The sequence below is a fragment of the Candidatus Limnocylindrales bacterium genome, from assembly GCA_035571835.1.
Lineage (GTDB): Bacteria > Desulfobacterota > Binatia > UBA1149 > CAITLU01 > DATNBU01.
Genome location: DATNBU010000039.1, coordinates 230,687 through 346,029, shown reverse-complemented (window position 1 = coordinate 346,029; position 115,343 = coordinate 230,687). Strand labels below are relative to the sequence as shown.

General features: G+C 66.1%; 94 protein-coding genes (2 of these 94 running past the window's edge). 43 read left to right on the top strand and 51 right to left on the bottom strand.

The window, feature by feature from the left end; translation table 11 throughout:
- Positions 1-1,338, bottom strand: the 5' portion of a protein-coding gene (locus VN634_18535; GenBank protein ID HXC52890.1) for an HNH endonuclease signature motif containing protein. The gene continues 393 nt to the left of window position 1, outside the view; the window shows 1,338 of its 1,731 coding nt (coding positions 1-1,338); its start codon is at positions 1,336-1,338; its stop codon lies beyond the left edge, outside the window.
- Positions 1,339-2,080: 742 nt separating this feature from the next.
- Here VN634_18535 and VN634_18530 point away from each other — a divergent pair.
- Positions 2,081-2,908, top strand: a complete 828-nt coding sequence (locus tag VN634_18530) for a hypothetical protein (protein HXC52889.1) — start codon at positions 2,081-2,083, stop codon at positions 2,906-2,908.
- A 107-nt stretch (positions 2,909-3,015) separates the two neighbouring features.
- Positions 3,016-4,602 carry a hypothetical protein gene (locus VN634_18525; GenBank protein HXC52888.1) on the top strand — a complete coding sequence of 529 codons (1,587 nt, stop codon included), beginning with the start codon at positions 3,016-3,018 and terminating at the stop codon, positions 4,600-4,602.
- 58 nt (positions 4,603-4,660) lie between these two features.
- On the opposite strand, the gene VN634_18520 is transcribed toward VN634_18525, so the two are convergent.
- The 5 genes from VN634_18520 to VN634_18500 form a co-directional block, all read right to left on the bottom strand.
- Entirely contained in the window at positions 4,661-6,280 is a 1,620-nt protein-coding gene (locus tag VN634_18520; protein HXC52887.1) for a hypothetical protein, read from the bottom strand.
- Positions 6,258-7,064, bottom strand: a complete 807-nt coding sequence (locus VN634_18515) for a hypothetical protein (GenBank protein HXC52886.1) — start codon at positions 7,062-7,064, stop codon at positions 6,258-6,260. Before VN634_18515 ends, VN634_18520 begins: the two co-directional genes overlap by 23 nt.
- Before the next feature lie 55 nt (positions 7,065-7,119).
- Positions 7,120-7,518 carry a GFA family protein gene (locus VN634_18510; GenBank protein ID HXC52885.1) on the bottom strand — a complete coding sequence of 133 codons (399 nt, stop codon included), beginning with the start codon at positions 7,516-7,518 and terminating at the stop codon, positions 7,120-7,122.
- Positions 7,519-7,538: 20 nt separating this feature from the next.
- Positions 7,539-7,760, bottom strand: a complete 222-nt coding sequence (locus tag VN634_18505; protein ID HXC52884.1) for a UBP-type zinc finger domain-containing protein — start codon at positions 7,758-7,760, stop codon at positions 7,539-7,541.
- 174 nt (positions 7,761-7,934) lie between these two features.
- Positions 7,935-9,623 (bottom strand): FAD-dependent oxidoreductase, encoded by a 1,689-nt coding sequence (locus VN634_18500; GenBank protein HXC52883.1) that lies wholly within the window; start codon positions 9,621-9,623, stop codon positions 7,935-7,937.
- 117 nt (positions 9,624-9,740) lie between these two features.
- Here VN634_18500 and VN634_18495 point away from each other — a divergent pair, with 117 nt between their 5' ends.
- The 5 genes from VN634_18495 to VN634_18475 all read left to right on the top strand — a co-directional run bounded on the left by VN634_18495 (position 9,741) and on the right by VN634_18475 (position 15,614).
- Complete coding sequence (locus VN634_18495) at positions 9,741-10,580, top strand: aldo/keto reductase (protein ID HXC52882.1); 840 nt, start codon at positions 9,741-9,743, stop codon at positions 10,578-10,580.
- A gap of 111 nt (positions 10,581-10,691) precedes the next feature.
- On the top strand, positions 10,692-11,318 hold the full coding sequence (locus VN634_18490) for a hypothetical protein (GenBank protein HXC52881.1): 627 nt from the start codon (positions 10,692-10,694) through the stop codon (positions 11,316-11,318).
- Between the two features lie 50 nt (positions 11,319-11,368).
- A complete protein-coding gene (locus VN634_18485) occupies positions 11,369-11,842 on the top strand; it encodes a hypothetical protein (protein HXC52880.1) in 474 nt (157 codons plus the stop codon).
- A 229-nt stretch (positions 11,843-12,071) separates the two neighbouring features.
- Positions 12,072-12,698: a hypothetical protein gene (locus VN634_18480; protein HXC52879.1), complete on the top strand. Its 627-nt coding sequence runs from the start codon at positions 12,072-12,074 to the stop codon at positions 12,696-12,698.
- A gap of 228 nt (positions 12,699-12,926) precedes the next feature.
- Positions 12,927-15,614, top strand: coding sequence for a hypothetical protein (locus VN634_18475; protein HXC52878.1), 2,688 nt, complete (start codon positions 12,927-12,929; stop codon positions 15,612-15,614).
- On the opposite strand, the gene VN634_18470 is transcribed toward VN634_18475, so the two are convergent.
- Together VN634_18470 and VN634_18465 are read right to left on the bottom strand one after the other, a co-directional pair.
- Positions 15,581-17,050: an NAD(P)/FAD-dependent oxidoreductase gene (locus tag VN634_18470; GenBank protein HXC52877.1), complete on the bottom strand. Its 1,470-nt coding sequence runs from the start codon at positions 17,048-17,050 to the stop codon at positions 15,581-15,583. The genes VN634_18475 and VN634_18470 overlap by 34 nt on opposite strands.
- Positions 17,051-17,181: 131 nt before the next feature.
- Positions 17,182-17,919 (bottom strand): SDR family NAD(P)-dependent oxidoreductase, encoded by a 738-nt coding sequence (locus tag VN634_18465; protein ID HXC52876.1) that lies wholly within the window; start codon positions 17,917-17,919, stop codon positions 17,182-17,184.
- Between the two features lie 177 nt (positions 17,920-18,096).
- Between VN634_18465 and VN634_18460 the strand changes: the two genes are divergently transcribed.
- Together VN634_18460 and VN634_18455 are read left to right on the top strand one after the other, a co-directional pair.
- Entirely contained in the window at positions 18,097-19,614 is a 1,518-nt protein-coding gene (locus VN634_18460; GenBank protein HXC52875.1) for a hypothetical protein, read from the top strand.
- 187 nt (positions 19,615-19,801) lie between these two features.
- Positions 19,802-20,593, top strand: a complete 792-nt coding sequence (locus tag VN634_18455; protein ID HXC52874.1) for an SDR family NAD(P)-dependent oxidoreductase — start codon at positions 19,802-19,804, stop codon at positions 20,591-20,593.
- A gap of 53 nt (positions 20,594-20,646) precedes the next feature.
- On the opposite strand, the gene VN634_18450 is transcribed toward VN634_18455, so the two are convergent.
- From VN634_18450 to VN634_18435, 4 genes are all read right to left on the bottom strand, one after another.
- On the bottom strand, positions 20,647-21,279 hold the full coding sequence (locus VN634_18450) for an alpha-ketoglutarate-dependent dioxygenase AlkB (protein HXC52873.1): 633 nt from the start codon (positions 21,277-21,279) through the stop codon (positions 20,647-20,649).
- A 36-nt stretch (positions 21,280-21,315) separates the two neighbouring features.
- Positions 21,316-21,954 carry a hypothetical protein gene (locus VN634_18445; GenBank protein HXC52872.1) on the bottom strand — a complete coding sequence of 213 codons (639 nt, stop codon included), beginning with the start codon at positions 21,952-21,954 and terminating at the stop codon, positions 21,316-21,318.
- Positions 21,955-22,106: 152 nt separating this feature from the next.
- Positions 22,107-23,132: a DCC1-like thiol-disulfide oxidoreductase family protein gene (locus tag VN634_18440; protein HXC52871.1), complete on the bottom strand. Its 1,026-nt coding sequence runs from the start codon at positions 23,130-23,132 to the stop codon at positions 22,107-22,109.
- Positions 23,133-23,237: 105 nt separating this feature from the next.
- On the bottom strand, positions 23,238-24,182 hold the full coding sequence (locus tag VN634_18435) for an LLM class flavin-dependent oxidoreductase (GenBank protein HXC52870.1): 945 nt from the start codon (positions 24,180-24,182) through the stop codon (positions 23,238-23,240).
- Between the two features lie 65 nt (positions 24,183-24,247).
- Here VN634_18435 and VN634_18430 point away from each other — a divergent pair, with 65 nt between their 5' ends.
- Complete coding sequence (locus VN634_18430; protein ID HXC52869.1) at positions 24,248-25,312, top strand: DUF2156 domain-containing protein; 1,065 nt, start codon at positions 24,248-24,250, stop codon at positions 25,310-25,312.
- Between the two features lie 7 nt (positions 25,313-25,319).
- Here the strand turns inward: VN634_18430 and VN634_18425 are convergent, their stop codons facing one another.
- Complete coding sequence (locus VN634_18425) at positions 25,320-26,645, bottom strand: PAS domain S-box protein (protein HXC52868.1); 1,326 nt, start codon at positions 26,643-26,645, stop codon at positions 25,320-25,322.
- A gap of 284 nt (positions 26,646-26,929) precedes the next feature.
- Here VN634_18425 and nudC point away from each other — a divergent pair, with 284 nt between their 5' ends.
- Together nudC and VN634_18415 are read left to right on the top strand one after the other, a co-directional pair.
- Positions 26,930-27,838 carry an NAD(+) diphosphatase gene (nudC, locus tag VN634_18420; protein ID HXC52867.1) on the top strand — a complete coding sequence of 303 codons (909 nt, stop codon included), beginning with the start codon at positions 26,930-26,932 and terminating at the stop codon, positions 27,836-27,838.
- Positions 27,835-28,635 (top strand): inositol monophosphatase family protein, encoded by an 801-nt coding sequence (locus VN634_18415; protein ID HXC52866.1) that lies wholly within the window; start codon positions 27,835-27,837, stop codon positions 28,633-28,635. The genes nudC and VN634_18415 overlap by 4 nt, the downstream gene beginning before the upstream one ends.
- Before the next feature lie 38 nt (positions 28,636-28,673).
- On the opposite strand, the gene VN634_18410 is transcribed toward VN634_18415, so the two are convergent.
- The 3 genes from VN634_18410 to VN634_18400 all read right to left on the bottom strand — a co-directional run bounded on the left by VN634_18410 (position 28,674) and on the right by VN634_18400 (position 30,463).
- Positions 28,674-29,198: a hypothetical protein gene (locus VN634_18410; GenBank protein HXC52865.1), complete on the bottom strand. Its 525-nt coding sequence runs from the start codon at positions 29,196-29,198 to the stop codon at positions 28,674-28,676.
- A 77-nt stretch (positions 29,199-29,275) separates the two neighbouring features.
- A complete protein-coding gene (locus VN634_18405; protein ID HXC52864.1) occupies positions 29,276-29,893 on the bottom strand; it encodes a thioredoxin family protein in 618 nt (205 codons plus the stop codon).
- 15 nt (positions 29,894-29,908) lie between these two features.
- Positions 29,909-30,463, bottom strand: a complete 555-nt coding sequence (locus VN634_18400; protein ID HXC52863.1) for a TlpA disulfide reductase family protein — start codon at positions 30,461-30,463, stop codon at positions 29,909-29,911.
- A 429-nt stretch (positions 30,464-30,892) separates the two neighbouring features.
- Between VN634_18400 and VN634_18395 the strand changes: the two genes are divergently transcribed.
- On the top strand, positions 30,893-32,068 hold the full coding sequence (locus VN634_18395; protein HXC52862.1) for a hypothetical protein: 1,176 nt from the start codon (positions 30,893-30,895) through the stop codon (positions 32,066-32,068).
- A 75-nt stretch (positions 32,069-32,143) separates the two neighbouring features.
- Here VN634_18395 and VN634_18390 read toward each other — a convergent pair whose 3' ends face one another.
- The 3 genes from VN634_18390 to VN634_18380 form a co-directional block, all read right to left on the bottom strand.
- Positions 32,144-33,865, bottom strand: a complete 1,722-nt coding sequence (locus tag VN634_18390; protein HXC52861.1) for a chloride channel protein — start codon at positions 33,863-33,865, stop codon at positions 32,144-32,146.
- Between the two features lie 7 nt (positions 33,866-33,872).
- A complete protein-coding gene (locus tag VN634_18385) occupies positions 33,873-34,295 on the bottom strand; it encodes a MarR family transcriptional regulator (GenBank protein HXC52860.1) in 423 nt (140 codons plus the stop codon).
- Between the two features lie 160 nt (positions 34,296-34,455).
- A complete protein-coding gene (locus VN634_18380; GenBank protein ID HXC52859.1) occupies positions 34,456-34,917 on the bottom strand; it encodes an SAM-dependent methyltransferase in 462 nt (153 codons plus the stop codon).
- A gap of 295 nt (positions 34,918-35,212) precedes the next feature.
- On the opposite strand from VN634_18380, the gene metH reads away from it, so the two are divergent.
- Genes metH through VN634_18365 form a run of 3 tightly spaced genes read left to right on the top strand, consistent with a single transcriptional unit; the run spans position 35,213 to position 41,039 of the window.
- A complete protein-coding gene (gene metH / locus VN634_18375) occupies positions 35,213-38,962 on the top strand; it encodes a methionine synthase (protein HXC52858.1) in 3,750 nt (1,249 codons plus the stop codon).
- Positions 38,959-40,095, top strand: a complete 1,137-nt coding sequence (locus VN634_18370) for a serine/threonine protein kinase (protein HXC52857.1) — start codon at positions 38,959-38,961, stop codon at positions 40,093-40,095. The genes metH and VN634_18370 overlap by 4 nt, the downstream gene beginning before the upstream one ends.
- Positions 40,092-41,039: a hypothetical protein gene (locus VN634_18365; protein HXC52856.1), complete on the top strand. Its 948-nt coding sequence runs from the start codon at positions 40,092-40,094 to the stop codon at positions 41,037-41,039. The genes VN634_18370 and VN634_18365 overlap by 4 nt, the downstream gene beginning before the upstream one ends.
- Positions 41,040-41,170: 131 nt before the next feature.
- Here VN634_18365 and aroC read toward each other — a convergent pair whose 3' ends face one another.
- The gene (aroC, locus tag VN634_18360) at positions 41,171-42,298 is read right to left on the bottom strand and encodes a chorismate synthase (protein ID HXC52855.1); all 1,128 of its coding nucleotides are present in this window, start codon (positions 42,296-42,298) and stop codon (positions 41,171-41,173) included.
- Positions 42,299-42,557: 259 nt separating this feature from the next.
- On the opposite strand from aroC, the gene VN634_18355 reads away from it, so the two are divergent.
- From VN634_18355 to VN634_18335, 5 genes are read left to right on the top strand one after another with little or no spacing between them, the layout of a single operon-like run.
- Complete coding sequence (locus VN634_18355) at positions 42,558-43,511, top strand: hypothetical protein (protein ID HXC52854.1); 954 nt, start codon at positions 42,558-42,560, stop codon at positions 43,509-43,511.
- Positions 43,512-43,513: 2 nt separating this feature from the next.
- Entirely contained in the window at positions 43,514-44,590 is a 1,077-nt protein-coding gene (locus tag VN634_18350; GenBank protein ID HXC52853.1) for a hypothetical protein, read from the top strand.
- 32 nt (positions 44,591-44,622) lie between these two features.
- The gene (locus VN634_18345) at positions 44,623-45,567 is read left to right on the top strand and encodes an SUMF1/EgtB/PvdO family nonheme iron enzyme (GenBank protein ID HXC52852.1); all 945 of its coding nucleotides are present in this window, start codon (positions 44,623-44,625) and stop codon (positions 45,565-45,567) included.
- A 30-nt stretch (positions 45,568-45,597) separates the two neighbouring features.
- Positions 45,598-46,488, top strand: a complete 891-nt coding sequence (locus VN634_18340; GenBank protein HXC52851.1) for a hypothetical protein — start codon at positions 45,598-45,600, stop codon at positions 46,486-46,488.
- Positions 46,489-46,508: 20 nt separating this feature from the next.
- Entirely contained in the window at positions 46,509-47,543 is a 1,035-nt protein-coding gene (locus tag VN634_18335; GenBank protein HXC52850.1) for a hypothetical protein, read from the top strand.
- A gap of 30 nt (positions 47,544-47,573) precedes the next feature.
- Here the strand turns inward: VN634_18335 and thrH are convergent, their stop codons facing one another.
- Positions 47,574-48,170: a bifunctional phosphoserine phosphatase/homoserine phosphotransferase ThrH gene (gene thrH / locus VN634_18330; protein HXC52849.1), complete on the bottom strand. Its 597-nt coding sequence runs from the start codon at positions 48,168-48,170 to the stop codon at positions 47,574-47,576.
- 158 nt (positions 48,171-48,328) lie between these two features.
- Complete coding sequence (locus VN634_18325) at positions 48,329-49,372, bottom strand: thioredoxin domain-containing protein (protein HXC52848.1); 1,044 nt, start codon at positions 49,370-49,372, stop codon at positions 48,329-48,331.
- Between the two features lie 118 nt (positions 49,373-49,490).
- On the opposite strand from VN634_18325, the gene ettA reads away from it, so the two are divergent.
- Positions 49,491-51,197: an energy-dependent translational throttle protein EttA gene (gene ettA / locus VN634_18320; protein HXC52847.1), complete on the top strand. Its 1,707-nt coding sequence runs from the start codon at positions 49,491-49,493 to the stop codon at positions 51,195-51,197.
- A 3-nt stretch (positions 51,198-51,200) separates the two neighbouring features.
- A complete protein-coding gene (locus VN634_18315; GenBank protein HXC52846.1) occupies positions 51,201-53,024 on the top strand; it encodes a sulfatase-like hydrolase/transferase in 1,824 nt (607 codons plus the stop codon).
- Positions 53,025-53,050: 26 nt separating this feature from the next.
- Here VN634_18315 and VN634_18310 read toward each other — a convergent pair whose 3' ends face one another.
- The 6 genes from VN634_18310 to VN634_18285 form a co-directional block, all read right to left on the bottom strand.
- Complete coding sequence (locus VN634_18310; protein HXC52845.1) at positions 53,051-54,796, bottom strand: hypothetical protein; 1,746 nt, start codon at positions 54,794-54,796, stop codon at positions 53,051-53,053.
- Complete coding sequence (locus tag VN634_18305; protein ID HXC52844.1) at positions 54,793-56,253, bottom strand: amidase; 1,461 nt, start codon at positions 56,251-56,253, stop codon at positions 54,793-54,795. Before VN634_18305 ends, VN634_18310 begins: the two co-directional genes overlap by 4 nt.
- Positions 56,253-57,371: a DUF2855 family protein gene (locus tag VN634_18300; protein HXC52843.1), complete on the bottom strand. Its 1,119-nt coding sequence runs from the start codon at positions 57,369-57,371 to the stop codon at positions 56,253-56,255. Before VN634_18300 ends, VN634_18305 begins: the two co-directional genes overlap by 1 nt.
- Before the next feature lie 282 nt (positions 57,372-57,653).
- Positions 57,654-57,890, bottom strand: a complete 237-nt coding sequence (locus VN634_18295; protein HXC52842.1) for a hypothetical protein — start codon at positions 57,888-57,890, stop codon at positions 57,654-57,656.
- A gap of 63 nt (positions 57,891-57,953) precedes the next feature.
- The gene (locus tag VN634_18290) at positions 57,954-58,388 is read right to left on the bottom strand and encodes a hypothetical protein (GenBank protein HXC52841.1); all 435 of its coding nucleotides are present in this window, start codon (positions 58,386-58,388) and stop codon (positions 57,954-57,956) included.
- A gap of 306 nt (positions 58,389-58,694) precedes the next feature.
- The gene (locus VN634_18285; protein ID HXC52840.1) at positions 58,695-59,579 is read right to left on the bottom strand and encodes a sulfotransferase; all 885 of its coding nucleotides are present in this window, start codon (positions 59,577-59,579) and stop codon (positions 58,695-58,697) included.
- Positions 59,580-59,761: 182 nt separating this feature from the next.
- On the opposite strand from VN634_18285, the gene VN634_18280 reads away from it, so the two are divergent.
- Positions 59,762-60,364 carry a hypothetical protein gene (locus tag VN634_18280; GenBank protein HXC52839.1) on the top strand — a complete coding sequence of 201 codons (603 nt, stop codon included), beginning with the start codon at positions 59,762-59,764 and terminating at the stop codon, positions 60,362-60,364.
- Here VN634_18280 and VN634_18275 read toward each other — a convergent pair.
- Positions 60,332-60,982, bottom strand: coding sequence for a hypothetical protein (locus tag VN634_18275; protein HXC52838.1), 651 nt, complete (start codon positions 60,980-60,982; stop codon positions 60,332-60,334). The two genes, VN634_18280 and VN634_18275, sit on opposite strands and share 33 nt — an antisense overlap.
- On the bottom strand, positions 60,979-62,007 hold the full coding sequence (locus tag VN634_18270; GenBank protein HXC52837.1) for a phosphotransferase family protein: 1,029 nt from the start codon (positions 62,005-62,007) through the stop codon (positions 60,979-60,981). The genes VN634_18275 and VN634_18270 overlap by 4 nt, the downstream gene beginning before the upstream one ends.
- A gap of 271 nt (positions 62,008-62,278) precedes the next feature.
- Here VN634_18270 and VN634_18265 point away from each other — a divergent pair, with 271 nt between their 5' ends.
- The 3 genes from VN634_18265 (at position 62,279) to VN634_18255 (ending at position 67,369) form a co-directional block, all read left to right on the top strand.
- On the top strand, positions 62,279-63,349 hold the full coding sequence (locus tag VN634_18265; GenBank protein HXC52836.1) for a transporter: 1,071 nt from the start codon (positions 62,279-62,281) through the stop codon (positions 63,347-63,349).
- Positions 63,350-63,581: 232 nt separating this feature from the next.
- The gene (locus VN634_18260) at positions 63,582-65,222 is read left to right on the top strand and encodes an SBBP repeat-containing protein (GenBank protein ID HXC52835.1); all 1,641 of its coding nucleotides are present in this window, start codon (positions 63,582-63,584) and stop codon (positions 65,220-65,222) included.
- Between the two features lie 185 nt (positions 65,223-65,407).
- Positions 65,408-67,369 carry a DUF3300 domain-containing protein gene (locus VN634_18255; GenBank protein HXC52834.1) on the top strand — a complete coding sequence of 654 codons (1,962 nt, stop codon included), beginning with the start codon at positions 65,408-65,410 and terminating at the stop codon, positions 67,367-67,369.
- Positions 67,370-67,488: 119 nt separating this feature from the next.
- Here VN634_18255 and VN634_18250 read toward each other — a convergent pair whose 3' ends face one another.
- Positions 67,489-68,787 (bottom strand): DUF1329 domain-containing protein, encoded by a 1,299-nt coding sequence (locus tag VN634_18250; GenBank protein ID HXC52833.1) that lies wholly within the window; start codon positions 68,785-68,787, stop codon positions 67,489-67,491.
- A gap of 212 nt (positions 68,788-68,999) precedes the next feature.
- Between VN634_18250 and VN634_18245 the strand changes: the two genes are divergently transcribed.
- Positions 69,000-69,944 (top strand): EamA family transporter, encoded by a 945-nt coding sequence (locus VN634_18245; GenBank protein ID HXC52832.1) that lies wholly within the window; start codon positions 69,000-69,002, stop codon positions 69,942-69,944.
- A 100-nt stretch (positions 69,945-70,044) separates the two neighbouring features.
- On the opposite strand, the gene VN634_18240 is transcribed toward VN634_18245, so the two are convergent.
- Positions 70,045-72,603, bottom strand: coding sequence for a hypothetical protein (locus VN634_18240; protein ID HXC52831.1), 2,559 nt, complete (start codon positions 72,601-72,603; stop codon positions 70,045-70,047).
- 227 nt (positions 72,604-72,830) lie between these two features.
- Between VN634_18240 and VN634_18235 the strand changes: the two genes are divergently transcribed.
- Positions 72,831-73,523: a TetR/AcrR family transcriptional regulator gene (locus VN634_18235; GenBank protein HXC52830.1), complete on the top strand. Its 693-nt coding sequence runs from the start codon at positions 72,831-72,833 to the stop codon at positions 73,521-73,523.
- A gap of 17 nt (positions 73,524-73,540) precedes the next feature.
- Positions 73,541-74,434 (top strand): sterol desaturase family protein, encoded by an 894-nt coding sequence (locus tag VN634_18230; GenBank protein HXC52829.1) that lies wholly within the window; start codon positions 73,541-73,543, stop codon positions 74,432-74,434.
- A gap of 76 nt (positions 74,435-74,510) precedes the next feature.
- Here VN634_18230 and VN634_18225 read toward each other — a convergent pair whose 3' ends face one another.
- Positions 74,511-75,332 (bottom strand): cyclase family protein, encoded by an 822-nt coding sequence (locus tag VN634_18225; GenBank protein ID HXC52828.1) that lies wholly within the window; start codon positions 75,330-75,332, stop codon positions 74,511-74,513.
- A gap of 95 nt (positions 75,333-75,427) precedes the next feature.
- On the opposite strand from VN634_18225, the gene VN634_18220 reads away from it, so the two are divergent.
- Both VN634_18220 and VN634_18215 read left to right on the top strand, forming a co-directional pair.
- Complete coding sequence (locus tag VN634_18220) at positions 75,428-76,873, top strand: phosphatidylserine/phosphatidylglycerophosphate/cardiolipin synthase family protein (protein HXC52827.1); 1,446 nt, start codon at positions 75,428-75,430, stop codon at positions 76,871-76,873.
- A 44-nt stretch (positions 76,874-76,917) separates the two neighbouring features.
- Positions 76,918-78,162, top strand: coding sequence for an acyl-CoA dehydrogenase family protein (locus VN634_18215; GenBank protein HXC52826.1), 1,245 nt, complete (start codon positions 76,918-76,920; stop codon positions 78,160-78,162).
- Positions 78,163-78,238: 76 nt separating this feature from the next.
- Here VN634_18215 and VN634_18210 read toward each other — a convergent pair whose 3' ends face one another.
- Positions 78,239-78,940, bottom strand: coding sequence for a DUF4410 domain-containing protein (locus VN634_18210; GenBank protein ID HXC52825.1), 702 nt, complete (start codon positions 78,938-78,940; stop codon positions 78,239-78,241).
- 148 nt (positions 78,941-79,088) lie between these two features.
- Here VN634_18210 and VN634_18205 point away from each other — a divergent pair, with 148 nt between their 5' ends.
- Positions 79,089-79,853, top strand: a complete 765-nt coding sequence (locus VN634_18205; protein ID HXC52824.1) for a hypothetical protein — start codon at positions 79,089-79,091, stop codon at positions 79,851-79,853.
- Between the two features lie 47 nt (positions 79,854-79,900).
- Complete coding sequence (locus tag VN634_18200; protein ID HXC52823.1) at positions 79,901-80,782, top strand: alpha/beta hydrolase; 882 nt, start codon at positions 79,901-79,903, stop codon at positions 80,780-80,782.
- An 85-nt stretch (positions 80,783-80,867) separates the two neighbouring features.
- Here the strand turns inward: VN634_18200 and VN634_18195 are convergent, their stop codons facing one another.
- From VN634_18195 to VN634_18135, 13 genes are all read right to left on the bottom strand, one after another.
- Entirely contained in the window at positions 80,868-82,655 is a 1,788-nt protein-coding gene (locus VN634_18195; protein ID HXC52822.1) for an HNH endonuclease signature motif containing protein, read from the bottom strand.
- A gap of 383 nt (positions 82,656-83,038) precedes the next feature.
- A complete protein-coding gene (locus VN634_18190) occupies positions 83,039-84,481 on the bottom strand; it encodes an amino acid permease (GenBank protein HXC52821.1) in 1,443 nt (480 codons plus the stop codon).
- 65 nt (positions 84,482-84,546) lie between these two features.
- Entirely contained in the window at positions 84,547-86,514 is a 1,968-nt protein-coding gene (locus tag VN634_18185) for a DUF3604 domain-containing protein (GenBank protein ID HXC52820.1), read from the bottom strand.
- Positions 86,511-86,906 carry a hypothetical protein gene (locus tag VN634_18180; protein HXC52819.1) on the bottom strand — a complete coding sequence of 132 codons (396 nt, stop codon included), beginning with the start codon at positions 86,904-86,906 and terminating at the stop codon, positions 86,511-86,513. The genes VN634_18185 and VN634_18180 overlap by 4 nt, the downstream gene beginning before the upstream one ends.
- A 46-nt stretch (positions 86,907-86,952) precedes the next feature.
- Positions 86,953-88,104, bottom strand: coding sequence for an ABC transporter permease (locus VN634_18175; protein ID HXC52818.1), 1,152 nt, complete (start codon positions 88,102-88,104; stop codon positions 86,953-86,955).
- Positions 88,101-89,273, bottom strand: coding sequence for an ABC transporter permease (locus tag VN634_18170; protein ID HXC52817.1), 1,173 nt, complete (start codon positions 89,271-89,273; stop codon positions 88,101-88,103). Before VN634_18170 ends, VN634_18175 begins: the two co-directional genes overlap by 4 nt.
- Positions 89,270-90,355 (bottom strand): ABC transporter ATP-binding protein, encoded by a 1,086-nt coding sequence (locus VN634_18165; GenBank protein ID HXC52816.1) that lies wholly within the window; start codon positions 90,353-90,355, stop codon positions 89,270-89,272. Before VN634_18165 ends, VN634_18170 begins: the two co-directional genes overlap by 4 nt.
- A complete protein-coding gene (locus VN634_18160; protein ID HXC52815.1) occupies positions 90,352-91,326 on the bottom strand; it encodes an ABC transporter ATP-binding protein in 975 nt (324 codons plus the stop codon). Before VN634_18160 ends, VN634_18165 begins: the two co-directional genes overlap by 4 nt.
- 37 nt (positions 91,327-91,363) lie before the next feature.
- Positions 91,364-92,380 carry an HlyD family efflux transporter periplasmic adaptor subunit gene (locus VN634_18155; GenBank protein HXC52814.1) on the bottom strand — a complete coding sequence of 339 codons (1,017 nt, stop codon included), beginning with the start codon at positions 92,378-92,380 and terminating at the stop codon, positions 91,364-91,366.
- A complete protein-coding gene (locus VN634_18150; protein HXC52813.1) occupies positions 92,377-94,017 on the bottom strand; it encodes a TolC family protein in 1,641 nt (546 codons plus the stop codon). The genes VN634_18155 and VN634_18150 overlap by 4 nt, the downstream gene beginning before the upstream one ends.
- Before the next feature lie 241 nt (positions 94,018-94,258).
- Positions 94,259-95,536 carry a cytochrome P450 gene (locus VN634_18145; protein ID HXC52812.1) on the bottom strand — a complete coding sequence of 426 codons (1,278 nt, stop codon included), beginning with the start codon at positions 95,534-95,536 and terminating at the stop codon, positions 94,259-94,261.
- Positions 95,537-95,722: 186 nt separating this feature from the next.
- The gene (locus VN634_18140; GenBank protein ID HXC52811.1) at positions 95,723-97,447 is read right to left on the bottom strand and encodes a DUF4215 domain-containing protein; all 1,725 of its coding nucleotides are present in this window, start codon (positions 97,445-97,447) and stop codon (positions 95,723-95,725) included.
- 409 nt (positions 97,448-97,856) lie between these two features.
- Positions 97,857-98,324: a nuclear transport factor 2 family protein gene (locus VN634_18135; protein ID HXC52810.1), complete on the bottom strand. Its 468-nt coding sequence runs from the start codon at positions 98,322-98,324 to the stop codon at positions 97,857-97,859.
- Between the two features lie 164 nt (positions 98,325-98,488).
- Between VN634_18135 and VN634_18130 the strand changes: the two genes are divergently transcribed.
- Positions 98,489-99,337 carry an adenylate/guanylate cyclase domain-containing protein gene (locus VN634_18130; GenBank protein ID HXC52809.1) on the top strand — a complete coding sequence of 283 codons (849 nt, stop codon included), beginning with the start codon at positions 98,489-98,491 and terminating at the stop codon, positions 99,335-99,337.
- A gap of 59 nt (positions 99,338-99,396) precedes the next feature.
- Here the strand turns inward: VN634_18130 and VN634_18125 are convergent, their stop codons facing one another.
- Both VN634_18125 and VN634_18120 read right to left on the bottom strand, forming a co-directional pair.
- A complete protein-coding gene (locus VN634_18125; protein HXC52808.1) occupies positions 99,397-100,122 on the bottom strand; it encodes a Coq4 family protein in 726 nt (241 codons plus the stop codon).
- 114 nt (positions 100,123-100,236) lie between these two features.
- On the bottom strand, positions 100,237-100,869 hold the full coding sequence (locus VN634_18120) for a helix-turn-helix domain-containing protein (GenBank protein HXC52807.1): 633 nt from the start codon (positions 100,867-100,869) through the stop codon (positions 100,237-100,239).
- 158 nt (positions 100,870-101,027) lie between these two features.
- Between VN634_18120 and VN634_18115 the strand changes: the two genes are divergently transcribed.
- Positions 101,028-102,575, top strand: a complete 1,548-nt coding sequence (locus VN634_18115; GenBank protein HXC52806.1) for an NAD(P)/FAD-dependent oxidoreductase — start codon at positions 101,028-101,030, stop codon at positions 102,573-102,575.
- Between the two features lie 214 nt (positions 102,576-102,789).
- Positions 102,790-104,880, top strand: coding sequence for a hypothetical protein (locus VN634_18110; GenBank protein HXC52805.1), 2,091 nt, complete (start codon positions 102,790-102,792; stop codon positions 104,878-104,880).
- Between the two features lie 9 nt (positions 104,881-104,889).
- Here VN634_18110 and VN634_18105 read toward each other — a convergent pair whose 3' ends face one another.
- Both VN634_18105 and VN634_18100 read right to left on the bottom strand, forming a co-directional pair.
- Positions 104,890-105,729 (bottom strand): 5'-3' exonuclease H3TH domain-containing protein, encoded by an 840-nt coding sequence (locus VN634_18105; protein ID HXC52804.1) that lies wholly within the window; start codon positions 105,727-105,729, stop codon positions 104,890-104,892.
- Positions 105,730-105,865: 136 nt separating this feature from the next.
- On the bottom strand, positions 105,866-107,341 hold the full coding sequence (locus tag VN634_18100) for an aldehyde dehydrogenase family protein (GenBank protein HXC52803.1): 1,476 nt from the start codon (positions 107,339-107,341) through the stop codon (positions 105,866-105,868).
- Between the two features lie 240 nt (positions 107,342-107,581).
- On the opposite strand from VN634_18100, the gene VN634_18095 reads away from it, so the two are divergent.
- The 6 genes from VN634_18095 to VN634_18070 all read left to right on the top strand — a co-directional run.
- Positions 107,582-108,811 carry a vWA domain-containing protein gene (locus tag VN634_18095; protein HXC52802.1) on the top strand — a complete coding sequence of 410 codons (1,230 nt, stop codon included), beginning with the start codon at positions 107,582-107,584 and terminating at the stop codon, positions 108,809-108,811.
- Between the two features lie 29 nt (positions 108,812-108,840).
- Complete coding sequence (locus tag VN634_18090) at positions 108,841-111,192, top strand: tetratricopeptide repeat protein (GenBank protein HXC52801.1); 2,352 nt, start codon at positions 108,841-108,843, stop codon at positions 111,190-111,192.
- A 53-nt stretch (positions 111,193-111,245) separates the two neighbouring features.
- A complete protein-coding gene (locus VN634_18085) occupies positions 111,246-111,941 on the top strand; it encodes a MotA/TolQ/ExbB proton channel family protein (protein HXC52800.1) in 696 nt (231 codons plus the stop codon).
- On the top strand, positions 111,928-112,359 hold the full coding sequence (locus VN634_18080; GenBank protein HXC52799.1) for a biopolymer transporter ExbD: 432 nt from the start codon (positions 111,928-111,930) through the stop codon (positions 112,357-112,359). The genes VN634_18085 and VN634_18080 overlap by 14 nt, the downstream gene beginning before the upstream one ends.
- Positions 112,360-112,597: 238 nt before the next feature.
- Positions 112,598-113,761, top strand: a complete 1,164-nt coding sequence (locus VN634_18075; protein HXC52798.1) for a response regulator — start codon at positions 112,598-112,600, stop codon at positions 113,759-113,761.
- 603 nt (positions 113,762-114,364) lie between these two features.
- A protein-coding gene (locus VN634_18070; GenBank protein ID HXC52797.1) for a hypothetical protein crosses the window boundary here: on the top strand, positions 114,365-115,343 show its 5' portion. Its footprint extends 374 nt past the window's final position; only the first 979 of its 1,353 coding nucleotides appear in the window; its start codon is at positions 114,365-114,367; its stop codon lies off the right edge, out of view.

Genomic DNA, 115,343 nt, shown 5'->3' with positions numbered 1-115,343 from the left:
CGTGAGCTCGACCGAACGCGCGGTCGAATCCGCTTCGCCGTGCGCACGCATTTGCACTCGCTCGCGCTCGAGCACCGACAGTCGTTCGGCGCGAACGTCGTGGTCGAGCGGCGGCGGGGCAGGGGCTTCGAACGACTCGCTGCCGGACGATGCATCACGCTGGTCGAGAGCCCACTCGACCTCGTCCTCGAGCCGGCGAAGCGTCACCGCCTGCGCACGCGCGATCCAGGCTGCGTCGTGGCGCGACCCCGTCACGGGAAGCAGTGCGCTCACCGCAAGATAGGACAGCCGGCCTTCCCGATACGCCGAAGCCAGCTCGCCGGAATGGCTCGCAGCTTGACGCTCGATGGCAATCAGCAGCCACGCCTTGCGGGCACAGAAGTCGAGCCGGTCTTCGACGTAGTCGGCGAACCTCGTGAAGCCGAACGCGCGATGAATGCGGCGCTCGAGCGCAAGAACGAGCAGCCCGCCGAGCTCGCAGTCGATGCGCTGGATCGCACGCTCGATGCCGCGCAGCCGTGCGTCGAGGGTGAACGGATCGGTGGCAGCGTCGCAGTCGAATGCGGCAATCTCCGCGGGATCGAGATCCTGCGCCTCGAATCCGCCGTCGTCGGGTTGCGATGACTGGTCGCCTGCCGAGGCCTCAGCAGCGGGCTGCCTGGGAGGCCGCATGCCGCACGCATCCGGCTGCACTTCGCCACAAAGCGGCGCTCCACTTGCCGCTTCCGCTACGACGAGCTCGAGAACCTGCGCGCGCGTAAGCGACGAGCCCGCGCTGCGCTCGGCCATCTCGCACGTCGCACGCCACAGCCGCCGCCCGTCGCGGGAAATACGTACCGAGAAACGGACCGGGCAATCTTCGGGATCGCCGGTCGGGTCGACACAAGGAAGATCGGCTGATTGCAATGCCGCTTGCGGGTTTCGCACGGCATTGGCGTGATCCCTTACGCGCGCGGCGAGGGTTCTCGTATCGCAGTGCTGCGCAATCCCGATCCAGCCGAGCTCGTTTGTCGCGCTCGCAACGGCCGACACCAGACGAACCTTTGTCCACGAAAGACGCGACTCGACAAACGCCGTTGCAAGATGGGGAAGATGCTCGAGCGCGCCGGCAACACGCGCATCGTCCTCGAGGGTACGGCCGGCGATGCCGAGGCGCTCGCGGCTGTAGTCGCCGATGCGCGAGTAACCGAGAACGCACCAGCTGCGCTTGGATCGCATCGATGCCGCAAGACGTCCGCGCAGGAAACGAAGCCGCGAGGTCCGGCGCGTTTTCTGAAGAATGATTCTCTCCAGGCCGGCGTCATCGAGGGGAAGCTGCGGCTCGACAGCCCGGCACACGGCCGGGTTCCCACCTGTCGTCGACAGCGACTCCAGCAACCAATCGAAATGCCGCGCGGGATGCCGGAAATCCGCATTCCGCCGTGGCGACGGTGACCGTTGCTGCACGGGTTCCAGCGCCGGCTCCATGGCGAAAATATGGCGAAACCCGCTGTCCGCCGCAAGCGGAAAATGCCGTTTAACCCGCAGAAATTACATAAACGCATACGCCGACCCCTCTTGGCGCAACCGGTTCGGCCGGCACACTTACCGATTCGACCCGCGCAGGTCCGCCGCCGGCGGACCCGGAAATGCCCGCACTGTTCGACGAGCGCGCAATCGCACTCCGGTTTCATTTTTCTCTTTCGCTTTGCCCGTCCGCAGCGCCGCGATGTTATCGCGCACACACGATTCCTTGTCCGTAACCCGCGGCACCTGTCGGTAACGCGACGTCGCCTTTGGCGCGTGGTTCGCGCGAGGCGGGATAACAAACGTGAAAAGGCTCCGCGTCCAGTACGCGGAGCCTTTTTCATTTTACGCCGCGGCGAGCGCCAACCTGCATTCGTTAGCCGCGTGCAACGAACGTCGCCTGCACCTGCCTCGAGCGAAACCGTTGCATTCAGCCCGCCGCCACTTCGAACGTCTCGATCAGCATCGGCACGAGGCCGATGGCGGGCGGCCGGCCGGTCGATGGCGGTAGTTCGGACGGACCGCTAAGGTCGCATTGCAGCGACTGCTCGTTGCCGTGCGGGAGGCCCAACTCATGAAACCCAGAATGGCGTCACGAGTCTTCCTTGTGCTCTTTACTGCCGGCGCAATTCTATCGCCCGGTTCGAACGCCCACGCGGCGAATTCGGTCGAGATCAATTCCTGCGGACAGGTTCTCGAGGGCGGCGGCTATCTGTCCGCCGATCTCGATTGCTTGGGTGACACCACCGACGAGCCCACACTGACCGTGGGATCGGATGGCATCGTTGACCTTCGAGGCTTCACGCTGACGAGTCGCGCCAGCGAAGACGTTCCGACGGTCGTGTGCGATCCACGCTGTACGATCCTCGGCCCAGGCACCATCGTCGGTTCTCCGAATGGGGACGGCGGGGTTGTCGGTACGCCGCCGTACCAATGGTCCGGAACCCGTGTCGAAGTCATCGGAGCAACCATCACCGGCGGCTCCAAAGGCGTCGTTGCTCGTCGAGTCAGTCTTCAGGATGCAGTCATCAGCGGAAATCGCCATTCCGGAGTCTGGAGTTTTTACGCGATCGTTGAAAGCTCGGAGCTGACCGGCAACGGGATAGGTGACAATGGCCTTCTTTCCGGAACGGCATTGGTCGCGCAGCTGAAGGCACGCGTCACGGACTCGCACATTTCCGGAAACGGCAAAGCCGGAGTCGTCGGCCCGCATACCAAGCTCATTCATTCGACCGTGACCGGCAATGACGCCGACCCGAGGTGCACGACGGAAATCTGCGCGGACCTGTTCGGCGAATCGCGCCCGAAGCTCGACTCGTCTTCGTGCGATACCAGCGCGACCGTGCAGTGGCCGGGTGGAACCGGTGCAGTGCAAAACTGGGGAGTGTGCGATCTGGACTGACCCACGCTGTTGGACGTCCTCCGCGAGAAACAAATTCCGCATTGACCCGGCGGTGACATCCGGTGGTATAAGCTCCGACCATTGTGATCCCGTACAAAGGAGCTTCGATGCAATCTCGCCTTGCGCTGCCCACCCTCTGTCTTCTTGCACTGATCCCGGCGCAGGCGAACGCGAACAAGGACTGTTTTCTTTCCTCGGGCGGGTCGTCGTCGTCGCTGGGAACGCTCGGCGGCGTCGACTGCTATGCGTACGCCATGAACGATTCCGGCCAGATCACCGGGCATTCCACTTTCGCGCCCGGCAGCAACATCTCCGGTCACGCGTTTCTCTATTCCGCCGGAACGATGACGGATCTGGGTGGATCGACGATCGCGAGCGTCGGATTCGACGTCAACAACGCCGGTCAGGTCGTCGGGATGGCGAATTTCGATTATGGGCTCCCGCGAGCGTTCCGCTACAGCGGCGGCGTCATGACGGATCTCGGAACGCTCAGTCCAGGCTCCAGCCGCGCCCTTCTGATCAACGATGCGGGCCAGGTTGCCGGCGAGACGGATGCGCCCCAGGGCAGGCACGCCTTTCTCCATGAAGGAGGCGTGATGACCGATCTCGGGGTGCTGGGCTCGGATCTGAGCAGTTCTCCGGTCGCGATGAACAGCTCCGGACAAGTGGTTGGCGTTTCCGTCTCTTACGTAGCTACGCGCGGTTTTCTTTACTCCGGCGGCGTGATGACCGACCTTGGAACGCTGGGCGGCGACACCTTTCCACGCGCCATCAACGATGCCGGCCAGGTCGTGGGAGTTTCGCAGACTGCGGGAGGCGTCGATCACGCGTTCCTCTACCAGGGTGGCGTCATGACCGATCTCGGGACACTCGGCGGCACTGCCGCCGACTCATCGGCGGCGGTTGCAATCAACAGCGCGGGTCAGATCGTCGGCTCGTCGACGGTGTCGGGAAACACGCACGGCTTTCTCTACGACGGCGGGATCATGACCGACATCGGCAATTTCGAGCCGCAATCGATCAACGACAACGGGCAGGTCATGGCGCTGGCCACCGATCACGCCGTTGTCTATGCCGGCGGTGTGACCACCGACGTTTCACTGCTGGAAGGAGCGAAGACGAGCGTCGGCGTCGCAATCAACTCTTCCGGTCAGATTGCGGGTAATCAGCACGGCGTTTTTTGTCCGTCCGAGCCGCTGAATTCCTGCGTGCCCGCTGTGCGCGTATCGCTCAGAGTGAAGAAGGCAGCCGTCGATTCGGGCGACCGGATACTCTGGAACTGGCGCGGCGCCGGCGACGCCTCGATTTACGCAACTGATCAGGACGCAATGATGTGCGTGTACGATTCCGTGGCAGGTCAGCACACGCTGGCGGCAGAGCTGGGTGTCGGCGCCGACGGATGGAGACCCGTGAATGACGGGCTGTATTCGAGTTATGTATTCGCCGATCCTGCAGGAGCGCAGGACGGAATCACCAAATTCCGATTGCTCAACGGCCTGGGAGCTCGTCCGTCGGCGCAGTTGCTGGCGAAGGGCGAGAACGTCCCGATGCCGCTTCCCTACAGTGGTGACCGGATGTTCAACCAGGAAAGCGACGTGACGGTGCAGGTGGTTCAGTCTTACCAGTGCTGGTCGAGCGAGTTCGCCGACGCCGACACCAACACGGCGGAACTTTTCAAAGCGAAGGCTCCGTAAGGAATCAGCCGGGTCGCGACGTCTGCCGGTCACAATGCGTTCACAGGACGGCGTCGTACTACTCGACCTTCCCCGCAAGAAACCACCGTCGCCGCTGCCGGTCATAATAGACCCACAGGATCTCTCCGCTCTCGGTGCTCGCGTAATGATACTCGCGATGCAGCTCGCGATTCCACCATCCGCCGGAGACGATGTACGGCCCCGCCATGTTCTCGACGCGACCGTGAGCCGTGCCGCGCCCGGCCGCGGCACTTTCGCGCACCTCCGGCGGAGCCGGTCGTTGTGCATCCTGCTCATACGTACGCGCTTTGGCGCGCAATGCGCGCCGCTGGCCGGTTGCCGGCGACGCGATCCAGCAGTCGTCGCGCTCGCGAAACGGTTTCGGCGGCAGCGCGAGCGGCTGCTGCTCGAGGCGGCGCACGAGCGGTTTGCGCAGCACGACGCGCGGCGATGGAGCAATGAGGTTCTCCAACGTCTCCCACGCAAAGCCCGCTTCGGGAAGATGTCCCTGGCGCAGCACCGCGCGCACGACCGAGCTTTCTCCGAACTCGGCCTTCACGCGCGCGATCGCGCGCGCGCCGGCGGCAAGGTCGCGGCGTGTACGGTCATGGAACAGGCGAAGCTGATCGGCGCCGGCTGCGGCCGCCTGCGCCTCGACTTCGATTTCGATGATCGACGAACCCGCAAGCTCGCGCCGGATTTCTGTCTCGAGACGAAGTCGTACGAGATCGATGAGCACCGCTTCGTCGAGCGTCGGCTCGGCGGCGCGAACATCGAATACAACGGAAGGACGGTCGCGGCGCAGGCTGCGATGAAGTGAGATCGCAAGCAGAGCGACCGCTTTCCCCTGCGCGGCCATCGAAGCGAGAAGCAGGCCGAGCAGGCCACGCACCAGAAACAGCACGATGCCGGAGTCGCTCACCGGATCTTCGAGAAGAAGCGTGCGCCGCAGCGGCTCTTCTGCCGCGCGCGCAGCCAGCGGATCCCATGCGTCTCCGCGTGCACGGCGATGCAGCAGCCACGCGTCGTTGCCAAAACGCCGTCGGATCCCGTCGGCCGGCAGGTCGAGGAAACCGCCGACGGTACGCACGCCGAGCCGCGAGAGCTTGCCGAGCAGGTCGGGATCGATGCCGAGACGCTCGAGCGTGACATCGCGTGCGCGGCGGCGCTCTTCTTCTTCGCTGTGGCAGACGAGCACGCGGCGTTTCTGCGTTTTCGCAAGGGCATAGGTTCCGAAGCGCGTGAAGCCGGCGGCAACGCGCGCATCGTAACCAGCTGCGTGCAGGCTGCGCGCCACCGCTCGCGCCCATGCCTCGATGCTCGCGTAGAGGCTTTCGAGACCGTTGGCATCGAGCCAGAACACGCCGGGCTCTTCGCGCGACGGCTCGATGTTCGGCGTGTGCAGCCGCAGCGTCTCCAGAATCGCGGCCGCCGCCGCGTCGATCTCGGTTTTGACAACGACACCGGCACGCAGGCGTCCGTCGAGCGAGAGCGCCGACGCATAGCGCATGCCGGCGCGCAGCCCGCCGCGCCATGCGCGCTCGTTCAGCCAGAGGAGCTTGCCGTTCGGCTCGTCGGCATCGACGACCGCAGCGGGAAGTGCGTTCCATTCCGGATGCGCGCGAAGCAGCAGCTGCAGCGCCAGCGCAGGAACGTCAACGCAGGCCCGGCGGTCCACGGAAGGTTTCCTCATGGGTCCAGCCGGGAGCGCGTCGCTTGTCTTTGCGTGCTTCGATCGTGCACGCGAAACGGCCGGCGCCGAGCTGCCGGCGCGAAGCCGCGACCCGCAGCGAGACGATCGGTGCGAGCGAACTGTCGGCGGATCGTTCGGTCAGGAACACCACCGCGGCGTGGTGTTTCTGCGCGAGTCCGAGCAGGCGGCTGAGAAGAGGCGACGGCACATCGGCCTGTGCACCGAGGTCGAGAATGACGAGACCGAACGCTCCGGACCGCAGCAGCTTGTCGGCTGCGCGCGCCGCTGCCCGCGCGTCCGTCAGGCCGTCAGGCCGGTTGGAGTTGATGCGAACGACGACGAGCGCCGCCAAGTCGATGCCGGCTGCGTCGAGATCCGGTGGAAAAAAACTCGAAGACCGAACGTTGATCCAGGCTACCGGCTCGCCGAGCTGCTGGGCCTTCCAGACAAGGCCGGCCGCGACCGTCAGTGCGGCGCTGCCGTAGCGGCGCGATTCGTCGATGTCCCAGATGCTGGTTGCGCGGGTACGCGGCTCACCGGCGGAAGCATTGCTGCTGGAGGCCATGCTGGTTGCCGGCATCGAAACCGATCCGCCGGTGATTTCGACGAGACGTCCTGCCAGAGCCGAAAGCTCCCAGACGGCCGCGATCGAAGTGTCTTGAACGGGCGGGGCCGAAAGATTCCGGACCAGTGCCGCCTGCACGGATTCCGCCCGGGATTCGCCGGGATCGGACAGCAGAGGCAGTGCGTTCGGGACAGGGGCTTCCATAACCCGGCCCGTTTAGCAGAGCCCTTTCCGGCGAACAAGAGGCGAAAACGAAGTTTCAGCCCGCGCCTTCCGGCATCTGCGGAAGTTCGTCACAAAGCTCGGTCCACGGCGCCTTCGTTGCCACGTACGCGTGCCATGACGGGCGCACGCCCGGATCCGACCGGAGGGTACCGCACCGGACGCTGACGACATGGCTCGTCGCATCCGCGTGGCTGTAGATCGGCGAGCCGCAGCTCGAACAGAACCAGCGGCGCTTGGCCGGGCTCGATTCGTAAGACGAAAGCTTGTCGCGCCCGTCGATCACCGAGAACGCATCGGCGGCCACCAGGATGTTGGTTGCGAACGATGCACCGGAAGCCGCGCGGCACGTGCCGCAGTGACAGTGGTACATCACGATCGGCTCACCGCGGATTTCGTAGCGGATGCTTCCACACAGGCACGAGCCTTCGAGCATGGCCTCTCGCTCCTTACGTTCTAGTACTCGACGAACGCGTCGTCGGGATAGCAGTACAGCCACTGCTCGAGCGGCTCGGCCGACGCGATCACCGGATGCCCGGTTGCTTTTGCATGCGCGGTCGCATGCCGGTTCGGCGAGTCATCGCAGCACCGCGTCGCGCCGCACTCCTGGCAGATTCGCAGGTGAACCCAGCCGCTGCCGATCCTGACGCATTCCTCGCACTCCCTTCGTTCCGGCAATCGAACCTTCGAAATCGCGTCAATGTGGTCACAGGCCATTGCCTTCATTGGTAACTCCCGTTGCGCGTCTTCGGACTATCACGGGTGCGCCTCTTGCGACGATTCATGGCTGCGCGTCTTCCGAGTACTCACAGCTGCGCGTTTTCCAACTACTCACGGCTGCGCCTGCTGCGACTACTCATGAAGGATGCGGTGGACGAATGCGATGGCGATCGAGCCTTCGCCGACTGCGGATGCCACGCGCTTGATGTTGCCGGAGCGTGCATCGCCGACGGCGAGGATTCCCGGCCGGCTGGTCTCCAGCAGGTATGGGGCACGCGTGAGCGGCCAGTGCTGCGCCGCCATGTCCTCCGGCGACAGGTCCGGGCCGGTCTTGACGAAGCCGTTGGTGTCGAGCGTGATGCAGCCGTCGATCCACGCCGTCGCCGGCACGGCGCCGGTCATCATGAAAACGTGCCGGATGGCATGCGAATCGACATGGCCGTCCATCGTGTTGCGCCACTGTATCTTCTCGAGATGCTCGTCGCCTTCGAGCGCCACGATCTCGGTGTGCGCGTGCAGCGTGATCGACGGGTTGTCTTCGATGCGGCGAACGAGGTAGCGCGACATCGTCTCGGACAATCCCGACGAACGCACCAGCATGTGAACGTGGCGGGCTGTCTGCGAGAGAAAGACTGCGGCCTGCCCGGCGGAATTGCCGCCGCCGACCACCACGATTTCCTCACTGTGACAGAGCTGCGCTTCCATGAACGTTGCGCCGTAGTACACGCCGGCATTCTCGAACAGCGGCAGATTTTCGATCGGTGGCTTTCGGTACTGCGCTCCGGTGGCAATCACGACCGTCCGTGCGCGTAGGCGTTCGCCACCATCGACCTCGATCACGTACGGCGAACGATCGCAGATGAGGCGCACCGCTCCGCTCGCGACCATCACGTGGGCGCCGAACTTCTGCGCCTGCGTGAAGGCTCGTCCTGCCAGCGCCTGACCGGAAATGCCGGTAGGAAAACCGAGATAATTTTCGATCTTCGAGCTCGAACCGGCCTGGCCTCCGGGCGCGTTGGTCTCGAGCACGAGCACGTCGAGGCCTTCGGACGCCGCGTAGACCGCTGCAGCCAGCCCCGCAGGACCGGCGCCGACGACGATCACGTCACGCATGCGCAGCGCATCGACGGCTTCGTTGAGACCCAGGCATTCGGCGATCTGGCGATTGGTGGGATTTCGCAGCACGGCTTCATTGCGGCAGATGAGCACCGGCACGTCGTGGGCCGTGACGTGAAACCGGTCGAGCAGCTGCTGGACGTCCGGGTCGCGATCGAGATCGACGTAGGAGTACGGATGACCGTTGCGGTTCAGGAACTCCTTGACCCCTAACGTCGCCGAACAATAGTTCGAGCCGATGAGCACGACGTCGCCGAGGCCGCTTGCGATCAGCTGCACGCGGCGCACGATGAACGCGCGCATGACGAGCTCGCTCAGCTCGGCGTCGACCTGAACGAGCGCGAGAAGATGTTCACGGTCGAGCTCGACGGCTTCGCCCGCTTCCAGCGCGCGGATGCGAACGAGCGACGGCCGGCCCGAAAGAATCGAGACCTCGCCCGTGAACTGTCCCGGCCCGAGAACCGTCACCAGCGTCTCTCCGAGCGCGTAGCTTCGGACGATTTCGAGATGGCCGGCGATCACCACGAAGCACGACAGGATTTCCTGTCCTGCTTCGACCAGGATCTCTCCGGCGCGAACGGACCGCGTTTTTCCGCGCGCCGTGATCCGTTTCATCTGCTTCGGCGTCAGCGTCGGGAACATCCGCTCGTCGCTTGCGGAGAGCGGCGTGGGCGGGTTTCCCCGGCTGCGGTCTCCGTCCGTCATGCGGAACCTGACTAGCGCAGGCCGTGCGCGGATACTCGCGCCCGTTTCACCCGACTGGTGGCCCCCGGGCTCATTCCAAACAGCAGCCGACAGGATAAAGGTTGGAACATGAGCAGGATGGATCAACGAACCTTCGGCTGCACGAAACGCAAGGTCGCCGTGATCGGGCAGGGCACCTGGCGGATCAGCACCGCCGTGCGCAAACCGGCCGAAGCTGCCCTGCGCCATGGCCTCGACCTTGGCATGACGCACATCGATACCGCCGAGATGTACGACGACGCCGAAGTCGTGATCGCCGATGTCATCGCCGGCCGGCGCGACGAAGTGTTTCTGGTTTCCAAGGTGCTCCCGCAGCACGCATCCCGTGCCGCAACGGTTACGGCGTGCGAACGCTCGCTCGCACGCCTGAAGACGGACCGGCTCGACTGTTACCTCCTGCACTGGCGGGGAAGCCATCCGCTCGAAGAAACCATTGCTGCGTTCGAGCAGCTTTCGGATGACGGAAAGATCCTGTCGTGGGGAGTCAGCAACTTCGATACCGAGGATCTGGCGGAGGCGCTGGCCATCGCCGGGCCCGGGCGGATCGCGTGCAACCAGGTCCTGTACCATCTCGGCGAGCGCGCCATCGAGCACGACGTGATCCCATGGTGCCGGACGAACAACGTCGCGGTCGTCGCGTACACGCCGTTCGGCCCCGGGGCCTTTCCCGGACCGAAGTCGAAAGGAGGCCGCGTGCTCGCGGAGATCGCCGAGCGGCACGGCGCGACGCCGCGGCAGGTTGCACTTCGCTTTCTCGTGCGCGACCGATCGACGTTCGCGATCCCCAAGGCATCGCAGCTGGCCCATACGACCGAGAATGCGGGCGCCGCAACGCTTCGCCTGAGCGAGGCCGACATCGCCCGCATCGACGCGGCGTTCCCGCTCGGCCGCCGGCCACGCTCGCTGCCGATGCTTTAGCCGGCAGAACCCGAGCGCACCGACCGCAGCTGCGCCGTCCCTTGTATTGGCACTTCAGATGCCAATATATTGGCGCATGCGGGGAGCGCGCAGCCGGCCCGGAGCATTGCGGTGAGCTGGTGGATCTGGCTCGCGGCGGCTGTCGTCTACGCGCTTTTCCGCGCGTGGTACGACAACTGGCGCGGACCGCTGCGGCGCGACGAGATCGACTCGTTCATGCGCAGCATGCAGGGCACGAGCTCGGCCGAGAAGAACGACCTCGCGGTCGTGCGCGACTTTCTCGAACACGACGACGGCCGCGAGTTCGTGATGCTCAATCTCGTGCGCGTCGAGCGCGGCGACGTGCCGCACCCGACAACCGGCGTGCCTACGCCGGGGCCCGAGCTGCTTCAGCAATACATTCGCTCGTTCATGCCCGCGCTGCTGCGACGCGGCGGTCATCCCGCGATCGTCGGCCGCAAGATCGGCGGCTACGTCGACGCATGGCATGTTCCCGACGACCCGGGATGGACGATGATGGGCTACATGCGCTACCGCAGCCGGCGCGACATGATGAAGCTCGTCCTGCAGCCGCGGTTCCTCGCCATGCATCCGTTCAAAATGGCCGGAACCGCCGAGACGTTCTCGTTTCCGACCCGTCCGGACCTGATGCTGTTTGCGAGCCCGCGCGTATGGATCGGGCTGGTGATCCTCATCGTAGCGTCGTTTGCACAGATTGGAGTGCTTCTTGCGCGCTGAACGCTGCGCGCGCGCAGCGGGCGAACGCGAGCTCGCGCGGAAGGACCGGCATGGATGATTTCGGCAGATCGTTGTTCCCTGCCAGCACCAACGGTGAGTATCGCGGGTCGCTCGCCGCAGGAACGTTCCTTGCCGTCGCTGCGATCCTGACCATCCTTCCCGGTGCGATTCACGCGTTTCTTCCCGACGGAGGCGCCGGGTCGATTGCCGGCCTCGATCTCAGCCATTCCGGCGCGACGATCATCGGAGCGTTCGCATGGGCCGGCGCGACGCAGATCGCACACGGCCTGTCGATGCTCGCCGTCGCGCTGCGCTACCGGACGCTCATCCCCCTCTACCTTGCGCTCGTTCTGCTCGAGCGCATCGTGATGACTCTCAACTGGTGGATCCTCAAGCCTGGCGTGGAGGGGCATCGCCCGCCGGAGGTCTACGCAACGCTCGTGCTGCTGCCGGTGCTCGTGTTCTTCCTGTTCCGATCGATCCGGCCTGCCTCCGGGGCGAATCGGCTGCCTGCTGCCGGCTGAAGGCCCCTCTTCTTCATCGCTGCCGCTTCGGGACGCGCCGCGGTCGTCACAACCGCGCCATCGGACTATAAAGGGCCTCGCGCAGGGCGCTGGCCGATTGCGAAACGGTCAGTTTCGCGCGATGGAAATCTATCAAGGGGGCCAACGCCGCCAGGTGGAATCGACCAGTCCGGGTCGACCTCCGCCTCACTGAAATGTCCGGGGAAGGGCAGTGAAGGACGAGCGGGGCATGAGCACGACAGCAAAGATGGCTTCGGTCGAGCGCGAAGAAGAGCTCGACGGGCGGCGGCGGCGCGGCAGCACCAGCAGGACGCGCATCGTGGACGCGATGCTGCAGCTCATCCGCGAAGGCACGGTCACGCCCGGCGCGGCCAAGGTTGCCGAGCTCGCCGGCGTCAGCCTTCGCACGGTGTTTCGGCACTTCGAAGAGATGGATTCGCTCTACAAGGAGATCGCCGAATCGGTCCAGACGCGCGTGCTCCCGGCATTTTTCCGGCCGTACGAGTCCGACGCGTGGAAGGACAGGCTTTTCGAGCTCCTCGACCGGCGCATCGACCTTTACGAGGCGATCCTGCCGTTCAAGATTTCCGCCGACCTGCGGCGTTACCAGTCGCCCTACCTCGCCAACGACTACAGCCAGCACCTGATGCTCGAGAAGATGTCGCTCGAGGCGGTGCTTCCGCCGGAGCTCGCCGGTGACGCCGTGCTGTTCTATGCGCTTCGCGCCGCGATGGGATTCCAGGGCTGGCGTATCCTGCGCCACGATCTGGAGCTCGAGATCGCCGACGCGCGCACGACGATGATCCGAACCGTCGAGTCGCTGCTCGCCTCGTCGGGACGCGGCGGCCTGCCTTAAGCCCGGGACGGAATCGCCGGCTCCGCGAAGCGGAATCAGGCGCGCGTCCGGAAGCACGCCCGCAACCACAGTCAGGCGCCCGCCGCGACGCAAACTTGCGCGCAGCCAGAAACATGCGCGCAGCCAGAAACATGATGGACAAGCCGGCCCGCGTCCTACACCTTTCACGATCGGCCTCGGCCTGACAGGCCGCAGCTTTCCGCAACCGCGGCGGAACTGGAGATTGTGGTGTCCACTTCAAGAAGCCCGCTCGCCCGTGTGATCCTTGCCGGCCTGTCCTGCCTCGCCTCGCTGACGGTTCTCGCCGGCAGGCGTGCCGAAGCCGAGACGTTCGTCGTCACCAGCACCAGCACCAACGGCGCCGGCTCGCTTCGCCAGGCAATTCTCGACGCCAACGCGACCCCGGCTCCGGACACCATCGAATTCAACATCCCGGGCATCGGCGTGCTGACGATCGGCGGAAGCCTGCCGACCATCACGAAGACCGTCACCATCGACGGCTACACGCAGCCGACGTCGAGCGTCAACACTGCAACCGGCGACTCGACCAACGCCGTGCTGCGTATCCGGCTCGACGGCGCGACCGCGAAAACCGGCGACGCCGTGCTGACGGTGAGCGGCGGCCAGACGACGATTCGCGGGATCGTCATCAACAACGTCAAGGCAACCGGGAGTGCGATTCTCATCACCGAGCACGCGGCCGGCGTTGCGATCCGCGGATGCTTCATCGGAACCACTCCGACCGGATTCAGCGATTCGACGCACGCGGACGGAATCGTCGTGGAAGGCACGGCGATCATCGGCACTCCGTCGCCCGAGGATCGCAACCTCATCTCGGGCAATGACGGGGCCGGCATCCGGCTCATCGGCCCGCAGTCGGTCGTACAGAACAACCTGATCGGTACCGACAAGACCGGTGCGCCCACGATCCCGAATGGAACAGGGATCCGCTTCGAGACTACGAACTCGAAGGAAGCCGTGATCGGTGGTGATGCCGAGAATGCAGCCAACATCATCGCCGGAAATCTGGAGGAAGGCATCGTGCTGGCCGCGGGCAGCGGCCGCCGCAACCGCATCGAGCGCAACCGCATCTACGGCAACGGCGCGCTCGGCATCGATCTCGGCGCCGACGGCGTTACGCCAAACGATACCGGCGACGCCGACGCCGGTCCGAACGACCTGCTGAACTATCCGGAGCTGACGTCGGCACGGATCAACGGCACCAGGCTTCGCGTTCAGGGTTTCCTCGAAGCCCCGCCCGGCGAGTACCAGGTGGAGTTCTTCTCGAACGCCGTGCCGGATGCGAGCGGATTCGGCGAAGGCGAGCGCTTCCTCGGTACCGCAGTAGTTGTCATTCCCGACGGCAAAGAGCTTGCCGCGTTCACGGCCCTCGTCGAGCTGGGAACCGAAGTGACGACGCCGTTCTTCGTCACATCCACGGTCCAGGATCTCGAGTTGCTGGAAACCAGCGAATTCTCGCGCGCGATCGAAGCCGAAATCGGCGGCGCAGAGCTCGTGGTCCTCAATACCAGCGACAGCGGGGCCGGATCCTTGCGCGCTGCAATCGAGCAGGCCAACAGCCAGCCCGATCCGAACACGATCGTCTTCATCATTGCCGGAACCGGCGTGCACACGATCAAGCCGCTCACCGGTCTTTCGATCACCGCGCCGGTCATCCTCGACGGGTACACGCAGGCCGGATCGGCACCCAACACGCTTGCCGACGGAACCAACGCGGCCATTCGCATCGCCATCGACGGATCCGGGCTGGACGAAGGCGCAGCGCTCACGGTTTCCGGTACGCGGGCAGTCATCCAGGGTCTTGCGGTTCACAGCGCTCCGGGGAGCGGAATTCTCGTCCACGAGGACGCGGCCCTCGAGCTGCTCGGCAGTTTCATCGGAACGGATGCCACCGGGCACGTCGACCTTGGCAACAAGGCGAACGGCATCGAGAACATGACCAGCGGCATCGACGAGCTGGACTCGGCCCGCACCCACATCGGCGGACCATCCGTGGGGCATCGCAATCTCATCTCCGGCAACGACCTTTCGGGGATCGATGACGCCGGCTCCGCAACCGTGATCGTCAACAACATCATCGGAGCCGACGCATCGGGCCTGACCCCGCTCGCCAACACCCTTTCCGGAATTGCCGCTTCCGGCAGCCAGATCGTGATCGGAGGCGACAAGCCGGGTTTCGCAAACGTGATTTCCGGCAACGGCGCAAACGGAGTCGAGGTTGCCAGCGATGCGTTCGGCATCGCGATCCTCGCAAACAGCATCCACGACAACGGCGAGCTCGGCATCGAGCTGCTCGAGACCGATCTCGGCGCCGGCGTCACCCCGAATGACACCGACGACGCGGATGTAGCTGGTGGCAATTTCCTGCAGAACTTCCCGGTGCTCACGTCGCTTACGGCCATCTCGGCCACTCTCGACATCGACGGTACGCTCGACGTGCCGGCGCAGGTCGACCACCGGGATTACGTGATCCGCGTCTTCAAGAATGCGACCTGCGACGCGTCCGGAAACGGAGAAGGCGCGGTGTTTCTCGGCGCGGCCGACTTCGAGCTTTCCGGCGACGACGAGGATTTCTCGATCAGTCTTCCGGTCGTCGTACAGCCGGGCGAGCAGATTACCGCCACCGCGACCGACCTTGAGTCTGGCGATACTTCGGAATTCTCGTCGTGCGCGGAGGTGGTCGAGCCGGCTCCGCTGTGCGGCGACGCGACGCTCAACGATGCCGTCACCGCTACCGATGCGCTGCTCGCGCTGAAAGTCGCCGTCGGCACCGCTACGTGCGCGCTGTGCGTCTGCGATACCAACAGCTCCGGTGCAGTCACGTCGCAGGATGCGTTGTTCATTCTCAAGTTCAGCGTCGGTCAGCCGGTCACGCTCGTTTGTCCGGCCTGCTGAGCCGGCCGTTCCTTACGGGCATCGCGGAGGCGTCTCAACACGCTCTGCGCGGCCCAGAAGCCGCACATCCCGTGCACGCCGCCGCCCGGCGGCGTCGACGACGAGCACAGAAAAATGCGCGGATTCGGCGTCGAGTACGGATCGACGCGCGCGACCGGCCGGAAGAAGAGCTGCGCAAGGTCGGCGGCGCCTCCGTTGATGTCGCCACCCACGTAGTTCGGATTGTAGCGCTCCATCTCCGGAGCCGTCCGTACCGAGCGCGCGAGGATCACGTCGCGGAAGCCGGGCGCGGCGCGCTCGACCTGCTCTTCGATCATCGCTGATGCGTCCATGGTCGAGCCGTTGGGAACGTGACAGTACGCCCACGCGATGTGCATCCCGTCGGGCGCGCGGCTGGTGTCGAAAAGCGTCGGCTGCACGAGGATCACAAACGGATGCTCGGCGACGGTTCCATTCTGCACGGCCGCCTCGGCGCGTGCGACGTCTTGCCAGGTTCCCAGAAGGTGGACGGTGGCCGAGCGCGCGCACCCGGCGTCCCGCCACGGAATCGGCTGCCGGAGCGCCCAGTCCATCTTGCAGACACCGGGGCCATACCGATAGCGCTCGAGCCTGCGACAGTACGACGCCGGCAGCTCGCTGCGTGCAATCGACAGCAGCTGGCGCGGCGTCACATCGAAGACGTACGCGCGTGCCGCGGGCAGATCGGCAACGTGCGCGATGTTTCGACCGGTAACGATGCGGCCGCCGAGCGCACGAAGATGCGACGCGAGCGCTTCCGCGATCGCGCCGGAACCGCCGCGTGCGATCGGCCAGCCGACCGCGTGCGCCGAAATCGCGAGGACCAGCGCGAACGATGCCGTTGCGAGGCTGTCGAGCGGCAGCATCGCATGCGCGGCAATTCCCGCCAGCAGCGCGCGCGCCTCGGCCGTTGCGAAACGACGCTCGAGCAGCCCATTGGCCGAACCGAGACCGGCCAGGCCAAAGCCCGCGAGCAGCAGTGGCGACGACGGCGTGCGAAGCGGCCCGAGAATCATCTCCATCAATTCGTCGAAACGTCGCACGAACGGATCGAACGTCGCGACGTAGGAATCGCGGTCGCTTCCGAGCGCGCGAGCGGTCTCGTTTACGGATCGTTCGAGCGCAACGGCCCTGCCGTCGGCCAGCACGTGAACCACCGGCGCCGGCGGCTCGATCCACGACAGGCCGTAGCTTTCGAGCGGCAGCGTGCGAAAAAACGGAGATGCGATTGCGAGCGGATGCACGGACGAGCACACGTCGTGATGAAATCCCGGCAGCGTCAGCGGCATCGTGCGCATGCCGCCGCCCGCAGTGTCGTGCTGCTCCAGGACCTCGACTTCGAGGCCGGCGCCCGAAAGCGCAATCGCGGCCGCGAGGCCGTTCGGGCCCGAGCCGACGATCGCTGCGTCCACGCTCATCGAAGCCTCATTCCGTGGCGGTCTGCGCCCGCTCGGGCCGGTGGGCAATCCAGGGGCTCGTCCATTTCCAGACGGTGCGCGCCTGCATCCACAGAAGATCGGCGACGGCCCACGCGGCAAACCCGAGCGTGCTAGCGTACGGCGAGGCCCAGCGTCGCGATTCGCGGCACGTGACATTCGCGCTGGGGATTGGCGGCGAGCTTTACGATTTCACGCGCGACCTTCTCGGGCTTCTGCAGCGGCGGCATTGCGAACGCCGCGACTCCCAGCTCATTGGCCCCCGATTGGAAATGCGGCGTATCGATCGCGTACGGGAGGATCGTGCAGACGTGAATGTCGGGATCGTCGGCGATCTCCATGCGAAGCGCTTCGGAAAGGCCGCGAAGGGCAAACTTGCTGATCACGTAAGACGGCACAGCCGGCTGCCCCACCTTGCTGAGGATCGACCCGACGTTGATCATGACGCCGCTTCGCTGGCGGCGAAAGCGCGGAACGACGGCGCGCGCCGCGTACATCGGCCCGTACAGATTGGTTTCGATGACGCGCCGGTGCATTTCGAACGGCCCCTGTTCAAGAAGTGCGAACAGAGTCACACCGGCATTATTTACCCACACGTCGATCCGTCCCCACCTGGCGATCGTGGCGGCCACCAGCGCTTCGATGTCGGCCTCGCTGGTGACGTCCGCGACGTGCACCAGGGCCTCCCCACCGGCGCTGCGGCACATCTGCGCCGTTTCCTCGAGACTCTCGCGGCGGCGCGCCGCAACCACGACGCGGCAACCGAGCGCTGCGAACTGCACAGCCGTCTCGCGACCGAGACCACCAGATGCGCCGGTCACGACGACGATCTTTTTTGCGAGGTTCTTCATGGTTCACCAAGACTTCCGCGGCCTGTGAATGTTCGCTGCCGATGCCGGTTTTGCGCGGATGGAACGTCGCCGCGGCACGCGCGACGAAACTTCTGGACAGCCCGCACGCCGACGCGTCAGACTGGCCACCACACTTCCCAGGCGCATCGGAGCGCCTCGATCAAGGAGCAACCCGTCATGGCGCAACGCAGCTTCGTCCTTGCCGTGTCTTTCGTTCTCACCGCGTCGGTGCTCGCGGGGTTTCCTGCGTACGGGCAGGACGAAGAAGGGCAAAAAGCCGCTGCCGGTGTTTCCAGCGGCAGCGGTGATCCGCAGCTTCCCCGACAGGACCGAAGTGAAAGCAGTCGCATCCGGCAGGAGCTCGGAGCAGCCGGAATAGCGCTGCGCGGTGAAAGCAGCTTCCAGCCTGTCTCGAAGGAAGAGAACTTCGATGCGCTCGTAAAACGCATGAGCGGCGACAAGCCGTCGGTCATGCAGCGGCAGATGACGCTGCTTCAGGGTCGCTACGACCTGTCTGACAAGCCGGCGCCGGACGTGACGATGTCGCGCGGCAAACCCATCCAGACCGGAATCCGCGTCAAGCTCGCGGCGGGAACGACGTGGCAGCAGCTCGCATCCATGACGGCCGAAGACATCCGCACCAAGGGGGCGTTTCCCGCCGGGTTCCTGCCGCTGTCGCACCCGAATCACGGCGAGGGAGGCATGGTGTTCCCGAAGCAGGAGATCGACGAGGTCAAGCGCCAGACCGGCCGCGACCTGACGCGCTTCGATCTCGATTTCGACATTCCTGCGCACTTCCTGCCGGAGTTTCCGCCGGCGATGTATCTGACGATGCGGCCGGATCTCGGAGATGTGTCGCAGGGCAAGCTCGTCACGAATCACAACTTCTACGAGTTGTTCAGCGGCATCCTGAATCCGAAACAGCTCGATGGGCTGCGGCTGCTGGTTTCGCCGTTCGCACAGCAGCAGTTCAATCTTACGAGTGATCGCAAGTCGGTACAGCCGCACGAAGGCGTCGCGTGCTTCGACTGCCATGCCAATGGACATACCAACGCTGCGACGCATCTGGCGGGCGACGCCCGGCCGCAGCATTTCCGCCACCGCATCGATACGCCGTCGTTGCGCGGCGTGAACGTGCAGCGCCTGTTCGGATCACAGCGCGCGCTGAAGACGGTCGAGGATTTCACGGAGTTCGAACAGCGCGCGGCGTACTTCGACGGGGACCCGGTCATCGCGATGAAGAAGGGCGTGAACTTTCTGGACCGCGGCAGCCAGGTGCACGACATGGGCGAGTTCCAGGAGCTTCTGGATTTCCCGCCGGCGCCCAAGCTAAACGTATTCGGAAAGCTCGACGAGAGCCGCGCGACCGACAGTGAAAAACGCGGACAGGCGGTGTTCTTCGGCAAGGGCCAGTGCGCGACATGCCACATCCCGCCGTATTACACCGACAACCTGATGCACAATCTGCAGGTCGAGCGCTTCTACAAGGGCCAGATGATCAACGGAGTCGCCGCTGCCGCCGACGGCCCGATCAAGACGTTCCCGCTGCGCGGCATCAAGGAGTCCCCGCCGTATCTGCACGACGACCGCCTGCTCACGCTCGAAGACACCGTCGAGTTCTTCAACCTCGTGCTCGGCGACAACCTGACCGACGTCGAGAAAGCAGACCTGGTGGCGTTCCTGCGCGTCCTGTAACGCCGGCGCCCCCAGACATGGGGACGTCGGAAAACGCGCGCACCAGGGCGGGCGTTGCGTCCAGCCGTTTCAGGCCCCACGTGCACCGTTTTGCAGGCGCCCGTCGAATGGCTGCGCATTCCTCGCGTCACGTTGGAACAACGATGACGACAAGAACGTTGACGACAAGGACGACGAGGAGGTCCATATGAGTGCATCCACGCGACAGTTCGCAATCGTGACCGGAGCCTCGAGCGGGATCGGCTTCGAGCTCGCGAAATGCTGTGCCAAGGGCGGCTATGATCTTCTGATTGCCGCCGACGAACCCGAGATTCACGAGGCCGCCCGATCGTTGCGCGAATATGGCGGTGCCGTCGATTCGGTGCAGGCCGACCTGGCGACGCTCGAAGGCGTCGACCAGCTCTGTGCGCGTGCGTCCGGCCGCGACGTGGATGCGCTGCTCGCCAACGCGGGCCACGGCCTCGGGCACGCATTCCTCGAGCAGGATTTTCAGAAGGTCCGTCACGTGATCGACACCAACATCACGGGCACGATCTACCTCATTCAGAAGGTCGGGCGCGCAATGCTGAAGCGCAACTGCGGCCGCATCCTGATTACCGGCTCGATCGCTGGTTACCTGCCGGGATCTTTTCAGGCCGTTTACAACGGCACCAAGGCGTTCCTGAATTCGTTCTCGTTCGCACTGCGCAACGAGCTCAAGGACACCGAGATCACCGTCACGTGCCTGATGCCGGGCGAGACGGAAACCAACTTCTTCGAGCGCGCCGACATGCTCGACACCTATGTCGGCACCAAGGAAAAAGACGATCCGGCCGATGTCGCGCGCGTCGGGTTCGAGGCCATGCTCAACGGCGAAGGCGATGTCGTTGCCGGGTGGAAGAACAAGCTCGAGACCACGATCGCAAACGTCACGCCGGCGGGCATTCTTGCCGAGCAGCACCGCAAGAAAGCCGAGCCGGGAACGGCGCGGAAGCACTGAAGCCGCAGCAAAGCGGACGGCGGAACGGCGTGGTAGAGGCCGTTCCGTCGCCCTCAGCGGTCGGCTCCTGAAGCCGCAGCGGTCCCGCTGCGGCGCGTGCGGAACGTGATCGAATAGCGAAGCTCTTTGGTCGGCGAGATCGCGTGCTGCCAGCGCCACCGCGCGACGCCGACAATCGCGTATGCCGAGCGCGGCTCGAGATCGAGGCGGATCGTCAGATCGCGGCGGCCTTTGGCCGGCGGATACGGGCGGAGCCGCATGCGTGCCGATCCGGCCAGCGACAGTCCTGCAATCGCTTCGAAGTCCGGAACGTCGCGATGCCAGCCGAGCGGCGTGCCGATCTGGTATTCCGCAACGAGAGCGTGTGTGTAGGCCTCGGCGGGAATCGACGTCCACGCACTGATCCTCGCCCGGATCGGCAGCAGAAATTCCGGAAGCGGGCCGGCCGGCAGCAGCTCATGGTGTAGGAAATCGTAGCTGCCTCCAAAACTGACGATTCGTCGCCGCGCGGTAAACTGCCGGTACTGTGCTTCCTGCAGCGGGAGCTCGCGGATGAGGCCGACGAGCTCGGATTCCTCGGCCGCGCTGATGAATTCGGGGCGATACTCGAAGCCTTCCGGCAGTCGTTCCGTCGATTCCTCGCGCCGCAGGCTTGCGGCGGTGAACAGCTCGGTCTGATCTGCCACGACCATCCTCTCAGGAGCTGGCCTCACACCCCGGCACTATCGGGAAAGGCACAGCTCGCATAATCCGGCTGCCTCCGGGCACGAAACGATGACGGGTTCGATCCGCGGCGCGTCGGGTTCCCAGAGCGCGCGCACTTCGGCCTGGTGCGAATAGTCGGCCCGTTTGAAAAACGCGGGATGCACCCCGGCCGCGCGCGCCTTTGGACAATGCGGGTCTTCATAGATGACCTCGCGGAATCCGAGGAAGCTGCGCACGCCGCTCATCGCACCGGTAAGCGAGCGGAAGAATTTCTCCGGTGACGCGATTTTTACGCACGCGTCGTAACCGAGCGTGGACATCAGGTCACGATCGCAGCGCAGCGACGCAGAAAAAAGGTAAAGGTTCGGCGAGCGCGCTTCGACGACGACGCTGTCGCGGTGATTTTCGACACGCACGTCCGAGTTGTCATTCTCGTCGAGGCGGTGGTCGCGAACGACGCGCTCGGCCTCCGCGCGCGGGTTTGCGCCGGGGGACACGTCGACGACGATGCGGCGGCTGCCTTCCTTTCGGTCGGCGACTTCGTCGGAGTGGCTGCACGTGTCGCGATACTCATCGAGGGTGCCGATTCGAATGCGCCCGCCGTCGAGCAATTCGTCGAGGCTCGCGGTGCTCATGTATTTGTACAGCGCGTCCATCTGGTCCCGTGCGTTTCGATGCGTCCCGGGTGAAACACAATCGGGTAACCCGCATCGCTTGACCCGGGAACGTCCCGGACTCGGTACTCACGATGGGCGATTTCTGCCCGTATCGAAAGACGGTGGCGACCGAGGAATCCCCGCTGGGGCCGTCAGGCCTCGATGCGCCCGCGCAGCTCCGGCGGCATCAGGGGGCATGCCTCGCTGCGGCGTCCGAACCAGCGGTAGCGGCGCGACGCAATCGCGTCGTACGTCGCGTCGCGGAATCCCGCCGGGAACATCCGCATCACCAGCGCAATGACCCACCAGACTCCGCCGAGCGTGTCGAGAATCTCGATGGCCGCCGCGCTGCGCGCGAAGATCTGACGTCCGCGGACGACGATGACGCTGTCCGGCAGACGCTCTCGTTCGGCTGCAGGGACCAGCGACAGGAAGAGCGCACTGCCGAGCGGAGAGATTCGCAGCCGCGCGCCGACGTCCTCGGCGAGCACGAAGCGCACGGCGCCGTGGCAGAGCGCGCACGTGCCGTCGTAGAACACCGTGTCCGGCGCGCCCGTGCGGCGCGGCGGAATCCATGCCGGCTGGAATGTCAGCAGATGAAGGAGCCACGCTGCGCTGAAGCTTCCATGCCCCGTGACCGCGAGCGCGATCCCGAGCCCGAGCGAAAACAACCAGGCGACCAGGGCGGCAGTCGGAAACAGGAACAGCGCGGCGACGAACAGGAAACAGCCGGCCAGAATTTCGTGCCCGTCCATCACGGCGTGCGCCGCGGCGAGCGAGCGCGCTCCGACGAACAGCAGCACGCAGAAATACGGATACCACGACGGTACTTTCCAGCCGCCCCCCGGGTCGCGCCTGCCGAGCGCGCCGAGGCTTCCGTACGGCTTGCGGGGCATCAGCACGTGCGCCGAAAGCCACAGCGATGCGAACTGGGATGCGGCCGATCCGAGACTGCCGCCGTAGATCGCAACCGCGCTCGCGAGGATCGCGGCGAGCGTGCGCCCGCCGACATCGATTCCCGCCGCAACCGCCAGCGACGTGGCGGCCAGCACTGCGGGCACGAAATCGATCTCGTCCCCGGAGAAAATCGAGACGGCCATCGCGATCGCGATCGTGCCGGCGGCAGCGATTCGGATCGCGCTGTACTGTCCGCCGGTCCAGGCTTCTTTCCAGTTCATCGCCGAGCCACGCTGCGATGCTACGCGTCTCCGGTTCCGTAGCGAAGCCGCACGCGCGCCGCGGGAACGTGCGGCCGTCCGAGCTCGCTCGCCGGAGCGCCGCCGCTAGGCCGCCCGCCGGCTCTGGAAATGCGGCAGCACCTTCGAAGCGAACAGCGCCGCCGGCTCGCGCACGTCGCGCCCGAACATCTCCATGACGAAGTGATGGCAGCCGTTGGCCGCGAAGGCTTCGAGCTTCTCGATGACGACGTCCGGCGATCCCCAGATTCCGTGCTCGCGCAGCCCGGCGCCCATGTGTCCGCCATAGACTTTCTCGGCCTTGCCGATCGCCACTTCGGCCTCCTCCTGCGTCGGCATGATGACGACGAGGCATTGCTGCGAGATCTCGATCTCCGCCGGGTCGCGGCCTTCGCGGTCGCAGTGTCCGTGGAGCACGTCGAGCTTGCGCGCGAATTCTCTCTGGTTGACGGCAAGGTTGTTCCAGATGTCGGCGTGGCGCGCCGCCAGCTTGAGCAGGACCTTTTCTCCGCCGCCTCCGATCAGGATGCGCGGCCGCACCGCCGGCCGCGGCTCGCAATAGACGTCTTCGATGCGATAGATCTTGCCGCGCCAGCTCGGCTGCTCTTCGGTCCACATGCGTCGCAGGATCTCGCAGGTGTCGTCGAGAGCGGCGAGGCGCGTCCCGACCTCCGGAAAGTCGCAACCGTAGCCTTCGAACTCGGACGCAAACCATCCCGAGCCGAGCCCGGCGATCACGCGACCGTCACCGGCGATCTCGGCGATGGTGGCGATCTGCTTGGCGAGGACGGCCGGATTGCGGAAAAACGGCGGCGTGACCAGCGCGCCGAGCTGGACTCTGGAGGTCACCGCGGCAACCGCGGCGAGCAGGCTGTACGCTTCGAGAATCGGGATGTTCGGCATCGGTACGCCGTAGAGATGGTCGCACACCCACGCGCTGTCGAAGCCGGCCGAGTCGATCTCGGCGGCAGCAGCCTTCGTATCAGCCCAGGACTTCTTGATCTGCGGAAGCGTCACTCCGAACTTGATCATCTCTCACCTCACGATTGCGCAGCGAGGATTTGCACGAAGCTCGTGAACAGATCCAATGGCGGGAGATGGCGGAGGCGGATTTCGAGGCAGCCCGCGCGCTCGTGCTGGCGCATGGGTGGGGTGCGAACGCGTACCAGATCCTCAATCCGGGATTCCGGCACTGGTTTTCACGGGACGGCGACGCGGTCGCCGGCTACGTTCGGCACGGCCGGTTCCTGGTCGTCGCCGGCGCGCCGGTCTGCAGCGAGGAGCGCCTCGATCCCGTCACCCGCGAGCTCGAGATCGACATTCGGCAGAGGCAGCTGCGCGTCTGCTATTTCGGCGTGCAGTCGCGCTTTGCCACACGCCTGTGGGCTTCTCCGTCGCATTCGATGGTCGGGCTCGGCGCGCAGCCAGTCTGGAATCCGGCGGCATGGGCCGCGGCGGTGGACGAGCATCCGTCGCTTCGCGCCCAGTTCCGCCGTGCGCGCAACAAGGGCGTCTCGGTTCGCGAATGGACCGGATCTGCCGACACCGCCGGTCGGCACGACGGGCTGCAGCGCTGCCTCGCCGAATGGCTGCGTACGCGGCGGGCGCCGACCATGCACTTCCTCGTCGAGCCCGACACCCTCGGCGCACTCGAAGATCGCCGCTTGTTCGTGGCCGAACGCAACGGGTCGGTCGTCGGCTTCCTCATTGCTTCGCCGGTGCCGCGGCGAAACGGGTGGCTGATCGAGCAGATCATTCGCGGCGAAGGCGCGGTCAACGGCACCAGCGAGCTGCTCGTCGATGCGGCGATGCGATCGCTTGCCGGCAGACACGCCGCATACGTCACGCTCGGCCTCGCGCCGTTGTCGCGGCACACGCACGACGGCGAAGTCGACACCGCGATGTGGCTGCGGCTGCTGTTCGGATGGCTGCGCGCGCACGGCCGGCGCTTCTACAACTTCGAGGGCCTCGACGCGTTCAAATCCAAGCTGAGACCCGAGAACTGGGAACCGCTCTACGCGGTGACCGATCGCGCACGTTTCTCGCCCGAGGTCCTGCTCGCGATCGCCGGCGCCTTCACCGGCGGCCGCCCGTTCGCGATGACATGCAAGGCTCTCGCATGGGCGATCGCCGAAGAGGCCCGCACGCTCGCCGGTCGTTGAAGGTCTTTTACCCGGGAACCGACGTCGTCGCGTGCGAGGCCGCCTGCTTGCGGGCCGCCCAGCGCGTGCCGATCGCCTTCGGCCTGCGCCGCGCGCGGTCGGTGATGTCCTGCAGGGTACCGACCATGCGCACGGGAAACTCGTCGGGCTCCTCGGCGATGATCTCGGCGCGCGCGCGTACCCTGCGGATCGTTCCATCGGGCTGGATGATCCGGTGCTCGCTCGAGTACGCGCCGTGCGTGTCGATCGAATGCCGGAGCGCCGCGACGACGCCCGTATGGTCGTCCGGATGGACGAGAGCCAGCGACTTTGCGAGCGTCATTACCGAGTCCGGATTCACGCCGAAGATGCGCAGGCATTCCTCCGAGCAGAGCAGCAGGCACGTCTCCAGGTCGGCGTTGCTGTCGTCGAGCTCGGCCTCCCAGCTTCCGACCTGCGCGATGCGCTGGGATTCGGCCAGGTGCGATTCACGGCGCGCGATGCGGCGATGCCTCGAGTTGCGTTCGGTGACGTCGAGGAACGTCGTCAAGTGCCGGTGCGGCAGGAAATTGGCGACCGAGCGCAGCTCGAGCTCGCGAAGCTCGCCGTCGGCGCGCCGCAGGCAGACCTCCGCCGTCCCGGCGCCGTCACGGATCAGTTTCTCGCGGAGCTCGCGCGAGTCGGCGGTGTCTCCGATATGGTCCCAGTACCGCGACCCGACGACGTCCTGCAGGCGCCGGCCGAGGATCCGGCAACCCGACGGGTTGATGTCGAGCACACGGCCGGCATCGTCGGTCAGCATGACGCCATCGGCCGAGTGCTCGAACACTGCACGGAACTGTTCCTCGTTGGTCCGGCGCTCGAAATCGGCGCGCCGCACCTCTTCGAGCCAGTGCCGCGGCTCATCGGCGTCGAGGCGGCGACGATCTGCCAGCAGCATCGCATCGGTCTCGTCGCGGAATGCGATCGCGACCAGCTCGATCTCGCCTTCGGCGTCGCGCATCGGAAACGCCCGTGCGGAAAGTGCGATGCGCCGACGCGCTTCGGGATGCGGCAGGCTCTGGTGTTCGTACCAGAAGGTCGGGGTTGCGATGGTCTCGCCGGAAAACGCGCGACGGAGCCAGAAAAGCACGCCGCTCTTGCCCAGCACGTCGTCCTCGGAAAGCTCGCGCGCCGGTTCGGGCTCGCGGCCGAACAGCTCGCGATACGCCGCGTTGGCGCCCGCGCACTGGCCGCCGGCATCGTAAAGGGCGATCGCACACGGCGCGACTTCGACGAGACAGGCCAGAGCTCCGCAAGGGTCCGACAGGTTGGCGAAATTCTGCCTCAGTTCTTCGATGCGGCGTTCGACCATCGAGAGCCTCCTCGTGCTCCGGCGCACTGCGTCCCGGAGCGCGTGTGTTCCCCCTTGCCGTGCTGCGTTACCTCTTCCTTACCGTCCACCCCTGGCCGACTTCTTCCCGGCGTCGCGTTGCCTGGCCGCGTGTCGTTGCGGGCCCTCCGGCAACGCAGACCATACGATCTCGCGCCGCACCGGGGAAGCGTTTCGGCAGTGCGTTCCCGCGAAGCTGACTCGATCGCGGCGACGGTGCTCGTCTTGGACACCCGTTGCGTTCGGGATAGTTGCGCGCCTGCCCCATGAATGTGTTTGCCGGCAACCCGCTCGATCGCGCCCAGGCCGAGCGGCTCGACGAGGATTGGCTTTCGAGAAACGTCGAGGACGCACGCAGCCGGTTTCTTCCGCTGTGGCGTCTGGACGTGCTCGTAAAGAAAGACGGCGGCGGCCTCGCGTGGGCACGACGCGGCCTGCTCGATAAAGCCGGTCCGGATGCGCAGCCGATCCTGCTCGGACTTCGCGACGGCGTCGCGCACTATGCCGTCGACGTCTCGAGCCTTGCCGATCCGGCCACCGAGCTCGGCCTGGCCAGCGTTGCCGAATTCAACGATGTGCGCGCAATTGCCGCGCAGCTCTCCGGCGAAGACAGCGGAATCGTCGCGCAGGCACGCGCGCTCGTCGACTGGCACGCAACCCATCCGTTCTGTGCGCGCTGCGGAAGCACGACCACCGTAGGGCAGGGCGGCGCGCTGCGGCGCTGCTCGAAATGTTCCGCCGAGCATTTTCCGCGCGTGAATCCGGTCGTCATCATGCTCGTCGTTCGCGGCGACAAATGCCTGCTCGGACGCCAGGCCGGATGGCCGCGCGGAATGTTTTCGACGCTCGCCGGATTCGTCGAAACCGGCGAGACCATCGAGGAAGCGGTGCGCCGCGAGGTGCGCGAAGAATCCGGTATCGAGGTCGGCGAGGTTTCCTACCATTCGTCGCAGCCATGGCCGTTCCCGTCGTCGCTGATGATCGGATGCATTGCCGAAGCCGTGACCGAGCAGATCACGATCGACGTGCACGAGGTCGAGGACGTCCGCTGGTTCCCGCGCGACGTCGTGCTGCGCGCATGCCGCAACCAGACCGATGCGTCCGAGCTGTTCCTTCCGCCGGCCATGGCGATCGGACGGCGGCTCTGCGACGTCTGGGTCGAGGCCGACTTGTGAGCTCGGCGGCTGCGGCATCGATGATCGCGGCGGAGATCGCCGAGCGCGCCGGAAACCTCCTGCTCGATTATTTTCGCGAAGGGAACGTCACCAGCGACTGGAAGCACGACTATTCGATCGTAACCGAAGCCGACGTCGCCGCCGACAGGCTCATTGCGTCCGGGCTTGCAGAGCACTTCCCGTCGGATGCGATCCTGAGCGAAGAGCTGGCGCCCACTTCCGCGCTCGAAGCCGCGCGCCGTTCGGCCCATACGTGGATCGTCGATCCGCTCGACGGGACCACCAACTTTTCGCTCGGCGTGCAGCATTGGGGCGTATCGATCGCGCGCACGGACAGCAGCGGCCCGGACGTCGGCGTGCTGTATTTTCCTGCGCTCGGAGAGATGTACGTGGCCTCCCGCGGATCCGGCGCGACGATGAACGGTTCTGCGATCCACGTGCGCGACGAAGCCGACGCGCGTCTGGTCGGAATGCTCGCGTGCTGTGCGCGCACTCCGCGCCACTATCACGTCAATCTGCCGATGAAGGTGCGCGTGTTCGGATCGGCCGCCTATACGCTGGCGTGCGTCGCTCGAGGCAGCGCGTCGATCGGCATGGAGACGCGCCCGAAGATCTGGGATCTGGCCGCCGGCTGGTGTCTCGTCGAGGAAGCCGGCGGCGTGGTTGCGACGATCGACGGCAGCGAGCCGTTTCCACTCGTTGCGGACCACGCCTACGCCGACCGGAGCTTTCCTGTCGTCGCCGCGGCGTCGCCCGAGCTGCTCGCGCGCGCGCGCGAATCGATCGAGCCGCGCTGACCGGCGCGCGACGTTCGTCGTGCTCCGCAGTGGTCGGTTCAGGTTGCGGCTGGTGCGGCTTTGCCGCGCCAGCGCCTGAGCAGCGACGGCAGCACGAACATCACCACCAGCATGATGACGATCGTCATGCGATCATCGCCGACTGTGCTGCCGACCCAGAGCGTCGTCACCATCAGAAGGGCGAAGTAGAACATGTCGCCTGTGATCGCGATCGCCCATCCCGGCACGAACCCGTGCCCCGCGGCGGCGGCGGCCGCGCGACCCGTCATGGGATCGACACCGAAGCTCACGAGGACGAGCGCCAGTGCACCGCCGGATCTCCCATACTGCGCAGCGGAGCGCTGAGCCGTTTCCCGGAAGATCGTGACGACGCGGCCGAGCGCGGGTACGCGACGAGCGACGGCGGCAAGCGCCCGCATCATCGGCTCGAAGACGAACGCCAGAATGACATCCGAGACGAAGTACAGGCCCATCATGACCGGCCAGCCGACGCCGCGAGCGTGGGCCATCAGCACTCCTGCGGGAATGCCGCCGCCGACGGGCACGAGGAACAACAGCAGCACGCCGCGCCAGCCGCCCGGCCAGTTTGCCGGGATCGGTGCTGTCGGGTCGAGAAGCGCCCTCTGAAAGTCGTCGAGATTCAGCGGAACTTGATCCCGCAGCCGAGCGCCTTGGTTTCGGCCTTCGCGACGGGCTTACCGGCTTCGACGGCGGCGAGCGCATCCCCGAGATAATGATCCTTGACCGCGTTCGCGTCCTCGGAGTTGTCGTCGATCGCGCCGTGGTAGGCGAGCTTGCCCGATGCATCGAACAGGAACGCTTCGGGAGTCTTGCTTGCGCCGAACGCCTTCGCGACAGCGGACGTCTCATCGACCGCATACGGGAACTTGAAGCCCTTTTCCTTCGCCCGTGCCTGCATCTGCTCGTAGCCGTCGTCGGGCGCAGCCTTCGGATCGTTCGAATTGATCGCAACGACGCCGATCCCCTTCTCCGAATACTGGTTGCCGAGCGCGACGATGCGGTCTTCCCACGCCTTGACGTACGGACAGTGGTTGCAGGTGAAGATGACCAGCGTGCCTTTGGCGCCGGAAACGTCGGCGATCTTGATGTCGCGGCCGTCGACGTCCTTGAGCTGGTCGCTCTTGGCCGGAATCGGGTCGCCGATCGAAAGCGCGAGCGCATGAACCGGAACGAGCAGCGCGACGACGGAGAAAATGGCGGTCAGGGGAAGCTGGGCGAGACTGGATTTCGGACGCATGGGGTTTCCTCCGGTTCAGGGTTTGGCAGCCAGCAGCGGCGCGACTTCTTTTTCGAGCGACTCGTACGTGATCGGGCCAAGGAACGAATGCTTTCTCTCGCCGCTGGCGTTGTAGAGGAACGTTGCCGGCAGCGCGCCGGTCCAGGCCGGATCGAACGCATTGATGAACTCTTCGTCTTTCTGCGATTTCAGGAACGTCCGGAAGTCGACGCCTTGCGAGGCGAGGAATTCACTTGCGGGGCCGGTCTCGCTCGCAAAGTCCCCGGAGACGAGCACGAGCGCGACGCCCTTGTCCTTGTACGCACGGTAAAAACGCATGAGATCGGGAAACTCCTGGCGGCACGGCGTGCACCAGGTCGCCCACAGATTGACGACCGTCACGGTCGTTCCCGGGGCCTTGACAGCAGTGAGCACGTCGGCTGCGGATGCCGGCACGAGCTCGAGCCCTTTGTGTGCGGCCGGGGCGTCGGCGCCTGGCAGACCGGGCGGAGGAACATCGGCGGCCGATGCACGGCCTGCGGCGATGGTGAACGCAATCATTGCAGCAGCGCCCGCGACGGAAAGCTTCATGCGGACGTCAAACCCGCGTCACGCCGCGAGTTCAAGTCGCGGGATGAGCGGCGATTTCACAAGGAACGTGCGGAAATGGACGAACTGCGACGCTGTTCCTGCGCCTGGACAGCCGTCGGGCGACGCATCAGTTGGCTTAGTCGAGCTCCGCGCGGACCGTGCGGCTCGAGCCAGAGCGCTTCCCCGTTTGCGCTCCACCCGAACTCTTGTGCGCATTCCGCAGGCCCATCACGCAAAAGCGATCCGCGTGATCCAGAAGAGTTGTCACGCTCCCGGGTCAAAGTATTCGCCAATAGCGTTGACGAAAGACCCGCCAGAGGACGTTATTGACGAGAGCGCTTACGAAGCGCGAAAACATGCGCGTGACCGTTCGTCTCATTCACAAACGTTATGCGCGTTCGAGACTGCTCGGAGCGCCACGGAGGAGTCATGAAGACCAAACAGATTCTCCTGCCAGTTGCGGTCGTCGCGCTTGCGGCAGTTGCGGGCTGTGCGGCCGGCGTACGCTACGATGACAGGTACGGATATGACGACAGATACGGATACGACGACGGATACAGGTACGACACCGCGGGCGTAGCTCCCGGCTACGAGGCACCGCCCGAGCTGGTCGTTCTGCCGGGTACCGATGTCTATGCTGCACCGTCCGTTGAAGTGTATTTCTCCGACGGCTGGTGGTGGCGGCCCTCGCATGGCCACTGGTACCGGTCACGTCATTACGGCAGCGACTGGACGCTGGTCAGCAGCGCGCCGTATTTCTATCGATCGATCCCGCACGGCTGGCGAGACGACTATTACAATCACCGCTGGCGCGGCAGGCCGTGGGACTACTACCACGTCTCGCGCGACGAAGCCGTCACGCACTGGGACAAGTGGAAACGGGAGCGCTACTGGCGCGACGACCGATGGGCGAGCTCGCGTGACAGGTATCGCCGCGACAACGTGTCGGATGCTCGCCGCTATGACCAGAGGCGCGCCGACGACCGTAGATACGACGAGCGTCGCGTCGACGACCGCCGATACGACGACCATCGCTACGACGAACGCCGCTACGACGAGCGCAGCAATTCCTATACGTCGGACGACCGATCCCGGCGCGATCGGGAGTACCTCGACGGCCGTCGCGTCTATCAGCGCGAAGCATCGACCCCTCAAACATCCGCTCCTCGCGAAGCGTCGTCGACCGACCGCTACGAAGGTCGCACCCGATACGATGAGCGTCGCGAGTCTGCAGGCACGGTACGCCCCGCGGATCGCAATACGCGCGAGTATCAGCGCGAATATCGCGAGGTGAGGCCGACCACCCGCAGTCGCGTGGAAGAACAGCGCAGCACGACGGTTGAACGGCCGGCGCCGGCCAGCCGGAGCCGCGTGGAAGAGCGGCGCAGCACCACGCACAGCACCACGGTGGAACGACCGACACGGTCTGCCCCACCTGCCAGCACGGTGCACCGTACCGAGCAGCCGTCGCGGCGAAGCGCCCCGGCCGCTCGTTCGACGCAGCACCATCGCGTAACCACGCCGGCCGAGCAGCCGGAACGCACGCGGCGCTCTTCTACGGGCGAGGAACGCAGCAGGACGACGCCGAACGACGCGCCGTTCTGATTCAGGCAGCAGAGCTCCGGCGCGGCCTCCTCGGGGGGCAGGCGCGCCGGAGCCGCACCGTTAAACTTCCGACATTCACAGAAACCGTTCGCGACGAATCTCGTCGTCGTGAAGCTGCCGCGACGGCTTGAGGAGATCGCTGCGGCTGACAATCCCGACCAGGCGGCGCGAGTCGATGGAGTCAACGACCGCGAGCCGCTCAAGGTCATGCGCTGCCATCCGCAACGCGACGCTGCGACAGGTTTCCCCGGGAAGCGCGTAATCCGATGAAACTTTCGCAAGCAGGTTTCCGGCCGCATCGTGAAGCGATCCTGGAGGCAGATCCTGCAGCGCTTCGCGATCGATCAGACCAACGAACTGCTGCCCCGCAACGAGCGGATATGCACGGTGCCGCTGTCCGGCACCGAAATAGTCCGCAAGTACCGCGGAAACCGTCAGGTCGGCCGGGATGGCAATCACATCCTGCGTCATGACTTCATCGACGAACTGGCGCTCGAGCGGATCCACGCCGTACTCGCGGTACACGTGATGGCCTCGGCGCGCGATCTTTTCCGTGAGAATCGAGCGCGGCATGACGATGACCGAAAAACCGTACGCGACCACACAGCCGAGCAGTGTCGGCAGGAACGCATTTGCGTCGTGCGTGAGACCGAACGCGAATACGACGGCGGTCAGCGGTGTCCGCATCGTTCCGCCGAGTGTGGCCGACATGCCGACGAGCGCCCAGAGGCCGGGATCGCCGCCCGGCAGCCACGGCGCGAGAACGCATCCGACGCCGGCACCGATCATCAGCAGCGGTGCGAGCACTCCGCCCGACGTGCCGGAGCCCAGCGCGATTGCCCAGATGACGATCTTGACCAGCAGCAGCGGCACCACCGTCGAAAGCAGCAACCGGTTTGCCAGCAGGTCGCCGATGACGTCGTAGCCGACGCCGAGCGCACGCGGTTCGATCAGGCCGCCGAGACCGACGGCGATGCCGCCGAGCGCCGGCCACCACATCCAGTGGACCGGCAGCCGCGCGAAGCCGTCCTCGATCCGATACAGCGCCATCGTCATTGCGGAGGAAACCAGACCCGACGCGAGGCCGACGATGATGCACGAAAGCATTGCAATGGAAGTCGGCTCGGCCGTTGCGAGGGGAAACAATGGCCCTGCATCGGCCCAGACCGGACGGAGAAAGCCGGCGACCGCGCAAGCCAGCGCGACCGGCAGCAGGCTGCGCGGTCGCAGTTCGAACAGAAGGAGCTCGACGGCAAGAAGCACTGCCGCAAGCGGCGTTCCGAACACCGCGGTCATGCCGGCGCAGGCGCCCGCCACCAGCAGCGCCTTGCGTTCGACCGAGCTCAGGTGAAACGCCTGCGCGAGCAGCGATGCCGCCGCGCCGCCGGTCATGATGATGGGACCTTCGGCACCGAACGGCCCGCCGCTGCCGATGACGATACCGGACGCCAGCGGCTTGAGCGCCGCAACCATCGGCGACATGCGGCTCTTGCCGAACAGGATCGCCTCGAGTGCTTCGGGAATGCCGTGTCCGCGAATCTTCTCGCTGCCGAATCGGGCCATGAGGCCGACGACGAGGCCGCCGGCGACGGGAACAAGGACCACCCACACGCCGAGACGGTTGTCGGCCGGCGAACGCGCCACCAGCGAGATCGTCTGATAGAAGAAAAGATTCGTGAAAAAACGAATCGTCGCGAGCAGCGCCCACGCCCCGATGCTGCTGATCACGCCTATGGCGAGCGCGAACACCGAAAGCAGCAGCAGGCGGTTGTTGGCCGAAAAATCGCGCTTGTGCACGGACGAATCAGCGGGCTTTGGGTGCGACCGAGAGTAATCCCAACGCCCGGGCTTCGCTGAGGACGTGCCCGAGACGGTGGAGCTCGTCACGGTGCAGCATCGCGATTCGTTCGATCTTTGCACGGCCACGCGCGGTCAGGCTGACACGGATGACACGCGCATCGTCGGGGCTGCTCCGCTTGGTGACCCAGCCTTTGCGTTCGCAGCGCTGAACCAGCGCCACCGTCGATTGATGGCTCGCCTGCAGCCGCGTAGCCAGTTCTCCGACGGTGGCCCAGTCGCGGTCCGGATAGCCGTGAAGGTGCAGCAGCAGAAGATACTGTGCCGGACTGACATCCTGCCCGCGACAGAGGTCCTCGCTGAAGCGCAGGAATTTTGTCAGGCGATGTCGAAATTCCGACAGCGCGACGAAATGCTGTTTGACGGGCATGAGTGAATGCGACGAAAGATATACAACGAGACGATATATTTGGCAACAGCGGGCGGGCGAGCGGCATCTCCGACGGCTTCGCCACGGTGGTGAGGTCGTAACGTGACGATCCGCGGAATCCGGGGATGAATGACGATCTACGCGATCCTGCGGGCCAGCATCACCAGTACTGTGCCATCAGCTCGGCTACCCACGCCGGCTCGCGTACGACGTTGCGCGGCTCGAACTCGCGGAAGTACGGCTTGAGATCGAGTACCGGCGTGCCGTCGATCGCGTCGAGACCCTGCACGAGGATGCTGGTTCCCTCGACTCCGAGTATCGCGCAGGTCGAAACGCCGAGGTGGTTCGGCCGGTTCTTCCCGCGCTGCGCGAAAATACCCACCTTCGGCCAGTCGGGATTGTTGCGCGGGCGACGCGCCGTGAGCTCGACCTTGAGCGGATCGGCGAGGTGAAAGTGGTAGACGATCACGAGGTGAGAGAAATCCTCGAGTCCCGCGAGTGACTCGGGCGCGAAGCGCGACGCATCGAGCTCGATGCGAGCCTTCACCTTGCCCCAGTCGTCGTCAATGGCCTCGGCCCGGCCGCCGCGTACGTATCCGATGGGCTCGATTTCGATGATCATCACGACCTCCTGCGGGACGCGGCTGCCGCGTCGGAGCGGGAGCTTTCCATCGTACGCGTGATCACGCGAATCGCGCAGGGGTGGCGCGGCCGTCTACGATGCACGAGCCGGCGCGTGCTCGACCCGGATCGCGGGGCAACGCGTGCCAGGCCGGGCCCGTCGCAGTGTCGACGTTCAGGAGCGGCCGGATTGGCAATGGTCGCAACGACCACCAGACGTGCTAAAACACCCAGTTCCCGTCATCGCGTGTGGCGCACATGACACGGCGACAACGGAGTACGACAAAGGCTGACCAATGACCGTTCGCATCGACCATCGCTGGAGTCCCCGTGCCCGCCACTTCGCCGAGCTGCTCGGCGAGCGCATCCTCGTGCTCGACGGTGCAATGGGTACGATGATCCAGAGCTACGGCCTGGAGGAAGCCGATTTTCGCGGCGAGCGCTTCACCGACTGGCCGTGCGATCTCAAGGGCAACAACGACCTGCTGACGCTCGTGCGGCCCGACATCGTGCGCGCGATTCACGAGGCGTATTTCGACGCGGGCGCCGACATCGTCGAGACCAACACGTTCAACTCGACGAGCATCTCGCAGGCCGACTACAGGGCCGAGTCGCTGGTCTACGAGCTCAACCGCCGCGGTGCCGAGGTCGCGCGCGAGGCCGCCGCCAACGTTGCCGCGCGCAGTCCCGGGCGGACATGCTTCGTGGCCGGCGTGCTCGGTCCAACCAACCGTACCGCGTCGATGTCGCCCAACGTCTCGGACTCGTCGTTCCGCAACGTCACGTACGAGGAGCTCGTCGAAGCCTACATCGAAGCTGCCGACGCCCTGATCGAAGGCGGCGCCGACATCCTGATGGTCGAGACGATCTTCGACACGCTCAACGCGAAGGCTGCCCTGTACGCGATCGAAGAGGTCTTCGAAAAGCGCGGCGTGAGGCTTCCGCTGATGATCTCGGGAACCATCACCGACGCGAGCGGGCGAACGCTGTCCGGCCAGACGCCGGCCGCGTTCTGCTACTCGGTGCGCCATTCGCAGCCGATCTCGATCGGGCTCAACTGCGCGCTCGGCCCCGATCAGCTGCGCGCACACGTCGAGGAAATCTCCCGCGTCGCCGATACGCTCGTCAGTGCACATCCGAACGCCGGCCTGCCGAACGTGTTCAGTGAGTTCGACGAGACGCCCGAGATCATGGCGCCGAAGATCCGCGAGTGGGCCGAGTCGGGCTTCCTCAACATCGTCGGCGGTTGCTGCGGCACGACGCCTGCGCACATCGCGGCGATCGCCGACGCCGTTCGCGGCGTTCCGCCGAGACGGATTCCGGAGCTCGAGACGCGCTGCCGCCTGTCCGGTCTCGAGCCGCTCGAGATCGGCCCCGACTCGCTGTTCGTCAACGTCGGCGAGCGCACCAACGTGACCGGCAGCAAGAAGTTCTCCGACCTGATTCTCGCCGGCGACTACGAATCGGCGATCGAGGTCGCGCGCCAGCAGGTCGAAGCCGGCGCGCAGATGATCGACGTGAACATGGACGAAGGCCTGCTCGATTCCGAGAAGGCCATGACGACGTTCCTGCGCATGATCGCGTGCGAGCCGTCGGTGGCGCGCGTGCCGATCATGGTCGATTCGTCGAAATGGAGCGTCATCGAGGCGGGGCTACGCTGCGTGCAGGGCAAAGGCGTCGTCAACTCGATCAGCATGAAGGAAGGCGAGGAAGCGTTCCTCGAGCACGCCCGCAAGGTGCGCCGTTACGGCGCCGCCGTGATCGTCATGGCGTTCGATGAAATCGGGCAGGCGGACACCGCCGCGCGAAAGATCGAGATGTGCACGCGCGCGTACCGGCTCCTCACGGAGAAGGCCGGCTTCCCGCCGGAAGACATCATCTTCGATCCGAACATCTTCCCGGTCGGCACCGGCATCGAGGAGCACGCGCGTTACGCAATCGATTACTTCGAGGCGGTCGAGTACATCCACGAGACGCTTCCGCACGCGATGACGAGCGGCGGCGTCAGCAACGTGTCGTTCTCGTTCCGCGGCAACAACCCGGTGCGCGAAGCGATCCATTCGGCGTTCCTCTATCACGCGATCAAGGCCGGCATGACGATGGGCATCGTCAACGCCGGCGCGATGCCGGTTTACGAGAACATCGACAAGCACCTGCTCGGGCTCGTCGAGGACGTGCTGTTCAACCGGCGCGAAGACGCCACCGAGCGGCTGACGAATTTCGCCGAAGGCTACAAGGGCACGGCCGGCGCCAAGGGCCAGGACCTGTCGTGGCGCGAAGCGCCCGTGGCGGACCGCCTGCGGCATGCGCTCGTGCAGGGCGTCGCCGACTTCGTCGTCGAGGACACCGAGGAAGCGCGCGCTGCCGCGAAGCATCCGCTCGAAGTCATCGAAGGGCCGCTCATGGCCGGAATGAACGTCGTCGGCGACCTGTTCGGCGCCGGCAAGATGTTCCTTCCGCAGGTCGTCAAGAGCGCGCGCGTGATGAAGAAGGCTGTTGCGCACCTGATCCCGTATCTCGAAGCGCTCAAGGCCGACGGCGCGCAGTCGTCGAAGGGCAGGGTGCTGCTCGCGACGGTCAAGGGCGACGTGCACGACATCGGCAAGAACATCGTCGGCGTCGTGCTCCAGTGCAACAACTTCGAGGTCTTCGATCTCGGCGTGATGGTGTCGTCCGAGCGCATCCTTGCGGCCGCGCGCGAGCACGAGTGCGACATCATCGGCCTGTCGGGGCTGATCACGCCGTCGCTCGAAGAGATGAGCCACGTCGCGCGCGAGATGGAGCGCCAGGGGTTCTCGCTGCCGCTGCTGATCGGCGGCGCGACGACGTCCAAAGTGCACACGGCCGTCAAGATCGAGCCGCACTACAGCGGTCCGGTGCTGCACGTGCTCGATGCGTCGCGCGGAGTCGGCGTAGCGACGTCGCTGACGAGCCCGGGGCTTCGCGAGCCGCTCGTCGTCGCCACGCGCAAGGAATACGCCCAGGTTCGCGAGACCTACGGCGCTCGCCAGCAGGCCGTGCGCAACGTTGCGCTCGCGGCGGCGCGCGCGAATTCGCAGAAGACCGACTGGCAGGCCTACCATCCGCCCGCTCCGAAGAAGCCGGGGCTCACCGTATTCGAGGATTACCCGCTCGAAGAGCTCGTCGGGTACATCGACTGGACCCCGTTCTTCCAGACGTGGGAGCTTTCGGGCCGTTATCCGAAGCTGCTCGACGATCCCGTCGTCGGCGAGGCCGCGCGCGGCCTGTGGAAAGACGCGCAGGAAATGCTTGCGAAGCTGGTCGGCGAGCGGCGCCTGCGGGCACGCGCAGTGGCCGGATTCTGGCCGGCGGCGTCGGTCGGGGACGATCTCGAGATTTACACCGACGAAGCCCGCACGCGCGTGCGCACGCCGGTCCGCTTCCTGCGCCAGCAGATCGCCAAGCCGCCCGGACGTCCGAACCTGTGTCTCGCCGATCTCGTCGCACCGAAGTCGAGCGGGGTGAAGGACTGGGTCGGAGGCTTCGCGGTAACGGCCGGCATCGGCCTCGACGCGATCGTCGCCGAGTACGAGAAGAACCACGACGATTACTCGGCCATCCTCTGCAAGGCGCTCGCGGATCGCCTGGCCGAAGCTCTCGCCGAACGTCTGCACCAGCGCGCGCGAACCGAGCTGTGGGGATACGCGGCCGACGAAAAGATCGACAACGAGGGGCTGATTGCCGAGCGCTACCGCGGCATCCGTCCGGCTCCCGGTTATCCGGCGTGTCCCGACCATTCGGAAAAGCCGGCACTGTTCGAGCTGCTCGATGCGACGGCCAATGCGGGCATCACGCTGACCGAGTCGTACGCCATGCTGCCGACGGCCGCGGTGAGCGGTTATTACTTCTCGCATCCGGACTCGGCGTATTTCGGCATCGGAAAAATCGCGCGCGACCAGGTCGAGGACTACGCGCGGCGCTGCGGCGTCGATGTTTCGGTGATCGAGCGGCGCCTCGGGTCGATCCTCGCGTACGACGATCGCGAACCGGCGCTGGTGCTCGCGGTCGCCGGAGCCGCCGGGTGACTTTCGACAAAGCCGCACCGGCAGGCGCGTCGGCTGGACGCGCGCTTGTGCCTCGCGGCAGGAAGAACAAGAACGCGCCTGCAATGAAGGCGCGCGCACGAGGAAGCTCCAGGCTCGAAGACGGGTCGGAGACGCGCTTCTTCCACGGACTGACGCCGGAGCGCATCCTCGAAGCCGTCGAAAGCGAAGGCTTCGAGTGCACCGGCCGCTGCCTCGCGCTCAACAGTCTCGAGAACCGCGTCTACGACGTCGAGATCGAGCTCGACGATCCGACTGCTTCTCCGAGTGACCGCTTCCGCGTCGTCAAGTTCTACCGGCCGGGCCGCTGGTCGCGCGAACAGATCCAGGCCGAGCACGATTTCCTTCTCGATCTCGCCGAACGCGAGATTCCGGTCGTCGCTCCCGAGCGTTTTGACGGCGACCGCACGCTCGGACACATCGACGATCTCGGAATTTTTTTCACCGTCTTCCCGCGAGCGCGCGGGCGACTCCGCGACGAGATCAGCGAAGACGAAGCGACGCAGCTCGGACGGCTGATTGCGCGCGTGCACGCGGTCGGCGCATCGCGTACGGCCGACTCGCGTCTTCGCCTCGACGTCAACACGTACGGACGCGAGAATCTCGACTTCCTGATCGATTCGGGCGTGGTGCCGGCGGCCTATCGCGATCGCTACCGCAGCCTGGTCGAGCGCGTCTGCGATCGCGCCGAGCCGTGGTTCGAGGACACCGACGTGCAGCCGATCCACGGCGACTGTCATCTCGGCAACGTGCTGTGGGGCGACGAAGGGGCGATGCTCGTCGATTTCGACGACATGCTGGTCGGCCCGTGCGTGCAGGACCTGTGGCTGCTGTCGGCCGGCCGCGACACGTGGGCGCGCAAGCGGCGCACGGCGATCGTCGAAGGCTATGAAGAGATGCGCGACTTCGACCGTCTGTCGCTGCGCCTGGTCGAGCCGCTGCGCGTGCTGAGGCTCGTGCATTTCTGCGCGTGGATCGCGCGGCGCTGGGAAGACGCGGCGTTCCCGCGCACGTTCACCGACTTCGGCAGCGACCGTTTCTGGGTCGGCCAGCTCGAAGCCATCCAGGAAGCCGCGGCGGACGAGGATCCTTTCGAGGAGGACGGACGTTCATGAACAACCTGCTCCGCGGTGCGCTCGTCGCCGCTTTGGTCGTGGCTGTGCACTCGATGCACCAGCCGGCCGCGATGGCCCAGCCGGCCAACGCCCCGCTACCGGCCGCACCCCACGACTGTTCGCGCTGGCCGGCGTCCGTTTACGACGAAGCCACCGGAACGTGCCTGTGCGCACAGGGCCTGTGGTGGAACCTGCGCGGCGACGCATGCCTGCCCAAGGAGCATGCGGCCGGCGAGTTCTGCGGCACCGTGTGGCCGGGCTCGCAGCCGCTGTTCACGTCCGGCGGCGGTTATCGCTGCGTCTGCATCCCGCCGCTGATGTGGGATTCGCAGGCGACCGCCTGCCGCGCGCCGATGGTCGACGGCGCCGAGGACTGCCTGAGGGAATGGCCTGGAACGCTGCCGGTGCTGTCGCCGTCCGGGACCGAATTCGAATGCCGCTGCCCCGGCGGTCGCCGCTGGGATGACGGGCGCAGGAACTGTGTGGACGGCGCGCCGGTGGTCAGCGTCGCGCGCGGATTCTTCGTGCCGGACAGCGCCGTGCCTCCAATCGGAAACGAAGTGCCGCCGGCTCCGCCGTTCCCGGGCAACGCGGCGCCGCCGGCGCCGCCGAGCTCTGAAGAACCGCTGCCGCGTGGCGGAGCCGACCTCGCGCCCGGCGGCGAAAATGCATTGCCGCGCGCCGGGGAACGGGAAACCGAGCCGCCGCGAGCGGGCACCGATTATCCGCGGGGACCGGCAACGGCCGCCAGGCCGCCTGCACCAACTTACGAAGCACCGCCGCGTGGTTCCAGTGCAACATGCGATGCGTTGCTTGCAGAAATTCGAGCACGCGCCGCAGCCGGTCAGGCCAGCCAGGCCGACTCGCTCGGAATGAAAGCCGCCGTCTCCGGCTGCGACCCCAAAGCCATCGCCGACGCAGCGCACGTAAAATCTTCCCGTTAACACACGGCGGCTGTTCAGAAGGGTCCAGATGCGAGGCGGATTCCGGCGTAGAGAGGGAGTCGTACTTCCCGTACGTCGACCGAACGAAGCCGGAATCCAACGAAGCAGATGGGCCCTTATGAACAGACGCCCTAGCGACCAGGGAACAACGTCTGTGCTTTCCAGCGGAGGAGATGATCCGCGAGGACGAGCGCGACCATCGCTTCGGCCATCGGGACGAAGCGCGGCAGCAGGCAAGGGTCGTGTCGACCCTTTGTGCGGATCGTCGCCGCATCGCCGCTGCGATCGACGGTTTCCTGCTCGAGCGGCAGGCTGCTCGTCGGCTTGACCGCGGCGCGCACCACGATCGGCATCCCGCTGCTGATGCCGCCGAGCATGCCGCCATGGCGATTGGTCCGGGTACGGACCGGTGCTCCGGCTGTCTCCGGATTCGGCTCGAAGACATCGTTGTTCTGGCTGCCGCGCGCGGTCGCGACCGCGATTCCATCTCCGTATTCGAACGACATGACCGCCGGCAGGCTGAGGATCGCTTTGGCGAGATCGGCCTTGAGCTTGTCGAAGACCGGTTCGCCGAGCCCGGCCGGAATGCCGGTCGCGACGATCTCGGCGATGCCGCCGACGGAATCCTGCTCTTTCCGGACCTGGTCGATCAGCGCGATCATGCGCTCGGCGGCGGCGCGGTCCGGGCATCGCACGATGTTCGCGCTGCCGTCGGCAAGCTTTTCGACGTCGTCCAGCGTCACCGCCGCCGGTGACGCGATTCTCGCCCGGATGTCGCCGACCTGGACCACGTAGCCGACGACGCGGCCGCCGCAGGCCTGCTCGAGGATCTTTTTGGCGACTACTCCGGCAGCGACGCGCACGTTGGTTTCCCGTGCGCTCGACCGCCCGCCGCCGCGGTAATCGCGAACTCCGTACTTCGCGTCGAACGTGAAGTCGGCGTGGCCCGGCCGGTAAAGGTTCTTGATTTCATCGTAGTCGCGGCTTCGCTGGTCTTCGTTCGGAATGAGGATCGCGAGCGAAGTCCCGGTCGTCGTTCCTTCGAACACGCCGGACAGGATCTGAGGCGTATCGGATTCTCGCCGCTGCGTGACGATGCGGCTCTGCCCCGGCCGACGGCGGTCGAGATCGACGAGCAGGTCTTCGACCGAAAGGGCGAGACCGGGAGGAACGCCGTCGAGTATGACGACGTTTGCGGGACCGTGGCTCTCGCCCGCGGTCGTAATCCTTAGTGCGTGGCCAAAACTGCTACCGGGCATGGGCCATCTTAACGGAGACCAGCGGCCGGACGCGAATGACAGGTCGCGGCACGAGAACCGCCGCACACATCGGGAAAAACAGCGGGAAAGTGCCCGCACCAAAAGCCAAAAAAGTGTGCGAATTGGGTTTCTATCGCTGCGCCGAAGTCTCATACTCGGCCGCAGCACGGGGAGGGGTCGTGCCGGGGAGCAAGGCGTAGTCCGCCACATCTTCTTTCGACACGTCCTCGCGTACGAAAAGCATCGCCGGGGATTTCGAATGACTGCAGCAGATCTTCTGCGCAACGCGCAGCCACCGTCGGATGACGGACTCATCGAGAAGGCAATCGCCGAGCTCGACGTGAAGCTCTTCGAGTGGACCGATGCACTCAAGAGTGCGCATGCGCAACTCCGCAGCGCGTTCGCGGTGCGTCCCGCATCGCGACCGTCGCAGGCTCTTTACGACAACGTTGCAACTGGTGCTGCTCCTGCTTCACCGCCGCTTGCTGCTGCTCCACCGCCTCTTGCTGCTCTCGCAGCCGCAGCGCACATGCCGAGCGCCGCGCCGCTTCCGCAATGGGCTGCACCGCCGGTAACCGAGGCAGATGCGGCGGCGTGGAGCGATCCGCTGCAACCCGTTCCCGACGTGCCTGCGCCGTCTCCGTGGACACAGGCACCACCAGCTCCATCTTCGGCATGGGCGCCTTCTGCACCGGCTGCATTCCAGGATTCGCGTCCTCCGTCTTCCGGTAGCGAATGGCCGCAGTCGCAGCCGCCGTCGCCGTTCGGCGGCCACGGCATCAGCTCGGGTGCTTCGGCGCAGCAGCCGAGCACGGTTGCGTGGCCGACCGCACCGAGCGGAAACTGGCCGGAGGCTCCGCCGACCAATACGAACGGACCGCAGGCGTGGCCCACGTGGAATCCGACCGATACGAGCGCGTCGGGACCGAAGAAATCTTCCGTGCGTGCATCGCGAGCGCCGAAAGCGGTGCGCCAGACACTGACCGAAGGGCCTACGCCGGAAGAGCGCGCGCAGAAAGCCGCAGCCGAAGAAGCACTGCTTTCGAATCTCGAGGATGCGATCGCACGGCGCGTTCGTCTCCTGCGCCGCCTCGATCCGGATACCGCAATCGAAAAGCTCATTGAAAAAGCCAGGCAGGGACACGCCGAAGCGATGGCGGCCCAGCCTCAGCAGTCCAGAGACGACAAGTCTTCGTGGTGGCGAAGGAAGTGAACATGGCCGGAGTAAATCCCGTAGAGCTCGATCCGCAGCTGAACGCCGACGACCTCGAGTCGCCGGATCTTCCGAAGCTCGCCCGCATGGGCAAGGACATTCTCGACTCGGTGCAGTCGATCCGCGCGATGCTTCAGGCGCGCGCCGACGTGCTGGAGACGTGTCGCGAAGTGCTGACGGATCAGCATGCCAAGGTCTCCGACCAGCGTGAGCGTCTCGAGCGCGAGCAGGCGGCGCTCTGCGACGAATATGAAAAGCGCGAGCTCGACCTCACCGAACGCGAGAAGCGTTACGAAGGGCTCGAGGACAGGATCCGGCAGCTGAGCGCGACGTTCCAGGTCGAGGCCGACGACCTCAAGCGCCGCGCGGAGGAAATCCGCCGTCGCGATGCCGAGCAGACGCAGCGCAAGATCGCGCTCGACGGCCGCGGCGAGCAGCTGAACGGGCTCGAGCGTGAGCTTGCCGAACAGCGTCGCGCGTACGAGCAGAACATCATCGAGCTCGACGCCGACCGCCAGAAGCTCGCGGCCGCAGAGAACGATTTCGAAAGCGCGCGCGAGAAGTTCGCGCGCGAGTTGGCGGCGCTGCAGAGCGATCGCGAGCAGCACGACCAGGCCGCTTCGCTTCTCGAAAGCGACCGCCACACGTTCCAGCAGTCGCTCGAAGCACTCGAAGCCCGCCAGGGCGAATTCGAAAAGCAGGTGTCGGCACTCGAGCGACGCGAGCAGCAGGTCGTCGAGCAGCAGGGAACCCTCGAGCTGCGCATCCAGCAGCTCGCCAAGCAGAAGGACGACATGATCGCGCTGCGCCGGCGCTGGGAAGAGAAGATCAACGAGCTCAACGCGGCGAGCACCAACCTGAGCTCGCTGCGCGAGCAGCTGGTCGAGGAAGTCGGTCACATCTCGAACGAGCGGACCGATCTGCTGAACCGTTTCGGCCTTACCGAGCGGACCTGGAAGAAAGGTTCGCCGGCCGACGGCGGGCTGCCGTCGACTGCCGAGCCGGCGCCGCCGGCGTCGGTCGAGCGCTACCAGAAGCTTTGCCGCGACGCGCGCCGTCGCGCGATCGGCGCGATCTGACCGAGCTGAGCTGAGCGGAGAAGGAGACGAGGATGCTTCGAAGTTTCTGGCGTCAGGATATGCCCGCCGGCAGTGGACGTTCCGGTGTCGATGAAGATCCGCTGCGCGCGTGCATGCAGCAGGAACGCTTCGGCGTCATCGTCACGCGCGGCGAGAAGTGGCGTGCACACCAGGACTACGAGCAGGTCTTCCAGGCTGCGCTCGACGCCATCGATCACCGCTTCTCGCTGGTGCCCGAAGGCTTCGTTTCGATGCCGACGACGGTCAGCGACGAGCCGGGATGCCCGGAGCTAGATTTCGAGACCGAGCCGTTCCTGCTCTCTCGCACGTGCGTCACCAACGCACAGTTTCAGAAGTTCGTCGATTCGGGAGCCTACGAGGATCTCGAGATCTGGCCGGAGTCGATCTGGCCGCATCTGATCAGCTTCCAGGACCAGAGCGGCAAGGCCGGTCCGCGCTTCTGGCGCAGCGGCCGGCACGATCCGGCCAAGGCCGATCATCCGGTGGTCGGCATCTGCGCATACGAAGCATCCACTTACGCAAACTGGGCCGGATTCCGCCTGCCGACCGAAGCCGAATGGCAGATGGCCGCAAGCTGGCGCATCCGTACGTCGGCGCATGTGTTCCGGCGTTATCCGTGGGGCGACTCGCACGATCCGCGCCGCTGCAACACGTGGGCATCGGCCAAGAACACGACGGTACCGGTCGGAGCGTACGCCGAAGGCGCGGCGCCGAACGGCGTGCTGCAGCTGATCGGCAACGTCTGGGAGTGGACGGCGTCGGACCTCGAGATGACCGACGAGAAAGGACGCCCGATCGTCGGCGACATGCTGCTCAAGGCGATTCGCGGCGGAGCGTTCGACACGTACTTCTCGAGCCAGGCCACGAGTCATTTCCGCACCGGTCTCGCGTGCCTCGCGCGCACGCACAATGTCGGCTTCCGCTGCGTCCTGGACGCCGGCCGCCGCGAGTCCTGACGCAGGCAGAGGAAAAACCAGATGGGATGGATGCAGGCAGACCCCGGTGATCCGCAGCTTCGCTGCATGATCTGCGACGCGCTCAACACGATGGACGTCGTCGTCTGCAGCGAGTGCTCGGCGCCGATGGCGCTGGTTCACGATTCGGTCACGCAGGGCAGGGCCCCGCAGATCATCAGCGTGCTCGGCGACAGCAACGTCGGCAAGACCGTCTATCTCGGGTTCCTTCTCGACATGCTCTCGCAGCGGGCGAACGAGTTCGAGGCGATTCCGAAGGGCGCCTACAGCGTCGACCTGCAGCAGAACGTCGTCGCGAGCATGACGCAGCGCCAGTTCCCGTCGAAGACCGCGATGGAGCCCGACCGCTGGAACTGGGCGTACTACCAGGCGCGCAAAGCCGGCGGCCGCCGCTCGAAATGGTACGACCTCGTGATGCCCGACCTGGCCGGCGAGTCGCTCGCCGCCGAGATCGCAAGCCCTGCAACCTACCGCGTGATCCGCAGCCTGCTGACCAAGTCGGCCGGTGCGATGCTGCTCGTCGATGCGGCGCTCGCCGCCAACGGCGCATCGCGGCCGGACTTCTTCGCGCTCAAGATGATGAGCTACATCGACTCGCTGTTTCAGACCAAGCGCGACGCCAAGGTGCAGACGCCGATCGCGGTGGTGCTGTGCAAGGCCGACCACTGTCCGGAGAGCTTCGATGACACGCGGCGTTTCGTGCAGGGCAGTCTCAACCGGCTGTGGAACCTGTGCGAGAGCCGCTTCCAGACGATCGAATACTTCGCCTGCAGCTCGGTCGGCTCGCTCGCCTATGCGACCGGCGCCGACGAGGAAGGCCTCGACTTCGCAAGGCCGATCCCTCTTCACACCTCGCTGCAGGGCATCCTGGAACCGTTCGAGTGGTTGATCTCCAGGATGTAGGCGCCGCCGCCGGAGCAGAAATGCTCCAGTGCGATCGCACAATCTTCACGTCCCTGCCTTCGCGAACCGGCGAGGGCTACCGGCTCGTGGCGTGGAGCGCAGGGCTGCGTCCGGAAGAACGCCAGGAGCTGACCCGCCGCGCGCCGTCGCATGATTCGCTGACCGCCGCGCCGGCCAAAGCCCGCACCGGAACGAGAACGCTTGCCGCGGCAGCGGCCGCATCCGTGCCGCCGTCTACGCCAGCCGTTGCGACCTCCAGCCCTTCCGCGGCAGCCGAGGATCCGCCGCACGGGATCATCCAGTTTCATCTTCAGATCAGCGGACGCGCGGGCTGGGGATTTACTCGCGTCGCCGGCGCGGAACATACCCGCCGCGGCGGCGGACGCGTGTGGACCGATTTCCTCGTATGCGACGCCGCCGAAGCCTGCGCGCACGGGCTTCACATCAGCGAGATTCGCGCGGCGCTGGCGGCAGCGCCCGAGCTGAAGCAGCCGCTCGGCGGCTCACCGCTTGCGCGAGTCGCGATTGCACGCGTTGGCTCCGGATCACCCGCCGCGCGCGGAGCGCGTGCGGTTTCCGCGGCGGCCGCCACGGCGTCGCTGCTGCTTGCCGATCAGGCGTGCGTCATTGCCGCCGGCACGGATGCGCCCGAGCTTCTCGAAGATGCGCTGCGAATGATTCCCGCATCGCTGCGCTCGGGCATCGACGCTTGCGCCGGGTTTCGTTTCAGCCCGTCGCGCGGCGTGAAGGTGACGATTACCGACCGCATCGACCAGGACACGATGCGCGCCACGCGCGGCCAGGGTGTGGTCTGCGTCGATCTCGAAAAGCAGATGCCGCAGGCGTCCGGACCGATGGTGCCCTGGCTCACGCTGATGTCACGATGGTGGAGCGAGGAGCGCGGCTCCGATGCGGCGGAGCTTGCCGATCGCCTCGGCGCAGGCTGGACTCCGGAAGAAATCGTTCGCGTGGCGGCGCTGTGCGAAGCCATCGATCGCGGCGACGAGCGGCCCGAACGGCTGGGCGAGCTGCTGGTTCGGCGAAACGCCGCGTAACCGGTTGCGTTCCGCGACGGCCGTGCCGGTTCAGGAGAGCAGCGCGTCCATCAGGTCTTCGTACGTGTCGGTGCGCCGGAACTGCGGGAACTCGCGCGCGACGTTGTCGGGGCACGAGAACAGGATCCCGCGGTCGGCCTGACCGAGCATCGCCGTGTCGTTGTAGCTGTCACCGGCGGCATGCACGGTGAACGCGAGCTCCTGAAGCGCCGCGACGGCTTTCTTCTTGCCGTCGGCGATGCGCAGGCGGTAGTCGGCAACGCGCCCGGAATCCTCGACGACCAGCTCGTGGCACAGCAGCGTCGGCCAGCCGAGCTGTCGCATCAGCGGCGCCGCAAACTGGTAGAACGTATCGCTCAGGATGACGACCTGGGTCTTCGCGCGCAGCTCCTCGAGAAACTCCACGGCGCCGTCGAGCGGCTTCAGCGTCGCGATCACGTCCTGGATGTCCGGCAACGTGAGCTTGTGCTGGTCGAGGATCGCGATGCGGCCGCGCATCAGCTTGTCGTAGTCGGGTTCGTCGCGCGTCGTGCGTCTCAGCTCGGGAATTCCCGTTTTTTCGGCGAACGCGATCCACACCTCGGGCACGAGAACGCCTTCGAGGTCGAGACATACGATGCGGGGCATGACGTGGATTCCTTGTGAGGCAGGGGCGCGGGCCGTGATCGAACAGTCAGATGTAAGCCGGGTTCGATGACTGGCGAACGCGCTGCGCTTCGCGGACCGACGAACGACCCGCGCCGCTTCCTTCCCGCAAGGAAAGGAAGCGGCGCGCGCGTGATTGCTCAGCTCTTGCCGGCCTTGGCCAGCTCGGCGTCGATGATCTGCTTGAAGCCGTCGAGCGATTGCGGCCCGACCATCTGGTGCCCGTTGATGTAGAACGTGGGCGTGCCGGAGACACCGATGTCGCCGCCGGCCTCCATGTCCTCGTCCACCATCTTCTTGGCCGTTCCGGCGTCGAGGCACGCCGCGAGCTTGGTCTTGTCCACGCCGAGCGTGGCGACCGCCGAGTCGATGGCTTCATCCGACAGGGCGGCCTTGTACAGCGCATCGTGCACTTCCCAGAACTTTCCCTGTTCTCCGGCGCAGCGCGCGGTCTCGGCCGCCTTGCGTGCGAACTTGTGGAACGGGAGCGGATAGTCGCGGTGCACGTAACGGACCTTGTCGCCGTAGGCCGCGATGACCTGCTGGATGGTCGGCTCGGCGCTCTTGCAGTACGGGCACTCGTAGTCGGAGAACGCGATGATCGTGACCGGCGCCGACGGGCCGCCGCCGCGCGACATCCTGCCGCCGTCGGTGACCGCAACGACCGGACGCTCCATCTTGACGGTCGCGTTGTACTTCTTCTTGAGGTCGGTGAGCAGGGTCTGCACCTTCTGCACGCGCTGCTGCTTCTTCAGGTACTCGACGATGCGGCCCTTGACCTCATCGAGCGGCTTGCCGTCGATGCCGGGCTGGTCCTTGTTCTCGTCGTAGATCTTCTGGACCTGCTCCGCGCTCGGCTCGTCGACCGGAGCCGACAGCAGCTCCTTCTGGTACTCCTCGAGGGTCTTTCCTTTCTCCTTGGCGTCCATCGTCAGGACCTTTTCGGAGACGAGGTTGTTGAGACCCTGCTCGAGGATTTCGTAGCGCTGGTTGTCGAGCTCGATCATCTGGGACTTGACGGCTTTGTCGAGCTCGGCGCGCGTAATGTTCTGGTCGCCGATGGTGGCGACGACGTCCGTCGGTGAGCCGTCGTCGGCCATCGCGGCACGCGGTTGCAGAAGGACGGAAAAAGGCAGCGCGAGAGTGAGCGCAACGGCAAGCGGGGCGAGGATTCGCTGAATCATGAACATCTCCTGGGAACGAGGTGGGATCGAAAGGCTCTTGGTGAACTGCAACGCAAGATAGTTGGGAGCGGCGCCGAAAACCAACTGCGCCGCCGCCGGGCCGTGTGGACCTTGCGAGGTGCCCCCGCTAATCGGGGCGGTCATGCCGCAGATCATCTACAACATGAAGGGCGTCCGGAAGATGACGCCGCAGGGCCGCGAGATCCTCAAGGGGATGTGGCTGTCCTTTTACGACGGAGCGAAGATCGGCGTGCTCGGCCTTAACGGCTCCGGCAAGAGCACGCTCCTTCGGATCATGGCCGGGATCGACAAGGAGTTCGCGGGCGAGACCATCGTCGCCGACGGCGTCTCGATCGGCATGCTGGCCCAGGAGCCCGCCCTCGATCCCGAGCGCACGGTCCTCGAATGCGTAGAGGAAGGCGTCGCATCGACCCGGGCGCTGCTGACCCGTTTCGAGGAGATCTCGGCACGATTCGCCGAGCCCATGTCCGACGCGGAGATGGACAAGCTTCTGGCTGAGCAGGGCCGCGTCCAGGACGCCATCGACGCCGCCGACGCGTGGGAGCTCGATCGCCATCTCGAAATCGCGATGGATGCGCTTCGCGTGCCGCCGGCGGATGCGAGGATCGCCACACTCTCGGGCGGCGAGCGCCGCCGCGTTGCCCTCTGCCAGCTGCTGCTCAAGCAGCCCGACATCCTGCTCCTCGACGAGCCGACCAACCATCTCGACGCCGAGTCGGTCGCATGGCTCGAACGGTTCCTGTCCGAGTACAAGGGCACCGTCGTCGCCGTCACGCACGACCGCTACTTCCTCGACAACGTTGCCGGCTGGATCCTCGAGCTCGACCGCGGCGAAGGCATTCCGTGGGAAGGCAATTACTCGTCGTGGCTCGAGCAGAAACAGAAACGCCTCGCTCAGGAAGAAAAGGAAGCGTCGAGCCGCCAGCGCACGCTTGCCCGCGAGCTCGAGTGGGTCCGCATGTCGCCGCGCGCACGCCAGGCCAAGAGCAAGGCGCGCGTCAGCCAGTACGAATCGCTCGTCAGCGAGCATGAGAAAGCTCAGGCCGCTGCCGAGAGCGGGCGCATCGTGATCCCGCCGGGGCCGCGTCTCGGCGACGTGGTGGTCGACGCCAAAGGCCTGCGCAAAGCGTACGGCGAGAACCTGCTTTTCGACGGGCTCGACTTCATGCTGCCGCGCGGCGGAATCGTCGGCGTCATCGGCGCCAACGGCGCCGGCAAGACGACGCTGTTCCGCATGATCACCGGCAGCGAAAAGCCCGATGCGGGAACGCTGACGATCGGCGACACCGTACTGCTCTCGTACGTCGACCAGTCGCGCGACGCGCTCGACGGAGAGCGCACCGCGTGGGAGGAGATCAGCGACGGCGGCAAGGAATTCGTCATGGTGGGCAAGCGCCAGGTGAACTCGCGCGCGTACGCCGCGTCGTTCAACATCAAGGGCAACGACCAGCAGAAAAAGGTCAAGGTCCTTTCGGGCGGCGAGCGCAACCGGCTGCATCTTGCCAAGCTGCTCAAGGCCGGCGGTAACCTGCTGCTGCTCGACGAGCCGACCAACGATCTCGACGTCGACACGCTGCGCGCGCTCGAGGAAGCGCTCGTCGAGTTCTCCGGCTGCGCGGTCGTCATCAGCCACGATCGCTGGTTCCTCGATCGCATCGCGACCCACATGCTCGCGTTCGAAGGCGACTCGCGCGTGGTGTGGTTCGAAGGCAACTACCAGGACTACGAGGCCGATCGCCGCCGGCGTCTCGGCGTGGACGCCGACCAGCCGCATAGGATCAAATACCGCAAGCTCACCGCCTGACGCATGAACGGGAAAGCCCTTCTTCGCTGCATACTGGCAGCGTTCGGATTGCCGGCATTCGTCGCTCTCGCGATCGGGCTTTTTCTCAAGCAGACAACCGGACTGTCGGACGGCGCGATCCTGTTCGACGTTGCGGTGGCCGGACAGCTTGCGATCACGATCGCAGCCATCGGTCTTGCGGTCGGACCCCGGCACGAACCGCGGTGCCGCCGTTTCCTGCTCACCTTCAGCGGACTGCTCTTCGCATTGCTCCTCGGGGCCGGTTTCGGAAGCTGGGTCGCGCGTCGAAACTGGGGAATGAACCTCACCGGCAACATCGTCGTCGACATGCTGCCGAACATGCCGGCTCTGTTAGGCATGCTGGGGTGGCGCGCAGCCGTCGCGATCTTCGCCTGGCTCGTGGTGAGCTTCGGTCTTGCGCGGAGCTGGGTGAATTTCCTCACGCGGCGCGAGCTCGACATGAGGCCGGCCCTGCACGCGCTGATGATCGTGCTGATGCTGGCGACCGCGGGCGGGATCGGCGCCGCGTCGAAAGCCGGCGCAGCCTTCGACGATCCGCTGTTCAGCCTTCTCGGGGTGACGTTCTACCCGGCGCTTGCGCCCACCGCGGTGAGGATCGCGGCATGGGAACGCGACGAGGAGCTGCGCCGCACGTTCGACGGCGGCGTACCGACCCGCAAGCACGTCGTGCTGATCGTCAGCGACGGTGTCCGGCCCGACCGCCTGTCGTTTTACGGATACGCGCGCAAGACGACTCCGTTCCTCGAATCGCTGACGCAGAGCCCCGGCTGGCAGCAAGTGCCGGTCGCCTATTCGGCAGCCACCGAATCGCTTGGTGGAATCGGATCGATCGTCTCGGGCCGCAGCACGCGAACGATGAGCGGGCGAAGCTACGGCATCGTCGAGTACTTCGCGCGTCACGGTTTCCGCACCCATCTTTTTCTGAACGGGATTCACAACTGGTACGAGCTTCGCACGCTGTATGGATCGAAGATCACGACGTACCACGATCTGCGCGAGTCCGCGCCGAACATCCCGCTTCACGACGACATGCAGATCGTCAACTGGCTCACGCAGATGCCCGCGGCCGACGACAGTCCCGACTTCCTGATGATGTTCCTGATGGGTACGCACGAGAGCGCCCCGCTGCCGCCCGAGGAGCAGCATTGGTCGCACCTCGAATCGGCCGAAGCACAATTCGAGACTTCGCCGCCGGGGCCCGACGACTGGCAGCAGTTTTCCGAGCGCTACGACGATTGCCTGCTCGCGACCGACCGGCGCCTCGAGAAAATCTGGAAGATTCTCGAGGCCAAGGGCTATCTGCGCGACAGCGTGGTCATCTACAGCTCCGACCACGGGCAGATGCTCGGCGAGCATCATTCCTTCGGGCATGGAAATCACGTGTGGGAAGACACGCTGCGCATCCCGATGGGAATCTGGAGCGACACGCCTCTGCCTCCGATCGACAAGGAGCGCACCGCGTGGACACCCGACATCGCGCCGACGCTCGCCGAAGCCGCAGGCCTGAAGCCGCTGCCGACCTGGGACGGGATATCGCTTTTTTCATCGCGTCCCCGCACGGCGTTCTGGTCCGATAGCGTCTGGCACGTCAATCACGTGCGCGCGGCATTCTACGAAGAAGCATCGCATCGCTGGAAGCTGCATCAGCAACTCGACGAGAGCGGAACCCCGATCTCGCAGCAGCTGTTCGATGTCGCTTCGGATGCGTCGGAAACCGTCGACCGGATCGCACAGGCCGACCCGCAGCTCCTCGCGCGACTGCAGGAAATTGCGTCGTCCGACGGGACTTCCGCGACGCAACGCTGACCGTCGATTCGCCGGACCCGCATCGATCAGAACGGCTGGCAGAGCGTGGACGCTTCCAGCGGACCTCTCGGTGCGCACGTGTACGTCCGGACCTCGAGCGGGAGAAACCCTGGAAGGTTTGCGCACCGGTGCGTGTCGACCAGCGTCAGGCCCGGTCGCTGCGGTGCTGCGGCGGTGAGCAGATATTCCGCCTGCGGCTGAAACCACGGCACCCACACTCCGTGCTTCCTGCCTTTCCAGGTCTCGGCCATGGTTTCGTAAAGATAGTAGCCGTTGAAGGCTACGCCGCCGTTGATGCGAATCGGAGCGACGCCCCCGTCGCGCAGGGATTCGGCAAGGTCCCACTCGCAGGCCGAGCTTCGTATCCGCTGGTCCACGAGGAGTGCCGACCCGGCCGCAGAGGCAACGAGCAGCAGGGCCGAGATCTGCATTCGGCGGACGGACGGTGAGCGGCCGTAGAGCAGCACGGGAATCACGAACGGGAGCGGCGGCAGGAAGTAGCGATCGAATCCGAGCCCCGTCATCAGATTGAAGCCGATCATGAACACCGCAGTCGCAGCAAAGAATCGCAGCGCGGCGGGAACTTCGTGGGAAACTCCGGCCGGAGTCTCGCGATGGTCCACGCCGCGCACCAGGTCGCTGTGGAACAACGCGGCGAGCAGCACGATTCCCGCGAGCATCGAGAGAATCGTCCAGACCAGCTCGACGGTTCTGGTCTGATCCCCGAGACCGAGCGGCACCAGCAGCGCGATCGGTTGCAGCAGATGCGGCAGGTACGGCATTCCCAGCCCGTAGCCGAACCACAAAACGATCGTGCTCGCCGCCAGCAGCACGCAGCATGCGGCCAGCATTGGCTGGCCGCGTCGAATCTGTGTGCTGGCGGCGACGACGGAAACCGGAACCAGGAAGCCGCCGAGGTAGTGCATGGCCGACAGCACTCCATAAGCGGTGCTCGTCGCCAGATGGTACGGATCGCTCCAGCGAAACCGCACCATCTCTTTCTGCCAGCCGAATGCGCGAGGCACGTCGCCGATCCAGTGGATCCACAGGTAGACCATGCCGACGACGAGCGGAGGCATCAGCCACGGAAGCAGTGAGCGCGGCTTCACCTTGCCGGCAGGCCACGCGTAGACGAACCATGCGAACGGGAAGATCAGCGCGTGCTGCCGTACCGCCGCTGCTCCGGCGAACGCGAGGCCCGTGCGCCAGAGCGCCGCGTCGCGGCCGGATCGGTCCCATTCCAGCAGCGCGAGCGCTCCGAGCGCGGAGAAAAAAAGAAAAGGAATCTCGGTCTCGAACGCCATCGACTGGATAAGCCAGATGGGATTGATCGCGACGGCTGCGACGCCGAGCAGTGACAGGCCTCGGCCGATACCGAGCCGACGATAGACCAGCAGGAACAGATCGAGCGTGATCGCCGACAGCACAAGCGTGAAATGGTTGAGCACGGACGGTGTCGGCGAAAACACCGCAGCGACCGGCCAGGCGAGAAGCATCTGGCCGACGAGCGTCATGGCCTGCACGTCGCTGAAAACGAGCCTGCCGTGCTCCACGAGCTGCTTCTCTGTCCACGAGAAGACCCACGAATCTCCGAGCGGCACGCGGCCATCTCCCTGCAGGAGAAGCCCGACGACGAGGAACACGGCCGGGACGACGAGAAAGTCGATGCCCGGTTTCCACAGCGAACGCGTGCGCGGTGCTGCCGGCGCAGTCTGCGCCGCTCGATCCGTCGCTGCGGAGGATGACGGGCGGATTTCGCGCCGCTCGATCACGCGTGAATCAGCGGCCTGCGCTCCTTCCACGGCATCGCCTGCTCGAGCTGCGATGCGAGTCGCAGGAGGACGTCCTCGCGGCCGTATGCGGCGACCGCCTGCACGCCGATCGGCAGGCCTTCGTCGTTCCAGTGAAGCGGCAGCGAAATCGCCGGCTGTCCGCTCACGTTGAACGACATGCAGAACGGACTCATCGACGTCCAGCGCGCCATCACTTCGATCGCTTCGCCGCCGTGCGGACCGAGCGGGCCGAGCGGCCACGGCGGCTCGGCCACCGTCGGCGTCAGCAGCACGTCCCATCCGTCTTCCCACCACGCGGCCAGCCCGCGCGAATACAGCGAAAGGCTTTCGGTCGCCTCGACGTAGCGCGTGGCGCTGGTCGCGCGGCCCATCTCGACGGCCATCTGCGTCGTCCGCTCCACTTCGTCCGGACCGATGGTGCGGCCGATGCGCTCCGACCAGCGATCGATCTCGCGCGCGATCGACGCGCAGAACACCGTCAGCAGGCTGCCGTCGTCGGATGCATCGAGCGTCGTCGGCGACGCCGGCTCGACGTGATGTCCGAGGCCTTCGAGCACGCGCGCCGCGGATTCGACCGCGCGAATGCAATCGGCGTGGACCGGATGCGTCGAGCCGGAGAGCGCGGGCCGCTCGGTGCGCAGCCCGATGCGAAGCCGCCCGGGATCGCGGCCGACTTCTTCGGCGTAGGGACGTTCGGGCGCCGGTGCAGTGTACGGATCGCCGGGCGCCGGCCCGCGCGTGGCATCGAGGATCCCCGCGGTGTCGCGCACGGTGCGCGTAAGCACGTGCTCGTGCGTGGTCTGCCACCAGAACTCGCCGAAATTGGGTCCGAGCGTCGTGCGTGCGCGCGTGGGCTTGAGACCGACGAGGCCGCACGCGCTGGCCGGCGTGCGAATCGAGCCGCCCATGTCGTTGCCGTGTGCGGCCGCGACCATTCGCGATGCGACCGCTGCTGCCGCGCCGCCGCTCGAGCCGCTGGTCGACAGCGCCGGGTTCCACGGATTTCGCGACGGACCGTACGCAAGCGGCTCGGTCGTCGGCGAGAACGCGAGCTCGGGGGTGTTGGTCTTGCCGACGAACACGAAACCGGCGCGGCGAAAACGCGCGGCCAGATAGCTGTCGGTCTGCTCGTGCCAGTCGATGTCGCGCAGCACGCGCATGCCGCAGTGATACGGATCTCCAGCCGTGTGGCAGACGATGTCTTTTACGAGGAACGGAACGCCGCGAAACGGTCCGTCGGGAAGCTCCGGCGACGCAGCGGCGGCACGGGCCTTCTCGTAGAGCCGGTGAATCACCGCGTTCAGCTGCGGATTCAGCCGCTCGATGCGTGCGATTGCCGCTTCGACGAGCTCGGACGGCGTGGCTTCGCTCGTCCGCACGAGCTCGGCCTGGGCAGTCGCGTCGAGATCGGCGAGCGTGTCGGCCGCCGGGCCCATCACGCGCCCTTCGCGTCGCCGCTGAACGAAAGGATGTATCCGAGCTTCGGATCGGCGCGCCCATCGAGCGTATCGAGATAGACGCTTTCGATCGCCGATTTTCCCGAGCGGTGCTCGGGCTGGATCCAGCTGCTCACGCGACCGACGAACGAGGACCATGCTGCGCCGGTGCGCTCCTGAAGGCCGGCCGGACCCCAGTCCGCAAGGCGCCGCGCGGCATGATCGGGTGCAAAGAACAGCACCGGTGCCGGCCCGGGGAAGCTCATTCCGAATGCGAGGTGATCCCAGTGCGTACCGCCGACGCTGCAGCTGTAGCGGAGCGCGTCCCGGAAATGCTCGTGCACCGAAGTCGTCACACGGCCGTCGCCGGCCATGTCGACGAAGACGGTCGGCACGTCCGACGGGAGGCTCGAAATCTCGTCGTATGCGACGACGCGGTGATAGCAGCCGAGGCTCTCGACGAACTCCTTGTTCGCACGCGACGTGAGCCCGACGACTTCGCACGCATCGCGTCCGCGCCGCGACAGGCAGAACGCAAGACCGATCGACGTCTTGCTCGACGCGCTCGACAACACGACCGAGCGCGCGCCGAAGAAGTTTTCCGACGCGAGGAAGTCGTCGATCAGAAATCCGGTCAGGAACAGCGGGCGGAACAGCATCTGCTCGGCTTCGTGCCTTGCGTCGTATGCGGCGTCGCCGCGCGTGCGTGAGTACTGGTTGTAGATCGCCGGCAGATCGAGGCGGTGAGGCGAGACTTCGGAGAATCCGGCCGGCGTGACACGGTCCACGGTCGCGACGAAGTACGTCGACATCGGCAGGTATCCGTAGATGCGCTCGCCCGCCGGAAGATCGGGATGATTGCTGCGTGCCACGGTGGCAAATCCCCACACCGGCACGGTTCCCCAGCCCTCGGGCGCGGGAAAGAAGCTCCAGTAATTCATCATCTCGCCGAACACGGCGTACGTGACGTTGTTGGCGGTGAACGCGAACGCATCGACCGAGAGAACCGCCTGACCGCGAGCGAGCTCCACGGTTGCGGGCGCCGGCAGCTCCGACCAGCGGGTTGCGTGAAAATCCTTGCGTCCAACGAGAAATGCATCGTTTGCCGTGGTGGTCATCGGTGTTCCCTTCTGAAATCGCTGTGATTGCCGGGATTGCTGGCGGTGCTTCCGATTCCCGGCGTCGTCTGGCACATCCCGGCCCGTTTCGGCCATTCAAGGCAAAGGAGCAAATCGGCCGCGCCCGTTCCGGAAGAGAGAGGGCGTGCAGCACCAGGTGGAATCACCACTTCACTTCCAGCGACGACTCGCTCAACGGCACCGCGAACGCCCGAGGAATTCGCGTGCGCTATTGCTACCAAGACCGTCCACATCGACAAGATCCGAACATCGACGACGTCTTCACGGCGCGGCCGCCATCCCTCGACATTCCCCGGGGAATGTTCGCGCATCGGTGAGATTGCCGCGCCTCGCATCCATGAATGCGCGGCCGAAGTCGAGGTCCGCCTGATACTGGTTGTGCGACGCGCAGCGCAGCTCGATGTTCTCGGGCGTAGGAGGTCCGCCCATGGCGAAGGGAGCTCTGTGGTGGAATTCGATGTTGCTGGTCTCGCGGCAGCGACGTCCTCGACCGTCCACGTAGCAGCAACGTCCCGAATCGCGTCGCCATACCTCGCGCCGTACGACTGCCGGGATGGTCCGTCATCGCTGTGCTTGATTCGAAGCGGCTCTCTCTGCCGCGGGCGCCACGGAGTCCGACCGACCGATGCATTGCGCGTTCGTCGACGTCGTTGGTCGATCGTAGCATTTTTCTTTCGCGGGCATCGTCGGCATCGTCGACTTCGGTCGATCAGTGCAGCCTGCCTTGCGCGCGAGTGTCCGGACAAGCAGCACGTCGATCGCACGACTGATGATCGCGGCCGCATCGCGCCCGGTCACCGAGCGGCCGAGCAGATCCTGCAGCGATCGAAGCTTGTCGTGCGTTTCTTCGTCTACGGTGATCTCGATCTTGTAACGACGCGGGCTGAGCGGAACGATCGGCTTCGGCTCCGCTGACCGTGGAGCGATCGCGGCGCCGAGAACCTCGCCGTTGGCGGAAGCCAGCCGATCACTGGCGCCACTCGTATCCGTCGCCATCGCTTACCCCGGTGCAGGTGCTCAAGACGCCGATCACTCTGAACGCTGATGCATCACACGAAACCTGGGTCACATTCCCCGGGGAATGTTCGTGCAGCAGAGACATAGCCGCGCTGGCCGCAACATTCCCCGCGGAATGTTCGTGCAGCAGGGACACAGCCGCGCTGGCCGTGCTGCCCATCGCACAACAAATCCATCGCCAGTAGCGGCATCGACACGAGCCGGGCGACACGAGCCGGGCGACACGAGCCGGCGACACGAGCCGGTGTCCGGCCGAATGAATCAGGATCGTCCGGCGTCGCGACCTTACGGGGCGAATGCGATTTCCGGTGCGTCCTCGGCCGCCGCTTTCACGCGCTTCCAGCCGTCGATCTCTTCGCTCAGCAGGGATTCGAGGAACGTCCGGTATTCTGCGGGTATGCCAGTGCCTGTGGTCGGATTGACGACGCTGCGGAGAAGCCCGGGATCGACGTGCCGCGGGTCGTCGGAAACGCCGAGGAAGCGCGCCACGCGTCCGAGAAGCCGCTCGGGGTTCTCTTCGACCTGCTCAAAGGTTCCGACGAAGACCTGCGTCGACGGAAAGACCGAACGCCAGTTGGCGAGGTTCTCCTCGTAGCGCGCGCAGCGGATCTGATACGGATCGCGGAAGAACGCTTTCCACGCATCGTCCGGAACGTCCGAGCGGCTTCGGCCGGGATTGCGGACGAGGTCCTTGTTGGCGTGCGACCAGGCACGGTCGACCGGATGGCGCACCATCATCAGGATCTTCGCGTCCGGCCGCAGCGTGTGGATCTCTTCGATCAGGTCGCGATCCATCGCGGCATAGCTTGCCGTCGCTTCGCCGCGGACCTTCGGACGGTATGGCCGGCCGCGACGCGTGAGCGAGACGACCTGGCGCCGGATCCAGCGCGGCCACGGATCGTGAAAGTGCGCGAGGTACCAGTCGAGCTCGGCCGATTCGAAGCGGGCGCTGCTGCGGTCCTTCAGGCGGCTGAAGAAGAACAGCTCCTTCGGTTCGGTAAGGAAGACTTCCGGATGCTCGCCGAGGACCGCGTGCAGCCACGTGGTGCCGGTTCGCTGCGGGCCGACGATGAAGAAATCGGGAAAGCGGTCGAGCGTCAGCCGTTCGCTGGCGATCTCGCAGTATCGCAGGCGCTCCTTGACCTCGTATGGAGTCAGCGGCCGATGCATCCTGTTCAATTAAACTGCAACCGTCCCGGTATTCGCCGATCATCGATGCGCGGCGCATCGCGCACTGGGATGGCGACCCTTAGTCGAAGTGCGCTCCATTCGGAAATTGCGCGGGCGGGATACCGCGAGGCGCAGCGCAGCATTGCGCTTGGATCTCGCGGCGACGCGCGCTAGCAGGAGCCGTGCATCGGGATTTCATCACGATCGTCTCCGGACTTCCTCGCTCGGGGACGTCGATGCTGATGCGCATGCTCGAGGCCGGCGGAGTGCCTGCGCTCACCGACCGCGAGCGCGGAGCCGACGAAGACAATCCGCTCGGGTACTACGAGCTGGAGAGCGTCAAGCTGCTGCCCGACGGCGGCGACTGGCTGCATCGTGCCGGCGGCCGTGCGGTCAAAGTCATCTCGGCCCTGCTCGGGAAACTGCCGGCCGGATACGAGTACCGCATCGTGTTTCTCGATCGTGAGATCCGCGAGGTGCTGGCATCGCAGCGCCGCATGCTCGAGCGACGCGGGGAGCCGACCGACCGCGTTCCGGACGACCAGATGGCGGAGATGTTCCGGCGCCACGTCGACTCGGTGCTGGGGCGCATGCGCGAGCGGACCGATGTACGCCTGCTCAGGATCACGCACGCCGACGTGCTCGGCGATCCTGTGCGCGCCGCATCCGTTCTCGACGATTTTCTCGGCGGCGGCCTCGACCGGCCTGCGATGGCGTCGGCCGTCGATGCGTCGCTGTGGCGTCAGAGATACTCAGCGCCGGCGGCCGGAAGGAAGGGCGACTGAGCTGTCCGGTCCCGGTGTCGTTGCGGAGCGCGGGACGCCGGCTTCCTCGAGGCTCGTACGATACACGTCGGTTGCGTTGCTCGAGCTGCCGTATTCGAGGATCCAGCGATACCACAACACTTTGCCGCGCAGACTTCTTGCCGCATCGCCCTCGACGTTGAAGACGATCTCGTCGGCGCCTTTGCGATACGCGACTTTTTCCGAACGCGGACTCGCCAGTGCAAGGCCGCCGGACGGTGCCGGCACGGTCGGCGGCGCATCCGACGGACCGGCGGTGCGGTATTCGAGCGTCGCCCGTGTGATCGGATAGATGCCCGGGTCGAGCTTGCCGATCAGGCGAAGGCCGCCGCTGTCGGTGCGCTCGGACATGCACTCGATGATCGTCGGTTCATCGTGCTTGATCGTCAGCGGCGCGGCCGGCCGTCCGCCTGTTCCCATCGTGCTGCAGCCCGATGCGATCACGGTCGCCAGCAAACCGGCCGCGAGGCCGGCGTTGAGGAAGCGCGCCGCGACGCCGGCGTCGAAGAAGCGCGCCGCGAGGCCAGCGTTGAAGAAGCGCGCCGCGAGGCGGGCGTTCGGCAGTTGAGTTGGCGTGAGAAAACGAACGTGCGTGTTCATGCAATTCCCCGAATCATCGTGAGCGCAGCTTCGGCCATCTGTTCGACCTGCGCGCGAAAGACATCGACCCCGACCGCCGACTCGCCCATGACGCCTTTCATGTAGCGCGCGAGCACTCCTTCGACGATGGCCGCCAGACGCCACCACTGGAACGCGCGGTAGTACTCGACGCCGTCGGTGCTGCGTCCGCTCTTTTCCGTATACGCCGCCAGGAACTGCGCGCGGCTCAGGAATCCGCCGGTCGACGTCGGCATCGCGACCGCCTGGCTCGGACCTTCTTCGCCCGCATCGGCCCAGTTGTTCATGAGGTAGCCGAGGTCGGCCATCGTGTCACCGAGCGTGCACAGCTCCCAGTCGAGCACCGCCGCCACGCGGCCATCAGAAGTCGCGAGCATGTTGCCCAGGCGGTAGTCGCCGTGAACGATGCCGGTGTATTTCTGCTCGGGCTTGGCCGCGAGCAGCAGCTGGTAGGTTTCTTCCATCGACGCGAGCTCGCGCGTCTTCGATTTCTCCCACTGCGTCCGCCAGCGCGTCAGCTGGCGGTCGAGATAGGCTTCCTTGCGGCCGAGGTCGCCGAGTCCGATCGATTCGGGCGAAGTCGTGTGCAGCGCAACCAGCGCGTCGAGAACCGACTGGCTGAGGCGCTGCCGCGCTGGCATATCGACGACCGTCTGTCGCACCATTGCCGGCGTGTCGAGCACCGCGCCTTCGACGAAGCCCATCACGTAGAACGGCGCGCCGTTGACGCTCTCGTCGGTGCACAGCCCGAGGGCCGGAGGGACCGGAACGCTGGTCGCCGCGACCGCGCGAATGATGCGATGCTCGCGGCCCATGTCGTGTGCGGTTGCGAGCACCGCGCCGAGCGGAGGACGGCGAAGCACCAGCTTGCGGCCGGTTGCGTCGGCTACCTTGTACGTGAGGTTCGAATGGCCGCCGGTGATCGGCTCGAACTCGAGCGGCGCTGCGAGTCCTTCGCAGTGCGCGAGCAGCCAGTCGGTCACCTTCGGTTCGTCGATGCCTTTCACGATCGTGGATCCTCTTGCGGCCTGACCGGGTTCGTCGCTCCGGCGCGGGTTTATTGCCCGGTCGGATCGCGCGCCGTGGCCCGGCGAGGCGCGGACCCTAACCGGAGCGGATTCACGTTGCCAGTTGAAGGAATCGTGATGATGGCGAACGCACCATCGCTGGTTCACGAGCCGAAAGGCGCGACGGACGTGCGCATCGCACGGCTGCCCGTCGCGTCCGCTGCGAAGGTTGACGCCGGTCCGCATATACTCGCCGAAAAGGGGGACGAGCATGAAACGATCCGGGAAGAACGGCGAAGCCGGCGGCGCGATGCGGCTCATGGCAGCGTCGATTTTTGTGTCGGGGCTGGCAACGGGACTGGCGGCAAGCGCGGCGAATGCAGAGATCGCCCATTACAATCCGGGCGTGCTGAGCATCCGCGACCTGGTCATGCCGGCCGACCCGGGAACGTACGGCGCGCTGTACAACTACGTCTACAAGGCCGATCGCGTGAACGACCGCGACGGAGACAGGATCCGCTCGGTGAACGTCGGCTCCGGCCACGGCCCCGGCCTCGACGTTGCCGTCGATGTGGACATCGACATGTATGCGCTGATGCCGGTCATGATGTGGGTGTCCGACTGGAAGTTGCTCGGCGCGCGATTCGGCGCGTTCGTTGCTCCTTCGTTCGCCAACGTCGGACTCAATGCCCAGCTCGGCAATGAAAGCGTGCTCGGCCGAAGCGCGAGCAACTCCAGTTTCGGAGTTGCCGACATGATGATCCAGCCGCTATGGCTCGGCTGGGACGTGCCGCACATCGGCGCATCGCTCGGATACGGCTTCTACGCGCCGACCGGCCAGTACAATACCCGGCCGGTCGATCGTCCGGACGGCAGCACGGTTCGCGTCGAGTCTCCGGACAACATCGGTTACGGATACTGGACGCATCAGTTCCAGGTCGCCGGTGCGTGGTATCCGTGGGCCGACAAGCGCATGTCGCTCAATCTCGCGGGCACGTACGAGATCAATGAAAACAAGCAGGACTTCGACCTTACTGCCGGTGATGTGATGACGATCAACTGGGGAGTCAGCCAGTATCTTCCCTTGAAGAAGGACAACACGCTGCTGGTCGAGGTTGGAGTCGGCGGCTACGACCAGTTCCAGGTCAGCGAGGACAGCGGCTCGGACGTGCGAGGCGACGCCGAAGACAACGTCCATGCCGCCGGCTTTCAGGTCGGTCTGGCCGACGTGCCGTGGGGAGCGGCGCTCAACTTCCATTACGACTACGAGTTCACCGCCGACGATCGTTTTCAGGGTCACGTGATCGGCCTGAGCATCGCGAAAAAGCTGACCGGGTCCTGACGATCGCGCGACCCGTGCGCGACCGGTGCGAAAACCCGTGTTTCGCAGCACCCGCGATTTCCGTGAAGACCGCGGCAATGCTTAACAGCACGCGAAGCTTCGCAGGGGGTCGCTCATGGCGCGTCATCGTTCTCGATCTGTCTTCGGTTCCTGTCTCGTCGCTGGCCTCGTCGCGTGCACCTCGTTGCCGCAGGGCCGCGCTGTCGCGGCGACGGCGACCGTCGCTCCGTCTGTGGACTACGCCACATACCTGCGACCTCTCGCATTCGGCGCCGGCGACGGCTTCCAGAATCACGGCCTGGCGATCGCGGCGGATGCGGACGGCAATGCGTATGTGGCGGGGATCGTCGAGTCGTCGAGCTTTCCGGTTACGGCCGGCGCCTACCGGACCACACGGCCAGGGGGCCGCGATATCTTCGTCGCCAAGATCAATCCGGCGGGATCGGCCCTGGTCTGGGCCACGTATCTCGGCGGTAGCGGCACGGAGGTCGAAAACGGCCAGAGCCTCGGCATTGCGGTCGACGCCGATGGTAACGTTTATGTCGCGGGATCGACGAGCTCGGCCGACTTCCCGACGACGGCGGGCGCGTACCAGACGTCGCTTCACGGAACGACCGATGCGTTCGTGAGCAAGCTTTCGGCGGATGGATCGACGCTCCTCTACTCGACGCTCGTCGGCGGCGACGGGATCGACTACGGCTGGGGCGTTGCCGTGGACGGCGACGGGCACGCGTACGTCTGCGGCGAGACCAACGGCGGCTTTCCGACGACTCCGGGCGCCTTCCATACCGACTCGCAGTTCGGTTCGGCATTTCTTGCGAAGATCGACGACGACGGCGGGGCGCTCGTGTTCTCGACGACGCTCGGCACCAATACCGGCAAGGCCCGCGCCGTGGCGCTCGACCAATCGGGCAATGCGTTCGTGACCGGAAGCTGCGACTCGCCGCACGGCGGCACGAGCTATCCGGTGACCGAAGGCGCGTACCAGACCACCGGCAAGGGCTCGTTCGATGCGTTCGTCAGCAAAGTCCGCAGCGACGGCGCAGAGCTTCTCTACTCGACGTATCTCGGCGGAGACGCCAACGAAGGCGGCACCGCAATCGCAGTCGATGGTGCGGGAAACGCATACGTGACCGGCACGACGTCGTCGGCCAACTTCCCGACATCTGCCGGTGCATTTCAGACGACGTTGCAGTCGACTCCCACTCCGGACGACGACGCCTTTGTGACCAGGGTGAATCCGGGCGGGAGCGGCCTCGTGTTTTCCACGTATCTCGGCGGCGCTGCCGGCGAGTCGCCGACGGGCATCGCGATCGACGGCAGCGGCGCGGCGATCGTTGCGGGCTCGACCTTTTCGACGAACTTCCCGACGACCGCCGGTGCGTTCCAGGAGACGATCGAACCGGCTCTGGGGTCCGCTTACGTCGCGAAGGTTGCCGCCAACGGTAAATCGCTCGGCTACTCGACGCTGATTCATCCGACCAGTGGCGGTCAGCTCAGCATCGCGTATGCCATCGCGCTCGATACGAAGGGTGGGGCCTACATGGCAGGTACGAGCGGCGCAACGTTTCCGACCACGTCCGGTGCTTTCCAGACGACCGGCGTGTTCGCGAGCTTCGGCGGTCCGGTTGCCGCGAAACTCTCCGGTGTTGCCGCAGCGGCGGCAGCTGCAGTCTGCGGGGATTTCAACGGCGACGGCAGGCTGACCGCGAGCGATGCGCTCGGCACGCTGCGCGTCGCCGTTGGTCTCGGAACCTGCGGGCTTTCGGTCTGCGATTACACCGGCGACGGCAAGCTGACTGCGGCCGACGCGCTGTCCACGCTTCGGGCAGCGGTCGGCGGCCAGGGCGCCCCGCACTGTCCGGCCGCGTGAAGCCCGCGCCCGTAGCCGCTCGCGTTTCCTGCCTGTTCGTAGCTTTAGGTCATACCGCCGCCGGATCGCGGCCATCTCGTCGTCATATCGCCGCCGTATTGCGGCCATGTCGCGGCATAGGTCGGCTGGATCGGCGGCATGGATCGGCGGCACAGAGTGCACAAAAACCGGTGATGGGGGACCTCATGAGAATACCAAACACGCTCGCGCTTGCGCTCGTCGCAACCCTCGCTCTCGAAGCATGCGCCGTCGCGCAACCGCAGGACGCACTGCCCGCCGCCGAGCCCGTCGCCGTTGTGCTCAGCACGGAGCAGCTCGAGCAGCTCGTTGCGCCGATCGCACTCTATCCGGATGCACTCATGGCGCAGGTGCTGATGGCATCCACGTATCCACTGGAGATCGTGGAGGCCAGCCGATGGCTGAAGCGCAATCCCGGGCTCCAGGGCGATGCGCTCGACGACGCTCTGCGGGAACAGGACTGGGATCCGAGCGTCAAGGGTCTGTGCGCGGTGCCCGACGTCGTGCACAGGATGAACGACAATCTCGAATGGACCCAGGATCTCGGCGACGCATTCCTTGCGCAGCAGGGCGACGTCCTCGACACCGTGCAGGTGATGCGCGCGAGGGCTTATGAAGCCGGCAACCTGAAGACGAGCGAACAGCAGAGAGTCGTGGTCGAGGAAAGGCAGGGCAGCCAGGTGATCGTCGTGCAGCAGGCGAGCCCGGAGGTCATCTACGTGCCGACGTACTCACCGGCCGTCGTGTACGGCGCGACGTGGGCTGTTCCGACTCCGTATTACCCTGCGATGTATGCGCCTCCCGCCTACGGATTGCTCGCGTTCGGCACGGGGCTCGTGGTCGGCGCGGCAATCTGGGGCGACTGCAACTGGGGTCACGGTTACTACGGCGGCGGCCACTACGGCGGTTATCATGGCGGCGGCGACTACCACGGCGGCGGCAACAACATCAACGTCAACGTCAACAACTACAACAACTTCAGCAGTCGGACGAACGTCAGCGGCGGAGGATGGAACGGGGAGGGCAACAACTGGAATCACAACGCCCAGCACCGTCGCGGCGTCAGCTACAAGAATGCGCAGACCGCGCAGCGCTACGGTGCGACTTCCGGACAGACGCGCGTCACGCGCGAGCAGGCTCGCACGGCGGATTACAGAAGCGGTGATCGCACCGGAACCGGCGCCGACCGTTCGGGAACCGCGAGCAGAGACATGGGAAGCACCGGCGATCGCGCCGGCAGGGACGGCGGCAGAAACGGTGATCGCACTGGTCGCGACGCGGGAAGAACACGTGACGCGGGCAGAACCGGTGATCGCACCGGCGGCGATGCGGGAAGAACAGGTGATCGTGTCGGCGGCGATGCAGGGAGAACGGGTGATCGTGTCGGCGGCGACGCAACCAGAACCGGTGATCGCGCTCGCGGCGATGCGGGAAAATCCGGCAATCGCAATGATCGCGCGAGTGCGGGTTCGATCGATCGTGCAGGGAACACCGGGCCGGCGAGCAAGGACGGCGGTGGCCGCGCGGGCAATCGCGCGGGTGCTGGTGGCGGCGCTGCGGGCAGTCGCGAAAAGACGGAACCCGCCGGCGGCAACAGGATGTCCGGCGGCGCAGTCAATCGTGCGGGGAACAGCGGCGGCAATGCAGGCAATCGCGCGGGCAGCGCCGGCGGCGCCGCTGGCAATCGTGCGGGTAGTGTCGGCGGCAGTACGGGCAATCGCGCGGGCAACGTCGGCAGCGGTGCGGGACACCATGGCGGAAGCGGCGCGGGCGGCGGCGGCAATCGCCAGAACGTCGGAGGCTCAGGCAGCATCCGGGCCGGCGGCGGTGATCGTGCGGGAAGCGGCGGCGGTAACAGCAAGGGGATCGGTGGTTACGGCAATGGATCGGGCTCGGGCGCACGTGCAGGCAACTCGTCGCAGAGTTACGGGGGATCCAGAGGCGACGCGGGCCGCTCGGGAAGCGCGTCGGGACGCGGCGGCAATCAGAATTCCGGCGGCGGCTCGCGCGGCGGCGGTGGTGGTGGTGGATCGCGCGACGGCGGTGGTGGCGGATCTCGCGACGGCGGCGGATCCCGCGGCAACGGTAATTCGCGCGGCGGCGGCGGCGGCGGCGGACGCGGGCGCTAGAGGCTCCGCTTCCACGATCGGCAGTCGCGCGAACGTCGAGGTGAGAACGCCGGCCCGCGACCGAGTTGAGACAACTCAGCTCGCGGGTTGGCTGCGGACGAGAACGCGAACGCGGGCGATCAGCGTCCCGCGGCGATCAGCGACGGAATGCTGTACCAGTCGATCGACGCCGCTTCGGGCGCCTGCAGGCCGCGGTCGATGTACCAGCCCGGTTCTTCGGGGAACGCCATGCCCGGGATCGCCGCGCGCGTGCCGTGTCCGAGCTGAAGGTCGAGCACCGTAAAGCCGTACACGAACATGTGTTCCTCGGCGTACTTGAAGTCGACCTTCGGGTTCGGCTGCGTCGAGCTGCGGATGTTGATGATGACGACCTTCCAGAGCTCGTCGTTGTTGTCGTACAAGTCCGAGTACGGAATCATCGACGCTTCGTCGTCGACGTAGATCATGCGCTTGGAGTACGCGTAGCCGTGAAGACGCGCGCGTCCTTCGACGATCCACATCTTGGGGCGCATCTCCCAGTCTTCGCAGTACGTGACGCCGCCGTCGCCGGGGCAGATCTTGGGCGGAAGGTTCTTGCCGTGCAGCGATGCGAGCATCGGCTTCTGGCCGATGAGCTTCCAGTCGAACCACGGAATCTGGCCGGCGTAGCCGCCGAAGCTGTCGAGGTCGATGTCCTGACCGAAAAGCGCGTCGGAGCGCTGCGCGCTCGAAAGCCGGCGCACGCGGCGAATCGTCGGCGTGTAGAGCCACGTGTCGTCCTGGCGCGTCGGGTCGATGTAGCGGAAGCTCACCGAGCCTACGCCCTTCAGGTCGAACGGCTCGATCAGCGGGAAGAAGCCCTGCTTGTTGAAGACCTGGTCGGGGTTGTCGGGAATCGTCGGCCGCGGGTCGTTGTGGAGGCGGCCGAAGTAGCGAAGGTTCCTGCTCCAGTCGACGATGAAGTGGCGCTCGACCTGATAGACCTGCTTGCCCTCGGCATTCTTGAAGAATCCCCCGGTGTCGGCGTCCGGCAGATGCACGCCGAGATCGTCGTTGAAATACGACGTGCGGCTGAAGTTCCACATGATCTTGACGGCCGCTTTCGGATCGTTCGGATCGACTTTGGGAAACGGCCGGCCGGCCACCCAGTTCTTGAGATCGTTCTTCTCGTCGAGCGTGGCCTGACCGGAGTACTTTTCGGTCGCGTCGATGTAAGCCTTCGGAATCGGGATCTTCTGGTACGGTACGATGTTGAGCTCGCTGCCGTTCTCGACCGCGGCCTTTACGCCCGGCGACATGACGTCGACGTACTTGTGGACGTTGCTCTTGCCGATGACCTCGCCCGGCTTTGGCTCTTCGGCGAGCGAGAGCGCCGCCGAAAGGGTGAGGAACGACGAGGCGGCAACTGTGGCCGTCAGGATCAGCGATTTCCGATGCATCACGCGGTGGTCTCCCGTGGAGGCGGGCCGCCCACTATCGAACCCGATCGAATAGGAAGGCGGCGACGTGCGAAAGTTCCGTCAGTCTGCATGAAAGATTTCGGCAAGTCACGCGTGAGAATTCGCATCGATGGCTCCAGCGATGGAGTCCGCTCCAGCTTCGCAGATGGAGATCGCGCAGGATCGGCCGATGCATCGGACCGGGCCGGCGAATGACGTCCCGCGCGAGGACAGCAGTTCACCGCGGTCGCGCCCGCGACAGTGCGGGTGGTCCGCCCGCGCTGCCGTCGTACTCGCCGGCCGTGCTCATCACCGCGCTCTCGTCCGTATATCTGGCGTGGGGCTCGACCTACCTCGCGATCCGCATTGCGCTTACCGGGCTTCCTCCGTTTCTGCTTGCGGGGCTTCGCGGCATCGTTGCCGGGACGCTCCTGCTGGTGTGGGGCCGCCTTCGCGGGCACAGCAGCGTGTCGGGCGAGGCGCTGCGCAACGCGGCCGGCCTCGGCGTGCTGATGGTCGCGGGCGCCAACGGCCTCGTCACGTACGCGGAGCAGTGGGTGTCGTCCGGGCTTGCCGCGTCGATTGCTGCGAGCGGATCGATCTGGCTCGTGCTGATGCTCGCGTTTCTCGGCGAGCGGCCGACGCGGGCCGAAGCCGCCGCCATCGCGCTCGGAGTCGCCGGCGTCGTCCTTCTCAACCTCGACGGTCAGCTTCGCGCGAGCCCCGCGGGTGCGTTTGCGCTGTTCGTCGCGACGATGTCCTGGGCGGTCGGCGCGGTGCTCACGCGCCGGCTGGTGCTGCCGCAGGGTTCGATCGTGGTCGGTATGGAGCTGCTGTCGGGCGGTCTCGTGATGACCATCGGCGGTCTGCTCGGCGGTGAGCGCATCATCGCTTCATTGCTCACACGCGACGCGATGCTCGCGTGGCTGTATCTGGTCGTCGCCGGATCGCTGGTCGGTTTTTCCGCGTTCACGTTCCTGATCCGCAACGTGCGTCCGGCGCTCGCGACCAGCTTCGTGTACGTCAATCCGGTCGTCGCCGTCGTGGTCGGCGTGGCGTTCGGTGGCGAGACCGTGACGCCGCTGGCCGGCGTGGGCATCGTCGTCAGCGTAGTGGCGCTGGCGGCGGTGACGCTGACGTCGCGGTCGCGCGCGTAAGCTGAGTTCGCGTCACCTGGCCACACGCCCGTCCCGGTACGCACATCCGTCGCCGCTGCGCGGACTCGCTGACTGCCGCATGCCGTCAACGCCGCACGGATCACCTCGCACGCGCCTGGAACGCATCGGGCGTGTTGACGGCGGCGCTCTCGTAGCGCGAGCTCCAGCACGCGCCGGTCGATGCCGTCCACTGCACGGTCATACCCGGCTCCATTGCGAACAGCCGTCCGTCGGGACGTCTCGGCGGAGGCGCGAACTTGGCGCGGCAGTCGTCCGAGCAGCCGGCGTTGGCTCCGGCCACGAGCTTCATCTTCGGCACGCCGTCGCGGTCGACGCCGAGCCGCAGCGCGGAGACGCCCTGCGACGTGCCGTCGGCCGCCTTGAGCCGATAGAGAAGATCGAAGAAGCCGCCTTTGCGGCGCCATGATCCGCCTTCGATCGCGTCGTCGTTGAAATCGAGACGATAGGCGAGCTCCGCGACGCCGCTCGTCTCGTCGTAAAAACAGACCGCGAACGAATCGCCGAGACTCGGGTCGCCGAGCTCTTCACGAGCGGTGGAGTCTTCGCCTGGATTTCCGCGCCACGACGTCGTGAGCCGCCCGGCAACCTCACCGCCCGTGCCGAGGTAGCCGAGCTCGATGCTGGTGCGGCTTTTTCCGGAGACGTGGCACGCATCCGACGGCGCGTATGAATGATGGCAGATGCCGTCGGCCGGATCGCAGACGTCCGTCGAGCACAGGTCGTCGTCGCGGCAGTCGACGAATGCGGTGCCGGTGCAGCTTCCGCTCTGGCAGCGGTCGCCGGTGGTGCACGCATTGCCGTCGTCGCACGCGATCGCGTTGTAGTCGCGAAGACAGCTGCCGTCCGGAGCGCAGAATTCGTCGGTACACGGATTGGAATCGTCGCAGCTGGTCAGGCCGCCTGGCGCGCACACTCCCGACAGGCAGCGCTCGCCGACGGTACAGGCGAGGCCGTCGCTGCACGGCGCGCCGTCGCGATCGGGCGCCGAGCACGCATCCGTGCCCTCGTCGCACGCTTCGGAGCAGTCGGAGTCGCCGTCGCCGGCAGCGTTCGCGCACGGGTCGCCCCAGCTCTGGCAATGTCCGCGGCCGTCGCACTGGTCGGTCGCGGTGCAGAACAGGCCGTCGTTGCACGGCGAAGCCTCGGCATCGCTGGCATCGCACGCATCGGCGAGCTCGTCGCACGATTCGGCGCAGTCCGCGTCGCCGTCGGCTTCCGGACACGGTGAAGTCCCGCCGGTGCATGTCCCGAGGCCGTCGCACGACTCGCCGACGGTGCAGAAGCGCCCGTCGCTGCACGGTGCGCCGGGCGGATCGTATCCGTCGCAGCGGTGCGTGGACTCCACGCAGCCTTCGCGGCAGTTGGTATCGCCGTCGAGTCCTGCGCACGGACTGCCGGAGTGCGAGATGCAGCCGCCACTCGCGCAAAGGTCGGCACCGTTGCAATAGACGCCGTCGTCGCACGGCGATCCGTCCGGGTCGGGCGCGTCGCAGCGGTCGGTATCTTCGTTGCATTGCTCCGAGCAGTTCGCATCGCCGTCGGGCGCGTCGCAGGGGCTGCCGCTGCCGATGCAGCGGGCGTCCGCGCTGCACACGTCGCCGGTCGTGCAGAAAAGTCCGTCGTCGCACGCGGCGCCGGGCGGAAGAACTTCGCAGAACGCCGAGCAGCAGTCGCCGTCGAGATTGTTTCCGTCGTCGCACGATTCGCCGGCGTCGAGGTTGCCGTCGCCGCACTGCGCAGAGCGGCAGTCCGCAACGGTGCGCGGAAGCTCGTTCGATCCGAACCCGTCGATGCGCTCGCCCCACAGCCGGCCGACGTAATCCACGTTCTGCCCGAGCCAGATGCGGCCGTTCGTGAAGAACTGTCCCTCGATGAGCGAGCGGTTCGCCGCACCGCTGCGGTGAATGAACTCGAACCCGGATCCGCCCGGCGCGGGCGACAGCTTCTTTGCCGCCGCGATCCACCTGGCGCCGCACGCGCCGTCGCCAGTGATGCGCGTGCGGCCGTCGGCGGTCAGGTAATCGCGCAGCAGCACGAACGTGCCGGCATGCGCCTCGACGGTTGCGCCGCTCCGCAGCTTCATGCTGCACAGCTCGTAGCGGCCGCCGGCGACGAGCGTGAGCGTCTGGTCCTGCTGCACGGTGATCGTGTCGTAGCGCCCGGGCGCAAGCGTGAGCGGCGACGTCGACGAGTCGACGACGATGCTGGCGCCGCCGCAGGTGATCTCGGGGGCGTGCGGCCAGTTCGACTCGTCGACGATCCGGCCACCGAGCGGCACGGATGCATGAAAGACGACGACGCCCGGCGACGTGTCGAGCAGGTCGGTAAAGACCGCATGGACCTCGGAGGCATCGCGCCCGATGACCAGCGGCGCGGCGACATAACTGTTCTCGCCCGTTGCAATCGTCTGCAGCGAAAGCTCGACCGATGTTTCCGAGCCGATGCTCGTGTGGACCGGCATCGATGCGGCGCCGTTCAGAACGACCGCGCTGCGGCCGAACAGTGCATACGCGCCGACGTCGTGTACGAGCACGGGCGGCGCTTCTTCGGCGCGTGCGCCGGAGACGGGCGCGGCGAGCACCGCGAATGCGGCGAGCACGGCACACGAAGAAACGAATGGGCAGATTGTTCGATGCATCGGTAGGAACCTCCGATGCGTTCGTACGAGGCAACGCAGCGGCGTGTCCATGCCATCGGTGTCATGGGGAGCGCATCATCGGCTCGCGGCGAGCGGTCCATTACGGAGATGTCATGGGCTGGGGTGCTGGACTTCAACCGGGCGCTGGAGGCAGCCGCGAAGCCGCCGCGAGCCGCAGAAACAAGCAGGCTTGACTGTTTGTTTCTGACCCGCTAGGGTGCGGACCCATGGCCACTGCCGCCGCTCCGGCTCGCCGGACCCAGGAAGAACGCAGCCATGCGACGCAGCGGGCGCTGCTCGACGCGGCCGTCGAGTGCCTGATCGAAAACGGCTATCAGGGGTTCAGCACCACGATCGTCGCCGACCGCGCCGGCGTCTCGCGCGGCGCGCAGCTTCATCACTATCCGACGCGGGCGTCGCTCATGGCGGCGACCATCGAGCACGTGTTCGGGCTTCTTACCGAAGAGTACCAGCGCGGGTTCGCGGCGCTCGCCGAGAAGGACCGCAGCGCCGCGAAGGCCGTCCGGCTGCTGCAGGCCATCTGCCTCGACCCGCGCCATTTTGCGGTACTCGATCTTTATGCCGCTGCGCGCACCGATGCCGAGCTGCGCGCGAGCATCGTTCCGGTTGCCGCGCGCCACCGCGAGAACGTGATCGCGCTTGCCGGCCGGTACTTTCCGGAGGCAGCCGGCGACGAGCGGTTCCGTCTCACGCTCGACCTGCTGCTGCATGCGATGGTCGGCATGGCGCTGTCGCGCGGGTTCTACGGAGAGGATCCGGGCGAGCCGGCGCTCGCAAAGCTCATCGAAACGCTCGCGACGGATGCCGCCGGCGTGGCGAGCACGCCGCCGCCGCGCGTGCGTGCCGTCGCGAATGCGGCCCCGAGGGCGCGTCGCAAGCGCGGCCGCGCCGGCGATTGACCGGAGGAGGGTAGAACGTGGTCGATCTTACCGTCTTTGCCGTGCCCATCTTCATCGCGACGATGATCGGCGAAGCCGCGCGCCTGCGGCATCATCCCGAGCTCAAGGGCTACGAAGCGCGCGATACGCGTGCGAGCCTGACGATGGGAATCACCAACGTGCTGATCAACCTCGTCATGAAGGGCGTCCAGCTCGCGATATTGACGTGGTTTGCCGGGTTCGCGCGCTGGCACCTCGATCCGCATGCGTGGCAGAGCTGGGCGATCGGGCTGGTTGCGGTCGATTTTGCGTACTACTGGTTCCACCGCATGTCGCATGACGTGCGCCTGCTGTGGGCGGCGCACGTCAATCATCATTCGAGCGAGCACTACAATCTTTCGACCGCGCTGCGGCAGTCGTGGACAACGCCGTTTACCGGGCTGCCGTTCTACTGGCCGCTCGCGCTGGCGGGACTCGACCCGATGATGATTCTGGCGCTCGAAGCCATCAACACGCTCTATCAGTACTGGATCCACACCGAGCTCGTTTCGACAATCGGTCCGCTCGAGGCGGTCTTCAACACCGCGTCGCATCACCGCGTGCACCACGGCACCAACGTCGAGTATCTCGATCGCAACCACGGCGGGATGTTCATCGTCTGGGACAAGCTGTTCGGAACGTTCGAGCCGGAGCGTGCGCCGGTGGTCTACGGGCTTACGAAGAACATCCGTACGTTCCGTCCGCTGCGCATCGCGTTTCACGAGTTCGCGGCGATTGCGGCCGACGTGCGCCGTGCGGCGAGCGTTCGCGACGCGCTCGGCTACATGTTCGCGCCTCCGGGCTGGAGCCCGGACGGCTCGACGCAGACGTCGCGGCAGCTGCGCAGAGCGCTCGAGGACGACGGCGGCGAAATGGATGCGCTCGCGGCGTAGCGCATTGGCCGGCCGCCGCTCGCGATCAGCCTGCCGCGATTCTGCTGACGAATTTTAAATGTACCTGTCCCCTTTTTTATTTCCCTTCTGGGATCATGGCGACGGCGCGGAGGGGGCCGCCGCTTCCGCCTTCGATCTTCATCGGGAGCGCGAGCAGCCAGGCGCCTTTGGCTGGAAGCTTGTCGAGGTTGGTCAGGTTCTCGAAGCCGGGGACGCCGGCGGCGGCGGCGATGCGGTGCGCCATGAACGTGGTCGATTTGCCGGGATCGAGTGACGCGGTGTCGAGACCGACCGCGGCCACGCCGCGCTGCTCGGCGAGCACGTGCATGACCTCTTCTCCGAATCCGGGGAAATGAAGGTTGGAGGCTTCGCCGGGCGTGTCGTCGCCGAGGTAGTCGCGCTTCTCGCCGTATTTGCTGCTCCAGCCGGTGCGCATTAGCACGATCGAGCCCTTCGGGATCGGGCCGTTGCGAACCTCGAACGAAACGACGTCGCTCATCGACATCTCGTAGTCGGCGTCCGACGACGATTGCGACGTGCAGTCGATGACGAGCACCGGCGCGACGAGCCGCTCCAGCGGCACCTGGTCGGCGGTCGTGCCGTTCTCCTTGAAATGGAGCGGCGCGTCCATATGCGTGCCGCCGTGCTCGGGCGCCTGGAAAGCTCCCGCCGCGTAGTACCAGCCGCCTTCGGTCTTTCCGTTGGCAATCGGCGCATAGCCGAATCCGGACGGAGTCGTCGGCCAGTAGATCGAGTTGATGTTGAACGGATGCGTCAGGTCGACGAGCCGCGCGTGCGACGGATCGAAACTCTGGCCTCGCGCGCCAGCGGCGACCAGGACGATCGTCAGTGTCAGCACTGCCGTCAACGAAGACCGGGGTGGGCGTGAATTCTTCATGTCTCGATTCCTTGCGGCAGAGTCTTCGCCGGCGAAAGTTTTTTTCCGCGGCAATGATGCTCCGGCTTCACTTCCCGTGCTAGCGTCGGTGCCCGATGCGCATTCGACCGGCAAGCTCTTCATCGTACCCGCTGCGGCGCGGAAACTTCGTCCGTCCGCTCATCGACGGCATTCCGGCCTTCCGGACGATTCTGTCGGCCGTCGAGTCCGCGCGTCACAGCGTCTGGATCACGGTTGCGTTTCTCGACCATGACCTGGTGTTTCCGGATGCGCACGGATCGTTCTTCGACGTGATCGAGCGCGCGGCGGCACGCGGCGTCGACGTGCGCGTGCTGTTCTGGAGCGAGCCCGAGATCGAAGAGCTTCTGACCGGAAGCTCGCACTTCCCGGCCGGGCGGCCGAGCTTCGAGCTGCTCGAACGGCTCGCGCCGCACGTCGTCGCCCGCTGGGACAGGCTGCGCGGCTACTGCCATCACCAGAAGAGCTGGCTCGTCGATGCCGGGACCGACCACGAAGTCGCGTTCGTCGGCGGCATCAACCTCGATCGCGACTCGATCGTCTCGCCGGGGCATCCACCGACGATTCGCGATGGACAAGAGCAGGGAGCCGGATCGATCCACGACGTCTACGTCGAGCTGCGAGGCCCGTCGGCGACCGACGTGCATCACAACTTCGTGCAGCGCTGGAACGAGGCGAGCGAACGCGCGGACGAGTTCGGCGCGTTTCCGTCGGCGAGCCGCGCCGATGCGCTCGCGTTTCCCGCGACGGTTTCGCCGCAAGCCGGTAGCAGCTCCGTGCAGGTCGCACGGACGATCCGGGCCGGTGCGTACCGGTGCGAGACCGCGTCGCCCGGCGCATCGGCGTTCGCGATTGCCGGCGGCGAATCGAGCATTGCCGAACAGTACCTCGTGGCCATCGATGCCGCCGAGCGCACGATCTACATCGAGAACCAGATCGTGCTGTGCCCGTATCTTTTCTCGGCGCTCGACCAGGCGCTCGCGCGCGGCGTCGAGGTCATCGCCGTCGTTCCGGCCACGGCGATGCCCGAGATCGCGCGCGTGCGGCGGCATCCGAAGGTCGCGCCGGTCTTTGCAATGCTCGACGGCCTGGCGCGCTACGACAATTTCCTGATGGCTGCGCTCGCGGCGAACCGCACTGGCGGGGTCCACGCGGACGTCTACGTGCACTCGAAGGTCGCCGTCATCGACGACGAGTGGGCGACGATCGGATCGGCCAACGCGATGTTCCGGTCGTTCTACGACGATACCGAGATGAACGTCACCGTTTGGGACCGCGCGGTGGCAACGGACTTGCGTGCGGACCTCTTCGCGGAGCATCTCGGGCTACTCGACGCGGGCGGCAACGAGCGCGTGACCGCGACCTCCAGAGGATACAGGCCGCCCGAGCTCGGAGATGACCGCCGCGCATTCGCGATGATGCGGGAGTGTGCGCTCGCGAACCGGGAGCGGCGGCGGGACGGCGTTGCGATGAAGGGGCAGGTGTTCGCGATCGATCCGTGGGGATGGGCGGTGGCGGAGTAGCTCGCGGCTCTTCCAACCTGCGTGCGGAAATTGTACCAGTCTCCATGGACTTCGAGATTCCTTCGGACATCCGCGCGAAGCTTGGCGAGCTCGACGAATTCATCGAACGCGAGATCAAGCCGCTCGAGCGCGAGAACATCCAGTACTTCGACCATCGCCGCGAGCACGCGCGAACCGACTGGGACAACGACGGCCAGCCTCGCGCCGAGTGGGAAGCGCTGCTCGGCGAGATGCGGCGCCGCGCCGACGCTGCCGGACACCTTCGTTTTGCGCTGCCTGCGCATCTCGGAGGCCAGGGCGGAAGCAATCTCGCAATGGCGGTCATTCGCGAGCATCTGGCGGCCAAAGGCCTCGGGCTGCACAACGATCTTCAGAACGAGAGCTCGATCGTCGGCAACTTCCCCGTCGTGCACATGATCGACGCGTTCGGCACCGCCGCGCAGAAAGCCGAGTTCCTCGAAGACATGATCACCGGAAAGAAGCGCGTTGCGTTCGGGCTGACCGAGCCGAACCACGGCTCGGATGCGACGTGGCTCGAGACCACGGCGCGCCGCGACGGCGACGACTGGATTCTGAGCGGCACCAAGCGGTTCAACACCGGCATGCACCACGCGACCCACGACCTCGTGTTTGCACGCTCGTCGGGAAAGCCGGGCGATGCGCGCGGGATCACGTGCTTCCTCGTGCCGACCGATCTTCCGGGCGTCAAGGTCGAGTTCATGTGGTGGACGTTCAACATGCCGTCGGATCATCCCGACGTGTCATTCCGCGATGTGCGCGTGCCGGCATCGGCGATCCTCCATGCCGAAGGCGAAGGGCTCGAGCTCGCGCAGCACTTCGTGCACGAGAACCGCATCCGCCAGGCCGCATCCGGAGTCGGCGCGGCGCAGTTCTGCATCGACGAGTCCGTGAAGTATGCGCGCGAGCGCAAGACGTGGGGCAAGCCGCTCGCCGTCAACCAGGCCATCCAGTGGCCGCTGGCCGAGCTGCATACCGAGTGCGAGATGGTGCGCGGGCTGGTCTACAAGACCGCGTGGCATCTCGACCGCGGCCATCACATGGACGTGAGCCACATGGTCTCGATGGCCAACTACCGCGCGAACCGCCTGGTCTGCGAGGCGGCCGACCAGGCCATCCAGACGCACGGCGGCATCGGATACACGCGGCACAAACCGTTCGAGCACATCTACCGGCATCACCGCCGCTACCGCATCACCGAAGGATCCGAGGAAATCCAGATCCGCCGCGTGGCGGGCACGCTGTTCGGTTTCATGGGCGGAAAGGGCTGACGCGCGCTGTCGCGCGACGCGTAGAGGGAGCGTCGTCGGGAGCGGCAATCGCCTTGCCGCTCCCGACGAGCAGGCATCAGATCCAGTCTTCCTGTTCGAAGCGGGTCTTCATTCGTTCGGCGATTGCATCCGCCGTGCGCTTGGCTGCGCCGTCGATCGTCGTGCGTCCGCTCGCCTGGCCTTCGATCTTCGCCGCAGCACCGACGATCAGGCCGATCGGATTGGCCGTGGCTGCGGTGACGATCACCGGAACGAAAAGCCCCGGACCTTTGCCGCCGCCGGAGTCGACCGTCCCGCCGCCGACGCGGCGAAGACCGTCGTGCGTCGCCACGTATCCGGTAACGACGGTCTTCAGCTCGGCCTTGCCGGAACCGAACCCGATGACCACGCGCTTGGCCGCGCTGCCTTCGTCGATCGATTCGAAGTGGCCGTGGATGACGATGTCTCCGACATGCACCGGCGTCGAGCGGTCGGCGACCTCGGCCTTCATGCCCATGTCGTTGATCTCTTCGACGAGCCGTTCGGCAACCTTGGCTCCGAGCTGGCGACCGGCCGCGAGCTGAGCGGGAGGAGGAGGAGTCATGGGATCGCCGACGAATTCGGCGCGCTCCTCGGGAGGCAGGTCGCTCGCGGATGCGGCGAAACTGTAGACGAGAATGCGGTCGGGCTTGGCCAGTCTGGCTCCGCCCATGTCGGACGGACTCGACGTGACGTTCGTCGTTGCGCAGCCGGCGAGCAGCACAACGGATGCCAGTGAAAGACGAGTGAATGTTTTCATGCAGGACCTCCGGCGCGGCTCGTATACGAAGGGTCGAAAATTTCCACCAGAGGGTGGGCGCGAACGACGATCTGCAACCGATCGCCGCCGGGAGCGTTCGGCGGCGTCCATTGGCGCCCGCGGCGCGCGATGATAATCGGGCCTTCGTATGGAGTATCTGCCCGTCGCCGATGCGAGATCCCGCGGCGGCCTGCGTCTCGTCCTGACCGCAGGCGTGCCGGGGCCGTGGGGCGAATCAGCCAAATACATTCTCCACGTAAAGGGCCTGGCGTATGCGCCGGTCGCACAATTTGCCGGCATGCCGAACCAGGAGCTGGTCGAGTGGACCGGTTGCGCGAATGCGCCGGTGGCCGTCTACGAAAACGAAAGTCCGAGGTCGGGATGGGCCGAGATCCTGCTGCTTGCCGAACGTCTTTCGCCTGAGCCGCGCCTGATCCCCGCCGACGCCGAAGAGCGCGCTGCGATGTTCGGCCTCTGTCACGAAATCTGCGGCGAGCAGGGATTCGGCTGGTCGCGCCGGCTGATGCTCATCGACGCGCTCGTCGGCAGCGGAAAGAGTCATCCGATCGGCGACGTGCTGGCGCGGCGTTACGGCTGGTCGAAGGCGGCCGCCGACGCGGCGCCGCAGAGGGTTGCGTCGATTCTCGGCATGATTGCAGCAAGACTCCGGCGTCAGCGCGATGCCGGGCATGAGTTTCTGTTCGGCGCATCGCTGTCGGCGGCCGATCTCTACTGGGCCGCGTTCTCGGGGATGATCCTGCCGCTCGAAGGCGAGCTCTGTCCGCTGCCCGATGCGCTGCGCGGCTGGTATACCAACGTGGGCCCCGTCGTCGCCGATGCGATCGCACCGGAGCTCATCTCGCATCGCGACCGCGTCTACCGCAACTATCTTCCGCTCCCGATGACCTTCTGATTTTGTGAGCTTATGCCGGATTTTGTGAGCTTCTGAAGGAGAACGCCATGCCGCGAATCGCTGCCAATGGAATCGAGATCGAGTACGAGACGTTCGGAGCGAGCGGCAATCCGCCGCTGCTGCTGATCATGGGCCTCGCGGCGCAGATGATCCTGTGGGAGGACGACTTCTGCTCGGCGATCGCCGATCGCGGTTTCTCGGTGACGCGTTTCGACAACCGCGACATCGGCAAATCGACGTGGATCACCGAGGGCGGCGTGCCCGACGTGGGCGCAGCGCTGATCGCGTCGATGTCGGGGCAGAAAGCCGACGCGCCGTACACGCTCAGCGACATGGCGGCCGACACTGCCGCGCTTCTTGACGGGCTCGGCATCAGAAGCGCGCACATCGTCGGCGCATCGATGGGAGGCATGATCGCGCAGACGCTCGCGATCGAGCATCCGGCCAAGGTCCGCACGCTGACGTCGATCATGTCGACGACCGGCAATCCTGCGCTGCCGCCGGCGACGCCGGAAGCGATGGCCGTCCTGTTGTCGCCGCCGGTGACGGGCCGCGAAGAGAACATCGAGCGTGCGGTCTCGGTTTTCCGGACGATCGGAAGCCCGGGCTTCGCGTTCGACGAGGCGATGGTCCGCGACATTGCCGGCCGCTCGTTCGATCGCGGATTTCATCCGGAAGGCGTCGCGCGGCAGCTCGTTGCGATCCTCGCGTCGGGCAATCGCAAGGAACGTCTGGCGAGCGTGCGCGTGCCGACGCTCGTGATTCACGGCAACAAGGATCCGCTGGTTCCGTTCGAGGGCGGGGTCGATACTGCCGAAAGCATTCCGGGTGCGAAGCTCGTCGAGATCGACGGCATGGGCCACGACTTTCCGCGCGCGGTGTGGCCGCGGATCATCGACGAGATCTGTGCGCTGGCGGCGCGGGCGTAAACGCGCGCTTTGGCGGAAGCGGCGTAAACGCTCCGTTTGTACGGACCGGGAGTAAGGGTGCGGTTTCCCGCCGCGGCGATCGAGATCAATCGATTCCAGCCTCCATGTAGCGGTCTCCGCAAAGCCGCATCAGCGGCGGCTGCGACTCGCGCAGGCCCAGTTCCCAGATGATCGCATCCGGCGCCTCCCCCCTGGCGTTCGCCAGGCCTCCGTGGATGGCGCGGAGATGATGCCATGCGCACAGCGTCGTCCGGTTCGACAGATCATTCGATCCACCGGCGGAGCGCGGGATGATGTGATGGTCGTGCAGGTTCGAGAATGAGTTGCATGCCGGCGCCGTGCACCGGTAGCCGTCTCGCGCGAAGACCGGGTCGCGATGGCGCGGCTGGCTGGTCCACTGTTCGAGAACGTGCTCGAGCATGCGTTCGAATGCAGTCGAACGGGGCTCGAGGGGACTGGCGAAGCCCTGCATGACCTCTCGAAACATGATGCTGACCGACAGCGGTGCCGCGAAAGTGACGTGAATGCGGCCCAGGATGCCCCACTGCTGGTCGCGATCGTCCGTTCGGACGCCCGACCTCTCCTCCGCATTGCCTTTTGCCTCCCCGTCGCGCGCACACATTTGCCGGTCATCGCCGCCAGGCCCGAGATCCCGACCTGAGGAAGGAGGCATCATCGCGGAATGTTGCGGCGAAAGGTCGGCACGTCTCAGCGCCCATGCGACCTCGTCGTCGAGGCGGCGAAGGGTCACTTCCTGTGCTCGGGCAATCCACGCGGCCGCGTTCCATGGCCGTGCGACGGAGATCAGCACCGCGACCTGAAGCCGACTAAGCTGCCCGTGCGCGTACGCTTCGCCAAGCACTGGCGACCTCGCTTCCGCAGCCGCTGCCACGCGGGTCAGCTCGCGAGCTGTACGTTCGGAGATGCCGAGGCGCTCGCGCTCGTATTCGGCGGCTGAGCTGTAACCAAGCGGGACGTACAGACGAAGCTCGATGAGCAGACCGAGCGCGCGGCCAAGCTCTGCGTGGCTTTTCTGCATCGTGCTGCGGACGCGTCGCATCGCGGCGTCGAGCGCGAACGCATCCATCCCGGCGAGGCCATCGAGTTCGCGCTCGAAGACGCTTTCGTCGGGGATCGCGCCAGCGGTTGTCGAACGCGCGCGGCTGGTCGAACCGCTTGTGTTTCGAGCGTTCGCGGCGCCGCCGGATTGCCGGTTCCGTTGCCGATGGCTCGTGGAAATCCCCTCCGTCGTCGATGCCGGGTGGTCAGCGGATGAAGCCGCTCCGAGGCTTTTCCACGGTTCCTCCCGCCACACTTCCGCGAATGGTGCGGATGCAGCGCTGGCCTCCGCAGCGACGAGCTCGGCAACCTGCCATGGAGCGAGCGCGCGGCCTGCCGTCCGTGCTGCACAGCGCCGCGTCTCGTTCCACAGGAGGCGCGCGCGTCGCGTGCATTCGATTCGCAGCAGCACATCCGCGTCGTCTTCGTTCGATGAATCGTCTTCGTTCGTACTGCCAGGTGCGTCTTGAACGCTGTCGATCGGCCGTTGTTCTCTTGCTGCACTGCGGGCGCTGCTGGTGACTGCCGCGAGCTGACGCACGTGCATCGTGTCGCTGATCGCCAGCCATCTCTCCTCATCGGATGGTGAAGCGAGCGATACCAGCAGGCGCACCTTCGTCCATCCCATCTGGCGGGAAAGAAATGCCCGTTCGATTGCCGGCAGGCTCGTCAGCAATCGTGAGACGCGCGCAATGTCCTGCAGCTGGCGCCCGGACCATCCGAGCCGTTCCGCGCCGTAGTCGCCGATGCGCGCAAATCCGAGACGTTCGTATCCGCGAAGACCGATGAAGCGATCGACGAGGAGACCCAGCACGCGCCGGGCCACGCTGTCGCCGCGTGCGAGCTCGACAAGCTTGCGATCCAGTTCTCTGGCGCGCTTCTCGATGTCGGCCGCATAGGGGGCCGCGTCCTCCGCGACGACGGAGTGTCTGTGGGCATAGGATGAGAGATATGCAGAGCGCGCGCTGTGCTCCGGAAGATGGCATCCAGGAGGCCGCGCGCCGAATGAGCCGACCCGGGATGCCGAAGCATACGCGTTTTTCGCAGCCCGAAGCACGGCGAAAATTTAGCGAAATGCGCTCGAGAAGACAAGAAGAAAACGCGTGAAAACGGCCCGATTATGCGATCCCCGTAATGATGTGACAGCGATGCGACGGCGTCGCGCTGGGCACGCGTCGACAGTACTCGCGGCGCCCCTCAGTCCCGACCGTGCGCCAGCTTGCTGTGCCGGTATCCGTACAGCGCGTAGATCACGAGCCCGATCGCCATCCAGACGAAAAGTCGCAGCCAGTTGTGCCAGCCGAGCGACAGCATCAGCACGATGTTCGCGATGATCCCTGCAATCGGCACGAACGGAACCAGCGGCGTGCGGAACGGCCGCGTGACGTCCGGGCGCGTGCGCCGCATCAGCAGCACCGCGATGCAGACGATGACGAACGCGAACAGCGTTCCGATGTTCACGAGCTCGGCGATGATGCGCAGCGGGACGAGCGCGGCAATGGTTCCGACCAGAATGCCGGTCAGGATCGTCGAGCGGTGCGGCGTCCGGAAGCGCGGATGCACGGCGCCGAACAGCGAGAACGGAATCAGCCCGTCGCGCGCCATGGCCAGCAGCACGCGCGCCTGGCTGAGCATCATTACGAGCAGCACGCTGGTGATTCCGGCAACGGCGCCGATCGAGATCACGACGCTCGCGAACGCGAGCCCCTTCTCCGAGAACGCGGCGACGATCGGTGCATCGATGTTGATGTCGCTGTAGTGGACCATCCCGGTCAGCACCGCTGCGACCGCAATGTACAGGACCGTGCACAGCCCGAGCGACGAGAGGATCGCGATCGGGACGTCCCGCGCAGGATTTTTCGCCTCTTCGGCGTGCGTGCTGATCGAGTCGAAGCCGATGTACGCGAAGAACACGTAGGACGCGCCCGAGAACGTTCCGGCCAGCCCGAACGGGAAGAACGGCTTCCAGTTGGCCGGATCGACGTGCGGAATGCCCATGACAATCACGAACAGCACGACGGCGAGCTTGAGAACGACGATGAGGACGTTGAGACCGGCGCTCTCGCGGATGCCGACGACGAGCACGACGGTGAGCAGCAGCGCGATCGACAGCGCCGATGCATCGAACGCGATCGGCATGCCGGCAAAATGCGGCGCGGCGGCAAGGACCTCCGCCGACGCCGAGAACGGATCGGTGGCGAGCCATGCCGGCAGATGCACGCCGTAGAGCGCGAGGAGGGCCTGGAAATAGTGAGACCAGCCGTGCGCGACGGCGCACGATGCGATCGCATACTCGAGCACGAGGTCCCAGCCGATGATCCACGCGAACAGCTCGCCGAGCGTCGCGTACGCGTATGTGTACGCGCTGCCTGCGACGGGGATCATCGATGCGAACTCGGCGTAGCACAGGCCGGCGAGGGCGCACCCGGTGGCGGCGAGCACGAACGAAAGCATCAGCGACGGGCCGGCGTAGTCGTGCGCGGCCAGTCCGGTCAGCACGAAGATGCCGGCGCCGATGATCGCGCCGATACCCATGGCGGTAAGCGCCCACGGACCGAGGACGCGGTGCAGGCGTTCGGCCCCGGCAAGCTCGGAATGCAAAAGCTCGACGGATTTGCGGGCGAAGAGCTGGCTCGGCACAGCGCCGGATAGCACGGCGACCGGCGCGACCAAAGCCTCCGGCGCACACGACGGCGCCGGCCAGCTCAGCCTTCGCGCGCGGCCGGAATCCAGATCGGCGACGTGACGGCGCGCTCGCGCGTGACCTTGGCAATGTTGCGGTCGCAGCAGAACTCGAAGCCGCCCGGGATCGACGCGCCCTGCCGGCAGTCGGCATGGACATTCGCGCACAGGAATCCGGTCCAGCGGCAGCTCGGCTTCTCGATCACGCGTGCGTAGTAGATGGTCGAGAGCTTGGCATCGTAGTCCTTGTCGGTCCACGTTGCGCAGAGGCTCGAGCTGCCGCTCTTCGGTGCGTTGCAGATCAGCGGGTCGAGGTCGTCGCCTTCGCTGCTGCGTGCGACGTCGAAGATCTTCTGGTGGACCGTGCCGCCTTCGAGCCAGATCTTGACGATCTGCACGATGTCGAGCGGCGTGCCCGGGCTTTTCGCCGTTCCCGCGTCCTGAAGCGCCGAGATCGAAAAGACCGGACGGGCTTCCTTGTCGGCCGGCGCGGCGAGCTCTCCACCCATCGGCACGCCGCCGGCGTAGCCGTCTTCGGCGTAGTGCTCGCTGTCGCACAGATTCGACGGATACGAGAAACCTCCGAAGAAGCGCACGAGGATCCTCGGGCCGGTGGTCGCGAAGACCTCGCGGCGCTGGAGCGCAGCCCAGATCGATTCGCGCGAGTTCTCCTCGGCCCACACGCCGGCCAGACCTCCGGGATTGAACCACAGCGAGTCGGGAACACTCGGCGCCTCCGTGCCCGCCGTACCGACGCCGGCTCCATGACCGGGGTAATCCTTCTCGGCAACGTCGCCTGCGGCCGCAAGATGCGTGTCGGTGGCGCCGATCATGCCGAGACGGAACGGATTGAGGCCGAGCTTCTGCTCGCGCGCGAGACCTTCGGCGAGAATTTCCCGCGCGAAGCTGAGCGGTCCGGGCTGCTTCCACTGGAACGTGAACGGCTGCTCCTGCATGCGGCTGAACGGGAGCTTTTCGAAGTTGCAGTACTCGTCCGGCGAGCCGCCGCGGCACTCCGAGTCGCCCTTGTGCTGGATGATCTCGAGCAGCGGCTCGAACTCGCGCCTGCGCCGTGCGTCCTCCACGCTTTTGGTCTCGGTGGCGAACAGCGAGCCGTTGCTGAGGTTGGTGTTGTGCGGGATCGTCAGGAACCGGCAGCCGCTTTTCGCGCAATCGCTCTCGAGATGTTTCCACAGGCCTTCGCCGGTGCCTTCCTCGATGAAGCTCACCGGCAGGTCCGGCGCTTTCTCGTCGGCGAAGATCACGTTGCGATGGGTCATGTTGCCGCCCGGCCCGCCGCTCCACTCGTACGCAACGAACGACGTGAAGGAGCACGCGTCGGTGCGGTCGTAGGCTTCCTCGGCGGCGTCGCGGATCACTTTCCACGGACCTTCGGCGGCCTTGAGGCAGTTCTTGCCGCCCGCTCCACAGAAGCTGTAGCGTACGGGGGTATCGCTGTTCAGCATGCGGCTGCTCACGAAGATGTACGCGAGCAGCGGCCAGCGCCGCTGCATCGTGCAGACGAACGAGCTGTAGCCGGGCGCGGTCGGCGTCTTGCACATGTAGAGCTCGCCGAGCAGCTCGGAGTGGTCGGTGACCGCGGCGAAGTCGAGCGGCCGCTCGAGGCGTACGTGACGCCCGGGCTTGCCGTCGACGCTGTACGGCTGCAGGCCGATCTCTTCGCCCTGCGCAAAATGATACGCGTCGATCGGCATGTTGCGGGTGCCGAGCGAGTTGGCGTCGAACGACAGCCCGGTATGCACGTGAAGATCGCCGAACAGCGGCCGCTTCGTCGCTGTGTATGACGCGCAGCGATGCGGCGGAATCGGCGTGGCGGGCACGACAGGCACGGCGGGGGCGGCCGGCACGACAGGCACGACCGGATGCATCTTCGGGACGGCGTCGCGTGCATACGCCGCCGGCGCGACGGCAAACGAAGCCGCCGCCAGCGCGAGCGCCGGCCATGTCGCGCGCCTCGCGCTGCGACTCACTCGAAGACCTGGCCCAGTGTCGCGTGCAGGCCGGCTGCGCGAAACGGCGTGCGATAGATCGGCTGCGTGACGGCGACGGCCACGATCACCGCGACCAGTGCATACGTACCAAGGGTCGCATTTTCGCCGAGGCCGCGGCGCAGCATGCGCATGATGACGGACGTCGCGAGTGTCAGCAGGGCGGCGCCGAGCAGAAGCTGTACGCCGAGCATCCACGCTGCGATCGTCACGGCGCCCGAGCTTCCCTCGGTGGCGATCAGCGTCAAGGTCACGCCGAAAATCTGCAGGAGCCCGGCGAGCGGCTGCTGCCCGATCTCGACGAGGAAGAACGGCAGCGGCACGCACATCACGAGCGTGAACCACAGCAGCAGGTACGGGGGACTCGGGATCATCGGGAAAGCGATTTTTCGGCCGGCGTGCGGTGGAGGCAAGTGCGGGTCAGTCCAGCCGCGGCTTGGTTCGGATGCGGATCATCGCGAGCAGCACGGCGAAGCTCAGCGTGACGGCCAGCATCGGAACGACGACGTCGTCGAGCCCGCCGCCGCGCGCGTAGATGCGGCGCAGTCCGATCTGGTACCAGCGCAGCGGGGCCATGGCTCCGATCCAGCGCGGCACCGTGGGCATCAGCTCGTACGGCATCATCACTCCCGACAGCACGAACGACGGCATGATCGCGAAGACCGAGATGAACACACCCTGCGCCACCGTCCTGGCCATCGTCGAGATGAAGACGCCCACGGCGAGCGTTGCCAGCACGAACGGCAGCGTCAGCACCATGAGCGCCGGGATGCTGCCGGCCGGCCAGAGCCCGAATCCGAGACCGGGCCCGACGATCGAGATGAACAGCAGCACGTAACAGAGCACGACGTCAGGGACGAGTTTCCCGAGCACCAGCTCGACCACCGAAACCGGCAGCGCGAGCGTCTGCTCGTACGTTCCTTCCTCGCGCTCGGCCACGAGCCCCATGCTCGCGATCGACAGGCAGAAGTTGGTCAGCAGCATGCCGGCCAGGCTGACGAGCAGGAAATCCTTGTCGGCCAGCGTCGGGTTGAACCAGAATCTCTGGCGAAGCTCGACGGCCGGACCGGGCCCCCGCATACCGGCGGCCGGCAACCGCCCCGCTGCCGATGCGGGTGTCGTTTCGACGGCTGCAGCAATCGCGCGGATGTACCCGCCGACGCGCGCCGCGCTGATCGGGTCGGCGCCGTCGACGAGCACCTGCACTTCCGGCGCTCCGCGCGTCGCGTCGCGCGAAAGGTCCACCGGGAGCACCACGAGCGCGAGCACGTCTCCGGTGCGCAGCCCGGCGATGCCTTCGTCGTAACTTTCGACGTCGCGCCTCGGCAGGAAGTATCCGCTCGCCTGGATCTCCGAGACGATGCGCCGCGACAGCTCGCTGTGGCTCTGGTCGAGCACTGCCCACGGAACGTTGGCCGGCTTGCTCGAAAGCACGAACCCGAACAGCCACAGGAAGATCAGCGGTTGTGCGACCACGGCGCCGATTAGCAGCGGGCTGCGGCGCAGCAGCATGCTTTCCTTGTAGGCGACCGCCAGTACGTTGCGGCAGAATGAAATGACGCGCTCGTTCACGACCGCGCCTCCAGCGTCCGCAGCGCCCACGCCATCAGCGCAACGCCCATCGCGAAGATGATCGCGAGCTGCGGCCACAGCTCGACGAAGCCTTCGCCGCGAAGATAGATCGCGCGGCTGACCTCGATGAAGTGCGTCGCCGGGATCAGCTCGGCGAGCACACGCACCGGCGCCGGCATGCTCCGAACCGGATAGATGAATCCGCTCAGCTGGATCAGCGGGATGCTCGACAGCACCGTCTTCTGCACAGCCTCGGCGGCGGTTGCCGACGTGGCCGAAAAGATCAGGCCGAGCGACAGCGACGTGGCGACGTAGAACGACGCGATCGCCCAGAACAGCACCGGGTTTCCCTGCGGCCACGTCCCGAGGAAGAAGCCGGCGACGACCATCATCAGCACCAGGTCGAACGAGAACACCGCGCCGAGCGGTACCATCTTGCCGAGAAGGATCTCGAGCGGCGTCGCCGGCGTGAGCTGCAGCTGCTCGTAGGTGCCGGTCAGGCGCTCGTTGACGATCGAGATGGCCGTGATCAGCGTCGTCAGGAACGTCAGCACGAAGCCGAACGTGCCGGCGACCATGTACGGACGGCCATCGAGCGTCGGGTTGTAGACGGCGCGCACCGTAGCGTGCACGCCGCTCGTCCGGAGCGGAGTCGGCTGGATCGTCGAGTGCACGTCGGGCCCGGCGTCGGCAAGAGCGGACTCGAGAATGCCGCGCAGCGAAGCCTCGGCGTTGCCCGCCAGCACCGGCTCGGCGCCGTCGTAGAAGACCTGGATCTCGGCGGGTTCGCCGCCGTCCGCGCGGCGCAGGCGCGCGCGCTCGAAGTCGGCCGGGATGATGACGGCGGCGCCGATGTGACCGCCGGTCATCGCGTCGTCGATCTCGTCGCGCGTGCGGAAGATCGTCGCGTCGAACGTATCCTTCGCGGTCAGGTCGCCGACGATGCGGCGGGTGAGCGCACTGTTCGCGCTGTCGAGGATGCCGAGGCGGATGAAATGCACTTCGGTCGAGACGATGAACCCGAACGCGAGCAGGGAGCCGAGCGGCACCGTGATCATCACGAACATCGTGAACGGATCGCGCAGCGTCGCACGCACTTCGCGAAGCATCAGCGTGCGCAGCCGGCGCCCGCGGGTCTTCAGCCTCGTGATGCTGAAGGCGGACTTCACTGCAGGCTCCCCCGCGCTGGAAGCGGGCCCGCCTGCACGCCGTTCGTCGCTCCGTTCTGCTTGACGGACGCGCCGTGCTCGATCAGCCGCCGGAAGACTTCGGACATCGACGGCTGCACGACCTGGATCCGGTGCGCGTCGCCGGGCGCAGCCGCGCGCGTGATCGCCTCGAGCATCGCGGTCGTCGCGACCTGCGCGTGAAGCCGAAGGCCTCCGTCGGCCGTGGTTGTCTGCCAGCCGGCGGCTTCGAGCTCGCGGGCCGCTGCCTCGGTGCGATCCGCGGCGACCGGACAGAATGCCCCGTACCCCTCCGACCAGCGCTCGCGCAGGCCTTCGGGCGTCGAGTTCACGACGATGCGTCCGGCGTCGATGAACGAGATCCGGTCGCAGTAGTCGACTTCGTCGAGGAAGTGCGTCGTCACGAAGATCGTCACGCCGGCGCGCCGCTGCTCGCGGATGAGCTCCCAGAACAGCGTGCGGCTGCCGACGTCGACGCCGGCCGTCGGCTCGTCGAGAAACAGCACCGCCGGCGAATGCAGCATCGCGAGCGCAAGACCGGCGCGCTGCCGGATTCCGCCCGGAAGGTCGTCGGTCAGGTGCTTCTCCTCTTCGCCGAGCGCGAAGCGCTCGCGCAGCGCGCCCCATTTCTGTTCGAGGTCCTTGCCGGTGATGCCGTGCAGCCCGCCGTAGAACTGCACGTTCTCGTGCAGCGACAGCCCGCGGTACAGGCTGACTTTCTGGCCCATGTAGCCGATCGCTTCGCGCACACGGCGAGGCCGCGCGATTACGTCGACGCCTGCAACGGTGATGCTGCCGGAAGTCGGCGTGAGAAGTCCGATCAGCATGCGGATCGTCGTCGTCTTTCCGGAACCGTTGGCGCCGAGGAACGCGAAGATGGTTCCTCGCTCGACGCGGATCGCGATGTCGTCGACCGCCGTGAAGTCGCCGAACTTGCGCGTGAGGCCCAGAGTTTCGATCACGATGTCGCCGTTGTTGTCGATCGGGCCGGCGACGCCGGTTTTGCCGGCGGCGATACTGCGCGCCGATGCGGGCGCCGGCCCGCTGGCAGCGGTCGCGCTCATCGGACACCTGCGCGCCGGGCGAGCGCGAGCAGCGTCGACTCGAGATCGGCCGGTGCGCGTTCGGCCAGCGCGACCAGCCGCTTCGCCGAAGCCGGCACGGCCGCGCCGTTCGGCCGCAGCGCGAGCAGCTCGCGGCAGACGAGCTCGGGCGCCGGCGAGCGGTCGCGCAGCACCTCGATGCGAACGAAGCGCCCGCAGTCGCGCGCGCTGTCGACCCACGCCAGGTTCGCGGCCGCAGCGCGAACGGCATCGCCGTATTCGGTCCACGCGCGATACGGATCGGTGCCGGTGGCGGCTTCGAGCTCGTGCGGGCTGCCCTGCGCGACCACCTGGCCGAGGCGGAGATAGATGAGCCGGTCGCAGAGCGCAGCCTCTTCGAGATAGCTCGTCGAGACGACCACGAGCACGCTGCGTTCGAGCTCCTTCAGGATGTCGAAGATCTCGCGCCGCGCGACGACGTCGACTCCGGCGGTCGGCTCGTCGAGCACGAGCAGGTCCGGCTGCGGCAGCAGCGCGTTGGCGACGGCGAGCTTCTGCTTCATTCCGCCCGATAGCGCGCCGGCAAGGCGCGAGGAGAACGGTGTGAGGGACGTGCGCTCGAGCAGCTCGCGGCGCCTGCGCTCGAACTCGTCCGCCGGTATGCGGTGCAGCCGCGCGGTGAACGACAGGTTCTCGTCGATGCTGAGGTCGCGATACAGGCTGAAGCTCTGCGGCACGTAACCGATGTGGCGTTTGTAGTCGCGCACGTCCTCGCGCAGGTCGAAGCCGAGCACGGTGGCCTCGTCGGCTTCGATCTCCAGCAGGCCCGCGAGCACGCGGAGCAGCGTGGTCTTGCCTGCGCCGTCCGGGCCGACGACCCCGACCATCTGTGCTCCGCGCACGTCGAGGTCGATGCCGCCGAGCGCCTCGCGCGTACCGAAACGCTTGCGCAGGCCGCGAAAGCGAATCGACGGCGCGTCGGCGGATGTCACCGCTGCGCCTCGCTGGAGATGCAGACGTGGGCGGATCTCACCGCGGCGCCTCCGTGGAAATGTAGACGTCGCTCTCGCTGCCGACGGTGAAGTTCTCGACGCCTTCGAGGATGCGGACCTTGACCCGATAGACCTGGCCCACGCGATCGCTGCGCGTCTCGATCTTCTCGGGCGTGAAATTGGCGCGCTCGGCAATGAACGTGACTTCGCCCGGCCAGCGTTTGCCCGGGTTCGAATCGAGCTCGATGTCCATTTTCGTTCCGACCTTGACGCGGTCCAGGTCCGGGACCGGGACGTAGATCTGCACATACTTGTCGCGCGGATCGAGAACCGAAAACACCGGCGTACCCGGCTGCGCAAGCTCGCCCGGCCACAGCAGCTGCGTCTGCGCGATGGTTGGGACATTCGGCGAGCGGATCTGGAACTTCGCGTGCGTGACCTCGAGCTCCGCGAGCTGGCTCGCGGCCAGCGCCTTCTGGCCGCGCAGCACTTCGACGTGTGCACGGGCGGCGGCAATCGTCGCCTCTTCGGCGCGGGTTCGTTCGAGGACGTTGGCGGCGCGCTCGGCTGAGGTCTTCGCAGTCGACAGGCGGTTGCGGGTGTCGTCGAGCATTTGCTTCGTCGTCGCGCCGCTTCTGGCGAGGCCTTCCTCACGCTGGGCGGTGCGCGCGGCAAGCTCGACGTCCGCGCGCGCCTGCTCGGCTTCGCTCTCGCGCGTACGAAGGTCCTGTTTCCAGCTCGCCTCGCGAAGATCGGCTTCGATGACCGCCTGCTCGATCTGGCGCGACAGCACGTCGACCTGCTGCCTGGCCGACTGCGCGCGCGCGGCGATATCGGCATCGTCGATGCGGGCAACGACGGCCGATGCCGGCACGGGGTCGCCTTCGCGGAAGTTCACGTCGAGCACGCGTCCGCTGACCTCGCTTCGCAGCAGGCGTTCTTCGCCCTCGACGAAACCGGTGTAGCGCCCGTCGTGTTCACCGCTGTGATGGAAGACCACGAACCCGATCACGATGAGCGCGGCGACCGCGACGAGGGACAACAGACGCTTCATCGGGCTTCTCCCTTTGCAGTCGCGGGACGGTGGGCGGCAGGCGGCTGACTGATCGGATGTTCGCCGGCAAGCGGCTCATGCATCGGATGTTCGCCGGCAAGCGGCTGACTGATCGAATGTTCGCCGGCAAGCGGCTCACTGATCGGATGTTCGCCGGCAGGCGGCTCACTGGTCAGATATTCGCTGGTCAGCGGCTCACCCATCAGCTGCTGGAGCTGGGCGCGGCTGACGTGGGATTCGTAGATTGCGGATGCGAGCGCTGCGCGCTGGCGCGTGAGGAGCTGGGCCGCATCGAGAAGATCTTCGCTGGTGGCGCGGCCTTCGTCGAACTGGACCTGACGGATGCGAAGATTCTCTTCGGCCTGGCTGACGGCGGCCGTGGCGGCGTCGATGGCCTGCACGCGCTCGCGCACGCGGTCGTGTGCATCACGCACCATGGTTTCGACATCGCGGCGAGTACGGTCGAGCAGAAGGCGGCTGCGCGTCACCGTGGCTTCGAGCCGCGCGATGTCGCCTTCGCGTGCGAAACTGTACAGGTCCACGTCCACGCCGATTCCTAACGATCCGTAGTTGTTCGGCGTGATCGTATCCTGCGTCGTCGCGTCATACCCGCCGGAAGCCTGGAAGCGCGGGAAGCGCGCGCGCCGCGCGGCCGTAAGCCGTTCGTCGGCGGACTGCACCTCTTCGAGCATCGACGTGACGAGGGGATTGTGCCTGGTCACCGCGGCGACGGCTTCGTCGAGCGGAGGAAGACCGGGCGGGCGCGACACGTCGACGACTGCGGTCGGCGCGCCGATCTCGAGCCCCGTGACGCTGTTCAGGGAGCGCCGTGCCGCGGCCACCGAGTTGTCGAGCCGTACTACGAGCTGTCTGGCATCGATGAGCGCGACCTGGACGACGAGCACGCCGTTGCGCGTGAGCCGCCCCTGTTCGAAGCGGTTCGATGCGTCCGCGAACTGGCGCTCGTGGAGCGCAACGGTCTGGAGCTCGACGTCGCGGAGCCGCTCGGCTTCGAGCAGCCCGAAGTAAGCTGCGGCCACCGAGCTTTCTTCCTGGAGCCGCGTGGCCCACGCGCGCGCCCGCTCGGCGCGGAAGGAGGCCTGCGCCGAGTAGAGGCCGTGGCGGAGCTCGCCGCTCAGGTCGATGGCAAGGCGTGCCGCCGCGTTGACCGATGCGAAATCCTGCTCGCGAATCACGATGGAGTTGGTCTGCCCGCCAAAGTCGACGGTATTCGACTGCTCGTCGCTGAACCAGTTGTACGATCCGTGCACGCTCGCGGTCGGCAGCAGCGCAGCCCGCGCAACGGCGACGTTGCCGGCCGCGATGTCGACGCTCGCATCCGAGATGCCGATGCTGCGGTTGTGGCGATGGGCGAGCGCGAGCGCCGCGTCGAGATCGAGCTTCCGAGGAGCGGCCGGAGCCGAGGGGACGAACGGTGTTTCCGGAAGCGACCGGGCGAGCGGCGCCGGCGATGGACCGGCCGTGATCGCGCTGGCCTGTTCGAGCTCGCTGGCGCGTCGCTCCGGCGTCCAGCCTCCGCGGCCAGCCGGTCCGAGCGCGGTGCAGCCGGCGGCAGCGCATGCAGCAATCGCGCAGATGGCTGCTGCCGCCCTCCGTCCAGTTTTACCGCGCTTCATCCGGGAGCCCCCTTTTTCGACGCGCGGGATTTTCCGCATTCATCCGGTGGAGTCGAACGAAGCTATCTGCGCGAGACGACTCTGCAATGTCCTGGAATCATCGGGCCGCGACCGGCCTCGGTGCGCGAAGCCTCCGGGTGCGCATCGGACGTGCTCCGGGTCACTTTGCCGCCATCCGCAACGGCCGGGAGATCCATGGCCGAGGCACGGGTTTACCCGAAGCCGTGCCTTGCCGGATTGCTCAGGCGGCTTCGGCCCCGCCCGGCGTGAACTCGCACGGCATGCGCTTGATGCCGTGGATGAAGAACGACAGCAGCCGCGACGGCGGCGCGCTGATTTCGAGATCCGGTACGCGGCGGAACAACTGGCGGAACATCACCGTGATTTCGCGGCGGGCGAGATGCGCACCCATGCAGAAGTGCGGCCCGGGCCCGCCGAATCCGACGTGCTCGTTCGGCGACCGCGTAACGCGGAATTCGTACGGGTCCGGAAACACGCTCTCGTCGCGATTGGCCGAGTTGTACCACATGACGACCTTCTCGCCTTCGGCGATCTTCTGGCCGGAGATCTCCGTGTCGCGCATGGCCGTGCGGCGGAAATGAATGACCGGCGATGCCCAGCGCACGATCTCTTCGACGGCCAGCGGGGCAATGCGGTCGAAATCGGCCATCCACAGCCGCTTCTGTTCGGGATAATCCGACAGTGCCTTCATGCCGTGGCTGATCGCATTGCGCGTGGTTTCGTTTCCGGCCGCGACCAGCAGCACGAAGAACGAACCGACCTCGGCATCGGTGAGCCGCTCGCCGTCCACTTCCGCGTGAACCATGGCCGACGTGAGGTCGTCGGTCGGATTGTCGCGCCGGATGCGTGCCAGATCCTGCGCAAGCATCGAAAGATCCTGGCCCGCCTGAAGCAGCGCAGGGATGACCGACAGCGGATCGGAGACGTATTCGGGATCGCCGGCGCCGAGGATGATGTTGGTGCGATCGAACACGAACCGGTAGTCGGACTCGGCGATGCCCATCATGTCGCAGATAATCTTGAGCGGGAGCGCCGCAGCGATATCGGTGACGAAGTCGCAGGTGCCGCGCTCGATGACGTCGTCGATGATTTTCTCCGCGGCGCGCTCCACGTTGGCCTCGACCTTGCGGAGCATTCCCGGTGTGAATCCGCGCGAGACGATGCGCCGCAGGCGCGCATGGCGAGGATCGTCCATCACGATCATCGAGCCGAAGAACTCTCCGAAGTCGGGCGGCTGATCGATGATGTTGACGCCGCCGTGCGCCGACGAGAACACTTCGGGATTGTGACTGACGTGCAGGATGTCGGCATGGCGCGTCAGCGACCAGTAGCCGGGCCCCGTGATGAGACCCGGTACGTCGGGCTCCCGGCAGAACGCCACCGGCCGCTCGTCACGAAGCGTCTTGAACGCGCCTTCGCGTTCTTCGAGCGGACGCTCCCAGAAAGGGATTGCGGAAAGATCGATTTCGTCGACGGACAGGACTTGTCGAGGTTGCATCGCAGGTCTCCTTCTGGGCCCGCGAGTGTTGCGTAAGCTTTGCGTCGATGCACGCGGCTCGACTGCTCGGGCAACGAATCCGGACGGTGACGATGGCGGGAGGGGAGGGCAGGAAAATCGACATCCGGCGGAGCCCACGAGGGGCTCCGCCGGATCCGTTCGAGCGGCCCGACCGCTCGAGCGCAGCTAGTCGCAGCTGTCGATCGTGCAGGTATTCTTTCTGGCCTGCTGGCAGAGGTGATTGGACGGCCGCGTTCGGTGCGGACAGATCTGGACGTCCGCATCCGAATTCGTCGTCGTACACAGCCGTGCATCGGCACAATTGCCTTCGAACGGCTCGCAGCCGTCGTCGACGTCACCCTCATCGCCGCCGCCGCCGTTCTCGCCGTTGCTTCCGTTGTTTCCGTTGAGACCGTTCGCGTGATGTTTTCCGTGGCCGAGCGCGAGTCCGCCGGCGGCGCCGGCACGCAGATCCGCGCCGCCGTCGTCGTCATCTCCGTCGTCGCCGCTTCCCGTGCCCGAGCACGAACCGAAGTCACCGCCGCAGAACTGCGTCGGGTCATCCTCGCACGTTCCGAACGCGCATTGGCCGTCGACCACCTGCCCGCCGCTGTTGAAACAGGAGAGCTGGTCGATGCATTCGTCGACGGTCGGACCGCCCGGAACGGGAGTCCCGGCGCAGAGCGCGCTGCAGGCGGTGAACGAGACGTCGGCGAATCGGCTGAGGATCTGGTCGCAGGTTCCGCCCTCGCTGATCTCGCAGTTGAACGCGGTCGTCACGAGCTGTTTGAACAGGTCACGCTGGTCTACGCCTCGCGTCTGGACGCACAGCGCTTCCAGCGCGGAATCGAGGTCGCCGGTGCCGGTTGCCGAGTCGATCGTCTGGCCGCACACCGACAGCGATCCGGCCTGGTCGAGAATGGTCTGGATCAGGCTGTCGCCGTCGTTCGCGACGCTCGAGCGACGCGCCCAGAAATTCGACGGCCGGCAGATCTCCTGGCAATCGTCGCGCGTCGTGCACTGGCCGGAGACGTCGCAGGCCGGGTGCACGCAATCGGTTCCGTCCGTGTCCGGGCATCCGAGCAGTACGTCGGCCGGGCAGGCACCCGAAGCGCCGTTGCAGGTTTCGGCCACGTCGCACGACGTCGAAACCGCCGGGCGGCAGACCGTGGTGCTCGGGCTGACGGTGTCCACAGGACACGCGGCCGTGGAACCGTCGCATCTCTCGGCAACGTCGCAGCTTCCTGCCGATGCGCGACAGACGAACGTGCTCGGCCGGACGCTGTCGGCGGGGCAACCGGTCGACGCGCTGCTGCAGAACTCGGCCGGATCGCAGGCACCCGTCGACGCGCGACACATGTTCGTGCTGTGGGCGTCCGAAGGACACGAGCTGCTCGAGCCGCTGCAGACCTCGGCGATGTCGCACGCGCCTGCCGACGCGCGGCACGTCGTCGTGCTGGTCGCGAACGTACAGTCGATGCAGCACGCGCCGCCGTCGCAGTCCTCGCCGCTGTCGACGATGCCGTTGCCACAATTGATCTCCGTCTCGGTCGGAGCGCACACCGACGGTGCGGTGCCGGTGCACTCCCATCCCGATTGGACCGTACAGTCGCTCTGGCACCCGTCGCCGGAGTCCATGTTGGCGTCGTCGCATTCTTCGCCGCTGTCGACGACGCCGTTGCCGCACTCAAGCCCGGTGTGGGTACAGACCGACGGGCTTCCCGTGCACGTCCAGCCTTCGGAGATATGGCAGATCGTCGTACAGCCGTCGGCGGAGGAGGTGTTTGCGTCGTCACACTCCTCGTCGCGGTTCACGACGCCGTTGCCGCAGTTGTTCCAGGCCGCCGCGGCCGGTGCCACGGGCCAGAACAGGATCGCAGAGAGCAGAAGCATCAGTGATCTGGCAAACATAGGGGTAGTCTCCTTGCGCGAAGCGCGGAACACCGGATGTCATGACGCTTGCGCGCAAGTCACCGTCCGTCAATACCGCACGACTGCCGCGAACGTCCGCCCGGCGTGCATTCGCCCGGCGCCATGCCGTGTCGGCGCATGCCGAGGAGTAAAAGCGCAGGAACTGCGGCGCAAAGGGGGCAGCCTAATGGTCGTGAAGTCGTTCACGAGTGGCGTCTGCGCCGCGTGATCACGCAGTGGCGGGGTGCACCGGCGTTTCGCGTTACGGAAATCCGCAAGAGTGCGAATCCGGGTCTGAATCAGAAGTAGCGCCTCGTACGCGGCGCGGCGAGAATACGTTGCGTGCCTGCAACGGGGGAGGCGAGCAGAACGGATTGAGATCGAACGCGGTGCGGGCGTCGTGCCGCAGTCAGTGCTTGGTCCAGGTCCAGCCGGCGATCAGCCACCCGTCAGGATACTTCTGCAGCGCGAACGTCATCACCGCGCCCTTCTCGGTCTTCGGCTTGCCGTGCTGCTTGAAGGAGAGCGCAGCGGGAACGACGATGTACGCGCGATCGCCGACGACGTCGACGTGGCGCGGATTCTGCAGCGTGACCCGCGGATTCGTGACCTCGTTCTTGGTCGCGTCGATTTCGAAATCGCGGACCCAGTCGGCGAACGCGGAATTGCCGATCCAGTGGTAAGGCGGGAACTCGTCGGTGATGCTGGCTTGCGGCGCGTACGCCGCCGTCGCGCCCCTCGCGTCGTTCTTGTTCATGCTGTCGATGAAGCGGCGCACCGGCACCATTGCGTCTTCCTTGTCGGACGCGAGCGCCGGGGCCACGTTCACGGTGACCAGGAGCATGGTTGCCAACAACATCCAGATCGATGCACGCATGGTGTCCTCCAGTGACTTCCGGCCGATGAGCAGGGTGCGGCGCCGAACGTAGTGGACTGCCCGGATGACGGCAAGGCAGTCGCGGTTTTCCTGTCGCCGACGCGCACGCAGCCGTCGGCCGTCATCTTGCACGCAGGTGCGTACTGTCGGATGATTCCGGCCCGATGCCGTTCCTGCAACGCAAAGGTTTCAGCCAGCCCGATCAGGAGCGCACGTTTCCCAACGGCAAGGTCGACGTCGTCCAGCTTGGCGAGGTTGCCGTCTGCCGGTTCCTGTTCCAGCCCGGCTGGCGCTGGTCGACGGACGTGGGCCCGATCACCGGAACCCGCTCGTGCCAGCATCGGCATCTCGGCTACACGATCTCCGGCTCGCTTCACGTGCTCCAGGACGACGGAACCGAGATGGTCATCGGGCCGGGCGATGCCTACGAGATTCCGCCCGGGCACGATGCGTGGGTGGAAGGCAGCGAGCCGTGGGACTCGATCGAATTCACGAGCGGGCGGACCTACGGCGCGTCACCGGAAGAGCTCGGCGAACGCACGCTCGCGACCATCCTGTTCAGCGACATCGTCGACTCCACGTCGATCCTCGAGCGCCTGGGAGACCGTGCGTGGGCCGAGCTGCTGGAAAAGCACAACATCACGGTGCGGGCCGCCATCGACCAGTTTCGAGGTCGCGAGATGGCCACGCTCGGCGACGGGTTCCTTGCGCTGTTCGACGGGCCGGCTCGCGCCGTGCGCGCGGCGGCGTCCATGGACAGCGCGGTTCGCGAGCTCGGGCTCGAGCTTCGCATCGGGATTCACACCGGCGAAGTCGAGATCGTCGGCGGCCAGGCACGCGGCGTTGCGGTGCACACGGCGGCCAGGGTCGCGTCGATGGCAGGCGCCGGAGAAGTGCTGATCTCGGCGACCACGCACGATCTGCTCGAAGGCTCCGGCCTACAGTTCGATATTCATGGGGAGCACGAGCTCAAGGGGCTGCGCGGGAAGCGCACGCTTTTCATTCGCCGCTGACGCGCTCCGACGTGGACGGGTCAGCGATGCGCCGCCGACGTTTCAGCGATGCGACGTTTTCAGCGCGCCGCGGCTGCGGCGGCCGAAAACAGCGGCGTGTATTCCTTCGGCTCGTCGATGCACAGACGCCGGCGGACCTCCGCGAGCGGAAGCGCGAGCATCGCTTCCCAGTCGGCGGCGACGAACGACGCGGCACGGCGCCCGCGGCGCCATGCCTGCCAGCTCAGGCGCACGGCGTCGGAATGGCCTTCGCGCCAGCGGCGGATCGCCGCCATCACCACGATGAACGCGATGCCCGGGTTTCCGGTCTGCGCGTAAGAGAACGCGAGCAGCGCGCCTTCGCCGAAAAGATCACGCTGATAGCCGGTCACGACGTGCCAGAGGTCGTGCGTGTCGCGCAGCCGCATGCTGAGGACCCTCGCGCGCTCGTCGAGGAACACGGAATCGTCTTCCTCCTCGACGCTGGCTTCGACCAGGCCGTCGGCGGTGAGGCCTTCGGTGTCGCAGAAGCGTGCGTACTCGCGGCCGAGAGTTCCTGGCGCGAGATCGCGCAGGCGATCGCGATCCTGCAGGACCGGGAGAATGTTGCGGCGCTCGTTCAGAATGACCGAACCGGTCGGGTCGGCGAGGATGCGCTGGTACAGGCGCTCGAAGCTCTGCCCGGAAAGCGCGCGGATGATGCGGAACACGAGCGCGGTTTCCTCGGGATTCGCGAGCAGTGTGCGGATCGCACGCAGTGCGGTCAGGGGTTCGATGGGACGGGAGACGACGCCGCGCTGTTTCATGGCAATCTTCCTCTGGACGTTGTGCGGGACCTTTCCGCACCCAGCCCGCAACGTACGCGGGCATTTACATAGTGCGGCTATGTATAGACCCGGGCGCAGCCTGTCAATCGAATCCTAGCGTGTGCGTCGAACACGTGTGGCTGGGCCCACTGGTCGATTGTTTTTCTTCAGATGCGACGTGAGCAGATAGCGCATGGCGTCGACGAGCGCATCGAGATCCTTGCGCGACCCTCCGCGCGCGACCGTGAATCCCGCTTCGCTCATCGCGCCGAGCAGAAGCAGGGCGAGGGGGCGCAGCGGGCGGTCTTCGATGATTCCCTCCGCGACGAGAAGCTGCAGACCTTCCATCAGCGTGGTGGCGCCCTGGCGAACGTCGATCGCGTGCCACTCGGCTTCGCCGAGCACGACCGGGCCTTCGAGCATTACGATGCGGTGAAAATCGCGGCGTTTTGCGAATTCCAGGTATGCGCGGAAGCCTGTGAGAAACGTTTCGAGCCCGCCGGTCGGAGGGCCGGCAGTTTCGCGCACGTACGAGTCCATCTCGACCTCGAGGCTTTCGAACACACTGCGGAAAAGCCCGAGCTTGCCGTCGAAGTGGTGAAACAGCGCACCGACCGTGACGCCCGCGGCCTCCGCGATCTCGGATGTGGTGGTGGCGGCGTACCCCTGTTCGGAGAACAGCTTTCGTGCCACCCGCAGGATGTCGAGGCGGGTGCGGGCAGCGTCGGCAGCGCTGCGTCTCGGCACGTTACCCGAGCTCCGCCGCTGCGGGCAGAAAAGTCGTTGACACGCCGCGGGCACGCATATACATAATCACGCTATGTAAATGGGATGGCACGCTGGCGCAAGCGTTCCAATCCCGCGCGCGCAGCTCTCCGGCTCGCGAGCCGACCTGGAGGTCCCCGATGGCCCGGCCCACCGCGTCCATGCACTCGCTGACACCATCCGATGCCTCCGAGGTTCTCGACGTTCTCATTGTCGGCGCCGGCCTTTCCGGCATCGGCGCGGCCTACCATCTGCAGGCCCGCTGTCCGGATCACTCGTATGCAATCCTCGAAGCGCGCGGCGCGATCGGCGGAACGTGGGACCTGTTCCGCTATCCGGGCATCCGCTCCGACAGCGACATGTACACGCTCGGCTATGCGTTCAAGCCGTGGGAGAACGCGAAGGCGATCGCCGACGGCAGCTCGATTCTCCAGTACGTACGCGAGACCGCGGAAGAGAACGGCATCGACCGCCACATCCGTTTCCACCACCGCGTCGTGCGCGCCGAATGGTCGAGTGAAACGTCGCTGTGGAGCGTCGCGGCCGAGCACGAAGGCCGCACGGTCACGCTGCGTGCGCGATTCCTGTTCATGTGCTCCGGCTACTACCGCTATTCGGCCGGCTACACGCCGGACTTTCCCGGTCTCGACACGTTCGGCGGCACGCTCGTGCATCCGCAGCAGTGGCCCGCCGATCTCGATTACGCCGGCAAGCGCGTCGTCGTGATCGGCAGCGGTGCGACCGCGGTTACGCTGGTACCGGCGATGGCGAAGGACGCCGCGCACGTAACCATGCTGCAGCGATCGCCGACGTACGTCGTGTCGCGGCCCGGCGAAGACGCCATTGCCAACTGGCTTCGCGCGCACGTGCCGCTCGAGCTCGCGTATGCGCTCACGCGCTGGAAGAACGTCCTGCTCCAGTTGTTCTTCTTCAACTGGGCGCGCCGCAGCCCGGCGCGCGTCAAGGAAGGCCTGATTGCGCGCGTCCGCGAGAGCCTGGGTCCGGATTACGACGTCGCGACCCATTTCACCCCGAGCTACAACCCGTGGGACCAGCGCCTGTGCCTGGTTCCCGACAACGACCTGTTCGATTCGATCCGCAGCGGCCGCGCGTCGGTCGTCACCGGTCACATCGACACGTTCACGCCGACCGGAATCCGGCTGACCAGCGGCCAGGAGGTCGAAGCCGACATCGTCGTCACGGCCACCGGCCTCGTCCTCGAGCTGCTCGGCGGAATGACGGTGGCGGTCGACGGCAAGGACGTCGATTTCAGCAAGACGCTTTCGTACAAAGGCATGATGTACAGCGACGTCCCGAACATGGCGTCGGCGTTCGGCTACACGAACGCATCGTGGACTCTCAAGTGCGACCTGACGTGCGAGTACGTCTGCCGGCTGCTCCGGCACATGGACCAGTTCGGCTACGCAGCGGCGACGCCGCGCATCGACGACCCGCAGCAGGAAACCTTGCCGTGGCTCGATTTCACGTCCGGATACGTGGTGCGCGCAATGGACAAGTTCCCGAGGCAGGGAAAGCGCGCTCCGTGGCGTCTGCACCAGAACTACGCGCGCGACCTCGCGACGATCCGTTTCGGAAAGCTCGAAGACGGCGTCCTCGAGCTCCGGCACGAGCCATCGGCCGAATCCAGGCCGGCGGTTGCTTTGCGCTCGCACGCAAAGGCCGCCTGAGATCATCCGCCAAGGGGTGGGTTCTCCCCCTCGATCAGTTGCACAGTCGCACTCTTCGCGATGCGGAGAGGGCGGATTCGCCTGTCTCCTATTGTTTCGCGCGCGGATGTGGCGCTACTAATCGCCAATGCCGATAAGTGCGCCGACCAGCAGCATTCTCCCTTACGCTCGCCGAGCCATTGCGCGCCGCATCGTTCCTGGACGTGGCGCGCTTGTGGCGGGCGCGCTCGTGACGGTCTTCATGGCCGTTGCACTTGCGCCGCAGCGCGCCGATGCAGCGGCCGGCTGCAGCCTTCCGGTCAACACCACGGGCCCGAAGACATCGGACTGCCTGTTCATTCTTCAGACGGCGGTCGACATTCGCGACTGCGCGCTCTGCATCTGCGACGTCAACGACAGCGGCTCGATCCTTTCGAGCGACGCGCTGCTGTGCCTCAAGGCCGCCGTGGGAATCGAAGTCACGCTCGATTGCCCGGCATGCGAGAGCACGACCACGACGACGCTGTCGGAGATCAACTCGTGTCCGGGCGCCGTCGACTGGACGACGAACGCCGGCACCGCGGGCAGTTGCACCGCAAATACCGACTGCGCGGCCGGCATCTGCACGAGCGGACGCTGCCGCACCGAGAGCGAGCTCGATCTCGGCTGGACCGGCAACGCCCACGAGATCGACCTCGACGAAGGCGCCGTGCTGCGCCTGAGCCTCGACTGCGAGCTTGCCGGCGGAGCGTGCGGAGTCTGCTCGATCGACGGAATCGACGCAGCGGCGGGCAACTGCCGTTGCGGCAACGACATCCGCGTGCATTGCAGTGACCCTCTGTCGCCGGATGCGGCGCAGTGCCGTGCGTGCGCGGGCGGTGCGTTTCCGGGCTCGAGCTGTGCGAACAACGCAGAATGCACCGGCGGGCCGTGCAACGCGCACTGCGCGTTCGATCCGCAGATCGTCTGTTCGACCAACAGCGACTGCCCGACCGGACGCAAGACGTGCGACGCCACGCCGCGCTGTGGAAACGGCGACGGAAAGACCTGCGGCAGCGACAACGACTGCATCGGAAGCTGCACCGGCGCGTCGACGTGCGAGTGCTACGACTCGCCGCCGCAGCCGGTCGCATCGGTCGAGTTCCCGTTCTGCCTGCTGCCGCGCTTTGCGAGCGACGTGACCGGCACGATCAACGTCGACACCGGCGCCGCAGAGATCACCAAGAACCTCGAGCTGGTCGCCTACAGCGGGCTCAGCCTGCTGTCGCCGTGCCCGGTGTGCGGCGGCACGTGCCATGCCAACCATCAGACGCAATGCTCTGCCAACGCCGACTGCACGGCGGGTGATTTCTGCGAGCTCGATCCGGTGGCGCGCGACGGCGTTCGCGGCGGCGTCTGCATCGGCGGTCCGAACGACCGCCAGAGCTGCGACGTCGAAGCCACCAATGCTTCGTTCCCGGCGCGCCCCGGCGGCGCCGGCGGCGGCGGAGGATACAGCCTCGACTGCAGCCCCGACGCGGATCTCAACTTTACCGGAAGCGGACTGTCGGTCCGCGACGTCGAGACCACCGCGTCGTCGTCGCTCGCGGCCGTCGTGCCGTGCAATCCGAGTCTTCCGTCCGGCGGCAACTGCCCGTGCCTGATGTGCAGTGGAGGTTCCGCCGTCGCGTGCAACACCGACGGGGATTGCTCGGGAGTGCTCAACTGCTCGGGCTGGAATCAAATCGGCTGCGACAACAATGCCGATTGCCAGGATCTGAACATCGGAACCTGCACGACGTTCGGCAACACGCGCTGCTCGGGCAATTTCACGAGGACGTGCACGACGAACGCCGACTGCCAGGCCGCCGACTTCGGGACGTGCGATCCGGCGACGTGCTCGTCGGCCGGGATCGGAATCTTTCCTTCGCCCAATGGATGCACGGATGGTCAGTGCGCCGCCGACGGCGACGGCGGCGGACACTGCGCGACCGGTCCCGACGACAGGTTCTGCGATGGCGTGCGCGATGCGGACGGCAGTGGAATCGTCGCGTGCGTAACCAACGTCGACTGCATCGCGGGCTCGATCGGATTCAACGCAGGGACCTGCTCACTGTCCGAGCGCCGTGCGTGCTTCCCGGATCCGATCGTCGCCACCGGCGAAGTCGATCCCAACGAGCCGGTCACCGGTGCGACGTTCTGCGTTCCGCCGACGAGCGGCGCGGGCAAGAACACGTCGATCGGGCTTCCGGGCCCGGCGCGTCTCGTGCGGCAGGCAACGCTCGAGTACTTCTGTGCGAGCGACCCCGGGGAGCAGTACATTCCCGGCGTCGGCGGCTGCCCGTAACGGACGCCTCTATCGGACCGCGGCTCTTCTGGCGAGGATCTCGTCGCAGCGCTCGGGAAGGCGCTTGTCGCCGATGCGTTCGGCCCACTCGGCAAACGAAGGCCCGGGCCCGCGCCATTCGATCTCGTCGACGCTCGAGAACAGCGGCGCATCGGTTCGCAGTGTCGCGAGCCGCTTGAAAAGCAGCGCGTTCTCGCGGCCGGCGCCGAGCACTTCCGCCGGAAACTTCTCGAGCGGGCCATAACTGCGGAGAAGGCGCGCGGCCGTTTTGGCGCCGATGCCGGGAAGCCCCGGATAGCCGTCGGCGGCATCGCCGACGAGCGCGAGGTAGTCGGCGATCAGCGCCGGCGCTACGCCGAATTTCTTCTCGACCTCTTCGGCATTGCGCACCTGTTTCGTCTTGCTGTCGACCTGCACGACGCGGTCGCCCTCTACGCATTGGGCGAGATCCTTGTCGGGAGTCCAGATGCTGACGCGCTCGACTCGCGCGTCGGCCGCGGCCAGGTGCGCGGCCGATGCGAGCGCATCGTCGGCTTCGAGCTCGATCATCGCCCAGACCGCGATGCCCATGGCGCCGAGCGCATCTTCGAGCGGATGAAACTGCGCGAGCAGAGCGGGGTCGATGCCGTCGCCGGTCTTGTACTCGGCCCATAGCTCGTTGCGGAACGATTCGATGACATGGTCGGTCGCAACGCCGATGTGCGTCGCGCCGGCGTCGAGCATCGCAAGCACCGAGCGAACGACGCCGAGCACGCCGCCGTAAGGCCGGTCCTTGTCTTTGGTAAATCGGCGCAGCCCGTAGAACTGCCGGAAAAGCTCGTAGGTTCCGTCGACGAGATCGATGACCATCGGAGCTTCGCGCCTCGGCTTCGGAGCTTCAGCCTCTCGGCTTCAGTAGTGAAACTTCAGCCTCCCGGCTTCAGCTGCGGCAAAAAAACGCCCGGCGCAGCAGGGCCGCGCCGGGCGAAACATCCGGTTGCGAGAGCTAGGCCGCGGGCGCTCCCATCACGGCCTTGACCTCGAGGAACTCCTCGAAGCCGAACTCGCCCCATTCACGGCCGTTGCCCGACTGCTTGTAGCCGCCGAACGGTGCGTTGAAGTCGGGACCGGCGCCGTTGACGTGCACGTTGCCGGTGCGAAGCCGCGATGCGACCTGGTAGCCGTGCTCGGCGCTTCCCGACTGCACGTAGCCCGACAGCCCGTAGACAGTATCGTTGGCGATGCGGATCGCTTCTTCCTCATCCTTGTACGGAAGGATCGCCAGCACGGGTCCGAAGACCTCCTCGCGCGCGATCGTCATGTCGTTCTTCACGCCGGCAAAGACCGTCGGACGCACGTAGCAGCCGCGCTCGATGCCTTCGGGCAGTCCGAGTCCCCCGGCGACGAGCTCTGCGCCTTCGTCGATGCCGGCCTTGATCAGGCCCTGGATCTTCGTCCACTGCTGGCGGCTGACGACCGGGCCGATCGCTCCCGGAGCAGCAGTGGTCGGGTCGGCAGCCTGCACGGATGCGGCGGCTTCGCGCGCGATCGCGACCGCCTCGGCGTGTTTCGACGCCGGCACCAGCATGCGCGTCGGCGCATTGCACGACTGGCCGCTGTTCATGAAGCACGAGCGTACGCCGTTGGTCACGGCCGCCTTCAGATCCGCATCCTCGAGCACGATGTTCGCGGACTTGCCGCCGAGCTCCTGCGCAACGCGCTTGACGGTGTCGGCCGCGTTCTTCGCAACCTGGATGCCCGCGCGCGTCGAGCCGGTGAACGACATCATGTCGATATCGGGATGCGACGAAAGCGCGGTACCCACCGTCGGACCGTCGCCGTTGACGAGGTTGAACACGCCCGGCGGCACTCCGGCCTCGTCGAGGATTTTTGCAATGATGATGGCGTTGAGCGGGGCGATCTCGCTCGGCTTGAGCACCATCGTGCAGCCGGCGGCGAGTGCCGGTGCGACCTTGCACATGATCTGGTTGACGGGCCAGTTCCACGGCGTGATCAGCCCGCAAACTCCCACCGGCTCACGCACGATGCGGGTCTTGCCCTTGCTGGTCTCGAACTCGTAGCTCTTGAGGGTCTCGAGCGTGTTGGCGATGTGGGCCATGCCCGACGGTGCCTGCGCGGCTTTGGCGAGCCACATCGGCGCGCCCATTTCTGCGGAGATCGTCTCGGCCAGCTCGTCGAGATGCGCCGCGTACGATCCGAGGACGCGCTCGAGCAGCGCGACCCGCTCCTCGCGCGTGGTGCGCGAGAACGTCTCGAATGCTTTCTTCGCGGCGGCCACGGCCTTGTCGACGTCGGCCTTGCTGCCGAGACTGATGTGGCCGATGACTTCCTCGGTGGCCGGGTTCAGCACTTCGAAACGATTCGGCGTCGCGGGCGCTACCCATTTGCCGTCGATGTAGAAGTCGAGGCATTCCCTGACCTGGTTCGAAGTCGCGTCGGTTTCTTTGGCAGCGGTGCTCATGGTGGTCTCTCCCGTTTGCAGCCGATTCTTTCGGACCGGCAATTTCTGTGGCGGCCGGATCGCCGCCGGACGCAGGAGGTTGTCAGAGGCACCGCGACGGGTCCATCGTTCGGGCCGACGACGAGCACCGCAGTCCGGGACAGCGTCACGTCGATTCCGGCCATGGTCGCAACAGGCGGCCACCCTGCGTTTCAAAATGCTCGTCTGGCTCTCCGGACCCGCTCTGGTACATTCGCCCGCGTGACGAACCAGAGCGAGGACCGGGCACGACGTCCGCGCCGCAGGTCCTCGGTCTACCCGTGGCTTCGCAAGGACTATTTCAAGACCAGCGTCTCATGGCTGGTCTCGCTGGCCGTCCACGCGATCATCCTGCTGTTCCTGCTGGCGACCGTGATGCTCGATGGAGGCGGTGGGCCCGGCAACGGCGCCGGCGGCAAGGGCGAGCTGATTTCGACGCTGGTCGGCCACGGACAGCTCAATGCGCAGACCGACCGAACCGACGATTCGAAGTCGCTCGAAGAAGCCATCCAGAAGGCGGCGGCCGACGTCGAGCCGCTTCCGACTGTCGCCAGCCAGCAGGTGACGCCCGACCTTTCCGATGTCGGCGTGCGGCTGTCGGACGTCGCGCCGAAGATCAATCCGATGGGTTCGGCTTCGAGCCTGCGCAGCGCAGGCTCGACCGGCGGCGGAATGGCGATCGGACCGGGCACGGGCGCGGGCGGCGGAATGGGCGGCGGGATCGGGCGCGGCTTCGGCAGAGGCTTCGGCGACTTCGTCGGGCTCATGCAGAAGTGGGGCTTCGACGTGGTGTTCGTGATCGACGCGACCAACAGCATGGAGTTCGTGATCGACATCGTGAAGAAGCGCGTCACCGACCTCGTCACGCGCATCCAGAGCCTGGTGCCGAACGCCCGCGTCGGAATCGTCGTGTTCAAGGACAAGGGCGACGACTTCACGGTTCGCATGTCGTCGCTGTCGTTTCACGCCGACAAGCTGCAGAGCTTCATCACTTCGGTGAAAGCCGGCGGAGGAGGGGACTACGAGGAAGCCCTCTACGCCGGCGTGCGCACGGCCGTCGAGGACATGGACTGGAGGCAGTACGCCAACCGCGCGATGGTCGTCGTGTCGAGCTCGCCTCCCAAGAAGCCCGAGATCCCCGCGCTCGAAAAAACGCTGCGCGACTTTCATGAAAAAGGAGGCACGGTGCACTTCCTCGATCTCTCCGAATCGATGCATCGCTCCTACGAGATCGAGCTGTTCAGGACGCTGCACGGTCGCGAGCCGGACTCGATCACGCCGATGCCCGACTTCCTGCGCGAGAACCAGGAGCTTTACCGCCGCTTCGCACACGACGGCGGAGGTGAGCTGATCGAGGTTCGCGAGAACACCGATCTCGCCGAGACGCTGCTGGTGGCCGCCTTCGGCCCGCAGTGGCGAAAGGAGGTCGGACGATTTTCCGCCGGTTCGTAACGAGCGTGCGAGACTTGCCGTGGTCGAGCTTGCGAGCGTTCCAATGCGCGAGCGTTCTGCTCGTGCTTGCGCTCGTCGCCGTGCCCGCGTCGCGGGCTGCGGCGGCTTCGATCGCGCAGATGTCGGCGGACGTCGACCGCGCGGTGTCGGGCAGTCTCGGCGAGGACGCCGAGCGTGCGCTGTTCGGAAGTCTCGCCGACGTGTCTGTGCAGGTCGCGGACGCGTACGACCAGTGGGTGCGCGGCGGAAGCGAAGAGAGCCGGCGCTCGGCGCTCGGCCTCGGGAACTCGATCCTTCCGCTGCTCGAACGCTTGCGCGCGTATCATCAAGGGCGTCTCGACAAGGCTCAGGCCGACATCATCCGCGACGACGGCAATCCGGAGACGCTCTACACGCAGAAATGGTGGCAGCTCGATCGCGGCTTCACGCTCGCGGCCGCCGGGCAGCTGTCGTGGCTGCATTACCGCATGGCGATGCTGTCGCCGGGTGAAAAGGAAAAGCGCCGGCAGTGGCTCGAGAAATCGGCGCGCGAGTTCTCCGAGTTCATTGCCGCGTCCGACGAGAAGATGCGGCTCGAGAGCCTGCTCGGTCGCGGCATGGCCGAAGGCGAGCTCGGCCAGACCGAAGCGGCGGTCGGCGATCTCGAAATGGTCCTTCAGGAGGCCAAGGGCACGTCGCTCTACTGGCCTGCGCGCATGGCGCTCGCACAGGTGCGTGCCGGAGGCGGCGCGGCGCTGGCCGAAACGCAAAAGCTGCTTGCCGAAGCGCAGAGCGCGGGAATTTCGGCCGAGCTTCTCAAGCAGATCCGCCTGCTGCGCCTCGATGCGCTGATCCAGGCAATCGCCGCCGGCGGTGCAAGCGAATCGGCGCGCAGCGAGGCCGCGTCGCTTGCCGCGCAGCTCTCGTCGCTCGGACCGACGTACGCGCAGCGCGTGTCGCAGATGGCGATCGCGCGCCTCAAGGATCCGCGTCCGGTGCTTGGCCAGACCGTGTCGGCCGAGTGGATCGCCGCCGAGAACCTGGCGGCCGCCGAGAAATTCGACGAAGCGGCCAAGGCGTACGAGCGCATCGCACGCTCGACCGATGCCGGCGCGCGCAGCCACGCCGACGAAGTCCACCATCGCCTCGGCGTCTGCTACTTCCGGCTCGGCCGCTATGCGGATGCGGAGCGTGAGCTTCGCATGTATCTGTCGGCTGCGCCCCGCGGCGCGCTCGCATCGGAAGCCGCGTATCTCCAGTTCCGTGCAGCCGAAGGCGTCTTCCGCGCCTCGCCGTCGGCCGAGACGCGCGCGGCGTTTCTCGCCGTGGCCGAAAACTTCGTGCGCTCGTATCCGGAGCACGAATCGCATTCCGAAGGTTTGTTCCGCTACGCCGAGCTGCTGCAGGACGAACGCCGCTACGCCGACGCTGCCGACGCGTACGAGAAGGTCGACGGCGCGCCCGCCTTCCGCCTGCGTGCTGCCGCCGCCGAGGTCCAGTGCCTGGCCGACGTGATCACGACGACCGACAATCTCGATGCGGCCAGGGCCAAAGTGCTGCACGATCGCGCCGAGGCGGCGTGGACGCGCTTCGACAAGCTCGCTTCGGCGCCTGGTGCGACCGCGTCGCCGGATCTCAAGGCGCGCACGACGGTTGCCCGTGCGATGGCCGCCGGCAGCGGCCCCGGCGCCGATCCGAAGCTTGCGCTGTCGCTGCTCGCCGATTTCGAGACGAAGTATCCGAACGTCAAGGACCTGACGCTGCCGACCACGGCGATCCGCGTTGCGTCGGCGACGTCGCTCAACCTCGTCGACCAGGCCGAGCCGCCGCTCAAGCTGCTCGCGTCGATCCCCGGCACCGAAGCGAACTATTTCGACATCATCGAGAAGCTTTCGCGCGCGCTGCTGCGGCGCAGCGCCGACGAAGCCCCGACCGATCCGGCCGCGTCGCAGCGCTGGGCGGCGATGGCGACGACGCTTCTCGACAAGATGCGGGCGGCCGGCCGGCCGATTCCCGAGGAAGTGCGCCTCAACCTCGCGCAGTCGTACGTCGAGCAGAACCGGCTCAACGATGCGGCCGCGATGTATGCGCAGCTTCTTGCCGCTACGCCGGAATCGCGTTCGCTGCTGCGCGCGTCGGCTCTCGTAGCCGACCGGCGCGGCAAGCCGGACGAAGCGAGCGGTTACTGGGCCAAGCTCGCGCAGCTTCAGGAAGTCGCGACGCCGGCATGGTACGAGGCGCGGCTCGCGACAGCGGCAGCGCTGATGGCTGCCGGCCAGAAAGACAAGGCGTGCGCGAGCGTAAGCGAGGTCGAAACGTTTCGTCCCGATCTTCGCGACGTGGAGACGAAGAAGCGGTTCGCGGACCTTTCCGCGCAAGCCTGTCCGACAGCGGCCCGATAGCAAAGGCGCCGACCGGGACCTACAAGATCGCAGCCAGTATTTCAGGAGAGAACATGGATCCGACCACTACCCCGCAAGCCGTCGCGCAAAGCATCAGCATCCTCGATCTCGTGATGCAGGGCTGGTACGTGACGTACCCGCTGATCCTGATGTCGATCATCGTCACCAGCATCCTGATCGAGCGGATCTGGGCACTTCGCGGCGTCGCCAGAGGAATCGACGGGATCACCGAGGATGCGTGCGAGAAGCTCGGCATCGGCGATCCAGTGGCGGCGTCCGGCGTGCTGTCCGGCGCGATGAACGTTTCGCCGGCCGCGCGCATCTACGCGCCGCTGGTTCCGCTGTTCGGCCGCTGCAGCACCGACGACCTGCTCGAATACGGCGAACGGCGCCGACTCGAGGAAGTGCGCCGCATGAAGGGCAGCATCTGGCTGCTCGGAACCGTGGCGGCGTCGGCTCCGTTCATCGGTCTACTCGGCACGGTGATCGGCATCATCAAGTCGTTCCACCAGATGGCCGTGATGGGCACCGGCGGTTTCGCAGTCGTGGCCGCCGGCATCTCCGAAGCGCTGGTCGCAACCGCGCTCGGGCTTCTGGTCGCGATCCTCGCACTGCTGTTCTTCAACTACTTCCAGGTCAAGATCGGCAACCTCGATACCCAGCTTCGTGTCGGGCTCGGCCGCTTCGTCGAAGCGGCGGCGGCGTCGCTCGCCCTCGAGGACGCGGGAGGCATGCATGGCACTCGGTAAGATCTCGCTCGACGACTCGGGCGACTCGATCATGGCGGAGATCAACATCACTCCGCTGACCGACGTGTTCCTCGTGCTGCTGATTATCTTCATGATCACGACGTCGGCGATGGTCGAGTCGGCGGCCACCGTCAATCTGCCGAAAGCGCAGCAGGTGGTGGAGGAGGCGAGGGGACTGACGGTCACGGTCACGGCTGACCGCCGTCTGTTCGTCAACCAGCTTCCGGTCGAGATGGGCCAGCTCGAGCCGACGCTGCGCGACCTTCTCGCCGACGATCCGAAGAAGCTCGTCATTCTTCAGGGCGACGAGACCGTGGTGCTCGGCCAGGCCGTCGACATTCTGCAGGCCGCCAAGCGCGCCGGCGCAACGGCCATCTCGATCGCCGCCCAGAAAGCGGCCCCGGCGCCGGCGCCGTAGTCGGAAAATCGGGGACAGACACCGATTTCGGGAAATCGGTGTCTGTCCCCGATTTCCTGGCTCCCGGACGACGCATCCGGGAGCGTGCGCACAGCGCGAAAAATCGCCCGGTGCTGTCATTGATTCAACGAGTCGGTAAAAGGGTTCGCGAGCCACAGCGCTGCGCTACGGAACCGTTGGGAGTGGGTCGGGTCCGAGTCCGCGGAGCGTTTCGGTTCAGGGGGAGCCAGAACCGGTCATGGGCGTGATCCGCATCCTGCTCGTCGAGGACGACGAAGACGATTACACGCTGACGCGAGAGCTCCTCGCGGAAGTCGAGGACGAGCAGTTCGACCTGGTCTGGGCACCGACCTACGAGGACGCGATTCTCGAGATCCGGCGCGGGGGTTACGACGTCTACCTGGTCGACTACCGGCTCGGCCGCAGAAGCGGCCTCGACCTTCTGTGCGGCGAGCTGCAGGAAGGCCGCCTCGGCCCCGTCATCATCCTGACCGGCCAGGACGCCCGCGAAGTCGACGTCGAGGCGATGAAGCACGGCGCCGCCGGCTACCTCGTCAAGAGCGAGCTTCGCTCACGCCATCTTGCCCGCACGCTGCGTTATGCGATCGAGGGCTACGCCGCCAAGAACACCGAACCGGCGTCCGGTATCGCGACCGCGGCGGCATCCAAACGCGGACGCACGGTCGCACTGATCGGCTCGAAGGGCGGCGCCGGTACCACGACGATCGTTGCCAATGTCGCCTCGGCGTTGTGCACGCGCGGGCTGTCGGTGACCGCCGTCGAGATGCGCGGCGACTACGGCAATCTCACGCGTCTCGTCAACATTGCTCCACTCCACGACATCAACACGCTGCTGGCGCTCGAGCCGCACCAGATCGGTCCGGAGCAGTTCGAGGCCTGCCTGTCGAGGCAGCTGAGCGGCCTGCGCGTGCTGGCCGCGCCGCAGAACCCCGAAGACTATCGCCCGCTTCGCGTCGATCACGTCCGCGCGATCACCGACGCCGCGATCCGCACGTCGGACCTCGTGATCATGGATCTTCCGTCGGCTGCGACCGACGTGAACCGCGAGGTGCTGTGCAAAGCCGACCTCGTCGCGATGGTGATCGAGCGCGAGCCGTCGGCGATCGCATCGGCCCGCGCGATGATGGCGCTGTTCCAGACCTGGGGCGTGCGCGTACCGATCGGCAGCGTCATCATCTCGCGGATCAACATCCCCGAAGCCACCAGCGCCGCCGAAATCAACAGCCAGCTCGGCCTTAAAAAATACGGCGTAATCCCCGCCGCGCCGGAAATCTTCCACAAGTGCGCCGTAACCCTCCAGCCCGTGATTCACGCCCACCCCGCCCATCCGGTAGGACGAGCGATGGACGAGCTGGCGCTGTTCCTTCTGCTGGTTCGCTGAGCTCGCGAGTCGCTGGTTCGCTGAGTTCGCGAGCTACTGGTTCGCCGAGTTCGTGAGCGCCCGCGGCGAAAGCTGCGCGCATTCGTTCGACGCAGCGTAAACAAAAAAGGGTCTTCGTGGATTGGCGTGGGTTGCTGTCTCGGGGTTTTTGATCAGACGGGCTCCCTCAGATTGGCGGGTAGTTCCTGGTGCACGAACATTCCGCGGGGAATGTGACCCAGGTCTCGTCCGATGCATCAGCCCTCAGAGCGATCGGTGTCTTGAGCACCTGCACCGGTGTGAGCGATGGCGACGGGTGCGCGGGTTTGTCGATAATACGCACGCGGCGGCGGGCTCCGATCCGCGCGGCGTCGGGCGCGAATCACGGCCGCGCTATGCTATTTTTGTGATCGAAGCGTCGTCGCAATGTCGATTTCGCTTGACGCGATATTTCGCCGTTTGACGTCGCGTATAGCGTACCGAAACAGAGCCCACCGCTTTTTTCGCCGACTCCGCCCCGTATCCCGCTCAGACCTCGCGCTTTGTCGCGACAGGCGCATGTCTCTGAGCGGTCGCGTCCTTGCCAAGAACGACGCCTGAAAAACCCGTGTTACAAGCGTCGTCATGACGACATTCTTCGACAGCGTTGCAAAGCTTTCCGAACAGGAACTGCTCGATCACTTCGAGAACCTCGTCGCTCGCGACCGTCGTACGACCGCGGCGCTTCTCGTCGCGATCGCCGAGATCGACGAGCGCAAGCTCTGGGCTACGCATGCCTGCTCTTCCATGTTCAGCTTCTGCATGGAGCGCTTTCACATGTCGGAGCAGGTAACGGCCAAGCGGCTTTGGGCTGCGCGCACGGCGCGTCGCTTTCCGGTCGTGCTGGACCTGGTCGCACGCGGGGAGTTGCATCTGAGCGCGATCCATCTGCTGGCGACGCATCTGACCGACGAGAACCACCTGAGAGTGCTCGGGCGCGCCAGGCACAAGAGCTCGCGCGAGGTTGAGCGGCTGGTTGCCGAGCTCGCGCCGCGACCGGATGTGGCGTCGCGTGTTCGTGCGATGCCGCGGCGTCGCGGTGCGGGCGCGGCGAACGATGGGCCGGCGGTGACGGCGCCAGGGTTGGCCGATCCGATGTCGCTGGATCGCGAACAGGCCGGCGGTGCGAGCGATCGGTGCGCTTCGACAGACCGCGAGTTCGTCGGCGGCGGTGCGAGCGATCGGTGCACTTCGACAGACCGCGAGTCGGTCGGCCGCTCGAGTAATCGGTCGGACTCGCCGGACTCCGAGGTCATCGGTGCTGCGATCGCTCCACGGTCCGCCCAGCCGACAACAGTGACGAAGCCGATCGTTCCGCTCAGCCCACGTCGTTACAAGATCGAGATCACCGTAGACGAAGAAACGCACGACAAGCTTCGGTCGCTGCAGGATCTGCTCGGCCGGTCCGCGACCGGTCGCGACGCAGCCGCGATCATAAGTCGTGCGATCGACGTGTTGCTCGTCCGGACACTCGCGCGCAAGGCAGGCTCGACCGATCGACCGAAATCGATGACGTCGCCGAAAGAAAAATACACCGATCGACCGGGGTCGACCACGTCGACGA

What these genes read in the sequence shown, in the direction of transcription:
- VN634_18530 (HXC52889.1), top strand. Translation starts at nt 2,081, where the DNA reads ATGAAACCCAGAATGGCGTCACGAGTCTTCCTTGTGCTCTTTACTGCC.
- VN634_18525 (HXC52888.1), top strand. Translation starts at nt 3,016, where the DNA reads ATGCAATCTCGCCTTGCGCTGCCCACCCTCTGTCTTCTTGCACTGATC.
- VN634_18515 (HXC52886.1), bottom strand. Translation starts at nt 7,064, where the DNA reads ATGGAAGCCCCTGTCCCGAACGCACTGCCTCTGCTGTCCGATCCCGGC.
- VN634_18510 (HXC52885.1), bottom strand. Translation starts at nt 7,518, where the DNA reads ATGCTCGAAGGCTCGTGCCTGTGTGGAAGCATCCGCTACGAAATCCGC.
- VN634_18500 (HXC52883.1), bottom strand. Translation starts at nt 9,623, where the DNA reads ATGACGGACGGAGACCGCAGCCGGGGAAACCCGCCCACGCCGCTCTCC.
- VN634_18495 (HXC52882.1), top strand. Translation starts at nt 9,741, where the DNA reads ATGGATCAACGAACCTTCGGCTGCACGAAACGCAAGGTCGCCGTGATC.
- VN634_18485 (HXC52880.1), top strand. Translation starts at nt 11,369, where the DNA reads ATGGATGATTTCGGCAGATCGTTGTTCCCTGCCAGCACCAACGGTGAG.
- VN634_18480 (HXC52879.1), top strand. Translation starts at nt 12,072, where the DNA reads ATGAGCACGACAGCAAAGATGGCTTCGGTCGAGCGCGAAGAAGAGCTC.
- VN634_18470 (HXC52877.1), bottom strand. Translation starts at nt 17,050, where the DNA reads ATGAGCGTGGACGCAGCGATCGTCGGCTCGGGCCCGAACGGCCTCGCG.
- VN634_18465 (HXC52876.1), bottom strand. Translation starts at nt 17,919, where the DNA reads ATGAAGAACCTCGCAAAAAAGATCGTCGTCGTGACCGGCGCATCTGGT.
- VN634_18460 (HXC52875.1), top strand. Translation starts at nt 18,097, where the DNA reads ATGGCGCAACGCAGCTTCGTCCTTGCCGTGTCTTTCGTTCTCACCGCG.
- VN634_18455 (HXC52874.1), top strand. Translation starts at nt 19,802, where the DNA reads ATGAGTGCATCCACGCGACAGTTCGCAATCGTGACCGGAGCCTCGAGC.
- VN634_18445 (HXC52872.1), bottom strand. Translation starts at nt 21,954, where the DNA reads ATGGACGCGCTGTACAAATACATGAGCACCGCGAGCCTCGACGAATTG.
- VN634_18440 (HXC52871.1), bottom strand. Translation starts at nt 23,132, where the DNA reads ATGAACTGGAAAGAAGCCTGGACCGGCGGACAGTACAGCGCGATCCGA.
- VN634_18435 (HXC52870.1), bottom strand. Translation starts at nt 24,182, where the DNA reads ATGATCAAGTTCGGAGTGACGCTTCCGCAGATCAAGAAGTCCTGGGCT.
- VN634_18430 (HXC52869.1), top strand. Translation starts at nt 24,248, where the DNA reads ATGGCGGAGGCGGATTTCGAGGCAGCCCGCGCGCTCGTGCTGGCGCAT.
- VN634_18425 (HXC52868.1), bottom strand. Translation starts at nt 26,645, where the DNA reads ATGGTCGAACGCCGCATCGAAGAACTGAGGCAGAATTTCGCCAACCTG.
- nudC (HXC52867.1), top strand. Translation starts at nt 26,930, where the DNA reads ATGAATGTGTTTGCCGGCAACCCGCTCGATCGCGCCCAGGCCGAGCGG.
- VN634_18405 (HXC52864.1), bottom strand. Translation starts at nt 29,893, where the DNA reads ATGCGTCCGAAATCCAGTCTCGCCCAGCTTCCCCTGACCGCCATTTTC.
- VN634_18400 (HXC52863.1), bottom strand. Translation starts at nt 30,463, where the DNA reads ATGAAGCTTTCCGTCGCGGGCGCTGCTGCAATGATTGCGTTCACCATC.
- VN634_18395 (HXC52862.1), top strand. Translation starts at nt 30,893, where the DNA reads ATGAAGACCAAACAGATTCTCCTGCCAGTTGCGGTCGTCGCGCTTGCG.
- VN634_18385 (HXC52860.1), bottom strand. Translation starts at nt 34,295, where the DNA reads ATGCCCGTCAAACAGCATTTCGTCGCGCTGTCGGAATTTCGACATCGC.
- VN634_18380 (HXC52859.1), bottom strand. Translation starts at nt 34,917, where the DNA reads ATGATCATCGAAATCGAGCCCATCGGATACGTACGCGGCGGCCGGGCC.
- metH (HXC52858.1), top strand. Translation starts at nt 35,213, where the DNA reads ATGACCGTTCGCATCGACCATCGCTGGAGTCCCCGTGCCCGCCACTTC.
- VN634_18365 (HXC52856.1), top strand. Translation starts at nt 40,092, where the DNA reads ATGAACAACCTGCTCCGCGGTGCGCTCGTCGCCGCTTTGGTCGTGGCT.
- aroC (HXC52855.1), bottom strand. Translation starts at nt 42,298, where the DNA reads ATGCCCGGTAGCAGTTTTGGCCACGCACTAAGGATTACGACCGCGGGC.
- VN634_18355 (HXC52854.1), top strand. Translation starts at nt 42,558, where the DNA reads ATGACTGCAGCAGATCTTCTGCGCAACGCGCAGCCACCGTCGGATGAC.
- VN634_18350 (HXC52853.1), top strand. Translation starts at nt 43,514, where the DNA reads ATGGCCGGAGTAAATCCCGTAGAGCTCGATCCGCAGCTGAACGCCGAC.
- VN634_18345 (HXC52852.1), top strand. Translation starts at nt 44,623, where the DNA reads ATGCTTCGAAGTTTCTGGCGTCAGGATATGCCCGCCGGCAGTGGACGT.
- VN634_18340 (HXC52851.1), top strand. Translation starts at nt 45,598, where the DNA reads ATGCAGGCAGACCCCGGTGATCCGCAGCTTCGCTGCATGATCTGCGAC.
- VN634_18335 (HXC52850.1), top strand. Translation starts at nt 46,509, where the DNA reads ATGCTCCAGTGCGATCGCACAATCTTCACGTCCCTGCCTTCGCGAACC.
- thrH (HXC52849.1), bottom strand. Translation starts at nt 48,170, where the DNA reads ATGCCCCGCATCGTATGTCTCGACCTCGAAGGCGTTCTCGTGCCCGAG.
- VN634_18325 (HXC52848.1), bottom strand. Translation starts at nt 49,372, where the DNA reads ATGATTCAGCGAATCCTCGCCCCGCTTGCCGTTGCGCTCACTCTCGCG.
- VN634_18315 (HXC52846.1), top strand. Translation starts at nt 51,201, where the DNA reads ATGAACGGGAAAGCCCTTCTTCGCTGCATACTGGCAGCGTTCGGATTG.
- VN634_18305 (HXC52844.1), bottom strand. Translation starts at nt 56,253, where the DNA reads ATGGGCCCGGCGGCCGACACGCTCGCCGATCTCGACGCGACTGCCCAG.
- VN634_18300 (HXC52843.1), bottom strand. Translation starts at nt 57,371, where the DNA reads ATGACCACCACGGCAAACGATGCATTTCTCGTTGGACGCAAGGATTTT.
- VN634_18290 (HXC52841.1), bottom strand. Translation starts at nt 58,388, where the DNA reads ATGGCGACGGATACGAGTGGCGCCAGTGATCGGCTGGCTTCCGCCAAC.
- VN634_18285 (HXC52840.1), bottom strand. Translation starts at nt 59,579, where the DNA reads ATGCATCGGCCGCTGACTCCATACGAGGTCAAGGAGCGCCTGCGATAC.
- VN634_18275 (HXC52838.1), bottom strand. Translation starts at nt 60,982, where the DNA reads ATGAACACGCACGTTCGTTTTCTCACGCCAACTCAACTGCCGAACGCC.
- VN634_18265 (HXC52836.1), top strand. Translation starts at nt 62,279, where the DNA reads ATGAAACGATCCGGGAAGAACGGCGAAGCCGGCGGCGCGATGCGGCTC.
- VN634_18255 (HXC52834.1), top strand. Translation starts at nt 65,408, where the DNA reads ATGAGAATACCAAACACGCTCGCGCTTGCGCTCGTCGCAACCCTCGCT.
- VN634_18250 (HXC52833.1), bottom strand. Translation starts at nt 68,787, where the DNA reads ATGCATCGGAAATCGCTGATCCTGACGGCCACAGTTGCCGCCTCGTCG.
- VN634_18245 (HXC52832.1), top strand. Translation starts at nt 69,000, where the DNA reads ATGACGTCCCGCGCGAGGACAGCAGTTCACCGCGGTCGCGCCCGCGAC.
- VN634_18240 (HXC52831.1), bottom strand. Translation starts at nt 72,603, where the DNA reads ATGCATCGAACAATCTGCCCATTCGTTTCTTCGTGTGCCGTGCTCGCC.
- VN634_18235 (HXC52830.1), top strand. Translation starts at nt 72,831, where the DNA reads ATGGCCACTGCCGCCGCTCCGGCTCGCCGGACCCAGGAAGAACGCAGC.
- VN634_18225 (HXC52828.1), bottom strand. Translation starts at nt 75,332, where the DNA reads ATGAAGAATTCACGCCCACCCCGGTCTTCGTTGACGGCAGTGCTGACA.
- VN634_18220 (HXC52827.1), top strand. Translation starts at nt 75,428, where the DNA reads ATGCGCATTCGACCGGCAAGCTCTTCATCGTACCCGCTGCGGCGCGGA.
- VN634_18215 (HXC52826.1), top strand. Translation starts at nt 76,918, where the DNA reads ATGGACTTCGAGATTCCTTCGGACATCCGCGCGAAGCTTGGCGAGCTC.
- VN634_18210 (HXC52825.1), bottom strand. Translation starts at nt 78,940, where the DNA reads ATGAAAACATTCACTCGTCTTTCACTGGCATCCGTTGTGCTGCTCGCC.
- VN634_18205 (HXC52824.1), top strand. Translation starts at nt 79,089, where the DNA reads ATGGAGTATCTGCCCGTCGCCGATGCGAGATCCCGCGGCGGCCTGCGT.
- VN634_18200 (HXC52823.1), top strand. Translation starts at nt 79,901, where the DNA reads ATGCCGCGAATCGCTGCCAATGGAATCGAGATCGAGTACGAGACGTTC.
- VN634_18180 (HXC52819.1), bottom strand. Translation starts at nt 86,906, where the DNA reads ATGATCCCGAGTCCCCCGTACCTGCTGCTGTGGTTCACGCTCGTGATG.
- VN634_18165 (HXC52816.1), bottom strand. Translation starts at nt 90,355, where the DNA reads ATGAGCGCGACCGCTGCCAGCGGGCCGGCGCCCGCATCGGCGCGCAGT.
- VN634_18155 (HXC52814.1), bottom strand. Translation starts at nt 92,380, where the DNA reads ATGAAGCGTCTGTTGTCCCTCGTCGCGGTCGCCGCGCTCATCGTGATC.
- VN634_18150 (HXC52813.1), bottom strand. Translation starts at nt 94,017, where the DNA reads ATGAAGCGCGGTAAAACTGGACGGAGGGCGGCAGCAGCCATCTGCGCG.
- VN634_18145 (HXC52812.1), bottom strand. Translation starts at nt 95,536, where the DNA reads ATGCAACCTCGACAAGTCCTGTCCGTCGACGAAATCGATCTTTCCGCA.
- VN634_18140 (HXC52811.1), bottom strand. Translation starts at nt 97,447, where the DNA reads ATGTTTGCCAGATCACTGATGCTTCTGCTCTCTGCGATCCTGTTCTGG.
- VN634_18135 (HXC52810.1), bottom strand. Translation starts at nt 98,324, where the DNA reads ATGCGTGCATCGATCTGGATGTTGTTGGCAACCATGCTCCTGGTCACC.
- VN634_18130 (HXC52809.1), top strand. Translation starts at nt 98,489, where the DNA reads ATGCCGTTCCTGCAACGCAAAGGTTTCAGCCAGCCCGATCAGGAGCGC.
- VN634_18125 (HXC52808.1), bottom strand. Translation starts at nt 100,122, where the DNA reads ATGAAACAGCGCGGCGTCGTCTCCCGTCCCATCGAACCCCTGACCGCA.
- VN634_18115 (HXC52806.1), top strand. Translation starts at nt 101,028, where the DNA reads ATGGCCCGGCCCACCGCGTCCATGCACTCGCTGACACCATCCGATGCC.
- VN634_18105 (HXC52804.1), bottom strand. Translation starts at nt 105,729, where the DNA reads ATGGTCATCGATCTCGTCGACGGAACCTACGAGCTTTTCCGGCAGTTC.
- VN634_18100 (HXC52803.1), bottom strand. Translation starts at nt 107,341, where the DNA reads ATGAGCACCGCTGCCAAAGAAACCGACGCGACTTCGAACCAGGTCAGG.
- VN634_18085 (HXC52800.1), top strand. Translation starts at nt 111,246, where the DNA reads ATGGATCCGACCACTACCCCGCAAGCCGTCGCGCAAAGCATCAGCATC.
- VN634_18080 (HXC52799.1), top strand. Translation starts at nt 111,928, where the DNA reads ATGGCACTCGGTAAGATCTCGCTCGACGACTCGGGCGACTCGATCATG.
- VN634_18075 (HXC52798.1), top strand. Translation starts at nt 112,598, where the DNA reads ATGGGCGTGATCCGCATCCTGCTCGTCGAGGACGACGAAGACGATTAC.